The sequence below is a fragment of the Rugosimonospora africana genome, assembly GCF_016862975.1.
In the GTDB taxonomy this organism is placed as follows: domain Bacteria; phylum Actinomycetota; class Actinomycetes; order Mycobacteriales; family Micromonosporaceae; genus Rugosimonospora; species Rugosimonospora africana.
The window spans coordinates 1-114,686 of the sequence record NZ_BONZ01000061.1; the positions used below are offsets into that span (position 1 = coordinate 1).

The following is a 114,686-nucleotide window of genomic DNA, read 5'->3' on the forward strand; positions in this document are numbered from 1 at the left end:
GACACTGGTTGTACGCAAACCGGGCCGCACCGGCATGCCGCCACAACATCCCCACCTGCTCAGGCGAAGGATCCAACGTGAACCGGAAACCCGTATGCCGCCCCACGGCCGACACCCTGCCACACACCCCCGACAACCCCCACCAACCAGCCAGAGGGCTCAGAGCAGACGGACCCGACTTCGAGACACGCCGTAGGCGACTGGTCCGGGCCGTCGCGCCGATGCCGGACGCGCCGAGCCAAGGCGCAGCGCGAAGGGCAGAGCGCGAAGGGCAGAGCAAACAGGCGCAGAGCGGACGAGCACAGGGCAACCGGGGAGAAGGCGAACTGGGAGACAGCGAACCGGGAGAAGGCGGAACGGGAGAAGCAGCGGAAGCCGGTACGGGCGGCCGGTCAGCCGGCCCGGCGGCGGGCCGCCCGGCGGGCCGCCAGCTCGTCGGCGATCACGCTGTCCTCCGCCTCACCGGCCTGCTCGGCCGGCGCGGGCTCGTCTGCCACGATGCCTCCGGCCCGCTCAGCGGGCAGCTGGGCCAGCGAACCCTGGATCTCCTTGAACGCCCCGCCGATCGCGATGCCGAACACGCCCTGGCCGCCCTGGAGCAGGTCGACGACCTCCTCCGGGGATCGGCACTCGTAGACCGTGGTGCCGTCGGAGATCAGGGTGATCTGCGCGAGGTCCTCGGTCCCCCGGGACCGCAGCGCCTCGATCGCCTTGCGAATGTTCTGGAGGGACACTCCCGCGTCGAGCAGGCGCTTGACGACCTTCAGCACGACCATGTCGCGGAACGAGTACAGCCGCTGGGTGCCCGAGCCCGAAGCGTCCCGGATGCTGGGGACGACCAGCCCGGTTCGTGCCCAGTAGTCCAGTTGCCGGTAGCTGATCGCGACCGCGTGACACGCGGTCACACCGCGGTAGCCGACATCGCCATCCTCGACATTGGTTCCGTGCGGGTCCTGCGGCTCATCCACTGCCACTGCCCTCCCGCTCACTAGCCAGACCGACTGGCGGTGAGGAACACGCTATACCGGATCGGCCGGCCTACCCCGCAGCTCTCACCGCGACACGCCGGATCATCCGCGCGCGCGGGCTACCCGGCGAAATCCTCCGGGCTGACCTGGTCCAGGAACTCCCTGAACTTCTCGACCTCGTCCTCCTGCTCATCGGGGATAACGATGCCGTTCTCCGCGAGGACCTGGTCTGTGCAACGGATCGGCGCGCCGACGCGTAGGGCCAGCGCGATCGAGTCGCTCGGCCGGGCGGAAACCCGCACTCCGTCGCCGATGAGCAGATCCGCGAAGAAGATGTTCTCCTTCATGTCCACGATCTCGACCGCGTTGAGTGGGGCCTTGAGCGCGGCGAGGATGTCGCGCATCAGGTCGTGGGTGAGCGGCCGGGGAGGCTTGACCCCCTGCTGCTCGTACGCGATCGCGGTCGCTTCGACAGCACCGATCCAGATGGGCAGGTAACGGTCGCCGTCGACCTCTTTGAGCAGAACGATCGGCTGGTTACTGGGCAACTCGACCCGAACCCCGACCACGCTCAGCTCACGCACCGCCGCCTCCGTGACATGTCGTTCAGGTCGCCTGGCCACGCCGCCACTTTTCCGCGGCGACGCCTTATCACTCTCTTCCCCTTCTCTGCACGGTACACGCGCGGATGCGAGGACGGATCCCACGCACTCGGGCAACCACGGTGCGCCGCACGCTCCCAGCGTAGTGCATGATCGCGAACTACTGCCCGAGGGTGTCCCGCAGCCCGGCCCTGACCAGGGCGGCGTGCAGCTGCTGAGAGAGCGCCGTGAGTTCCCGGACAGCCTCCGCGGCGCGGGCCCGGGCAGCCGGGGTGGTCTGTCGGGCCAACGGCGCCACCAGCTGTGTGAACAAGCCCACCTCGCGGTCGGCGGCGGCCCGGTAGGCCCGCAGGTGCCGGGGTTCCAGCCCGTACTCGGCCAGTTGCGCGGCGACCCGGGCCACCGACAGCGCGTCGGTGTCGTACCGGCCGGCCCGGGCCCGGACCAGGCCGTGCTGCTCCAGATCCGCGAGTACCGGCTCGGAAAGCCCGGACCTGGCCAGCAACTCCTCCCGGGACAGCCGGACCTCGGCCGGTTCCGGGCGCTCCGCCGGCTCCTCCACGGCCATGAGCGGCGGCCGGCGGCCGGCGAGCCCGGACACCGTCGACCCGGACACCATCGACCCCGACACGGGCGACCCGGCCGACCCGGACGCCGGCTGCCCGGGCAGGGAACGGCCGGCCGCCTCGGACCGGGCCGGGTCCTTGTCCGACACGCCGAACAGCCCCCGAGCGAGCGCCGCGGTGGGCTCACCGTGGTCCAGCGCGGCCAACTGCTCCCGGATCACCCGCAGCGGCAGGTAGTGATCCCGCTGGGCGGCCAGCACGAAGCGCAGCCGGGCCAGGTCCGCGAGTGCGTACTTGCGGTACCCGGCGGCACTGCGCTGCGGCTCCACCAGCCCTTCGGCCTCGAGGAACCGCAGCTTCGAGATGGTCACGTCGGGAAATTCGGTGCGCAGCCGCTCCAGCACCTCGCCGATGCTCATCAGAGCCGGTGGTCGCGCACCGGCGGCTGCTGGCGAACCCGTCATGTCGCCCTCGATCAGGGGCCCTCGTCCGGTCGCGGACCGGCGATGAAGACCAGCCGGAACTTGCCGATCTGCACCTCGTCGCCGTTGGACAGGGTGGCCGCCTCGACCCGCTCGCGGTTGACGTAGGTGCCGTTGAGGCTGCCCACGTCGCGGACGGTGAATGTGCCACCCTCCCGGTGGAATTCGGCGTGGCGGCGGGAGACGGTGACATCGTCGAGGAAGATGTCACTGTCCGGGTGCCGGCCACTGGTGGTCACATCATGGTCGAGTAGGAAGCGGGCACCGGCGTTGGGGCCGCGCCGCACCACGAGCAGGGCCATGCCCGGAGGCAGCGACCCGGACATCCGTCCTGGTGCGACATCGGCGTCCGGTCCCTCGAGCACGTCGTCTAGGGCGCCAAGGTTCAGCGTCGACGTGACGTCGAGCGGGGGGAACTCGTCGTCTGGGCGCGTCATCGCAAGTCACCTCACGGGTCATCGGCCGGCGTCGGAGGCGCCGGTGCGCGGCGTCGCTGCCGCTCGACGTTGTCCTGACGCGCGACCGCAGGGTTCACGGTCGACTGGGCGAGCCTAGCCATGGTCGAAATGGGGGGTCAACCGGACGCGCGGAGAACTGCCCACCAGATCAACGGCGCTGGCCGTCCGGGGTTACTGCTCAGTTAGTTGCCGGTAGCCGTTCGCGTCCAACAGCTCATCGAGATTCGTTGAGGCGTCCGGCTCGATCTCCACGAGCCAGCCCGCGCCGTACGGGTCGGTGTTGACCAGCTCCGGCTCCTCGCCGAGCCGGCCGTTGCTGGCCACCACGGTGCCGCCGACCGGCGCGTAGATCTCCGACACGCTCTTGGTCGACTCGACCTCACCCAGCGACTGGCCGACCAGCACCGTCGTGCCCGGCTCCGGCAGCTGGACGTAGACGATGTCGCCGAGCGAGTCCTGGGCGAAGTGGGTGATGCCCACCTTCACCGTCGGCGCGCCGGGCGCCACCCACTCGTGCTCGGCGGTGTACCGCAGACCGTCGGGAATCAACGTGGCCGTCCTTTGCGTCTCAGCTGGCCGGTTTGGCGTACCGGGGCGGATTGTTCTCATGCAGCGCGGTCACCTGTACGGTGCCCGGCGTAACGACGGACACGGTACCGCCGTTGTTGTGCACGTTGTCGACCACCCCGCTGGGGATGTTCAGGGCGATCTGCATCGTCTGCGGATCGCCGATCACGGTGATCGTGTACGGGCCGCTGAGCGTCCGGCCGTCGACCGTCAGGCTGCCGTTCGCGCCGTCCACGAACGAGGTGGACGCGATGATCCGCACCGGGGCGCCCTGCCGGCCGGCGATCTGCATCGCCTCGGCTCCGGCGCCACGCAGCTCCTCCACCGCGTCGAGCACGTCGGAGGCGCGGACCGGCTTGGTGTCGGCGCTGAACTGGACTCGCAGCCCCGGCCCCTCGGCGGGCAGGGTGCCGGCCAGGATGCCCAGCGCGTCGGCCCGCTGGCTCGCTTCCGCGAGCGCCGCCTGCCGGCTCTGGCTGCCTGCCTGCAGCTGCTGCTGGAGGGTCTGCTCCTGGCTGATTTCCTGGCTCAGCCGGTCCTTGCGGGCGTCCAGGTCGGACAGGATGCGGACCAGGTCCTCGGGCCGTTCGGTGGACAGCTGCTCGTCGCCGGCGTTGCTGCGCAACTGGACCACCAGGGCGAAGCCGAGCAACCCGAGCAGCAGCCCGATGACGGCGCCGGCCGCGGAGACCCGGCGGCGGCGCGGAGCCGAGGAGGACCCGTCAGCGGCGGACTCCGCCGGAGCGGGTTCCGGCGGCCCGGACTCCCGCGCAGCGGGTTCCGGCACGGTGGGCTCGGGCACAGCGGGCTCCGGCGGCCCGGACTCCCGCCCAGGAGGCTCCGGCACGGCGGGCTCCGGCACGGTCGGCTCCGATCGGGCCGGAGCCGCCGGGGCGCCGGCTGAGGCGCCGGCCGGGCTGCGGGGCTCGGGGAGCGGCGAACCGGACACCGCGGCCGCGGACGGTACGGATCCGGACACCGCCGACCCGCCCGTGTCCTGCTCCACCGGCTCCGGGCCGCCTCCGCCCGTACGATCGTCGTCCTCAGTCATCCCGGCAACCTTAGGCCCGGAACAGGTGCCGGCGGATGCCGGCCACGTTGCCGAAGATGCGCACGCCCAGCACGACGACCACGCCGGTGGACAGCTGGCTCCCGACGCCCAACTGGTCGCCCAAATACACGATCAGGGCCGCGACGAGCACATTGGACACGAACGAGATAACGAACTGCTTGTCGTCGAAGATGCCGTCCAGCTTCGCGCGGATGCCCCCGAACACGGCGTCCAACGCGGCCACCACGGCGATCGGCAGGTACGGCTGGAGCGCCAGGGGTACCGACGGCTCGAAGACCACGCCGAGCGCCACCCCGGCGACCAGGGCGAGCACCGCGAACATCATCGTCCTCCCGAGGGTGACGTCTTCGGTGTCCCGGAGGAGCGGGACTCCGGGGTTGACGGAGTGGCGCTGGGCAGCACCGTGGCGTAGTGCAACTGGGGATCGGCCGCCGCCGCGATGGTCAGATCGCCCTGCGACTTCACCGACACCTGCATGTGGTAATCGGTCACCAGCTCCCGGAACAGCTCACCGGTCGACGAGTTGCTGAACCGCTTGTTCAGGTCACCGGGTCCGATCGCGACCACCTGGTACGGCGAGGTGATCGGCCGGAAGTCGACCAGGATGGTCTCGCCCGCGAGGCGGATCGTGGAGGTGGCGGTCAGCCGTTCCCCGTTGACCGCGATCGCCTCCGCGCCGTCGTGCCACAGCTCGTTGCACACCGCTTGGAGGTCGCGGTCCTGCACCTTGCCCAGGTTCTTGGTGGCCTTGCCGGTCACCGGATCCACCTGGGTCGCGGCGTCGGTCAGCCGGATCACCGCGCCGCCGCCGTGCACCTTGACCACGCCGGTCCGGGCCTCCAGCGCGCGCAGCGCGTCCGTGTCGCTGCCGGACAGCACCGCGTCGCGCAGCCGGCTGACCTCGTCGCGCAACTGGTCCGCCTGCCGCTGCATCGTGTCGGTCTCGGCCTGGCGCCTGCGCACGTCGTCGACCAGGTTCGTCTGGGTCTTGCTGCTCTCCGGGGTCGCCGCCACGGTCTGGTGGTACGCGATGGCGAGCAGCACGCCGGCCAGCACCAGCACGACGGTACGGGCCAGCCGGCCGCCCAGCCGCTGGCGCGGCGTCGGTTCACCGCGTTCGGCGCGGCGGCGGGCGGCCTCGGCGTAGCCGGGGTCCAGCGGATTGCGGAACATCTCGGTGATGAGATCCGGGGCGAACCGGCGTTCGGCGCCACCGGAGCGCTCGGCGTCACCGGAACGGGAGGCGTCACCAGAGCGGGACGCGTCACCGGAGCGCTCGGCGTCGCCGCCGGGTGCCCGGTCCCTGCCTGCCGGTGCGCCGCCGCCCAGCACGCTCACACGACCGCCGTCCGGCGCGCCCGCGCGTCCCGGACCAGGCCGGTGGCCTGGATGACGTACAGCGCGCCGGCCGCGTAATACAGCACCAGTCCCCACCAGGCCAGGGCCCAGCCGACCGGCCACGCGACGTGCGCCGCGCCGGCGCTCGCGTCGGCCAGCAGCAACACCGGGAACGCGAAGAGCAGGATGAACGTCGCGGTCTTGCCGAGATAGTGCACCGGCAGTGGCTCGTACCCGTAACGCCGCAAAACGAGCAGGCAGGCCAGCAGCACCAGTTCGCGCAGCAGCAGCGCGGCGGTGAACCACCAGGGGATCACGCTGCGGGCGGTCAGCGCGAGCAGCGTGGCCAGGATGTAGAGCCGGTCGGCGAGCGGGTCGAGCAGCTCTCCGAGCCGGCTGACCTGGTGCAGGCGCCGGGCCAGGTAACCGTCCACCCAGTCGCTGCTGCCGCCGACCGCGAGGATCACCACCGCGGTGATTTCGTGGTGCCCGACCAGGAAGAGATACAGGAACAGCGGCACGCCGAGCAGCCGCGCGAAGCTGATCAGGTTGGGAACGGTCCACACCCGCCAGGTCGCTTCCGAGGCCATCACCAGAGCACGCCCTCCCCCCGGCCTACTCGCGATGACGCTTTCCGGTGCCGGCCACTATATATCCGACCCCGTGGGCCGTTCCGGTCAGGGCCGGTTCGGCCAGGGACGTTGCGGGTACCGCGGGCGTCATGTCACGCTCCGTACCGATTCGACCACGCGAACGGCGGTACCGGCGACCGGTCTGGGGCGCGGCGCCAGACGCGTCGGGCGGGACCGGTCGAAGTCGATAGGGTGAGCGGATGCGCATCGGTGTCGTCTTCCCGCAGACCGAGATCGGTTCCGATCCCGGAGCGATCCGCGCCTACGTGTCGGCGGCCGAGGATCTCGGCTACCGGCACGTGTTGGCGTACGACCACGTGGTCGGCGCGGACCCGGCGGCATACCCGGGCTGGTCCGGCGCGTACGACCTGGACTCCACGTTCCACGAGCCGATGGTGCTGTATGGGTACCTGGCCGCGATCACGTCCCTGGAACTGGTCACCGGGATCATCATCCTGCCGCAGCGGCAGACCGCGCTGGTCGCGAAGCAGGCGGCCGAGGTCGACCTGCTCACCGAGGGCCGGTTCCGGCTGGGCGTGGGCATCGGCTGGAACCGGGTCGAGTACGAGGCTCTGGGCCAGGACTTCTCCCAGCGTGGCCGGCGCCTGTCCGAACAGGTCGAGCTGATGCGCCGGCTGTGGACCGAGCGCAGCGTCACGTTCTCCGGCGGGTACGACACCGTCACCGCGGCCGGCATCGCGCCGCCGCCGGTGCAGCGCCCGATCCCGGTATGGTTCGGCGCCCAGTCACCGGCCGCGTACCGGCGGGCCGGACGGCTCGCCGACGGCTGGTTCCCGCAGATGCAGCCCGGACCGGAACTGGACGAGGCGAAGCGTGTCATCGCGCGGGCCGCGACCGAGGCCGGGCGCGACCCGGCCGGGCTGGGCATGGAGGGTCGGGTGCCGCTCGGCTCCGGTGGCGCCGACGGGATCGCACAGGCGGTGACCGCCTGGCGGGAGGCCGGCGCCACGCACCTGTCGGTGAACACCATGAAGGCCGGGCTGACCGGCGTGGACGAGCACATCGCCGCGCTGGCCGCGGTCGCCGGCACCGGCGTACTCGGCTGAGCGCGCCGAAGGGCTGAGCGTCCGAGGGGCTGCGCCCGGCGAAGAGCTGAGCCCGCCGAAGGGCTGAGCGTCCGAAGGGCTGAGCGTCCGAACGGCTGGCCGTCAGGCCCTGCTGGCCGCGGCGTCCACCACCTCGATCAGCTCGTCCAGCGCGTACCCGCCGTCGTGGCGCTCCCCGTTGATGAAGAACGTCGGCGTGCCATTGACCCCGCTGCGCACGCCGCTGGCGAAGTCGCGCTGGATCCGGTCCAGGTACAGGTGCTCGTTGACCTCCCGGGCCACCGTGACGCCGGGCAGGCCGATCTGGTCCACGGCGGTGGTCACGAACGCCGGCTGGAACTGCTCCTGATGCTCGTACAGCCAGGTGTGCATCTGCCAGAACCGGTCCCGTACCCCAGCCGCCTCCGCGGTCTCCGCCGCCACCTCGGAGTACGGGTGGACGTTCGTCAGCGGGAAGTGCCGGAACGCGAACCGCACCGTGTCCGGGCGCTGGTCCAGCAGCGCGTTGATGATCGGATGGGCCGCCGCGCAGAACGGGCACTGGTAGTCGCCGTACTCGACCAGGGTGACCGGGGCCTGGGCCGGCCCGCGCACGTGGTCGTAGTCCTGCACCGGGGTGATCAGGTGCGGGCTCACCTGCAGCGGCGTGGTGGTCATCGGGCAGTCCCCTCTCCCGCGGCCGGGGCGCTGCGGGCATGACGGAGCGGTCGGTCTCGGGTGAATCGTCCGCGCCGCCGGGGTGAGCGGGCATCACCTCGCCGGAGTGAGTCCGAATGTTCGTCCGGTTGCCAGGCATCGAACAACGTGCTCGAATGCCGACCATGAGGCGCGCCCTGATCGCCAGCATCGTCCTCGCCGGCTCAGTGCTCGTGGTGGCCCCCGCGGCCGCGGCGACACCCGCCGGCCCCGGTGAGCTGTCCCGCTTCGACCTGGCTCGCAAGGATTGCCTGGGTACCGCGGCCGGACGCACCTCGAAGGTCTGGTACACGGTCGCCGGCGGCGTGCTGTCCGACGTCTACAGCCCGACCATCGACAACACCAACGTGCAGACCATGCAGTTTCTGGTCACCGACGGCGCCACGTTCACCGACCTGCAGTCCCGCGACACCGACTACACCGTGCGGTCGCTGGACGCCACCGGGATGGCGTGCGAGGTCACCAGCACCGCTCACAGCGGGAGGTACCGGCTGGTCACCGACTACGTCACCGACCCCGACCGGGACGCCGTGGTCATCCGGGTACGCCTGGTGCCCCTCCACGGATCCGGCGCGCTCAAGCTGTACGTCCGGCTCGACCCGAGCGTGAACGGCAACGGCGGCGGTGGTGCGACCAACGGCGGCGCCGACGACGCCGGGGTCGACCCGGCCACCACCGCGCTGCTGGCCAGCGACCCGAACACGGTGACCAACGCGACCAACCGGGACTACGCGGTACCCACCGCCCTGGCCCTGCGCGCCGACCGCCCGTTCCCTGCCGCGACCAGCGGCTTCGCCGGTACCGGCAGCGACGGGCTGGCGCAGTTGGACGCGGACCACCGGCTGACCGCGCACGACACCCAGGCGCTGCACGGCAACGTGGTGGACACCGCGCAGCTGGACGTCCGGTCCGGGTACGCGACGCTGGCGCTGGGATTCGGCCGCGACACCGGCGCCGCGATCGGTACCGCCGGAGCGGCGCTGCGCCGGCCGTTCACCGCCACGTACGCGAAGTACCGGGCCGGCTGGCGCGCCTACGACGCCGCCCTGCGCCGCCCGTCCGGCGAGGCGAGCGACGCGTACTGGCTGTCGGCCAACGTCCTGAAGGCCAGCGAGGACAAGACCTACCCGGGTGCCGTCGTGGCGTCGCTGGCCAGCCCCTGGGGCCAGGCGGTCAGCGCCGGGGACACCCCGAACGGCGCGCCGGTGTACTTCGGCTCCTACCGCGAGGTGTTCTCCCGCGACCTGTACGAGGCGTTCACCGGCCTGCTGGCCGACGGCGACCTGGCCACGGCCCGGGACACGGTGCGCTTCCTGTTCGGTCGTCAGCAACTGGCCGACGGCCGCTTCCCGCGCAACTCGCTGCTCAACGGCCGCACCGCTCCGGACACCGGCGGCGACCAACTCGACGAGTCCTCGTACCCGATCCTGATGGCCTGGCAGGCGGGGCTCGCCGGCGACGCGACGCTGTGGCCGGGCATCCGCCGGGCCGCCGATTTCGTGGTCGCGCACGGGCCGTCGTTCGGCAGCGAACGCTGGGAGGAACAGAGCGGCTACTCCCCCTCGACGATCGCCGCGGAGATCGCCGGGCTCGTCGCGGCCGGCGCCATCGCCGACGCGCACCACGACCCGGCCGCCGCCCGGGTGTACCGGTCGACCGCCGACGCGTTCACCCGTTCGATCAAGGACTGGACGGTGACCACGACCGGCCCGTACGGCGACGGCCGCTACTTCATCCGGCTGTCCAAGACCGGCGACCCGGACGCCGCGGTCGAGTACAACCTGGGCAACGGCAGCGTGTCCGCCGACCAGCGGGCGGTCGTGGACGCCGGTTTCCTGGAGCTGACCCGGCTGGGCATCCTGCCCGCCGACGATCCCGACGTGCTGCGCTCGCTGCCCGTTGTCGACCAGGTCATCGGCCGGCCGCAGGGCGTGTACCGGTACGGCACGGCGAGCACCGGCAGCGAGGACGGGTACGGCGACTGCTTCACCCCGGACCCGACGAGCTGCCCGGTCGACGGCCAGCCGTGGCCGACCGCCAACGCCGGGTCCGGGCACCTGTGGCCGGTGCTGTCCGGGGAGCGCGCCGAGCAGCGGCTGCAGGTGGGCGACCGGGCCGGTGCCCGGGCGGAGCTGAACCGGATGATCGCCGGCTCGTCCGGGGTCGGCCTGGTGCCGGAGCAGGTGTGGGAGGACCCCAACCTGCCCGCCTCCCCGTACGGCAGCGATCCGGCGACCGCGTCGATCGGCTTCGCCACCGGGCACGCCGCCGGTTCGGCGTCCCCGCTGACCTGGGCCCAGGCGCAGGAGCTGCGGCTGATCCTGTCGCTGTCGTCAACCGCGGACCGGCCGGGCGACGGATCCGGGTCGTCGGGCGGCCGGCCCGTGGAACAGCCGAGCGTGGTCCGCGACCGGTACGTGGCGCACCGGCCGCCGGCCGCCCTGCCGCTGACCGTCACCGCGCCCGGGGACGGCACCTCCACCGGCGCCGGCACGGTCACCGTGACCGGGCGCACCACCCCGGGCGCGCAGGTGTCCGTCGCCGCGTCGCCGACCGACGTCGGTACCGCGACCACGGTCGTGTCGGCCACCGCTGGCCGGCACGGCGACTTCTCCGCGACGGTACCGGTGGGCTTCGGCACCAACGTGCTGACCGTGGCGGCGTCGCTGGGCGGGGCCAACGGCGGAGCCACCGGGTACGCCCGGATCAGCGTGGTGTCCACGGCGCTGCCGGGCACCGCCGTGCTGTCCGCCGACGATCCGTCCGGCGACGACCACGGGCCGGGCAGCTACACGTACCCGACCGCCGCTGACTTCCACGACGGCGCGTTCGACCTGCAGCAGTTCCAGGTGATCGACGCCGGTGCCACCGTCTACCTGCGCGCCCAGCTGCGCGACCTGACCCCGACGTTCGGCTCGCCGCTGGGCGCCCAGCTGCTCGACGTCTACGTGCGCGACCCGTCCGCCCCGGCGTTCGCGACCGGCGCGCCGTACCCGTCGCGCAACTACCGGATCGCCACGGACTCGGCCTGGTCCAGCCGCATCGAGGTACAGGGCTTCGCCGACCCGGTGTTCGTGGACGCGGCCGGGCACAGCCTCGGTACCGTCGCCGTCTCGGCCAACCAGGCCACCCGCTCGATCCTGATCGCCGTACCCGAGGCGGCCCTGGGCCACCCGGCCGCCGGCTGGGTGTTCACCGTCGCGCTGCACGGGCAGGACGGATTCAGCGCCGACCAGGCGCGCGGTTTCTCGGCCACCCCGCAGCCGTACCTGTTCGGGCTGTGCGCTCCAGGCGGTACCTCTCCGGTGTGCGGCATCGACCCGGCCTCCGCGCCGAAGGTGACCGACACCGTCACGCCGGCCGGCACCGACCAGGCCGGCGAGCTGGACCCGACCGCGGGGACGCCGACCCTGCACGGTGTGCCCGTGCCCTGACCGCCCGCCCCTGACCGCCGCCCTGACCGCCGCCCCTGACTGCCGAGCCTGACCGCCGAGCCCCTGACCGCCGAAATCCCTGGCAGCGGCGCGACCGCCGGAGGGAGGCGCCCGGCTGGCCGGGTAGCGTTCATGACCGGCCCGGCCCGACGCCCGGCCGGTGGCGAGCCGTACGGGAGGGTCTGGATCATGATCGGTGTCGCGGACGTGGAGGCCGCCGCGCGGCGGATCGCCGGCCGGGTGCGCCGCACCCCGGTGCTGTCCGTCGAGGGCGGGGCGTTCGACGGCGTCGCCGACCCGACCTGGCTGAAGCTGGAGTACCTGCAGCACACCGGATCGTTCAAGGCCCGCGGCGCGATGAACCGGCTGCTGTCCGCGGCCGAGGCCGGCAACCTGGGCGACGGGGTGGTGGCGGCATCGGGTGGCAACGCCGGGCTCGCCGTCGCGTACGCGGCCGGGATCCTCGGCGTACCGGCCGAGGTGTACGTGCCGCTGACCGCCCCCGAGGTCAAGGTCAGGAAGCTCAAGGCACTGGGCGCCGAGGTGCGCCAGGTCGGGGCCGAGTACGCCGAGGCCAACGCGGCGGCCCTCGAACGGGCGGCGCAGACCGGGGCGCTGTTCTGCCACGCGTACGACCAGCCGGAGATCTGCGCCGGTCAGGGCACCCTGGCACTGGAGATGCTCGACCAGGTCGACGGGCTGGACACGGTGATCCTCGCGGTGGGCGGCGGGGGCCTGCTGGCCGGTGTCGCGGCCGCGCTGCACTGCCGGGCACGGGTCGTCGGTGCGGAGCCGGAGACGATCCCGACGCTGCACGCCGCGCTGGCCGCCGGGCAGCCGGTGGACGTCGAGGTGTCCGGCATCGCGGCCGACGCGCTGGGTGCCCGCCGCCTCGGCGACATCGCCTACCGGGTCGCGGTCGACACCGGGGTGCGCAGCGTGCTGGTCTCCGATCAGGAGGTGGTCGAGGCCCGCCGGCTCTTGTGGGAACAATGCCGGATCGTGATGGAGCACGGCACCGCCACGGCACTGGCCGCACTGGTCACCGGCGCGTACCGGCCGGAGCCCGGCGAGCGGGTCGGAATCCTGATCTGCGGAGCGAACACCAACCCCGCCGACCTCGCGCATTGACCGGTCCGCCGCCGGCCAAACGGCAGGCCGTAGGCGGTAGACGCGGACGGTGAGCGCGGACGCTCAGCGCGGACCGTGGGCGCGGGCGTGCGCGCGCATTCATTCCGGTGATTCGTAGGATCGTTCCGAATGACTCGGCGGCGATCGGTGCGCCAACCGCGATCGATCGCGGGCCTAACGGCCCGCCTCTGCCTCGTACTGTTCGGCGATCGCCCGCGGAATGCGTCCCCGCTCGGACAGCGCCATTCCCTTGCGCTTCGCCCAATCGCGGATCGCCTGGTTCTGCACGCGGTCCGAGCGCGCCGGAACGGCGGTGCGGGCGCGCGCGGTGCTCGCCACATGACCGCGACCCACACGCCGCGCGGACTGCACGTACTTCTCCAGGGACTTACGCAGCTTATCGGCGTGCCGGGCAGAGAGGTCAATTTCGTAGCTGGTGCCGTCCAGAGCGAACTTCAGGGTTTCATCGGCCTGCGCGCCATCGATGTCGTCCAGCAGGTCAACGTGAACTTTGCGGGCCACTTCTGCCTCCGGTAGTCGCGGGAACTGCTCATTCAATCATCGCATAACGATGCGCGATGGGAACGTAACACGGCCAATCCGGCGCTTTCCGTACCGCGCCCTAACGACCCACGGGCACATCGTGGAGTGGGGCGCAGGAATTGGCAGCGTTCTTTTGGGTGAACGATCGGCGACACGCGGAAGAAAGGGGGGTACACGGAATTCATTGCGGAATACGCGCAGTCTCCCGCTCGATGACGTCGATCAACTCGCGCGGATTTCCGGCGGCGCGCTCCCTGCGGTGTCGGGGCTGACGCCGGGCGAACGCCTCCGAATAGTGAGCGGATCTCCGGGTAAGGGCACCTGCGAAAACCAGAACCAGGGGGACCAAGTGATCATCGCCATCACCGGGGCCGCCGGGCTGCTCGGCCGGCTCGTTATCGACGAGTTGCTCGGCCGGGGCGTGCCCGCTTCGGACATCATCGCCGCGGTCCGGGAGCCACAGCAGGCGGCCGACCTCGCCGAGCGCGGCGTTCAGGTGCGGGAGGCGGACTACGACCAGCCGGAGACGCTGTGCCGCGCGTTCCTCGGCGCCGACCGGCTCTTGCTGATCTCCTCCAGCGAAGCCGGACACCGGATCGAACAGCACCGCAATGTGATCGAGGCGGCGTTGTCGCACGACATCCGGCAGATCGCTTACACCAGCATCCTGCACGCGGACACCAGCAGTGTCCCGCTGGCCGCCGAGCACAAGGCCACCGAGGCGATCATCCGGGAGAGCCGAGTCCCGTTCGCGTTCCTGCGCAACAGCTGGTACCTGGAGAACTACACCTCCCGGATCACGCAGATCCTGGACAGCGGGGTGATCCTGGGGGCCGCCGGCGACGGCCGGGTCGCCGCGGCCACCCGGGCCGACTACGCCGCCGCGGCGGCGTCGGTGCTGGCCGGCAGCGGTACCGGGGACGCGGTGTACGAGCTGGGCGGCGACACCCCGTTCACGCTCCCCGAGCTGGCCGCCGAGATCTCCCGGCAGACGGGCACCGAAGTCGTGTACCGCGACATGTCGCCCGACGAGTACGCCAAGGCGCTGATCGACACCGGCGTACCGGACGCCTACGCCGCCGCGATGGCCGACGCGGACGTCGGGCTGTCGAAGGGCGAACTGGACACCGACAGCGGCGACCTCCACCGGCTGGCCGGCAGGCCCACCACCACGCTCGCCGACGCGGTGTCGGCCGGGCTGCAGACCTGAGCGGAGGCGCCCGAGGCGCCGGCACCGCGGGTACCGGAGCCGATCCGGGAATCGATCGGCGTCCGGTCTACCGATCGCGCCGGGGCGCCCCTATATTGACGGCGTGCCCGAGGCCGTTGTCGCCGACTCGGTAGCGGCCGAGGAGCGCGAACCCGCTGTCGAATCCGCGCCGCGCGGCTGGCGCGACTCGTTGCTCGTCGGGCTGTGGACCTGGCTTGCCGGGTTGCTCGCCTGCGTCCTGGTCACCGCGGTCGCCTGGCTGCCGTTCGAGCAGATCCGCGACGCGCCCCGCACGCTCGGCGAGGTACTGGACAACTGGCACCGCTGGGACACCACCTGGTATGTAATCATCGCGCAGTCCGGCTACCGGTTCGACTCGCGCGCCGCGGCGTTCTTTCCGCTGTACCCGCTGGTGGTGCGGGGCGTCGACCCGGTCGTACCGGGCGACGCGTTCGTCGCCGCCCTGGTGGTGTCGATCCTGACCTGCTACGCGGCGCTGGTCGTGATCCACCGGCTGGCCGCCGACGGCCTCGGCGACGAGGCCGGCCGGCGCACGGTCTTCTACCTGCTCGCGTTCCCGACCGGGTTCTTCCTGATCGCCGCGTACAACGAGTCGATGTTCCTCGCGCTGGCGGCCGGCTCGATGTACTGCATGCGCCGCCGGATCTGGTGGCTCGCCGCGCTGCTGGCGGGCCTCGCCAGCGGTACCCGGCTGGTCGGAGTCCTGCTGGCCGTCGTGTTCGTGTACGAGTACCTGCGCCAGCGCGGCTTCGACCCGCGCCGGATCCGGCCCGACCTGCTCTGGGTACTGCTCACCCCGGCCGGCCTGGTCGGATACGCCGGGTACTGCGCGCACGCGTTCGGCGACCCGCTGTTCTTCGAGAAGGCGCAGGGGGTCTGGTCGCGGGACGGGTACAGCGCACCGTGGACGACGGTGGCCGACGTCCTTCGGCTGATCATTCATCAGTCGGTACTGCTGTCCCCCACCGAGGTCCGCAACGTCATCAACCTCGGTACCGCGCTGGGCGTGCTGTTCTTCCTCTACCTCGCCCTCGACAGCCGGTGGGGGCTGGGTCGGGACCAGTCGTACCTGGTGCTGTTCGCGGCCATGGACATCGCGCTGCCGCTGCTCAGCCCGCTGCACACGGACTACCCGCTCAGCTCGACGTGGCGGTTCGCGCTGGAGTGCCTGCCGGTGTTCATGGTGCTGGCCAGGATGGGTGGTAACCGCACCTTCGACCGCTTCTACCTGATGGCCGCGCTGCCGGTGCAGGGCGTGATGATCCTGACGTTCGTCCAGAACCAGTTCGTGGCCTAAGCGGGTCGCACGGGGTGTGTGACTGTCGGCTGATTGGCTAAGCGAAGCTATTTGATAAGGTTCGATGGTGTTGTTGCTTTCGTCAAGGTCTGGCGGCTGAGCGGATAGGTGTTCATCCGGTGAGGTTGCGTCGTTGGGCGGATGAGGGTCGTGGTGACGCGGGTTGGTCGGGGACGCCGGTTCGATTCTGTGGTGTTGGATTTGTTCGCGGGGCGTGCTGTGGTGCGGGGTCCCCGGTATGAGGCGTTGTGTGTGCGGGTGTCGGGCACGACGGGGCAGGAGACGTCGTTGGTGGCCCAGGAGGCAGAAACTGCGGGCGGCGGCCAGCGGCGAGGTGGTCGCGGTGTTCAAGGACAGGGCGTCTGGGTTGCGGGAGAACTGGCAGGGATTGATCCGGCTGTTGAAGGCTGCGGCGGCCGGTGAGTTCACCGTGGTGCGGGTGGCTGGTCAGGATCGGTTGGCCCGGTTCGGCACCCAGTGGCGTTCGGCGTTGCTGGCCCGTGATGGGGCCGGTGTGGAGGTGGCGCATCCGAAAGGCTCGGCCGGCGGGGTCGAGGAACTACTGGCCGATTTCATGTCGTTGGTGGCCACGTTCGCTGGGCGGATGTACGGGATCCGGGATCGTGAGGCCAAGCGCCGGTTGCTGGACGCCGCTGGTGGGGATGTGGGCTAGTGGCTGGTCGGGTGTTGGTGGCGACCGCGACGTGTGCCGCGTTTCGCGGGGTGTGTGGTGGCAGTCCTGATCGGCCGGGTGTGTCGCAGCCGGTGACGGGGCCGGTCCTGTCCGAGCGTGTCGGGTGGCTCGCGGACCTGGTGCAGGTGATAGCCGGTCAGGTCATCGCGCAGCATTGGGCGGATGCCGATCTTGCCCAGCTTGCTGGTGGCGTCGGTCCGGACGGGCGCGCTTTGCCGGGCAAGGGGTGGATGGCGCTGCGGCGGCTGGGTTGGGGTGCGGTCGCGCCTGAAGATGTGGTGGTCTCGGATCGGGTGCGGCGTGTCGCGCAGGAGGAGGCCGCCCGGGGTTTGCGGCTCGCGACCGGTCGCCGAGAGGTGATCGCTGCGCTGCTGGCGGCCTGGCCCAAGGATCCGTCCGCGCGTACGGGTGAGGAGTGGTCGGGGTTGCGGGCGGTGCTGCCTGGTGGGGTGGACAACGCGACGATCCGTAGCCGTACCCGGCAGATCAGCGCGTGGGTGGCCAGGAATGGTCGGCTGCCGATTGGCCTGTGTGAGCTGGAATCGGCGCCGGGGGTCGCGCGGCAGGTGAGCCTGGCTGCCGCGGACCGGCAACAGGTCCGCGTCGAACGCCTCGACGAGGCCACGGTGCGGGTGTGGGTGCAGTTGCCGGTGTGCCCGGCCCCGTCGGGCTACCGGGACTGGGCGTGGCACGCCCTGACCGTCAGGTTGCCCCGGACGGTGCCTGTCACCGCGACGGTGTGTACCCCAACGCTGCGACCCGGTGACGGCAAGGTGCGGGTCGACCTGCCCTGGCAGATCCCACACACCCCACCACCACTGACCGGCCACACCCGGGCGGTGGGCGTCGACTGGGGATTGAACACCCTGCTCACCTGCACCGTCGCCGACCTCGACCAGCAGGGTTCCCTGACCACAGCTGGTGGGCCGTTACGGTTCGACGCGACCGGCGTGTCCGCCAAACTCGTCCGGCTGCGCCGCCACCGCGAACAGGTCAAAACCAAACTCGACCACCTGACCCGGCTGTCCGAGGGCCGGCCTCCGGGCGCCGCACCCGACCCGGCACTGGGAAGCAAGCTCGGCCGGTTGCGGGTCGAACACGACGCGGTTTGCGCCCGGATCCGGCACCTGAACCAGGCCTTGGCGTGGTCGGCGGCCCGGTGGCTGGTCGACCACGCGAGCACCGTGGACGCGACCGTGATCTACCTCGAGGACCTCACCACCCTCGAAGCGCGTGGCGGGTCGCGGAGTTTGAACCGGCGGTTGTCTGGCGCGGTCCGTGGCCTGGTGTTCACCGCGGTGACGCATCTGGCCGGCAAGGCCGGTATGACGGTAGTCCGGGTCCCGGCCCGGGGCACCTCGTCGGGCTGTCCTCGCTGCAATGGGGCGGTCCGGCACGTGAAGGCCCCGGACCGGGTGGTGGCCGGGTACCGGTGGACGATCTGCGGCTGCGGCCTGACCATGGATCGGGACCACGCCGCCGCCCGACGCATCGCCGCCCGCGGCCTAACCAACCAGACCAACACCCGCCGCGAACGCGGCGATACCGCCCACGGCACCATTCGCACCGCCACCGACGTGCCGATCAGCCACCAGCCACGACGCGCCAAGAACCCGAGCGCCGCGGCCGCACCCAAGCCACGGCGGGACCGGCGCAAAAACGGTCCCACCCGCACACAAGTCCGACCTCGGACCGTGAAGACTCCACCCCTGCTGCCCTTGCGACGGCAGGCTCCCGCCCCGGCCCAGTTGCCCCAGGCAACCACCGGCAAGCGTCCGGCGGGACGGCTACCCCAGGAGACCCACCAGGTCCTCCAGGTACCGACCACGGTTCCCACACCACCCCGACACCCCCACCAGGTCCACGGGGCACTCCTCGGCCACGGCTTCCACCGCCACGTACACGCCACACCAGTACCCGCGGCGAAGACCGAACCGCCGAGGAACGGGTAGGAAACCAGAGACGCTCCTCGTCTAGGCTCACGGCCATGCCGGACACGCAGTACGAAGACCTGCTCCGCCACGTGCTCGACACGGGTGCCCGCAAGGAGGACCGCACCGGCACGGGTACCCGGTCGGTCTTCGGTCACCAACTGCGCTACCGGCTGTCCGACGGCTTCCCGCTGATCACTACGAAGAAGGTCCACTTCCGCTCGATCGCGTATGAGCTGCTGTGGTTCCTCCGCGGCGACGGGAACGTCACGTGGCTGCGCGACCACGGCGTCACCATCTGGGACGAGTGGGCGGGGCCGGACGGCGACCTCGGCCCGATCTACGGCGTGCAGTGGCGGTCGTGGCCGACCCCGGACGGCGGGCACATCGACCAGATCAGCGAGGTGCTGCGTACGCTGCGCGAGAACCCCGGCTCCCGGCGGATCATCGTGTCCGCGTGGAACGTCGCCGACATCCCGCGGATGGCGTTGCCGCCGTGCCACGCGTTCTTCCAGTTCTACGTCGCCGACGGCAAGCTCTCCTGCCAGCTGTACCAGCGCAGCGCGGACCTGTTCCTCGGCGTGCCGTTCAACATCGCGAGCTACGCGTTGCTGACCCACATGATCGCCGATCAGGTGGGCCTCGGCGTCGGGGACTTCATCTGGACCGGGGGCGACTGCCACATCTACGACAACCACGAGGATCAGGTGCGCACGCAGCTCGCACGCGAGGCGCGACCGTTCCCCACGCTGAGCCTCGAACCGGCGGACAGCCTGTTCGACTACACCTACGAGCACATCGCGCTCCACGGCTACGACCCGCACCCCGGCATCAAGGCGCCGGTGGCGGTGTGATCGGTCTCGTCTGGGCGCAGTCGGCGAACGGCGTCATCGGCCGCGACGGCACGCTGCCGTGGCACCTGCCCGAGGACCTGGCGCATTTCCGCACCCTGACCGCGGGCGCGACCGTGCTCATGGGCCGCCGCACCTGGGAATCGCTGCCGCCGCGGTTCCGGCCGCTGCCGGGCCGGCGCAATCTTGTGCTGTCCCGCACGCTTGTGCTGTCCCGTACGCCGCAGGGGGGCGCGGAGGTGTTCCCCGACCTGCCGCGGGCGCTCGCCGCGGTGCCCGGCGACGTGTGGGTGATCGGCGGCGCGGCGGTCTACCGGGCGGCGCTGCCGCTCGCCGATCGGATCGTGGTCACCGAGATCCGGGAGTCCTTCGACGGTGACACGCACGCGCCGGACGTGACGCGCTCGCCGGACTCCGTCGGGGCGTGGCTGGAGTCGTCGACCGGGCTGTACTACCGGTTCCTGACCTGGGGCTGACGCGGTTCCCTGACCTCGGGCTTAACGCGGTTTTTTGACCCGGGGCTGACGCGGCTCCCCGACGTGGGCTGACGCCGTTCCCGACCTGGGCTGACGCATGCGCGTTATGGCGTCGACGCATTGTGCCGCCGGCCGCAGCGGGATTACCGTCCGTAATACCGGGAGGGCGGTGTGCGATGGAGCGGATGAGCATCCTGGACGCCGGACTGCTTCGCGACGACGGCGGTGGCGTACCGATGCACGCCGGCACTGTGGCCGTCTTCGACGGTCCGGCCCCGACCTATCTCGACCTGGTCCGGCTGCTGCTCGCGAGGCTGTCGCTAGTGCCCCGGTACCGGCAGCGGGTGCGCACGGTTCCGCTGGGCCTGGGCCGCCCGGCCTGGGTCGACGACGAGCACTTCCAGGTGCGGTACCACCTGCGGCACGCCGCCGTACCCGCGCCCGGCGGCGCCGGGCAACTGCGCGACCTGGCCGGCCGGGTGTTCGCCCAACGGCTAGACGCGACCCGGCCGCTGTGGGAACTCTGGCTCGTCGAGGGGCTGCGCGACGACCGTTGGGCGCTCATCACGAAGACCCACCTCGGCATGGTGGACGGCGTCACCGGGGCGGACCTCACCTCGGCCCTGCTGGACGCGCTGCCGGATCGCCGGCCCCCGGCGCCGCGGTCGTGGATCCCGGCGCCCACCCGGTCGACCGCCTGGCATCTGGTCGACGGGGTACGCGACGCCCTGGCCGGCCCGGCGCACCGGCTGGCCCGTACGCCGGCCCCGGCGATCCAGGCGGACCGGACCGGGATGAGTGGCCGCGCCGCTCCCACGGCCGCCGCCCTGGTCACCCTGCGGCGGCTGGCCAGCGCGTCGACCCGGGCGCTCAACGGACCGATCGGGCCGGACCGGCGCTGGGAGTGGGCCGACGTCCGGCTCGCGGACGTGACTGCCGCCGGGGCCGGGGCTGGTGCCGGGGCCGCGGGGCACGCCGTCGTCCTGGCCGCGGTGACCCGGGGCCTCCGCGACCTGCTGGCCGGGCGGGGTGAACTGTCCCGGGACCGCGCGGTACGGGCACTGGTACCGGTGGCGGTACCGGCCTGGAGCGGCCCCGGCCCGTCCGGCGCGCACCCCGGACTGCCCGGCGTCCGGGTCCGCCCGGCCCTGGTCAACCTGCCGGTCGGCGAGCCCGATCCGGTGGCCCGGCTGGCCCGGATCCGCGACCAGCTGACCGAAACCCGGGGCGGCCGACCGGCGGTCGGTGCCCGGGTGCTGGCCGGGCTGCCCGGGTTCGCCGCGCCGACCCTGGTCGCGATGGGCGCCCGGCTCAGCCCCCGGTTCCCGCAGTCGGCGGTTCAGGCGGTCGTCACGAACGTGCCCGGACCCGGTACCGCGCGGTACCTGCTCGGCCGGCGGATGGTGGAGATCCGTCCGTACGTGCCGGTGGCGGGCACCGTACGGATCTCGGTCGGCGTGATCTCCTACCTGGGACGGCTGTACGCCGGGGTGACCGGCGACTTCGGCGCGGTACCCGACCTCGGGGTGCTGCGTGACGGCGTCCGGGCCGGTGTCGACGAACTCGCCGGGCGGGCTCGGGATGAACGGACCGGGGTGAAGCCGCCCGGATGTCCGGAATCCCCGCCACGGGCACCGACCGGTCCGGACTGATCCATACCCTCCCTTGTCGATAGGGTCAGGGCATGAGTTGGCCCGCCGGTACCCCCCGGTACGACCCCGACGCGACCGTCCTGCTGCCGGTCGTGCCCGCAGACGCCACGGTCGTCCTGCCCGTGTACCAGCCTGACGGCTCCGCGCCCCCCGGCGGGATGGGCCAGCCCTCGGTGCCCGACCGGGGCCCGGGGCCCGACGAGGACGGCCGCTCGGTCGCGCGCAACAGCGCCGTCATGGCCGTGGGCAGCATCGTCAGCCGGCTCACCGGCCTCTTGCGCTCGGCGGTGCTCGCCGCCGCACTCGGCGCGTTCGCCGTCTCCAACTCCTACAACCTGGCCAACACCGTCCCCAACCAGATCTACGAACTGCTGCTCGGCGGGGTCCTGGACAGCTCGTTCGTGCCGCTGCTGGTCCGCGCCCGCCGGCGGGACACCGACCGCGGCGAGGCATACGCCCAGCGGCTGCTCACCCTGGCCATGGTCTTCCTGGGCGTGGCGACCGTGCTCGCCGTGGCCGCCGCCCCGCTGATCAGCCTGATGTTCTCCAACAAGGACACCACGACGGCCGGCCTGCACCTGACCACGGTCTTCAGCTACCTGCTGCTGCCGAGAATCTTCTTCTTCGGGGCGGCCGCGATGATCGCGGCGGTGCTCAACACCCGGGATCACTTCGCCGCACCGATGTTCGCGCCGATCCTCAACAACATCGTGGTGATCGCCACCGGCGTGCTGTTCATCCTGCTGCCCACGGTGACCCACCCGCCGACCCCGGAGAACATCAGCACGCCGCAGATCCTCGTGCTCGGGCTCGGCACCACGCTGGGCATGCTGGTGCAGACCATCGGGCTGCTGCCCGCGCTGCGCAAGGTCGGCTTCCGGTGGAAGCTCCGGTGGGACTGGCGCAAGCTGCACCTGCGCGAGCTCGGCCGGATCAGCAGCTGGATGCTGGTCTACGTGGTGGCCAGCCAGGTCGCGCTGGTGCTCGTGCTGTGGATCTCCAACCGGGCCGGCTCTCAGCGGGTCGACGGCGACCTGGCTCCCGGACCGACGATCTTCAACAACGCGTACCTCATCTTCATGATGGCCAACGGCATCGTGGCGGTCTCGATCACGACCGCACTGCTGCCCCGGATGTCCGTCGCCGCCGCCGAGCACCGCTGGAACGACCTGGTCCGGAACCTGTCGCTGGGCGCCAGGCTCTCCTCGGTGATCCTGATCCCCGCCAGCTTCGCCTTCCTGGTGCTCGGGCGGCAGCTCGGCGTCACCCTGTTCGGCTGGCACGACTACGCGGGGAAGCCGGCGATCCAGACCGGCTGGGTGATCGCGGGGGCCGGGCTGTGCCTGGTGCCGTTCGCCATCAGCCAGCTCCAGCTGTTCGCGTTCTACGCGATGCCGGACACCAAGACTCCGGCGCTTCTGAACTTCCCGGTGGCCGGCGTGCGGATCGCGGTCGACCTGATCCTGCTCGTCGTGTTGCCGGTCGTGTGGGTCGACGCCGGCCTGATGGTCGGCAACGCGATCTCCTTCGTGCTCTCCGCCATCGCCGGGTACTGGCTGCTGCGCAGGCGCATCGGCTCGCTGAACCTGGGCGACGTGGGGTCGACGCTGGGCAAGCTGGCCGTCGCCGGACTGATCGCCGCCGTACCGACCCTCCTGGTCTCCCTGATCCTGGAGCACTACCTGGGGCTGGGCAAGATCGGCAGCGTGATCGGCCTGGTGGCCGGCGGGCTGGTCCTGATCGTGGTCTACCTCGCGGTCGCGGTCGCGCTGCGGGTCCGCGAGATCGACCAGGTGTGGGGCATGGTACGGGCCAAGCTGGGCCGCTGAGGGAGCCGTCGGGGAGGTCTCAGCCCTCGTACCGCCAGCCCCGCCAGCCGGAGATCGTCACCTCGATCACCGGCCCGCCCACCCGCACCTCGGCGTACTGGCGGTACTTCGCGCACAGGAGCTCCACCGCGCGGGCGACGGCCGCCGGTTCGTCGGTGACCACGGCCGACCCGTCGGCGCGCACCCACCACAGGCGCGACCAGTCCTCGTCCCACTCCTGGGCGAGCAGGCTCACCCCGGGCCGCCGCCGGATGTTCTCGTGCCGTCGCAGGCCGCCGTCACGCTTCGGCTTGCCGTCCACCGCCGTCCACACGGTGTCGCCGTCGACCGCGAACGTGACCGGTACCAGGTGCGGATCGCCGGCCGCGGTCAGGGAGCCGAGCGTGGCCACCCGGGCGGCGGCGAACAGCCGCCGGGCATCCTCGCCGGTCACCGCCCCGCACCCCGGTTGCGCATGATCCCAGCCTAGATACTCGGAGGCCGGCTGCTTGACCGGCCCGCCCATAGGCCAGGCGGGCCTGGCGTCCGGCGCGAACGGGTACCTCTAGCAGGCCGTATTGTCCGCCATCCAATAACCGGGGACTCTCCCGTCGCGTTTGACCTCCCGAGTGCCGGAGAGGAGGTCCCCATGCCGCTACCCGATTTTCTGGTCATCGGTGTGCCCAAGGCGGGTACGACCGCGCTGTACGCGGCGCTGGTCCGGCATCCGCAGCTGTTCCTGCCGGGCATCAAGGAGCCCAAGTTCTTCCTGTCGGACGGCCCGCCGCCGCGCGACCGGGGCGGCCCCGGCGACCGGCAGACCTACGGCGAGCACGTGTGGCGCCGGGCCGCGTACGAGGCGCTGTTCGCCCCGGCCCGCCCCGGTACGCGGCTCGGCGAGGCCACCCCGTTCTACCTGTACGACCGGCGGGCGCAGGAGCGGATCCACCGGCTCCTCCCGCACGCCCGGCTGATCGCGATGCTGCGCGACCCGGTCGACCGGGCGCACTCCAACTGGGCCCACCTGTGGGCCGCCGGACTGGAGTCGGAGTCGGACTTCGTGGCCGCCTGCCGTGACGAACCCCGCCGCAGAGCGGCCGGCTGGGCGCATTTCTGGCACTACATCGGGCAGGGCCGGTACGGCGAGCAGCTCTCCCACCTGTACGGCCTGTTCCCCCGCGAGCAGGTGCTCGTGCTGCGGTACCGGGATCTGCGCGACCGGCCGGCCGACACCCTCGACCAGGTGTGCGCGTTTCTCGGCGTACGGACCGGAGTGATCCACGAGGTACCGGACGAGAACGTCCGCCCGTACCCGGCCCAGACAACGATCAACGACGCCCTGCGCGGCACGCTGCGCTTCGGCAGCCGGATCGGGCACCACTTCCCGGTGCCGGTACGGCGCGCGTTCCGCGAGCCGCTGCTGGCCGTCCTGCACCGGAACAAGGGGCGGCGGCCCAAACTCACCCGGTCGCAACGCGCGGCGGTTTTGCCCCATTTTGTCGACGACATCGCGTTGCTCGAGCAGGTGACGGGGAACTCATACTCGGACTGGCTTTCCGCAGGTCACAATACGTTAGTACCCGACTGAGGGCCCGGTCTGCGGACCGGGCCCGACATGTCCCCGTCCGTGCCGAAGGAGCCTCCGGTGTCCCGCGCCGTTCATGTTCTGCCCACGCCCCGATGGGACGGATCCAGCGTGATCATCCCGCCACCCGAGGCCGGGCCGGGCGCGTGGGCCGGCGCACCCAGCGCAGTCATGGTCGACGGGGTGGTGTACCTCGCCTACCGGCTGCGCCTGCGGATCGGGCAGGGCCGCGGGTACGGCAACATGATCGCGCGCTCCGTCGACGGGGTGCACTTCGAGCCGCTCGGGTTGATCGAGAAGTTCCGCTTCGGGGCCGAGTCGCTGGAGCGCCCGGCACTGACCGTGACGCCGGACGGCCTCTGGCGCCTCTACATCAGCGCCGCCACGCCGGGTACCAAGCACTGGCGGGTGGACCTGCTGGAGGCCGACGCGCCGGAGAAGCTGGTCGATGCCGAGCCCCGTACCGTGCTGCCCGGCGACGACACGATCGGGGTGAAGGACCCGGTGCTGCTGCTCGACGGCGGCCGGTGGCACCTGTGGGCCTCGGTCCACCCGCTGGAGTTCGACGAGCACGCCGACCGGATGACCACCCGGTACGCGACGAGCCCGGACGGGATCGACTGGACCTGGCAGGGTACGGCCCTGCAGGGGCGGCCCGGGCAGTGGGACGCCCGCGGGGTCCGGCTCACGTCCGTGCTGCCCACCGAGGACGGGCTGCTGGCCAGCTACGACGGGCGGGCGACCGCGGCCGAGAACTGGGAGGAGCGCACCGGCACCGCCCGGGGCGACCGGCTGCCCGGCGGCCTGTTCGGACCGCTCACCGCGGACGACGTCCCGCCGATCGGGTCGCCGTACCCGCCGAACGGGCTGCGGTACGCCAGCGTGCTGGCGCTGCCCGACGGCCGGTACCGGATCTACTACGAGGCGACCCGCCCGGACGGCGCGCACGAGCTGCGCTCCGAGCTGCAGTCCTGAGCCTGGTCCGCCGCCCGCTGCCCCGCTGCCCGCTGCCTGCTGCCCCGCTGCCCGCTGCCTGCCGCCCGCTGCCCTCCGCCGGCTGTCCGCGCGGCTCAAGCACCCGGCCGGCGGCGCGAGCACGCGGCACGGCGCGCCACGCTGGCCCGCCGGCCGGACAGCCGCGATCATGACCAGGTGCTCCGACTTCACAGCTTCGGCCCGGCCGACGGGCGGCCGGTCCTGGCACTGCACGGGTTGAAGGGTCACGGCCGCCGGTTCCGCCGGCTGGCCACCGAGCAACTGCCGCACCTGCGGGTACACGCCCCGGACCTGCGCGGCCACGGCGGCTCGCCGGTCGACCCGCCGTGGACCCTGGAGCGGCACGTCGCGGACATCGTCGCGACGCTGGACACGCTCGGGTTGAACCGGCTCGCGGTGATCGGACACTCGCTCGGGGCGACCGTCGCGGTGCACCTGGCGCGCCGGGCGCCGCACCGGGTCAGCCGGCTCGTGCTGCTCGACCCGGGCATCGGGATGCCGGACGGGCTGGCCCGCGCGAAGACCGGGGACGCCCTGGACGCCCCGGCCTTCGACGACCCGCGGGACGCCGCCCGGGAACGCGCGGCGTTCTGGCCGGCGACCGCCGCCCACCTGGTACCCGACGAGATCGCCGACCACCTCGCGCAGGGGCCGGACGGGCGGTGGCGCTGGCGGTACCTGCCCGAGATGGCCGCGGCCACCTACGACGAGCTGGTCCGGCCCGCGCTCACGCCGCCACCGGGCACCCCGACGCTCCTGGTCGTGGCGGCCCGCGGGGTCGTAGGCCCGGAGTACGTCGACGCCTGCCGCGCCGCGCTCGGAGCCGAGCTGACCCGGGTCGAGCTGGACTGCGGCCACCACGTCCACCTCGAACGGCCGGCGTGGACCGGCGCGCTGATCCGCGACTTCCTGGCCTGACCCGGGTCTATGACTGGTCTGCGGTCCCGCCGTGCGGGTCGTCCAGCGCCCGGTCCAGCTCGGCGAGCAGACCGGCCATCGGCGTCCCGGTGCGCCGGGAGGCCGCCAGCAGCTCGTCGTACTCCGGCTGCCGGGTCACCAGCCGGTCGCCGAGGAAGCCCCGCTTCACGTGCACCACACCGCCGCCCACCGGCACCTCGACCTGGTCGCGGCGCAACGAGCGCCGGCGTACCTGGCCGACCCGGATGCCCAGCGTCGTGGTCTGCTCGAACACAATCCGGCACAGCAGGTCGACCCGGTCCGCCTCGGCCAGCACGGTGAGCACCTGACCGGGCCGGCCCTTACGCATCAGCACGGCGGTGCACCACGCGTCGGCCGCGCCGGCCGTGCGCAGTTGGTCGAGCAGGTCGGGCCAGATCCGCGGATCGAGGTCGTCGACCGTGGTCTCCAGCTGGTACAGGGTGCCCTCCTGCCAGTCCGGCACCGCCGTACGGCTCTGGCCGACGAGTACCCGCAGGACGTTGGGGTGGCTTTCCGGATCGGCCCGGCCGGCCCCCACGCCGACCGCCCGGGGTACGCAGTCCGGCACCGGGCCCCAGTCCGTGGCCAGGGTGGCGAGCAGGGCGGCACCGGTCGGCGTACACAGCTCGAACTCGGCCCGGTGCGCCCGGACCGGCGCCCCGGCACCGGTGAGCAGCTCCAGAACGGCCGGCGCCGGTACCGGCAGCGGACCGTGGGCGGAGCGCACCGTACCCGAGCCGACGGCCACCGGGGACACCACCCGTACCGGCGCGTCGAGCAGCCCGAGCTGGTGCAGGGCCAGCGAGCAGCCGACCACGTCGGCGATCGCGTCCAGCGCGCCGACCTCGTGGAAGTGCACCTGCTCCGGGCCGATGCCGTGCACCCGCGCCTCGGCGGCGGCCAGCCGGTCGAACGTGGCCAGCGCGAACGCGCGTGCCGGCTCAGGAATCCGGGCGCCGGTGACGATCCGGACGACATCGGACAGGTGCCGCTCGGTCGAGCTGTCGCCCACCCGTACCGTCAGCGCCGCTGCCCGCAGCCCGTGCCGGCGTACCGGCTCCAGGGCCAGCTCGATCGGCTCGACCGGCAGGGTGGACAGGCCCGCCCGTACCGCGTCGAGGTCCGCACCGGCGTCCAGCAGCGCGGCGAGCAGCATGTCCCCGGCGGCGCCGTTGCCCGCGTCGATCCAAAGGACCGACTGGCCTGGGTCGTCGCGCGGCGCCCGACGCGCCGCGCCAGAAGCGTCGGGCTGCCCCGACCCGTCAGCGCGCACGTCACCGGCCCGCACTGGTGTGCCGCCCACCGGCGTGTCCTCCGCCGCAGCGTTCCCCGATGATCTCCGGTACGGTTGCGCCATGCACTCCCCCAGCCGTGATGTGGGCCCGCTCGCCGACCGGCTGGTGGCCGAGTTCGCCGGCTACGGCCGGACCCTGGTCGCCTTCTCCGGCGGCGTGGACTCCAGTGTGGTGCTGGCCGCCGCCGTCCGTGCCCTGGGTACCGCCGATGTCGCCGCGCTCACCTCGGTGTCGGACGCGCTGCCGGGCACCGAGCGTGACGCCGCCGCCGAGTTCTGTGCCGGGTTGGGTGTCGCCCAGGTCTCCGTGGCCACCCAGGAGATGAGCAATCCGGGCTATCGCGAAAACGGCCCGCGCCGCTGCTACTTCTGCAAGAGCACGCTGCTGGACGCCGCCCGGGAGCACGCCGCCGCGCACGGCTTCCACAGCGTGGTGACCGGCACCAACGCCTCCGACCTGGCGGCCGGCTTCCGGCCGGGCATCCGGGCGGCGGCCGAGCGCGGAGCGCGCACGCCACTGGCCGACGCCGGGCTGGACAAGGCGGCGGTGCGCGGCATCGCCCGGCTCTGGGACCTGCCGACCTGGGACAAGCCGGCGGCCGCCTGCCTGTCCAGCCGGATCGCGTACGGCGTGACGATCAGCCCCGCCCGGCTGGCCCGGGTGGACCGCGCCGAGGCCGCCGTACGCCGGGTGCTCGCCAGCCGGCACGAGGTACGCGACCTGCGGGTACGGGACCTGGGCAGCGCGGTACGGGTGGAGTTGGACGCGGACCTGGTCGAGCCGGCACGCGACGATCCGGCACTGGCCGACGCGATCACCGAGGCCGGATTCGCCGGGGTTCCGCTGAGCGTGACCGCCTTCCGTTCCGGGTCGATGAACGAGCTGCTGCCCGATCCGGCCCGCTGGCGAGACGGCTGACGGTTCACGACCAGTCTGGCTCGGCGCGTCTGCCGCCGCGCCGCGACCCAGACCAGTCGCACCAATCCGCTTCACCGCCCGCCCCGAACCACGGGTATGGCTTTCGACACCGACACCTACGCCAGGACCGTCAGTCCGGTCGGCTTCGACGACCTCGACTACGCGTCGTTCACCGAGCGCCCACTGTCGGCCGGCGCCCTGCGCTGCCTGCGGTACATGTGCGACATCGAGAACCACACCGTCTGCTACCTGCGTGACCTCCTGGTGACCCCGTCGCACGCCGACCCCGAGGTGACGACGTTCCTGACCATGTGGGCCTACGAGGAGTACTGGCACGGCGAGGCCTTGGCCCGGGTGCTGGCGGCGCACGGGATCCCGACCGGCGACGGGCACATCCGCCAGGTCCGCGAGGGGCTCGGCTGGCGGGACCGGCTGACCCCGGTCGGTACGTCGCTGATCGCCAACCTGATCGGCGCCGACTTCGTGGCGGTACACATGACCTGGGGCGCGATCAACGAGTGGTCCACCCACGCCGGGTACGCCCGGCTGGCGGAGTTGGAGGATCACCCGGTACTGACCCGGCTGCTGGACCGGATCATGCGTCAGGAGACCCGCCATGTCGCGTTCTACGCCAGCCAGGCACGGGAACGCCTGCGCGGCTCGGCCCATGCCCGCCGGCTGACCCGTTTCGCGCTGCGCCGGTTCTGGGCTCCGGTCGGGGCCGGTGTGATGCCCCGGGCGGAGACCGGTCACCTCATGCGTTTCCTGCTCGGCGACGCACGGGGCCGGATGCTGGCCACTCAGATCGACGAAAAGATCGACCGGTTGCCCGGGCTGGCCGGGCTCGGCCTGGTCCGCCGGGCCTCGTCGTCGTACGCCGTGGCGTGACGCGTGCCGCCCGTCAGCCGGGCGGCACGCCACGAGCCTCGACTCCGCCGCCCGGGTCAGGCGCCGTCCCGCCAGGCCGGGGCGGGACCCGGGCGGCTGACCGGCCGGGTCGACTCCCACATCCGCCGCCACTCGGCGGCCTTCGGGCCGGACGGCAGGGCCAGGTCGCCGCCCGCCTGGGCGCGCAGCGACGCGTACCAGCCCATGTCCTCCTCGGCCCACAGCCGCGCCACGGTCTGGCTGAGCCGGACGTTGAACAGGCGGGCACTCTCCCCCTGCTCCGGCTTGAGCGGGGCGCCGTAGCGCACCACCACGCGCGGCCGGCCGCGCATCGGCCAGTTGCGCCCGCGCGGCATGGCCGCGTACGTGCCGCGCAGCACCACCGGTACGGCGGCAACCCGCTGGGTGACGCACAGCTGCGCGGCGCCCATCCGCAGCGGCGACATCCAACCGTCCTCGCTGCGGGTGGCCTCCGGGAACAGCAGCAGGCTCCAGCCCCGGGCCAGCAACTGCGGCGCCAGGCTGCGCAGCCGGCGGGACCGGTACCGCTCGACCGGGAACGCGTTGAACACCAGTGCGGTGGCCGCGGCGCGCCAGCGGGCGTCGAAGAAGTAGTCCGCCGCCGCGCCGACCGCGGTGCGCTTGGCGATGTGCTCCGGCAACGAGCCCAGGATCAGCGGGGTGTCCAGGTGGCTCGCGTGGTTGGCGACCAGCACCACCGGCCCGGTCACCCCCGCCAGGCCCTCCAGCCCGACCACCTCAGGCCGGGTCTGGCTCCAGGTCAGCGGCGTCAGCAGGCCACGCTGCAGACCCCGGCGGGCCACCCGGGCGGCCGGGGTGCGGGCCCAGCCGGTGGGAAACTCGCGCGGCTCGTCCGGCGGGGTGTGGCCGGCCGCGGAGCGCGGCGTACGCGAGCGGCCCCGCCAGTCACGGCCGGCGGTGAGCACCCGGGCTTCGCGGAACAGTCCCATCGCCGTTTCCTACCTCACGTCTGCCATGGACAGCGGCGGGGTGTGCTGGTAGGTGATGGTCGGGCTGCCGCCCACCTTCTCCTTCGCCATCTCCAGCGCGTCGCCCAGCGTGGACGCCGCCCGGAAGCCCATCCGCTCGGAGGTGCGCCGGTCGCCGCCGACCACGATGACCTGGCCCAGGTGCTCCAGCGCGTGGGCGCCCCAGTACCACATGTAGAGCGGGTGCACGCCGTGGTAGGCGTAGCTGTTGCGGTACAGGTGGATGTACCAGGGGTCGGTGGCGAACTGCTCCTCGTACTTGGTCTCGATGGCCACCGGGTCGGTGGTCTCGGCCAGTACCTCTTCGTAGAAGTCGATGTAGCTCGGGTGGTGCACGGGGTGGAACTCGTTGCGCACCGGGTGGTAGTAGATCGCCACGCCGCCGGGCCGGACCAGGGGCTGGCCCCGGTACAGGTTGAAGAAGTAGCCCAGACCCAGGCTCATCATCAGGATCGGGTTCATGATCGAGTTGACGTTGTACGGGCAGATGTACGGCAGGCCCCAGATCCCGATGTCCGACGGCCCGTTGACCTCGGTCAGCTGCTGGCGCAGCACGTGACCCATGGTCACCTCGTGCACCGGCCCGGGCGCGCCCGCGGTCACCGACGTGATGCCGTACGGCGCGGCGGTGCGGTGCCAGATCTGCCGGCGCTGCTTGATCGGGGTCAGGTCGTTGGCCCGCTTGACGGCCAGGTACGCGGCCTGGTCCTTGAGCGTCCACTCCCACTCGCGCTTGTTGAGGAAGCCGAGCTGGGTCGGGAAGGTGTCGTTGTTGACCGACGTCTCGATCTGGAAGATCTTCACGTGCTCGTCCAGCACACCGGCCATGCGGTTGTACGAGTGGTGCATGGCAGAGTTCGGCGGGTCGTTGAACGAGCGGGAGTGCCGCAGCGTGTGCACGTTGTGGTGGTGCTTGAGGCTGCGGTAGGACGCCAGGCCGACCGACACCGACTTCGGGCCGCCACTCATCGCGGTGAGGGTGACGTTGACGTACACGATCAGGTCGCTCGTCGCCGCCCGCTTGTTGATCTCCACGACCTCGCCGTGCTTGGTCGTGCCGATCTCGGTCAGGTTGGCCCGGTCCTCGGCGTCGTGGTTACGCAGGTGGTGCGGGAAGAACGAACGGAACACCCGCTCGCCGACCGTACGCTTCAACTCGGCCGGGGTCATCCGACGGTGCAGCGCGTTGCCGGCGATCAGCTCGACGTCGTCGACCCCGGCCGCGGCGGCCATCTCGAGAACCTGCTCGATGATCCGCTGGCGGATGTCCGGAGTCTTCATCTGCGGCAGCGGGATCGACAGGTCGTCGAACACGATCGTCAGCCGCATGCCGGCGTGCAGCAGCTCGGGCAGCGGCTCACACCCCAGCGGGTGCAGCAGCGCCTCCCGGATGTGGGCGTCCAGGTCGCGCAGGCCGGGCAGCGACTCCGGCGGGTAGACCACCCGGCTGCCCAGCGGCAGCTTCTCCAGCCGGAAGCCCTCGCCCTCGTGCATCAGCAGGGCGGGCGTGCGCTCGTCCACTTCCAGGACGAATCCGGGCCTGCTCATGCCGCCACCAGTCCCAGCTCGGTCATGGAAATCCTCTCCCTCAATCCCGGGTCGGGTCGAACACGACTTTGACGGTGCCCAACCGGCCTGCGGCCGCCGCGTGGCCGATCGCGTCCCGCCACCGTGACAGCGGGTAGATCGCGTCGACGTATCCCTTCAGCGGCGCCTGACCGGCAAGCTCCAGCGCCTGCGGGAAGTCCCGGCCTCCCGAGGCGTACGCGCCGACCAGGTTCAGCTCGCGGAACCATACCGGTGTCAAGTCCACCGATCCGTTGGGCATCCCGGACAGCAGCACCGTACCGCCGGCCCGGGTCAGCCGCAGCGCGGTGTCCAGCCCGGAGCCGCCGGTGCACTCGAACGCGACGTCGACGCCGCCGAGCAGGAACTCCTCGCCACGATCCGGGTGGGCCAGGAATCCGCCGGTCGCCCGGCGCAGCGCACGCGCCGCGCGGTTGGCCGACAGCACCTCGGTGGCGCCCAGCTCACGAGCCCGTTCCCGCTGGTGGCCGTGCTTGGCGATGACGTAGATCGGGCCGGCCTCGGTGCACTCGCGCAGGGCCAGCACGGTGAGCAGCCCGACGGTACCGGCGCCGACCACCACCACGCTGGCGCCCTGCGGGATCGGCACCCGGCGTACCGAGTGGATCGCGCAGGCAAGCGGCTCCACGAGCACGGCCTGCTCGGTGTCCAGCGAGTCGGGCACCGGGTGCAGCTGGCTGCCGTGCGCGACCAGCATCCGGCTCCAGCCGCCGCCGGTGTCCGCGCAGAAGCCGGTCTGCAGGCCGGAGGAGACCGTACCCGCGGTGATGTGGTCGCAGCGGCTGTGCTCGCCCGCGGCGCACGACGGGCAGGGGCGTACCGACCTGGGTTCGCAGCCCAGCACCGGGTCGAGCACCACCCGGCTGCCCTTGGGCAGGCCGTCCAACTCGTCCAGGGTCTCCCCGACCACCTCGTGACCGGGCGTGAACGGCATCGACACCATGGCCGACAGGTACGGCGAGTTGCGCCCGGTGAGCAGCCCGAGGTCGGAGCCGCAGATGCCGGACAGCAGCGGGCGTACCCGGGTCCAACCGGGACCGGGCCGGTCCGGGTCGGGCCGGTTGATCAACCGCAGCGGCGACAGGTTGGCCGCGAACATGCCGGCCGCCCGGCCACCCGCCCGGGTCGAGGTCACACCACGCCCGGCCAGGTACCGGGTGGGTGAGCGGTAGTACTCCAAAGTGATGATCATGCGAGGGTCTCCACCATGGCGTCGCCGGCCGGCAGCGTGTGGGCGGTCCACTGGGCGACCGGCCACTGACGGGATTTCGCGTGCCGGTACAGCTGCGGGTCGGGGTTGACCGCGACCGGGTGCCCGACCGCCTCCAGCAGAGGCCGGTCGGAGTAGCTGTCGCCGTACGCGTACGAGCGGGTCAGGTCCACTCCGGCAGTGCCGGCGTACCGGCGCAGCCAGGCCGCCCGCGCCTCGCCGGTCAGCGGCGGCGCCTCGAGGAAGCCCGAGTACACCCCGTCGCGGGTGTGCAGCCGGCTCGCCACCACCTCGTCGAACAGCACGGACAGCGGCTGGACCAGCACGTCGACGGTGCCGGTGATCAGCACCGTCCGGTGCCCGGCCGCCCGGTGCTTGCGGATCTGCCGGATCGCCTCGGGGCGGGCACGGCGCAGCAGCGCGTCACCGATCCGCTCCTGTACCAGTCGGGCCAGCGCCGCCTCGTTCGCCCCCGCGTACCGGCGCACGAACCGGCGCAGGAACTCGGCGCGGTCGCGGCGCTCGGCGGACAGGTACCGCGGCATCCGGCGGGCCAGGTCGACCAGCTCGGCGGCCCAGTCGCCGCGCGGCAGGTCGGCCAGCCTCGCCCACAGGTACGTCTCGATCACGTTCGACGCGACGATCGTGCCCTCGAGGTCGAACACCGCGACCAGCTGGCCGTCCGTCGACTCGGTGACGGCCGGCAGCGCGTGCGCCCCGGAGCGGCGGCCGGAGGTGGCCCGGCGCATCGTGGCGGTGATCGTCGGGCAGTGCACCTTCTGCAGGTAGTGCGGCCAGTCGATGATCGCCGGGTCGAACCCGAACTCGTCCTGGCGCTCGGGCGGCAGCGAGCGGTGCAGGGCCAGCAGCCGGTTGTCGGTGTAGATGACCTCGGCCTCGGTGTAGACGCCGTACAGCTCCGCGTACTTGCGCAGGAAGTCCAGCCGGTCCTGTTCGCGCTTGAGGTCGTCCTGCCAGCGGCGGGTACGCGAGTTGGCCGGCGCCACCAGCAGGGCACGCTGGGCCACCGACAGCGCCCGTTCGCCGTTGCGCAGCAACCGCTCGACCCGGCGGGCACCCGGGAAGTCCCAGACCGGCACCTTGATCTGACCCCGGCCACCGTCCGGCATCGGGTGGTCGGTGAAGTACTCGCGGATGTTCTCGTGCATGGCGCGGAACGTCAGCGGGTTCCGCGCGCCGGAGCCGACGTGGTAGTAGGCCGGTGCGTCCACCGGCGGCGGAGTGTCGGCCGCGGCCAGGATCGCGTTGACCACGATGTCCACCGGGATGACGTCCAGCACGCCGTCCGGCAGGCCGGGGAACTCCGGCAGGATGCCGCGGCCGTACGCGATGATCAGCGGGTCGGCCATCTTGAACCCGTCGATCCACCCCGGGTACGGGTGGCGCAGCGCGCTCTCCACGATGGCCGGCCGGACCACCGACAGCGGCAGTACTCCGGTCAGCTCCTCCTCGGCGACCCGCTCCCCCAGCGCCTTGGTCAGCGTGTAGACGTCCGGCCAGCCCAGGCTCTGGGCACGCAGCCGTCCGTAGTCCACCAGCTGCTTGTCCACCCACTCGGCACGGGACCGCTCGGCCGCCTGGGCCACCGACTGCGGCCCCGACTTGCCGTGCTCCGCACGTGCCGTCTCCAGCGCCCGGCGCAGCGCGGCCGGCCGGCGGGAATCCTGCTCCACCTGCTCGCGCGACCGCTGCGCCGAGGCCAGCTCGGTACGCCAGTCCGCGTCGTGGTCCAGCGACGTCTCCGGGACGGTGCCCTTGCGCGCACCGGCCACGTACGCCGTGGACACGTGCACCACGTGCGGCGCCGAGCCCGCGGCGCGGACCGCCTCGTAGAGGTCCTTGACCCCGCGCACGTTGGTGTTGAACGCCTCGTCGATCGGTTCGTCGAAGGAGACCGTGGACGCGCCGTGGATGACCACCGTGAGGTCGTCCGGCAGCACCACGTCGGAGCTGCCCAGCCGGGCGTCCACGACGTTCACCCGCTGCCGCACCGCCTCGGCGAACGCGTCGTTGCCCATCGCCTTGCGCAGCTCGGCGAACACCGGCTTGCGCAGCAGGCCGGCGAGCCGGTCGGCGCCCGTGGAGCTGCCCCGACCGCGGATCAGCAGGCTGACCCGGGTATCCGGCCAGTCGCGCAGCAGCCGTTCGAGCACCGCCTGTCCCAGGAAACCGGTCGCCCCGGTCAGCAGAACGTGTCCGCCGCCGAGGGGGCCCTGTTGCCCGTCTGGCGTCACCGTCACCCCTTCCCGCCCGGCATCCATCGCACCGCCGGCCCCGAACCACCGCAGTCAGTGCGAGCACCGTAGCCCACCCCGGCGGTTACCGGCGAGGGTGGTGGGCGCCAACCGAACGGACGTGACCTGCGCCACGATGCCGGAGCCCGCCGCCACCCACCGGGCCTCGTGTGATCACGACCGCCCGGCGACAGCGGTCCAGGTCGCGGCGCCTGTTCCGGGTTCCCGGTCCGCCACCGACGGCCGCTGGGCGATGATGACCGGAAGTAGTCGAGGCGGGACGGGGAGTGCGGCGTGGCCGGAGACGCGGGGTGACCCGGCTGTCCCGGGTGGTCGCCCGGCTGGGGCTGCGGTACCCGGGCGGTCCTGCCCTTGAGGAGGAACGGCACGCGACCTGGCTGGAGCTGTTCTTCGACCTGGTGTTCGTGCTCGCGCTCTCCGGAGTGACCGCCCGGCTGACCGACGACCAGCCGGCGGCCGGCGAGATCGGCGCGGCGATCGGAATCTACCTGCTGGTGCAGTGGGCGTGGGTCGGGCAGGCGTACTTCGACACCCGCTTCGACGCGGACGACACGCTGCACCGCCTGATCACGCTGGTGGCGACCGCCGGCGCCGGGATCATCGCGCTGGGCGTCGAGCGCGCCCCGCACGGCGTGCTGCTGCCGGTCGGATACCTGGTGGTGCGCGGCGCGCTGCTGCTGATGTACCTCCGGGTGGCGGCCAGCGACCGGTCGGCCCGGGAGGTGGCCGCCGTCTACGAAATCGGCTTCGGCACCGGATGGCTGCTCTGGTTCGGCTCCCTCGCCCTGCCCGAGGGCACACGGCCGGTGCTGTGGATCGTCGCGCTCGCGATCGAGATGGCCACCCCCTGGCTGGGCCGGCGCTGGCTGAACCGGCATCCGGTGCACACCACACACCTGCCGGAGCGGCTCGGGCAGTTCATCATCATCCTTCTCGGGGCCGAGCTGGCCAGCCTCCGGGAGGCGGTGCCGCTGTCCCAGCCGCCGGGGCGCGCACTGGCCGCGGCCGGCATCGCCATCCTCGTACCGATCGCCATCTGGTGGATCTACACGACGTTCGTGACCAGCGGCCTGCCGGTCCGCCGGCTGGGCAACGGACAGGCGTACGGGTACCTCCACTCGCCGGCCGGAGCCTCCACCCTGTTCATCGGCTGGGGGCTGGGGCAACTGGTCCGGAGCATCGCCGAGGGGCACCATACGGTGCCGCTGACCCTCCGCCTGGTGTACGGCGGATCGCTCGTCGGTTGGATGCTGGTCGGCACCGGGCTGCAGTGGTTCACGGTCGGCCACCTGGAACCGCGCCGCCAGCTCATCTCGGCGGTCGGCGTGCCGGGGATGGCCGTCCTGACCGCGACGATCACCGATCCGGAGCTGCTCCTCGGGCTGACCGCGGCTCTCCTCACCGGGTACGCCGCCCTGGTCAGCCCGCAGATCACCCGGTTGACCCAGCGGCTGTAGCCCGGGCCAGTCGCTGCCACAGGAACTCCAGCACCAGCGCCCACTTGAACGCGAGCTGGCCGTTGTCCGCCGCGCCGCCGTGGCCGCCCTCCACGTTCTCGTAGTAGCCGACGTCGTGCGCGTACTCGTCCATCCGGGCCACCATCTTGCGCGCGTGCCCCGGGTGCACCCGGTCGTCGCGGGTGGACGTCACGAACAGCACCGGCGGATAGTGCCGCTCCCGGCGCACGTTGTGGTACGGCGAGAAGTCGCTCAGGTACGCCCAGTCCGCCGGGTCGTCGGGATCGCCGTACTCGGCCATCCAGGAGGCGCCGGCCAGCAGTTCGTGGTACCGCCGCATGTCCAGCAACGGCACCTGGCTCACGATCGCGCCGAACAGCTCCGGGTACCGGGTGAGCATCACTCCCATGAGCAGCCCGCCGTTGCTGGCCCCCTCGATGCCCAACCGGTCCCGGGTGGTGATCCCCCGCTCCACCAGGTCGGCGGCGACGGCGGCGAAGTCCTCGTACGCGCGGGGGCGCCGCTCCCGCATCGCCGCGTGGTGCCAGGCCGGGCCGTACTCGCCACCGCCCCGGATGTTGGCCACCACGTACCGGCCGCCCCGTTCCAGCCAGCCGCGCCCGATGACCCCGCTGTACCGGGGCGTGTTGGACAGCTCGAACCCGCCGTACCCGGTCAGCAGCGCCGGCCCGGGCCCGTCCGGCCCGACGACGAAGTACGGCACCCGGGTGCCGTCGGCGGAGACCGCGAAGAACTGGCGGACCGACATGCCCCGGGTGTCGAAGAACGCCGGCTCCTCCTTGAGGACCTCCAGCCGCCCGCCGCCGACGGTGCCGTACCGCAGCGTGGCCGGCCGGGTGTACCCGCTGGTGGACAGCAGGAAGTCGTCGCTGTGGTCGGGATTGGTGTCGGCGACGTCGGTGTGCCCCTCGATGTGGCCCCCGGCATCGCGACCGACGGCATCGCGCCCGAGATCGCCCCCGAGAGAGCCCTCGGTGTCACCGGCCAGCTGGGCCGCGCCGTCGGTTCTCGAGCCCGCACCCGCGAGGTCGACGAAGTCGCCCGGACGACCAGTGGGCTCGCCCTCGCGGTCGGCGGAGTCGCCCTCTCGGTCAGCCGAGTCGCCGGCCGGTCGCTCCGCCAGCGGGCGCAGCGACCAGCCGTCGGGACCCGGCGTGGCCAGCACCTGCCGGCTGCGCACGTCGGCGAGCACCGTCATGATCAGGTGATTACGGGTCCACGAATGGCTACTGAGCGTGTTGTTCGGTCCGGGCTCGAACAGTACGGCCAGCTCGCCGCGCCCGGCGACGAACTCGTCCAGCCGGGTGGCCAGCAGGCAGCCCTCGGGGTAGCGCACGCCGCCCCGCTCCCACGGGGTACGCGGCCGGATCAGCAGCCACTCCCGGTGCACGTCAACGACCGCGTCGTCGGGCACCGGGATCCGCATCAGCCGCGCGCCGCCGCCGGCCGGGCCGGGCAGCCGCAGGTACCGCTCCCCGTGGAAGAAGTCCCGCCACCGGCTGACCAGGTCGCGCTCGAACCCCGGGGTCGGGTCGTGCTCGGCGGACACCGCCACGTCGTCGACGCCGCCCTCGAAGACCAGGGCCGCCTCGGACACCGGCGTGCCCCGGTGCCACAGCTTGACCACCCTCGGGTACCCGGACGAGGTCAGCGATCCGGGTCCGAAGTCGGTGCCGACGAACACCCGGTCCCGGTCGATCCACGCCACGTCGCTCTTGGCCTCGGGCAGGGCGAAGCCGTCGGCTACGAAGGTCAGGTCGGTCAGGTCGAACTCGCGGACCACCGACGCGTCCGCGCCGCCGCGGGACAGGCTGATCAGGGCCCGGTCGTACCCCGGCCGGAGCACCGTCGCGCCCTGCCAGACCCAGTTCTCGCCCTCCCGCTCGGCCAGCCGGTCGACGTCCAGCAGCACCTCCCAGCGCGGCTCGCGCCGGCGGTACTCGTCGAGCGTGGTGCGCCGCCACAGCCCGCGCGGGTGCTCCCGGTCCTTCCACAGGTTGTACAGGTGCTCACCGCGCCAGGTGGTGTACGGGATCCGGTCCTCGGCGTCGAGCACCTCCCGGATCCGGTCGCGCAGCGCGGCGAACCCGGGCGTACCGGTCAGCCCCTCGGTTGTCCGCGCGCTGCGCCGCCGTACCCAGTCCAGGGCCTCGCGCCCGTCGACGTCCTCCAGCCAGCGGTACGGGTCCTGTTCGGTCACGCGGGATATTGTCGCGTATCGACGGCCGCCCGCACCCACGGCCGGACGTGCCAACGGCGATGGCCGGACGGCCGGAGCACGGCGGCGTCCCGGCCCGGCCGATCAGCGCAGCTCGAACCCGAGCGCCTGAGCCACCACCACGGCCTGCTGGGGCGTGATGACCGCACCGTCGAGCGCGGCGTCCCGCGGATCCAGTGCGGTCAGGTCGCTGCCCCGCAGGTCGCACCGGGTGAACCGGACGCCCTTCAGCACCCCGCCGGACAGGTCGGCGTCGGTGAGCGTGCCACCCTCCCAGTTCGCACCGGACAGGTCGATCTCGCGCATCCGTACCCGCTGGAAGGCGGCACCGCGCAGGTCGGCGCCGGCCAGCGTCACGAACGACCAGTCCCCGCCGTCGACGGTCAGCGGCCGCAGGTCGCAGTCCCGGAAGGTGCTGCCCATCAGCTTGCAGCCGACCAACCGCGCCTCGAACAGGTTGCACCGGGTGAACGTGCAGCCCACGAACGCGGAGGCGGTGTGCCGCGAGGCGTTGAGCTTCACGTGACTCAGAACGCAGTCGGTGAACGTCGCACCGGTGCTGGTCGCCTCGGTCAGGTCGATGTCCACGAATTCGCAGCCGACGTACTGGCGGTCGCCGAGATCCTCGCCGTACCAGTCCTCGCCGCGGAACTGTCCGCCCTCGATCGGGTCCGCCACGCCAGACAGGTTAGCGGTACGGCGCGCACCGGGGTACGCGCCGTACCGGGTCGTACCGCTGGAGTCAGGCGGTCAGGCGGTCAGGCGACCGTGACGTCGTCGGCGTACACGGTTCCGGTGCCGTACCAGCCGTGCAGCCAGATCTGCAGCTGGCCGGAGGAGCCGGAGGTGAACGTCACCGACAGCTTGGTGTAGCCCGGCGCGGAGGCCGTCCAGGTGCTCACGTCCGAGGCCGCACCGGTGGTGCCGATGAAGGCGTACGCGCCCTGGACGTAGGCCGACAGCGTGTAGGTGTGGTTCGCCGTCACGTGGATCGTCTGCGAGCACTGGGCGTCGTCGGAGTTGCTGGCGGCCAGCTTCAGCGCCTTGCTGCCGGAGTGCACCGGTGAGGACACCACGCTGCCCAGGCCGCCGGTGCAGGTCCAGGGCGACAGCGCGCCGGTCTCGAAGCCGCCGTTGGTCACGCCGGTGCCACCGCCGCCGGTCGGGGTCGGTGTGGGCGACGCGGTCGGGCTGTGCGACGGCGACGGGCTCGGCGAGGCGCTGCGGGTCGACGATGGGGTCGGTGACGCCGTACCGCCGCCGGAGTTGAACGCCTCCCAGGTGTGGCTGAACTGCCAGGTCGACTGCGAGATGCCGGAGCAGCCGTCGGAGCCGCCGGTGCCGGGGCAGCCACCGTTGTCCCGCTGCAGCGCCCACATCGAGATCTCCGCGATGCCCTGCGACACCGCCCAGCTCTCCACCGCGGGCGCGTCCGCCGTGGTGAACGTCTCGGCCGCCCCGAAGTCGTCGATGCCCGGCATCTCGGTCACGCCGACCATGCCCCACAGCTGGCTGGTGGACTTGCCCGGGTACAACTGGCCGAGCTGGTTGACCAGACCGGCGGCCGCGGTCTTGGTGTCATTGGCCATCTCGTGGCTGGCGTTGTCGTAGTAGTCGAACGTCATGATGTTCACGATGTCGACCCGGGCGTTGTTGGTTACCGCGTTCTGCAGCACGCCCAGGCCGCTGTCCAGGCCGTGGGTGGTGGTCGGCAGGGTGTAGACGAACTGCACGGTCCGGGCGTTCGCCGCCGCCCAGTCCTCGACCTGCTTGATGGCCTTGTTGCGCCGGTCGATCGCGGCCGAGTTGCCCAGCGAGTTGTCCTCGATGTCCAGGTCGATCCGGGTCAGGTTGTAGGTCGTGATGACCTTCTCGTACTGGGCCGCGATCGAGCTGACGTTGGTGCAGCTGTCCGCGATCTCGGTGCCGTCGTGGTCCGCGGCGTACCCGCCGAAGGACGGCACCACGGTGCCGCCGCCGGACTGGATGGTGGAGATGTCGCTGCCGAACGTCGACGACGCGATCGGCATGCCGGTGTCACCGTTCCAGTACGCGGTACACGAGCCCGGGCTGTTCGTCTGGAGGAACGCCATGGTGAGGTACTTGTTGCCGGACTGCTGGGCCAGGCCGGACAGGCTGTCGCCGTTGTACGCCTCGAAGTAGGGCGCGAAGACGTGGGCGGGCACCGGGACGCCCGTTGCCGCCTGGGCGGACTGGGTCACCGCCAGCACGGCGGCGGCGCCGGCGATGACGACACCGGCACCCAGGGCGCTGAGTGCGCGTGATCGACGCATGGGACCTCTCCTCGTGGTCTGGGGCTGATCCTCGTGGTCTGGGCTGAGACTTCGACGAGTGTCGGGGCTTTGACGAGTACCGGTTAGGAAACCTAACTAAGAGAAGTCCATCTCTGTATCGATGTCAAGAGGACCGTCGATGCCAAGAGGACGTCGGTGTCAGGCGGGCGCCAGTCCCTGACACGGATCGGGACCGCCACGGCGGAGGCCGGCTACGGCGCTCCCGGATGCGGTAGGTTCTCCGCCGAGGGGGTCAGATGGCGATAGTCACGCGCGGGTTCACCGGTCGCGGCCGACGCGACGTCAACCTGCCGCCGGGCCAGTACCTGACCGAGGATTTCCCCGTCCTGTCCGCCGGCCCGACCCCGCGGCCCAACCTGGACAAGTGGCAGTTCACCGTGACCAGCGAGACCGGGCAACGCTTCGGCTGGACCTGGCCGGAGCTCCGCGCGCTGCCGTCCGAGACGGTCACCGTCGACCTGCACTGCGTGACCCGGTGGTCGAAGCTCGGCACCCACTGGGAGGGCGTGTCCGTGGACACCCTGCTGGCCGATGTGGACACCGCCGCCGACTTCGCGATGGTGCACGCGTACGGCGGGTACACGACCAACCTGCCGCTGGCCGACCTGCTCGACGGGCAGGCATGGGTGGCATACCGGTACGACGGGGAGGAGCTGGACCCGGAGCACGGCGGCCCGGCCCGGTTGCTGGTCCCCCACCTGTACCTGTGGAAGAGCGCCAAGTGGGTGCGCGGGATCGAGCTGATGCACGAGGACTCGCCGGGCTTCTGGGAGAGCGCCGGCTACCACAACTACGGTGACCCATGGCGCGAGCAGCGGTACAGCGGCGACTGACCTGGCAGCCGGCCACCGTGGCGCAGGTCCGCACCGAGACGGAAAGCGCCCGGTCGATCGTGCTGGACGTGCCCGGATGGCCGGGTCACGTGACCGGTCAGCACGTCGACGTCCGGCTCACCGCCGAGGACGGGTACGCGGCGCAGCGCAGCTACTCGGTCGCCTCGGCGCCGGAGCTGGACCGGCTGGAGCTGACCGTGCAGCGGGTACCCGACGGCGAGGTCTCGCCGTACCTGGCGGACGTCGCCGAGGCCGGCGACCAGCTGGAGATCCGCGGACCGGTCGGCGGCTACTTCACCTGGCGGCCGGAGGCCGTGGAGCCGGTGCTGCTGGTGGCCGGCGGCTCGGGCATCGTGCCGCTGATGTCGATGATCCGGGGCCGGGCGGCGGCGAACAGCCGGGTGCCGTTCCGGCTCGTGTACTCGGCGAGGACGCCGGACGACGTGATCTACGCGCAGGAGCTGTCCCGCCGGGTACGCGACGATCGCGGCCTGGACGTGGCGTTCGCGTACACCCGCGGCACGCCGGCCGGCTGGCCGCGCCCGCCCGGCCGGCTGGACGCGGCACTGCTGGCCGAGGTGGGGTGGCCCGCGGACTTCATCCCGGCCGTGTACATCTGCGGCCCGACCGGCTTCGTGGAGGCGGCGGCGAACCTGCTCGTCGCACAGGGACACGAGCCGCAGCGGATCAAGACGGAACGGTTCGGACCGACGGGAGACCGGGAGGCGGCGGCATGACTGCAGGCGATCGCCCGCTGGACCGCGACGAGTGGGTCGACGGCAACGAGGCGGCGGGGATCCTCCAGGAGATCTTCACCATGGACATCACCACGGCACGCGGGCGGTGCGCGGGCTGCGGACGGGTCGCCCCGATGGCCGAGACCCGGGTGTACGACCACGCCCCCGGCCTGGTCGTCCGGTGCCCGGACTGCGACGCGGTGCTACTCACCGTGATCCGCGCGCCCGACCGGGCGTTCCTGGCGACGACCGGTCTGACCTACCTGGAGGTGGCGTTGCCGGAATCCGCGACGTCCGGCTTCACCGGCGCGTGACTCGACTTTTGTCGAGTCGAATGAAAGTTTTCCCCGAAGTCTCAGAAGCTCTTTACGTGTCGGTGGATTTTGCCTAGAGTCCCCGGCGTGGTCCAGAGCCCTGGAGCGCCCGATGGTCCCCGGACGCCACCGCCGCGCGGCGGGCGGCGTGCACCGGTCCACGGTCCGGTGAGCGGCAGGGGGTAGCAGACGTGTCCACGGCAGACAAAGCGCAGCTGCGTGTCGGCATGGTGGGATACGCGTTCATGGGCGCTGCGCACTCGCAGGCATGGCGCACCGTGAACCGGGTCTTCGACCTGCCGGCGCAGGTCACGATGGTGGCCGTCGCCGGGCGCGACCGGGGCAAGGTGACGGAGGCGGCCGAGCGGCTGGGCTGGGCGGAGGCCGTGACCGACTGGCGCGAGCTGGTGTCCCGCGACGACATCGACCTCATCGACATCTGCACCCCGGGCGACAGCCACGAGACCATCGCGCTGGCCGCGCTGGCCGCCGGGAAGCACGTGCTGTGCGAGAAGCCACTGGCCAACAACGTGGCCGAGGCCCGCGCGATGGCTCAGGCCGCGGCGACCGCGCGTGCCTCGGGGGTACGGACGATGTGCGGTTTCAACTACCGGCGGGTGCCGGCGGTGGCCCTGCTGCGACGGCTCGTCGAGGAGGGCCGGCTCGGCGACATCCGCCACGTCCGCGCGACCTACCTCCAGGACTGGATCACCGACCCGCAGTTCCCGCTGGTCTGGCGGCTGCAGAAAGACCTGGCCGGGTCGGGCGCGCTGGGCGACATCGGCGCGCACATCGTCGACCTGACCCAGTACGTCACCGGCCAGCGCATCGCCGGCGTGAGCGCGTTGACCGAGACGTTCGTGAAGCGCCGGCCGCTGCCCAGCGCCTCGGCCGGCCTGTCCGCTTCGCCGGCCGGCGACGAGGCTGGTGCGCAGACCGCGACCGGTGAGGTCACGGTGGACGACGCCGCGCTGTTCCTGGCGAGGTTGGACGGCGGGGCGGTGGCCACGTACGAGGCGACCCGGTTCGCCACCGGGCGCAAGAACGGCCTGCGCGTGGAGATCAACGGATCGCTCGGCTCCGCCGCCTTCGACCTGGAACGCCTCAATGAGCTGGAGTTCTACGACGCGACCGTGCCGGCGACCCGGCAGGGGTTCACCCGGATCCTGGTGACCGAGCCGGACCACCCGTACCTGTCGGCGTGGTGGCCGCCGGGCCACATCATCGGGTACGAGCACAGCTTCACCCACGAGATGCGCGACCTGATCGAAGCGGTGGCCGGCGGCACCGATCCCCGACCGTCCTTCGACGACGCCCTGCAGGTCCAGCTCGTCCTCGACGCCGTGGAGCGCAGCGCGGCCGCCGGCTCGGCCTGGACGACCGTCGACCCGGCATAGTGCCGCCCGCGTCCACCACCCGCTGGAGGAAACGATGACTCGACCGATCACGCTGTTCACGGGCCAGTGGGCCGACCTGCCGTTCGAGCAGGTGTGCCGGCTGGCGTCCGACTGGGGGTACGACGGCCTGGAGATCGCCTGCTGGGGCGACCACTTCGAGGTCGACAAGGCGCTGGCCGATCCCGGGTACGTGGACGCCAAGCGCGCCATGCTCGCCAAGTACAACCTGGGCGTGTGGGCGATCTCCAACCACCTGGTCGGGCAGGCCGTCTGCGACCACCCGATCGACCAGCGGCACCAGGGCATCCTGCCGGCCCGGATCTGGGGCGACGGGGCGCCAGAGGGGGTACGGCAGCGTGCCGCCCAGGAGTTGAAGGACACCGCGCGGGCGGCGGCCAAGCTGGGCGTACGCACCGTCGTCGGGTTCACCGGCTCGTCGATCTGGCACACCGTGGCCATGTTCCCGCCGGTACCGGAGTCGATGATCGAGGACGGGTACCGCGACTTCGCCGACCGGTGGAACCCGATCCTCGACGTGTTCGACGAGGTCGGGGTGCGGTTCGCCCACGAGGTGCACCCGAGCGAGATCGCGTACGACTACTGGACCGCCCGGCGCGCCCTGGACGCGATCGGCCACCGGCCGGCCTTCGGCCTGAACTGGGACCCGTCGCACTTCGTCTGGCAGGAGCTCGACCCGGTCAACTTCATCCTGGAGTTCGCCGACCGCATCTACCACGTGGACTGCAAGGACGCCAAGGTGCGCACCGGCGACGGCCGCCGCGGCCGGCTCGCGTCCCACCTGCCGTGGGCCGACCTGCGCCGGGGTTGGGACTTCATCTCGACCGGGCACGGCGACGTGCCATGGGAGGACTGCTTCCGGGCGCTGAACTCGATCGGCTACGACGGTCCGCTGTCGATCGAGTGGGAGGACGCCGGAATGGACCGGCTGGTCGGCGCGCCCGAGGCGCTGGAGTTCGTCCGGCGGTACGCGTTCGACCAGCCGGAGGCCGCGTTCGACGCGGCGTTCAGCAGCCAGTCGTAGCGGTCAGACGGCTCGGGGCCGGGTCCCGCGGACGGCACTCGTCCGGGGCCCGGCCCGTTCGGCCGTCGGGCTCGGGGATTCAGCGGTCAGGACTCGGCGGTCAGTAGCCCCGTGATCCGCTCCGGTGCGCCGGGCAGGCCGAGGTGCCAGCCCTGGCCCACGTCGCAGCCCAGCTTGGCCAGGGCCTGCGCCTGCTCGGCCGTCTCGACGCCCTCGGCGGTGACGCTCAGGCCCAGCGTGTGGGCCAACGACACCATGGTGGACAGGATCGCCTCACCGGTCGGGTCGGTCCCCGGCTGCTTGAGCGAACGGACGAACGCACCGTCGATCTTCAGCGCGTGTACCGGCAGCGTGCGCAGGTACGCCAGGTTCGCGTACCCGGTGCCGAAGTCGTCGATCGCCAGCCGTACCCCGAGGTCGGCCAGTTCGTGCAGGGTACCGATGGTTCCGTCGTCGGTACCGATGACCGCGCTCTCGGTGATCTCCAGCTGAAGCTGCTCGGCCGCCAGGCCGGTCTCGTCCAGCACGGTACGGATCTCCTCCAGCAGGCCCGGGTGCCGCAGCTGCCGTACCGCCAGGTTCACGCTCACGAACGGCGCCTCCGGGCTCAGCCGGTGCCAGTCGGCGGCCTGGGCGCACGCCTGCTCGAGCAGGCGCAGCCCGAGCGGCACGATGAGCCCGGTGTCCTCGGCGAGGTCGATGAACCCGTCCGGCGAGATCACCCCGTGCACCGGGTGCCGCCATCGGGCCAGTGCCTCGGCACCCCGGGTGGCGCCGTCTGCCAGGTCGACCAGCGGCTGGTAGACCAGCGCGAACTCGCCCCGGGACAGGGCGCCGGGCATCTCGGCGGACAGCGTGTACCGGGCCACGTAGCGCGCGCTGCGGTGCGGGTCGTACAGCACCCACCGGCCCTTGCCGTCGAGCTTGGCCCAGTGCAGGCTCATCCGGGCCGCCCGGGCGACCTCGGTCGGGTCGGTGCCGGCGATCGCCTCCTCGACGATGCCCACGCTGGCCGTGACCGTGAGCCGGTGCCCGTCCAGCTGAATCGGCTCGTTCAGGGCGGCGAGGATCCCGTCCGCGATCGTGGCCGCGTCGGTCGTGCCGTTGGTGTTCTCGACGATCAGGCCGAACTCGTCGCCGCCGAGCCGCGCCAGCCGGTATCCGTGGGCCCGGGCCAGGCGGCTGAGCCGCCGCGCGGCGGCGACCAGCAGGTCGTCGCCGGTCTGCTGGCCCAGGGTGTCGTTGACCAGGTCGAAGCGGTCCAGGTTGACCGCGCACACGGCCAGCCGGCCGGTCGGCGACGAGGTGGCGAACAGTCCGGCCAGCCACTCCATGAACAGCGCCCGGTTGGGCAGGCCGGTCAGCGGGTCGTGCTGGCTGGCGTAGTGGCGCTGGTCCTCGCTGGCCCGCAACCGCGCCTCGGCCCGGGACCGGGCCACCAGAGCCGCGCGGCGGATCGCCTCCTGCTCGTCGAGGGTGCGGTCACGCAGCGCCCGCGCGTACCCGGTGGCCAGCGCCTGCACCAGCCGGTCGAGCTGCCGGCGGTGCGGAACCTCGGGCAGGTCGAGGCAGGTGAGGAGCTGCTCGTTGAAGATGGCGAGGGTGCGGCCGAGCGCCTCGGGCGCGGCGAAGTTCGCGCCTACCAGCTCGACGCCGACCTGGTAGGCCCGTTCCTCCCCGGCCACGTCGCCGTCCAGCAGGTCCGCCAGGCTCACGGTCAGCCGGTGCAGCAGCGCCTCGATCTCCTCGCGGGTCAGCGGGACATAGCTGGTGCCCGAGATGGCGGCGGCCCAGCGACGGGCGAAGTCGCGGGCACCCGGCCAGACCGGAACGCACTGCTCACCGGTCTTCGCCTCGGTGCTCACCCGGCGCGCCGTACGCCGGCGGATCTGGACTCTCGGGTGCCCGCCTCCGCCACACCCCGGCTCCGGCTGCGCTCCCCCAACAACACGCGGGGGGTGCTCGCCTCCGCCACACCCCGGCTCCGGCTGCGTTCCCCCAGCAACACGCGGGGGTCGGCGTCGCACTCGGCGAAGAGCTGCTCGACACCGGCGCCGGAGGGCATTCGGGTGACGCGTTTGATCATGGCGGGCCGCCGTCTCGGGGTGGGGGTATCCACGGACACCCTATTGCCTCGGCCGTGCCGGATCGATATTCGGAAGGCGGAATTGGTAGGACCGGACTGTCCGGCCCGTCGGGGCCGTCCGCCGGGAGGTCGAGGCGGGCCGGGCGCAGCGTCCGGATCCGTCGCCCGCCCCGGGAACCGCCCTGGTGAGCCGGCGTGAGCGGCGGCGGGGGTCGATCGGCTCGGCTACGCCTGCCGGCGCCGGGCACGGCGCGGCGTCGCCGGGGACGGCCTATCTTCGGCGATTCCGGTCTCTTCGACCACCTGGCACGGGTGCGCCAGCGAATCCTGCGCGTGGGTGGCCAGGCGCCGCAGCAGTTCCCGGAAGGTGCCCCGGTCCGCGTCGTCGAAGATCGACAGCACGTGGTCCTCGGCCTCGTCCAACCGCTGGTCGAGCTCGGCGAGCAGCTTCCTGCCCTCATCGGTGACCGCGACCCGACGCACGCGGCGGTCGGAGGGATCCGGCCGGCGCTCGATGAGGCCGGCGCGTTCGAGGTCGTCGAGCAGGTAGGTCATCACGGTGCGGTCGACCCCGAGCTGGTTGGCCAGCGCCAACTGGGTGCCCAGGGCGTCGCTCGCGGCGGCGGCCAGGACCTGGTAGCCGCGGGGACCGCCGGGCAGGTCAGCGACCGCGACGTTGGCCGCCTTCACGTAGGACCGGAACACGGTGCCGAGCGCCCAGCCGAGATCCGCGTCGAGGGCAGCGCAGCGGCTCGATGCCTCGGTGTCTCCGGCCGTCGATGCCCGTGACGCTGCCATGAACGCCATAGTACCTGGCCAGACGCTGACCTCCGAGAAGAGTTGCAGGCGAGATGTTCTGCGTGGCAGACTATCTGCTCGATAGTTGATTCACCCGTCAAGGAGTTTCCTGTGAGTCTGTTCCGTTTGGACGCCAGCATCCGTATCGAGGGTTCGGTCAGCCGCGAGGTCGCGGACACGGTCGAGAAGGCTTGGCGGGGGGAGCACCCGCACGCCCCGGTGGTGGGCCGTGACCTGGGATTGGAGCCGCTGCCGGACGTCTGGCGCGACGCGGTCAGCGGCTGGCGCACTCCCGCCGAGCAGCGCACGCAGCAGCAGGCCGACGCGGTCGCGCTGTCCGACTCGCTCGTCGACGAGCTGCTCGACGCCGACGCGTACCTGTTCGCCGTGCCGCTCTACAACTACGGCGTCCCGCAGCACGTGAAGGCGTGGATGGACCTGATCATGGCCACTCCGCGCGGAACCTCGCCGATGCTGGCCGGACGCTCCGGAGTCCTCGTCCTGGTCCGGGGCGGCGGCTACGGCCCGGGTACGCCGCGCGAGGGCTGGGACCACGCCGGCCCGTACCTGCGCCGGATCCTCGCCGAGGTGTGGGGCCTGGACCTGCACGTGGCCGAGGCCGAGCTGACCCTGGCCGGCGTGGTCCCGGCGATGGAGTCCCTGATCGGCCTGGCCGAGGAGTCCCGGCGCGGCGCACACGCGGCCGCCGACGGGCACGGCCGGACCATCGCCGAGCGGGTCCGCGCGGCGGCCTGACCGTCGGCGATCCCCGAGGCCGGCGGTCCCGACGCCGGCGGTCCCGACGCCGGCGGTCCCGAGGCCAGCGGTCCCGAGCGACTGGTCTGGCTCGGCGCGTCTGGCGCCCCGCGACGACCCAGACCAGTCGGACCGGCGGTCCCGCCCCGGCCACGGGACCGCTCGGCCCGGGCGGTGGCGGTCAGCCACGACCCCGGCCGGCCGTGCGCGCGAGCAGCGGGATGAGCACCGCCGCCGCGGCCAGGTGCAGGCACGCCAGCGAGACGGTCGCCGCCGTGGTCGCGCCGCCCAGCGGGCCGGCCAGCGACACGACGAACACAGCCAGCGCGATCCCGGTCCAGATGCCGCGTGCCCGCCGGCTCACCCGCTCCAGCAGCGCGAGCAGCCCCCAGGCGGCGAGCCCGACCACCAGGCCCACGACCGCGACCGAGGCCGGGCCGACGATCCGGGTGCTGTCGCCGGAGCGGACGGCCAACCGGACCCCGGCGAGCGGATCGGCCACCGCCCACACGGCGAGCGTCGCGGCCACCGTGGCGGCCACGGCGAGCGGCCGGGCACCGCGAGCGGCAGCGGGCCGCGTACTGGCCGGAACGGTGATGGTGGACATGGGTACCTCCGAAGCGGTGGGCGAATCACGTTGAGCCGAACGGTAGGCGGGCGGACGGTACGACCGGATCGGTCCACGTGCCGGACTCCGGCTCAGCCCCCGGATCGATCCGAGGGGCCGGCGGCTCCGCCTGACGGCCGAGTCACCGGATGCCGGGCGGTACGCCGCGTGGTCGGTGGGCCTCGTTCGCGAGGATGAGCGCCGCAGCCGGCTCGGTCCGCAGACCGATGTCCGCGGCCGAGGCCCCGTCTATGCTCCCGATGTGCGTGCCAAACCCCCCTGCTGGATCGGAAACGCGCCGTTCGCCGTCGCAATGGCGGCCGGGCTTATAGCCATGATCTGGTTCATCCCGGGTGGGCCGCGCACCCCCGCCGGCCTCACCGCCGCGGTCGCGCTGGCCGTGGTTCAGTCCAGCTCGCTGCTGTGGATGCGCCGGTACCCGGTCCCGGCGATGGTCGTGGTCATCGCGGTGGGCGTCGGGCTGCAGATCCTCTGCCCGCAGATGGGCTGGCTCGGCCTGGCCGCCAGCCCGCTGGTCTTCTTCGCCATGCTCCGGCCGCCCCGGATCTCGCTGTGGGCGCTGGCCGCCGAGGTGGTCGGGGTGCCCTGGAGGCTGGTCGACGGCGGCTGGCGCGACGTCCTGCTCGCCGCCGCCGGGCCGGCCCTGACCTGGTCGCTGGGCGAGTTGATCCGTAGCCACCACCTGCGCCGCGAGGCGGAGCGCCGGCGCATCCTCGCCGAGGAGCGCACCCGCATCGCCCGAGAACTGCACGACGTCGTGGCGCACACCGTGTCGGTCATCGTGGTTCAGGCCGCCGCGGCCGAGGACGTGTTCGACGCCCGGCCCGAGCGTGCGCGTCAGGCGCTGGGTGGGATCCAGGCCGCCGCCCGTACGGCGCTGGCCGAGTTGCGTACCCTGTTGCAGACCATGCGGCCGGAGAACCTGACCGAGCCGAACGAGCCCCAGCCCGGGCTCGACCAACTGGAGTCCCTGGCCGCGTCACTGCGCGCCGCCGGGCTGGAGGTCGTGTTGCGCACCGAAGGCAGCGCCGAGCCGATCCCGGCCGGGGTCGACCTGTCCGCGTACCGGATCGTGCAGGAGTCGCTGACGAACACGCTGCGGCACGCGCGCGCGACCCGGGCCGATGTCACCGTCCGGTACGCGCCGCTGGCCCTCCAACTGGAAATCGTGGACGACGGCACGGCCCGCCTGCCGGGCACCGCGGTGACCTCAGGCACCCGGCACGGCATCGTCGGCATGCGCGAGCGCGCCCGGTTGCTGGGCGGCACGCTCGACGCGGGACCGATGCCGCACGGCGGCTTCCAGGTCCGGGCTCACCTGCCGCTGGCCGCGGTCCGATGACCATCGGCGTACTGATCGCCGACGATCAGGACCTGGTCCGCGCCGGCCTGTCGATGATCATTGACGCGCGCGATGACCTGTCGGTCGTGGGCGAAGCCGGCGACGGGCTGGAGGCCATCGTGCTCGCGGAGCGGCTGCGGCCGGACGTGATCCTGATGGATGTACGGATGCCGGGACTGGACGGCATCGAGGCCACCCGGCGGCTGGTCCAGGCCGGCAACCCGGCCCGGGTCATCATGCTCACCACCTTCGACCTCGACGAGCCGGTGTTCGCCGCGCTGCGCGCGGGCGCCAGCGGCTTCCTGCTCAAGGACACCCGCCCCGCCGATTTGGCCGAGGCGGTCAGGGTGGTGGCTCGCGGCGAGGCGCTGCTCGCGCCGACCGTCACGCGACGGCTGCTGGACCGGTTCGCCGACCAACTGCCCGGCGCCGCGAAGCCCGCGCGGCTGGACCTGCTCACCGACCGCGAGGTCGAGGTCCTCACCCTGGTCGCCCGCGCCATGTCCAACGCCGAAATCGCGCAACGGCTGGTCCTCAGCCAGGCGACCGTGAAGACGCACCTGTCGGCGATCCTCACCAAACTCGACCTGCGCGACCGGGTCCAGGCCGCCGTGCTCGCCTACGAGGTGGGGTTGGTGCGGCCGGGTTCCGCGTCGTAGCGCGTTATAGCTCCTCCGCGTCGTAGCGCGTCCCCGGCGTCGAGCGTGCCGCTGTCGATCGTGTGCGTCCCCGTGCCGCGGATGAAGGGCCGCTCGGGCAGTGGGCGTCACGGTACCGTCGCGCATAGTCTTCGAAACCTAAAGACAGCGTTGTCGATGGGAGGCGCTCGTGACGACGAGCATCGGTGTGATGAAGGAGTCCGAGCCCGGCGAACATCGGGTCGCCGTGGTGCCCGCGGTGGTTCCACGGCTGCGTGAGCTGGGCTGTGACGTGCTCGTCGAGAACGACGCCGGTACCGGTGCGTTCCTGCCCGACAGCGCGTACACGGAAGTGGGTGCGGCGCCGGTCGGTGAGGCGGAGCTTCTCGAACGTGCCGACGTGCTGGTGTGTGTACGGCCGCCGGACGCCGGCCGAGTGGAACGGATGCGTCAGGGGCAGGTGCTGGTCGGTCTGCTGGAAGCGTCGGCCGATCCGGGACGGGTACCGGCGTTGACCCGGCGCGGTGTGGACGCGGTGAGCCTCGACCTGTTGCCCCGCACGCTGAGCCGGGCGCAGTCGATGGACGCGCTGACCTCGCAGGCCAGCATCGCCGGGTACAAGGCCGCGCTGGTGGCGGCGGACGCGTACGGCCGGTACTTCCCGATGCTGATGACCGCCGCGGGTACCGCGAAACCGGCGCAGGTACTGGTGCTCGGCGTCGGCGTGGCCGGGCTGTCCGCGATCGGCACCGCGAAGCGGCTCGGCGCGCAGGTGACCGGGTACGACATCCGGCCGGAGACCCGCGACGAGGTCCACTCGATGGGCGCCCGGTTCCTGGATCTGGCCGGAGTCACCGTCGCGGACGGCGAGGGCGGCTACGCCCGGGCGCTGTCGGACGCCGAGCGCGAGGCGCAGCAGGAGGCGCTGCAGCAACGGATCGGCGAGTTCGACGTGGTGATAACGACCGCGCTGGTACCGGGGCGGAAGCCACCGCTGCTGGTGACCCAGGACGCGCTGAAGGGCATGCGCCCCGGCTCGGTCGTGGTGGACATCGCGGCCGGGCCACACGGCGGCAACGTCGAGGGCTCCCAGCCGGAGCGCAGCGTGCTGATCGCCGACGGGGTGCGGCTCATCGGCGCCGGGAACCTGCCGTCCGCGATGGCGCCCGGCGCGTCGGCCGCGTACGCCCGGAACATCACGGCTCTGCTCGCGCACCTGATCCGCGACGGGGTGCCACGGATCGACCTGACCGACGAGATCCTCGCCGCCACCGTCGTCAGCCACGCCGGCCAGGCACGCCAGGGCGGTGGTGCGCGATGAGCGCCGACCTGATGTTCGACCTGACCGTGTTCGTACTCAGTCTGCTGGTCGGCTTCGAGGTGATCAGCAAGGTACCGGCCACCCTGCACACCCCGCTGATGTCCGGCGCCAACTCGATCCACGGCATCGTCCTGGTCGGCGCGATGCTCATCGCGAGCACCGCACGCGGACCGGCCGGGTATGTGCTCGCCTTCGTCGCGATGGCGTTCGCCACTGCCAACGTGGTCGGCGGGTACGTGGTCACCGACCGGATGCTCGGCATGTTCCGGGCCCGTACCCCACAGCCCCGCAAGGACGGTGAGTCATGAGCGGCTTCGACACGGCGACTCACCTGGTGTATCTGGCCGCCGCGGCCGGATTCGTGCTCGGGCTGCACCTGATGAACTCCCCCGCCACCGCCCGTCGCGGCAACCAGCTCTCCGCGACCGCGATGGCCGCCGCGGTACTCGTCACCGGTGCCGTCCTGATCCACGACAACAGCATCACCGCGACAGGTGTCGTCGTGCTGATCGCGGGCGCGGCGGTCGGCGGTGCCGTCGGGCTCTACGCCGCGCGTGGTGTCGCGATGACCGCCATGCCGCAGTTGGTCAGCCTGTTCAACGCGGTCGGCGGTGGGGCCGCCGCACTGCTCGCGGTCAACGACCTGTCGAGCGGGCCGTCGGTGTCCGCGTCGGTCGCGGTGACCGCCGCGCTGGACATCCTCATCGGTACCGTCACCTTCACCGGCTCGCTGGTCGCGGCCGGCAAGCTGCAGGGCTGGATCCCCAGCCAGCCGCTGGTGTTTCCGGGTGCCCGGGCGCTGACCGGCGTGCTGGCCGCCGGGTTCGTGGCCAGTGGTTGCGCTCTGGTGGCCACCCCCACCCACCGGCTCCCGCTGATCCTGCTCCTGGTGGCCGGCCTGGGCTTCGGCGTCACCATGGTGCTGCCCATCGGCGGTGCCGACATGCCGGTGGTCATCTCGCTGCTCAACGCGTTCACCGGTACCGCGGTGGCGATGGCCGGATTCGTGCTCGCGAACGCGGTGCTCATCATCGCCGGCGCGCTGGTCGGCGCGTCCGGGACGATCCTCACGAAACTCATGGCCGACGCGATGAACCGCTCGATCCCGAGCATCATCGTGGGCGGTTTCGGCACCGGAGACACCGCTCCGGTCAGCGGTACCGGCAACGCGCACGTCCGCGAGGTGTCCGCCGACGACGTGGCGATCCAGTTGGCGTACGCCAGCAAGGTGATGTTCGTGCCCGGGTACGGCCTGGCCGCCGCGCAGGCGCAGCACCAGCTCGCCGAACTGGCCGCGCTGCTGGAGCAGCGTGGGATCGAGGTCGGTTACGCCATCCACCCGGTGGCGGGACGGATGCCCGGGCACATGAACGTGTTGTTGGCCGAGGCCAACGTGCCGTACCCGCAGTTGCAGGAGATGGACGAGGCCAACCCGGAGTTCGCCCGTACCGATGTCGCGCTGGTGGTCGGCGCCAACGATGTCACCAACCCGGTCGCCCGCCGGCCGGGCAACCCCATCTCCGGCATGCCGATCCTGGACGTCGACCAGGCCCGGGCGGTGGTCGTCATCAAGCGTTCGATGGGGCACGGGTACGCGGGCATCGACAACGAGCTCTACACCGATCCGAAGACCGGCATGCTGTTCGCCGACGCCCGAAAGGGCATCACCGACCTGACCGCGGCGGTGAAGACTCTGGTTGCCTGAGCGCAGCCGGAGCCGGGTTGTGGCGGAGGCGAGCACAGGCCCCGGGAGTCACGCCTGAGGGCAGGCCCGGGAGTCACGCCCGGGCGCGCGCGACGGCACGGACACGGCCGGGCCCGGCACCTCTGGCGAGGTACCGGGCCCGGTTCCGGTGTGCCGGTGTCACCCGGCAGAGACACCCCAGTATGGGCCGATCCCGTACTGGGCCAGCACCATGTCGGTGGCCTGCTTCTCCCACTGGGCGTACCGGTCGCCGAACGCGGACACCTGTACGTCCTGGGCCGCCACGGTCAGTGGCAGGTTCTGCCAGCCGGGTACCTCGACCAGCGCGTTGTAGAACGCGGACGCCGCGTAGTGCGGGTTGGTCAGCTCATCGGGCGTACCCCACCCGGACGACGGGCGCTGCTGGAACAGGCCCAGCGAGTCGTGGTCGTTCGCACCGCCGAGGTCGCCGTAGTTGATGAGCTTGGTCTCCTGCAGCGATGTGGCCACGGCGATGACCCACGCCCGCGGCGGCAGGTTCAGCTGCTGCCCGGTCTGGACGATGGCGCGCGCGTTGCCCATCTGGACGGTGGTCGGGATGAACGTCGACTGGCCGATCGGCATGCCGTCCGGCATCAGCTGAGCCGGGCTCGGTGCCGCGACGGGAGCCTGCACGGCCGGTGCGGGAGCCTTGCCCGCGACTGCCGGAGCGGCCGGAGCCGGAGCCGCCTGCGGCGTACCCGGTGCCGGAGCCGACACCACGGGCGCCTTGGCGGGCTGCGCGGCCACCTCGCTCACCGAGTGGAACGCGGCCGGCCAGGCCAGCTGCGCGACCAGGAGCAGGCCGAGGATGCCCCGGCGGGAGATGTCGGGCATCCACTGCTGGACGCGGTCGACCTGGGCCAGCACCCACCGTCCGGGAACGGCCAGGCGGCCCAGCGGACCGGCCAGGCGGGCGAGGACCGGACGGCTGCGCACCGCGATCCAGCGCCGGGGACGCTCGGTCTTATTCATGATCCAACTTGCGCAGGCGAGCAGCCAGCGCCCGATTCCGATCAGCCACGGACGGGCACGGTCAAGGTTGACCAGTACCCAGCGCGCGACGGCGGACAGCCAGCGCCGGGAGCGGTCCAAGTTGACCAGCACGATGGTTCCTTTTCGTTTCGGGGGGACGGATGGACGCCAGCTATAACCAGCCCTCCGGTAATGCGCATTCCACCGCTATACGGTCAACCCCCGTGGACCGGATTTAATGCCGCGAAAACAGGGAGCGGTTAGCATCTATCTTGCCTGGTCGGATGCGCGGACTTCCGGCTGCGGCAAAGCGTCGCCGCCCGCTTCACGTGAGGCGGCTCACCACCGGCGAAAGCACCGCTGACCAGGGACTTCGTGGAGTTTCGTGCCCTCGTGGCGGCGTCTTTCGACAATCGCACCGGTACGCGGATCAAACAATCCTGTACGCCTCTCCACGGGTACCGGCCGCGCACTCCCGTTCATCCCGGGCGTGCCGGTTACCACCCGAATCGCCGATCCCCACGCGTACATTATATATTGACGTGCATAAATGCACATATGCAGTGGCCACGATGGCTTCTCAGGCCGTCAACACGCATGCAGGCGTGTTGACAGCTGGGCAAGAAGTCTTGACCATGGCGGACGGCCCCGGGTGGGGGTCCGGACGCGGCACGCCAGGCTCGACGTGGCCAGCGCTCCACCACCCGACCTCGTGAAGGGACCGATGCCATGTACTACTCGGCCGCACGCGTCGCCACCGATCGCCCAGAGCGGTACATCAAGCAGCTCGTCTCGCACCTGGGCGACAAGGCGTCGACCGAGCTGACGGAGGACGGGCGGGGCACCATCACGACCAGCCGCGGCGTGTGCTCGCTGGTCCCGTCGCCCGGCCGGATCGACCTGATCGCGAAGGCGGAGGACGTCGAGCGGCTGGCGGCGGTCGAGGATGTCGTCGGGCGCCACCTCGTGCGGTTCGCGACGCGGGACCAGCTGACCGTGGACTGGGCACCCCTGGTACGCCAGGCCGTCGAGGCCGACGATGCCGCCCTGCTCGCCCTCGACTCGACGGCGTGGACACAGGGATCGGGCTTCCCCTCGTACCTGGCCAGGCAGCGCACCTCGTTCTTCAGCGAGGAGAAGGTCCCGGACCAGATCCTGGTCGCGCACATCGGCGGCGACCTGGCCGGCTACGCCGGTGTGGCGCCGAAGCTGAAGCTGCCCGAGGCCGCTCACGTCTTCAGCATCCGCGGACTGGCGGTGGCACCGGAGGCCCGCCGGCTCGGCGTCGCCTCGGCGCTGCTCGCCGCGGCCGAGCGGGTGGCCGCCGAGCGGGGCGCACGGAAGCTGAGCCTGCAGGTACTGGGCGGCAACGCGTCCGCGATGCGCCTGTACGAGCGCCACGGCTACGCCGTCGAGGGCCGCTTCGTGGACGAGTTCCTGATCGACGGCCAATACGTCGACGACCTGAGCCTGGCCAAGAGCGTCGAGCGCTAGTCGTGCAGCGGCAGCGGTTCGGCCGGGACCCGCTTGCGCATCAGGCAGAACTCGTTGCCCTCCGGGTCCTCCAGCACCGTCCACCTGCCGCCGGCCAGGATGCCGGAGCGGCGCGCCCCCAAGGCCAGCAACCGTTCCAGTTCCTCGTCGGGGTCGCGGTCGGTCGGGCAGACGTCGAAGTGCATCCGGTTCTTCACCGTCTTGCCCTCGGGTGCCGCGATGAACAGGATGTTCGGCATCACCGGGGAGCCGCCGATCGCCACTCCGGTCTCGTCCTGGTCGACGATCCGGTAACCGAGCGCCTCGCACCAGAATCGGGCGAGCAACGACGGGTCCGCGCAGTCGATGACGAGGTCACCGATTCGGCTGGTCACCGGCCGAGGCTACCGGATCCCCCGCGGCCGGGCTGTCCATCGACCCGTCCTGCGGCTGTACCGGGATCGACGGCGCGACCGGAGCCACCACCCGTACCGAATCCGGCAGGCCATCGACGCTGACCCGGCCGGCGCCGTCCAGCGTCACGTCCACCGGCTGTCCGGCGATCCGCAGGCCGCGCGCCGTGATGGCACCCAGTGGCGCCCCGGCCATCGGCCGCAGCCGCAATTCGCCCCGCGGCACGTCCGGCTCCAGGCCGAGCCCCGCGGCGAGGATCGCGATGCTGGCCGTTGCCGACCATGCCTGGGGCCGGCATGCGGCCGGGTACGGCACCGGGCGCTCCAGCGTCGCGCGGTCGTCGCCGCCGTACAGTTCGGGCAACCGGTACCCGAACGCCTCGGCGGCGGCGAGGACGCCCTCGACCAGCCCGGCGGCTTCGGCGCCGTACCCGGCGCGGGCCAGGCCGGACACGGCGATCGCGGTGTCGTGCGGCCACACCGAGCCGCAGTGGTACGACAGCGGATCGAAGGCGGCGTCCATAGTGGACATCGTGCGCAGGCCGTAGCCGCCGGACAGGGCCGGCCCGGCCAGCGCGCGGGCCACCCGCGCCGACTCGGCGTCGTCGAGCAGCCCGGTGCCGAGCAGGTGCCCGATGTTGCTGGTGAGCGCGTCGACCGGCCGGCCGTCGCGGTCCAGCGCCAGCGCCGGGTACGGTCCGTCCGGGCCGTCGACCCAGAACCGGTCGCGGAACCGGTGGGCCAGGTCCGCCGCGTACTCCCGCCACTGCTGCTCGCCGGGCAGCCCGAACGCGGACAGCAGCGCCGCGCCGTGCACGGCGGCCTGGTACGCGTACCCCTGCACCTCGCACAGCGCGATCGGCCCGGCGGCGATCCGCCCGTCCCGGAAGCGCACCGCGTCGCCCGAGTCCTTCCAGCCCTGGTTGGCCAGTCCCCGACCGCTGCGGTCGAGGTACCGGACGAACCCGTCACCGTCCGGGTCGCCGTACCGTGCCAGCCAGTCCAGCGCCGAGCCCAGGTTCGGCAGCAGCGCGGCCACCTCCGCCTCGGGCATCCCCCACCGCCAGGCGTCGTGCAGCAGGCTGATCCACAGCGCGGTGGCGTCCACGGTGCCGTAGTAGGCGGCCGGCGCGTCGTCGGCCCGTACGCCGAACAGGCCCCCGTAGCGCAGCTCGTGCATGATCTTGCCGGGCTCCTCGCCCGAGGACGCGTCGACCCGCAGCCCCTGGCGGCGGGCGAGGGTGCGCAGCGTACCGGCGGCCAGCGTGGTACCCGTCGGCAGCAGCATACGGGCGGCCCAGATACTGTCCCGGCCGAACAGCGTGAGGTACCACGGCACCCCCGCGCCGAGGAACGTGTCCCCGGTACCGGCCGGCTCGGCCAGCCGGAGCGCCGCGAGGTCGTCCAGCGACCGGCGCAGCAGCCGGACCAGCCGGCGGTCGTCGGCCACCACGTCGGGCCGGCCCCACTCGACCGGCCCCCGGGCGGGAGCGACAGCCGCGGCCGTGGTGACCACCCGGACCCGCCAGCGCAGCGTCACCGTCTGTCCGGGAGGCACCTCGACCGGCCAGACCAGTCGGGCCTGGCCGGGCTGGACGTCGCCGGGCTGCGCGGGCACGAGCTGTGCAGCCACGGACTGCGCGGCCACCGACTGTGCAGGCACGGGCTGGACGGCACCGGGCCGGACGGCGCCGGGTCCCGCGCCCGCGTCGATGACGGCGTCTTCGGCGGTGACGTACACCGACGTGGTGGACGTCGACCACACCAGGCCGGCGCCGTCCCGGCGCGCGGGCTGCTCGGTCCCGGTGCCACCGCGCCGGACCTCGGCCATCGGTGCCAGGTCGCAGCCGAGGTCGACGGCGACCGTGGCCCGGACCGGCGCCGACCCGGTCGACGCCACCCTGATCTCCTCGGCCAGCCCGTCGGGGGTCACGCGCCGGATCCGATCCACCCGCACGTTTTGAGCGGCCTGGCTCAGCGAGTCCGACGCCACGAGATGATCCAGGCCGATCGCCGGCTCTGGCTCCGCGGGTGCCCCGTCCGGCGACGATGCGAGGCTGCCGCCCAGCCCACGGACCAGCGCGACGAACCACGCCGAGTGCGGGCCGTCCAGCGTGTGCATCACCGGCTCGGGCTCGGCGCCGTCCACCCGCAGCACCGCCCGGGACAGCGCGCGCAGGTCGGCGTAGAAGACACCCTGAACACCGTCGCCGCGGATCTGGCCGTCATGGCCGGACAGCGCGCTGACCGGGGCACTCACGGTCACCGTGAGATCGTGCAGCAGCGGCTGGAGACGTTGCCGGTGCGGACTCACGGTCACGCGCGTCCTCCCTCTTGACGGGGCGCCTGCTTGACAGGGTGCCTGCGGCGCGAGAAGGTGCCTCGCATCCGGTACTTGAACGATCCAATCGTGCCTCACCGAGATTGGATCGTTCAACCCCCTGAAAGGGGCAAAATGGCGGGCAGAGTGACCATCGCTACGGTGGCGCACCATGCCCGAGTCTCCCGGCAGACCGTGTCGAACGTGATCAACGCTCCACAGCTGGTCCGGCCGGAGACCCGGGAGCGCGTCCGGGCGGCCATCGAGGTGCTCGGGTACCGGGTCAGCCAGGCAGCCCGGCAGATGCGCACGGGCCGGTCGCGGTTGATCGCGGTACGCATCGGACCGGCCGGCGACGGGATCAACGGTTCGGTCCTGGACCGGTTCCTGCACGGGCTCACCGAGGCGGCCGCACCCGCCGGGTACCGGGTCGTGCTCTACACCGCGACCGGCGACGACGCCGAGATCGCCGCGTACGAGGAGTTGCTCGGCGCCCACGACCTGGACGGCTTCGTCCTGACCGGCACGCACCCCGGCGACGCGCGTACCGACTGGCTGGCCCGTCGCGGGGTTCCGTTTGTCACGTTCGGCCGTAACTGGGAGGCGCAGCCGGAGCCGGTCTTTGGCGGAGGCGAGCACTCCCCCACGCAACACTCGAAGGCGCAGCCGGAGCCGGCCTTTGGCGGAGGCGAGCACTCCCCCACGCTGAACCGGGAGGCGCAGCCGGAGGCGGTCCTTGGCGGAGGCGAGCACCCGTGGGTCGATGTCGACGGTGCGTGGGGCACCCGCGCCGCCACCGAGCGGCTGCTCGCGGCCGGGCACCGCCGCGTCGGGTTCATCGGCTGGCCGCCCGGGTCCGCCGTCGGCGAAGACCGGCGTGAGGGCTGGGCCGCCGCCCTGCGCGCGGCCGGCGTGGATCTTTCCGGCCTGGAGCGCCGCGTCGATGACCGGGTGGCCGAGGGCGAACGCGCGGCCGTGGACCTGCTCGGGACCGTGGACCTGCTCGGGACCGCCGGCCCGTCCGCCCTCGTGTGCGCCAGCGACTCGCTCGCTCTCGGGGCGCTGCGCGCGGCCACCGCGCACGGGACAGCCCCGGGCGGGATCGCCTCGCCCCGGATCGCCGTGATCGGCTTCGACGACACGCCGGTGGCTCAGGCCGTCGGGCTGACGAGCGTGAGCCAGCCGCTGACCGAGGCGGCGGCCGGCTGCGTCGCCCTGCTGATCCGGCTGCTCGACGGCGGCGACCACGACGGCGACCTCGACCGCGAGGGCGAAGGCGAGGGCGACAGCGGCGGCCGCAGGCACCTCCTGCTGCGCCCGCGGCTCGTCGTCCGCGACTCCGGCTGACCCGTACGGCCCGCCTCTCCCGACCAGTCTGGCTCGGCGCATCTGACGCCGCGCGACGCCCCAGGCCGGTCGTCAGGACGGGTCGGTGCCGAAGGCCAGCCGCGCGGCGTCGCGGGGCACCCGCTGGTCCGGCGGTACCGGGACCACCCGGCGCCGGGTCGGCCCGGACAGGCCCGGCACGCCCCCGGTTGCCTCCAGCAGCACGAGGTCGTGCGGAAGCTGCCAGAGGCTGCCGGACTCGTCCGTGGCGATCCGCTGCGCGGGTACCCGACCGAGCAGCCAGTCGTACCCCATCCGGTCGGCGATCGCCGCGCGCACCTGTTCGTCGGGCTCGCGCTCCCAGTCCCGGCCGGTCACCTCGCCGCCGATCACCTGGCGCGGCACGACGACGCCGTGCCAGACGTACGCGGCGAAGCCGTCCCGGTACTCGATCGCCGCCCCTTGTGGGCTGTGCGACCGCATCCCGCTGTCGGTCGGCTCCACCGCCAGCCGGGTGGGTCGCTCGGCGACCACGCAGGCCGCCGGGTGCGGCCACCACCGGCCCGCCGAGCGCAGGATGTCCGCGACCAGGTCCAGTCGCAGTTGCGCGTTCGGGTGGTACTCGACGACACCGAGCCGGCGGTACAGGTCGTACCGGGCAATCCAACCGATCTCGTCCAGGCCGCCCCGGTGTCCGGTGGCGGACGCGCGCAGCGACCGGGCAAGCGACCGGCGCAGCGGATCGGCCTCCCAGTCGGACGCCTCACCGAGCCCGATCAGCAACGTGTCCCGCAGTGCCTGTCGCTGCGCGCGCAGTACGGTGTCGAGGTCGGTCGGCCCCCAGGACCGTTCGATCGCCTTGCGCAGTGACTCGTGCACCTGCCGGTTCACCGTGCGACGCAGTGCGTCGCCGAGGGACACGTCATGCAGCCGCCGGCGCCGTACCGGCTCGGGCATCCGCCGTACGTTGCGGAACAGGGTGGCCCACTCCCACCAGGGCGGGTACCCGCTGAGCAGGTCGAGGCCGAACAGCCCGGTCGTCGCCTCGGCGAAGGACCGGTACGGGTCGTGCAACAGGTCGTGCACCCGACCGGCCCGGGGCAGCAGGTCGCCGACCGACTCGCCCAGCGACGCGGACACCGAGTCCCGCAGCCCGCCGCCGATGGCGTCCCACAGCGGGTCGGACAGCGCCTCCCGCAGCGTGCCGACCAGCGGCGAGCCCTCCTCGGTGGTGACGCCGGACAGCAGCCACAGGGCGAGGCTGCCGGTGGCGGGCGAGTCCACCCACACGAACCGGGGCGGCCCGAGCCCCCGCAGCTCATACAGCGCGGCGATCGCGGTCTCGGCGGCGGCACGGTCGGCGGGCTCGGTCGTCAGCGCGTGCCCGAGCCACTCGGCACGTACCTGCTCGACGAGGTTCCACTGCTCCCCGGTCAGGCTACGTACCTGCGTATTGGCCATCCGAATGCTCGCTCTCGCCGCATAGGGGGCTATTGACAGAATACGAAAAGGCCGTGATGTCCGAACTGTTGGCGAAAGCGCCTACATGAAAGATGGTCACGGAGATTATGCCCTGATCACCTCAGTCGATCGGTCCCAGGACGCGCGCGTTGGTAGGACACGGACTCCATCGATGAGTGAGTGTATGTAGCGACGGGGACCGGCCCGCGTACCAGGTGTCCGTCGGCGACGGCCGGTCAGGTCACGGGCGTCATGCCACGACCGGCGGAGCATCCTCCCCGCGGACCGGGCCGGAGCCGGCGACACGGTCGGGACCCGACGCACGGGCTCGGTGGCAGTCGGCGCACAGCGCGGTCTGCGGCAGGGTACGCAGGCGCTGCATGCCGATCGCCGCCCCGCACTCGAGGCACTTGCCGTACTCGCCGTTGTTGATTCGGTACAACGCGGTGTCGATGTCGGTCAGCGCCTGCCGCGCCCCGGCCAGCAGGGCGGCCGTGACCTGACTCTGCGCGGTGTCGACGGCCAGGTCGGTCCCGGCCGGTGGTTGCCCGGGGTCGTTGCCGGCCAGGGCGGTGATCTGCTCGATCCGGAACTGGCGCTGCTCCTCCAGCCGCGCGCGCAACGCGGGGAGGCTGAGCAGCAGCTCCGGTCGGGGCTGGTCGGGGGTGGGCGTGATTGTGCCAGACATGCTGGTCTCCTGGAGCGGAGTTCTGTTTCGGATTGTTCGGCCGGGTGTGCCGGCCTCACGGGCGGCACCGAGATTTCGGGCGCGCGGCGATCAGAGGACCGTGAGTGGCGCGCGGCTCGTGGCCCACGCCGCAGCGACTCGATCAGCCGCCGCGAGGGCCGGCGGCGCTCGGACGCCGTGCATCAGGACCGCCGGGCGGCGCCTCGGATCACGGCGCATCAGGCCGAGGCTGAACAGCATCGCGAGCACGATGGCCAGGACGCGCAGGGCGACTGTGCCGGCCAGGTTGCGTTGCGACGCGGAGATCAGGGCCGCTCTGACGTGCCCGAGCCGGGCGGCCATCCGCTGCGCGACGTGCTGCGTCGACGGCTGGATGACCACGACCTCGGCCCCGGCGTGGACGACCCGGGGGACCGGACCGATCTCCGTCGCCGCGGCGGCGACTCCCAGCCAGGCCAGGGCGCAGGCCAGAGCCGCGGCGAGGACGACCCTCGTCGAATGTCGTCGGTGCGCGTGGCCGGACATCTTCCGCTCAGGGTACACAACCGTGTCGCGGGAACGGCAGGTCAGCCCGGTTCACCCGGATGAGGGTACGGACGCGGTGTTCGCCCGGTCGCGAACGCGAAAAACCGGGAACGTGAACGGCCGCGAACGTGAACGGCACGGCTCGCGGCGGCCGTACTCAGCGGGTGAGCAGCCGGGCCTGGCGCGGGATGTCGCCGAACCTGCCGGCGTGAAAGTCCGCGAACGCCTGCTGGATCTGCGCCTTGCTGTTCATCACGAACGGGCCGCCCGCGACGACCGGCTCGCCCAGTGGCCGACCCGCGTACAGCATCAGCCGGGTGCGCTCGTCCCCGGCCGGCGTGGCCAACGCGAGCGAGGTGGCGTCCGGGTTCACGGCGACCGGATCCGAACAGACGGCCGGATCCGACCACGCGACCGGATCCGACCAGGCGATCTGGCCGGCTTTCAGGTGCCGACCGGCGACGGTGACCCGGCCGGACAGCACGTAGCAGAAGGCGCGGTGGTCGGCCGGCAGCAGCTGCGCGTACCGGGTGGCCGGGTCGAGGGTGAGCAGTAGGCCGAGGATCGGCCAGTGGTTGGCCGCCGGGCCGGTGACGCCCTCCGACCGTCCCGAGACCACCGCGACGCTCACTCCGCCCGCGGTGTGCGCGGCGTGACTGGTAGCGCGCAGATCCTGGTACCGGGTCGGGACGAACTTGCGGTCGGCGGGCAGGTTGACCCACAGCTGGAGGGTGTGCGCGTGCTCGTCGCGGAAGGCCAGTTCCCGGTGGATGATGCCGCTGCCCGCGGTCATCCACTGCACGTCTCCCGGTTCCAGAGTCCCGGCGTTGCCCAGGCTGTCGCCGTGCTCCAGTACCCCGTCGAGGACCAGGGTCACCGTCTCCACTCCGCGGTGCGGGTGCCACTGGAAGCCGGGCGAGGAGAACCGGTCCTCACTGAGGACCAGGAACGGGTCGGTGAGAGCGGTGCTGTCCGGGGAGATGATGACGGCCTTCGCGTCCACCTGGGCGTCCGGCCCGAGGACCGTCTTGGTGTGCACTCGATCCACCCGGCGCGGTCGCGGGGCTTTCGAGTCGGCCATCGGTGGACCTCCCTGGTCCGGTGCACGCGCAGTGGTCGGCGGCAGGTCTACTATGCCCGACGCCCGCCGCCGCCGTGGGCCGCGACCGGTCAGGGTCGCGCGGCACCAGACGCGCCGAGCCAGACGCGCCGGGCCAGACGCGCCGGGCCAGACGCGCCGGGCCAGACTTGCCCCATGACTTCTCGCTTCACTGGAAGGGTGGCGTTGGTGACCGGTGCGAGCCGGGGCATCGGCCTGGCCGTCGCACGGCGCATCGTGGCGGAGGGCGGCCGGGTCTGCCTGACCGCCCGCAAGGAAGACGGCCTGCGCGACGCGGTGGCATCGCTCGGGCCGGAGTACGCCATCGGCGTCGCCGGGCGGTCCGACGACGAGGAGCACCGGTCGTCGACGGTGGCGCGGGTACTGGACGCGTACGGGCGGCTCGACGTGCTGGTCAACAACACCGGGATCAACCCGGCCTACGGTCCCCTGCTCGACCTCGACCTCGGTGCTGCCCGCAAGACGCTGGAGGTCAACGTGGTCGCCGCCCTGGGTTGGGTCCGGGAGGCGTACCGCGGGTGGCTGGGCGCCCACGGCGGCGCGGTGGTCAACGTCGCCTCGGTCGCGGGGCTGCGCCCGGCGGGCGGCATCGGGCTCTACGGCGTCAGCAAGGCGGCGCTCATTCAGCTCACCGCGCAGCTCGCCATGGAGCTGGGGCCGGCGGTACGGGTGAACGCGGTGGCGCCCGCGGTGGTCAAGACCCGATTCGCCACGGCGCTCTACGAGGGGCGGGAGGAGGAGGTCGCCCAGGCGTACCCGCTGCGCCGCCTCGGCGTACCGGCGGATGTCGCCTCCGCCGTCGCCTACCTGGCCTCCGACGACGCCGAGTGGGTGACCGGCCAGACGCTGGCGATCGACGGCGGCATCACCCTCACCGGCGGGGTGTGACCGGCACGGCGACGTGAGCGAACCGGGCGCGCGTGAGTAATCACGTTCTGTATTCATCCGCCCACGTCCCGTTATCCTGGTGCTCCGGGGGGCCGGCCTATCGGCGGTGACAGATGTACGGCGCAGACTTCCTACCGGTCCTCTCAGACACCAAGCCCGAACCGATCCCCCGCCGGCACATGCTGTACGGCTGGGTGGTGCGCATCGACGAGGCGTACGGCCGGGACGTGCGGGTCAGCCCGCACCTCGTGGCCGGCGTCGTGGGCGCCACGGCGGTCGCCCGAACCGCGAGCCGGCTGCTGGCCGCCGTGGTCCGGGCGCCGGTCAAGGCGGGTCCCGTCCGCAAGTGGAAGGACCTGCGAAAGGGGCCCGAGTTTCAGGTCACCCAGGTCTGGCTCACCGACGTCGACGGCGTGATCGAGCCGTTCGAGATTCACGGGCACCTGTCCCAGGGCGCGGTCGTGCAGCGCGACCGGGTACGGGTGGCGGTGCGCCGGCAACGGGACCCGTACCAGCCGCCGCGCGCGGTGGAGATCGAGAACCTGTCGACCGGCCGTACCCTCAAGCCACGCGGCGCCACAGTGTGGTCGCACCTGGGTCCGGCACTGCTCCTTCAGGCGATGGTCGGTCTCACCGTGGCCGCGGTGGTGCTCGCCGGTGTGCTCGGGGCGCACCGCTGACGGTCACGACTGCGGGTCGGCGAAGTCCTCGTCCCGGTACTCGCCGTCCGGCCGAGCCTGCGGGTCGGCGTGCTTGACGGTCTCGCTGGCCCGCAGCTCCACCCGCCGGATCTTCCCGGAGATGGTCTTCGGCAACTCGGCGAACTCCAGGCGCCGTACCCGCTTGAACGGCGAAAGGTTCGCCCGGCAGTGCGCGAAGATCGCGGCAGCGGTCTCCGCCGACGATTCCCAGCCCGTGGCCAGCACCACGTACGCCTTGGGCACGGCCAGCCGAACCGGGTCCGGCGACGGCACCACCGCCGCCTCGGCCACCGCCTCGTGCTCGATCAGCACGCTCTCCAGCTCGAACGGTGAGATCCGGTAGTCCGACGCCTTGAACACGTCGTCGGCCCGTCCCACGTAGGTCAGGTAGCCCTCGGTGTCCCGGGACGCCATGTCACCGGTGTGGTAGAAGCCGTCGGCCATCGCCTCCGTGGTCCGCGCCGGGTCGCCGTGGTAGCCGGCCATCAACCCGAGCGGGCGGTCCGACAGGTCCAGGCAGATCTCGCCCTCGTCGGTCACCTCGCCGGTGGCCGGGTCGACCAGCGCCACCCGGTATCCGGGGGTGGCCCGGCCCATCGACCCCGGCTTGACCACCTGCCCCGGCGTGTTGGCCACCTGCACGGTCGTCTCGGTCTGCCCGAAACCGTCGCGGATGGTCACTCCCCACGCCTTGCGGATCTGGTCGATGACCTCGGGGTTCAGCGGCTCCCCGGCACCGACGACCTTCTCCGGCGGGGTGCGCAGCTGGCCGAGGTCGGCTTGGATGAGCATCCGCCACACGGTCGGTGGGGCGCAGAAGCTGGTCACCCGGCAGCGGTCCATCTCGCGCATGAGCCGGGTCGCGTCGAAGCGGGCGTAGTTGTAGATGAACACGCACGCCTGCGCGTTCCACGGCGCGAACACGTTGCTCCAGGCGTGCTTCGCCCAGCCCGGTGACGAGATGTTCAGGTGGACGTCACCGGGGCGCAAGCCGATCCAGTACATGGTGGACAGGTGCCCGACCGGGTACGACGCGTGGGTGTGCTCGACCAGCTTCGGCAGCGCGGTGGTGCCGGACGTGAAGTACAGCAGCAGCGTGTCGGAGGCCCGGGTGGGCCCGTCCGGGGTGAACTCGCCCGGTGCGCCGTACGCGTCCGCGTAGTCCGACCAGCCCGGCACCGGGGCGCCGACCACGGTACGCGTGTAGTCCCCGGGTACCTCGTCGAACTTGGCGGCGTCCGCGGAGCCGACCACCACGTGCCGCGCGCCGCCGCGCTGCACCCGGTCGCGCAGGTCGGCCGGGCCGAGCAACGGGGTGGCCGGGATCAGCACCGCGCCCAGCTTCATCGCGGCGAGGATGGTCTCCCACAGCTCCACCTGGTTGCCCAGCATCAGCACCAGCCGGTCGCCGCGGTGCACGCCCAAGCCGCGCAGCCAGTTCGCCACCTGGTTGGAACGGTGCGACAGCTGGGCGAAGGACAGCTTCGTCTCGCTGCCGTCCTGCTCGACGATCCACAGGGCCGGCCGGTCGTTGCCCTCGGCCACCACGTCGAACCAGTCGAGCGCCCAGTTGAACTCGGTCAGCTCGGGCCAGTCGAACTCACGGTATGCCGTCTCGTAGTCTTCCGCGTGCGCGAGCAGGAAGTCACGCGCCGCGCGAAAGGTCGCGGTGCCAACGGTCTCCGCCATGCCGCCTCCCCGTGCCCGATGGGCTGGATGCCGACGATCTCGCTGGAAACAATAGGGTGCGACGGCAACCGGGGGCTAGATCGCGCGACGGGCTTACTCGCGCGACGGGCTTACTCGCGCGAGGTGAAACGCGCCCGGTCGAAGTCCGCGTAGGCCCCGTCCCCGCCCAGGTCCTGCACCCAGAGCCCGACGAAGGCACCGGTGAAGCCCCACGCCTCCGGCTCGCCGGGGACGATCTGCGCGGCGTGCTCGTCGGACAGGATCGTCGCGTCCAACTCGACCGGCAGGCCCTGCCATCCGCCGCCGGTGTCGTAGCCGAACCGGACCATCGGGCCGTCGAACTCCACCCGCAGTCCGAGCCGGTCGACGCCGGTGACGTCGACCCGGGCCTCCCGGTGGGCGATGCGGTGCCCACCGTCGCGGCTGAGCAGTTCGAGCACCCGCCGGCCGTCGTCGTCGAGGCTGACGTAGGCGTAGTGCCAGTTGCGGGTGTTGTAGTACGCGGTGATCCCGGCCAGCTGCCGGAAGTTCGCCGGCCGGAACTCCATGACCGTCTCCAGCGCACACTCCGGCGAGGTGACCCGCCGGGCCACGAGGCTGGGCGCGACCCGCCCGACCGGCGACTGCCCGCCGTGGATCCGCAGGTACCCGGGCCGGGCGGACAGCGACAGCCAGTCCTCACCGGCCGGTCGGCGCAGGGTGCTCCAGTGGACGCCGAGTCGCGGCGCGTCGAACTCGTCGACCTCCGGCTCTGCCGGCCACGGGTGCGGCGGCAGGTCGGGGCCGGGCACCTCCACCGCCGGTACGGCTCCGGCCACCCGGGGCCAGCCCTGCGGGGTCCAGTCGACCCGCTGGATCGCCGTCTCCCGGCCCAGTACGCAGTCGCCCAGCGGGGTGTACGGCCGCCCGACCAGATGAGCCAGATACCACTCCCCGGCCGGCGTGGCCACCAGCGCGCCGTGCCCGGCCTTCTGCAGCTCGAGATCCGGCCGGCCCCGGGAGGTCAGCAACGGCCCCTCCGGGTCGGGCTGGTACGGGCCGGTCAGCGTCCTCGACCGGGCAACCGTGACCTGGTGCTCCCAACTCGTGCCGCCCTCGGCGGTCACCAGGTAATACCAGCCCTGGCGCCGGTAGATCCGCGGCCCTTCTGTCATCCCGACCTCGGTGCCCGAGAACAGCGTCCGGACCGGGCCGACCACGCACATGGCGTCCCGGTCGAAGCGCTGCGCCTCGATGCCGGCGAACGGTTCCCGGCCCGGGCGCCAGTCGGCGCTCATCGACAGCAGCCAGCTGGTGCCGTCCTCGTCGTGGAACAGCGACGGGTCGAACCCGCGCCCGTGCAGCGGCGCCGGGTCGGACCACGGTCCATTGATGTCGGGCGCGCTGACCACGTAGTTGCGCGGATCCCAGTACCCGCTCTCGAAGCTGGCCACGTCCGTGAAGATGAGGTAGAACCGGCCGTCCACATAGGACAGGTCCGGCGCCCAGACACCACACGAGTCGCCCGCGCCACGCAGGTCGAGCAGCCGCCGCTCGGTCAGGACGCCGCCCAGCGCCCGCCAGTGCACCAGATCCCGGGAGTGGTGCAGCCGCACCCCCGGGTACCACTCGAACGTCGAGGTGGCGAGGTAGTAGTCCTCGCCCACCCGCAGGATCGACGGATCCGGGTGAAATCCGGGCAACACAGGGTTGTGAATGAGCGGGACGGCGGTGGTTGTGCCGGTGGTCGCGGCGGTGGTTGTGCCGGCGGTCGCGCGACCACCGGTGACGGCGAGGCCGGAGGTGTCGCCGTCGAGGGGGCGTCCTGCGGCGGTCATCCGACCGCCACCGGCGCCGGGGTCCGAGGTGCCGCGATCAAGCGGGCGCTCTGCGGTCATGGCATCCCTTCAGTCGCACGCGCCGCGCCGTTCTCGCGCGCCGAGGTCGGCGGGCCCGACCTTTCGATGACCCTTCCGATAAGTTTCGGTTGCCGGACCATAATTCGACCGATGTTTCCGCGTCAATAGGCGGGGACCGAGGGCTTTCGAATGCCGAAACTTTCGGAGTAAACTCCGCCCATGTCACGAAACCGGACCACCATGTCCGAGATCGCGGCGGCCGCCGGTGTCTCCGTCCCCACTGTGTCCAAAGTGGTCAACGGACGGCCGGATGTGGCCGCCGGCACCCGGGAGAAGGTGGAGGCGCTGCTGCGCCAGCGCGGGTACCAGCCGCGCCGGGCCCGGCCCGAGCACCGGATCGGGCTGATCGACCTGGTCTTCGTCGACCTCGGCAGCCCGTGGGCGATGGAGATCCTGGCTGGCGTCGAGGAGGTCACCCACCGGGCCGGCACGGGCGTCGTCGTCTCGGCGGTGCACGGCCGCCACCGCACCCGGCCCGACCGGCGCTGGCTGGAGAATCTCGCCGCCCGGCGGTCCGACGGCGTGCTGCTGATCCTCTCCCAGCTCTCCCCCGGCCAGCAGGCGCAGCTCGACGACCTGGGCATCCCGGTGGTGATCGTCGATCCGGCCGGGCAGCCGGCCCCGAAGGTACCGTCGGTGGGCGCGACCAACTGGGCCGGCGGCCTCACCGCCACCCAGCACCTGATCGGCCTCGGCCACGAGCGCATCGCGGTCATCGGCGGCCCGCCCGACGTGCTGTGCAGCCGGGCGCGGATGGACGGATACCGGGCCGCGATGAGCGGCGCCGGGCTCAAGGTGCGGCCCGGCTACGTGCGCTCCGGCGACTTCCTCAGCCCGACCGGATACCAGCAGACCACCGCTCTGCTCGACCTGCCGACCCCGCCGACCGCGCTGTTCGTCTGCGCGGACCAGATGGCGCTGGGCGCCTACGAGGCCCTGTACGAGCGCGGCCTGCGGGTGCCCGACGACATGAGTGTGGTCGGATTCGACGATCTCGACGAGGCGCGCTGGGCGATCCCGCCGCTGACCACGATCCGGCAACCGCTGACCGAGATGGCCGGCATGGGCGCGCGCATGCTGCTCAGCCTGATCGACGGCGAGGAGTTGGAGACGCCCCGGGTGGAGCTGGCCACACCGCTGGTGGTCCGGGCGAGCACCGCGCCGCCGGCCGCCGTTCATCAGGCTTGAGACGACGGGCGGCCCGACCGGTCATCGCCGCTTGCTGCGGCGGATCTCCTGTACCCCGACGGTCACCGCGAGCAGCGCGGCGCCCGACGGCCCGGCGACCCACATCGGCCACGGGTAGATCGCCTCCCCGGTGCCGACCATGACCAGCAGCCACACCACCAGATTGATGGCGACCACGCCACCCCAGATCGTCCAGAGCACCATCAGCGCCGTCGGCATCCGCTTGTACGGCTTGCCGGACGGGCCCGGCGAGGTCGACGGGGTCGAGGGCTCCGGAGCGTGCTGCGGGGCCGGCGTCACCGCGGAGGCTGCCGCCGCCGCGGGCGACGGCAGGTCATCGAGCAGCGCGTTGAGTTCGGCGTAGGTGGTCGCCGCGTAGGCCAGCCGGAGCCGGTCGTCGTATTCGGCCAACCGCAGCCGGCCCTGGTCCAGCGCGATGCGCAGCCGGTCGGCGACCCACTGGCGGTCCTCGTCCGCCGCCCGCAACCGGTCCTCGTCGCGTGTGCGGTGACTCTCGCGTTCCTCGCCCTGCGCGGTCATCTCGGCCTTTCCCCCGGTGGTGTGCGACTGGTCTGGATCGTCGCGCGGCGCCAGACGCGCCGAGCCAGACTGGTGCTGCGCTGCCGCGCCTGGATGGTACCCAGTGCGCCACGGCGGCGTGGCCGCGCGCACATGTTACTCAGGATGGCGCCAGCCGTGGCCTCGTTCAAGCGGCCCGACTTCGCCGCCGGGCAGACGTGGCCCCGGGCCGTACCGGCGAGTAACCTTCTGCCCGTGGCCAACGTCAACTCACTCGCGGTCGGTGACCGAGCCCCGGATTTCACTCTCCCCACCCAGACCGGTGAGCAGGTGTCGCTGCACGACCTCCTTAAGGAACGGGTGGTCGTGCTCTACTTCTACCCGAAGGACGACACCCTCGGTTGCACCCGCGAGGCATGCGCGTTCCGGGACGCCTACGAGGTGTTCGTCGAGGCCGGTGCGCAGGTGGTCGGCATCAGCTCGGACTCGGTGGGCTCGCACGACCAGTTCGCCCGCAAGCACAACCTGCCGTTCGTCCTCGTCGCCGACGAGGGGGGCGAGGTCCGCCGGAGCTTCGGGGTGCGGTCGACCCTGGGCTTCCTGCCCGGCCGGGTCACCTACGTCATCGACCGGCAGGGGATCATCCGGTACGTATTCTCCTCGCAGACCCAGTTCAACAATCACGTCCAGGGCGCCCTGGCGGTGGTGCGGCAGCTGACCGGTATGCCGGCCTGACGCACCCGGCCCCGACACACCCGGCCCCGACACACCGGGCCGCGGCAGACCCCGCCGCGTCGACCCGTACCCGAGGAGAACGATGAGCCGAACCGCACTGATCACCGGAGGGGCCGGCGGCCTCGGCGCCGCGGTCACCAGCACCCTGCTGGCGGGCGGCTGGCGGGTGGTGGTGCCCCGGCGCGGCCGCGCCGAGCCGGACCGGCTCCCCGCCCACGAGGCGCTGACGCTGGTGGAGGCCGACCTGTTCGACCCCGACGCGGTACAGCGGTGCGTGGACGTCGCCGCGGGCGAGGCCGGCCGGCCGTTGCGCGCGGTCGTCAACCTGGTCGGCGGGTTCGCCATGGGCGGCAGGGTGCACGAGACGCCGGTCGAGGACTTCGAGGAGCAGCTGCGCCTCAACCTGCGCCCGACCTACCTGGTCTGCCAAGCGGCGCTGCCACACCTGGTGTCGGCCGGTGGCGGTGCCGTGGTCTGCGTGTCCAGCCAGGCGACGCGCGCCCCCTTCCCCGGCGCGGCCGGCTACCTGACCGCGAAGACGGCGGTACTCGGGCTCGTCGGCGCGCTGCACGCCGAGTACGCGCGGGACGGGGTGCGGGTCAACGCGATCCTGCCGGGCGTGATCGACACCCCGGGCAATCGCGCCAGCCAGCCGGACGCCGACCGGCGCTCCTGGACACCGGCTCAGGACGTCGCCGACACGGTGGCGTTCCTGTGCGGGGACCGGTCGTCGGCGGTACGGGGAGCGCACATCCGGGTGTGAGCGCCGGCCCGATGGTCACGGGCCGCGCCGAACAGTCCCAAGGAGGCGGTTGATGACCAGCGAGCCGTACGAGTTCCCGGTCGAGCGCGGGAAGATCCGCGAGTTCGCCCGGGCGACCCGGGCACGCCGGACCAGCTACTTCGACGACCCGGAGGCGGTGACTCCCCCGACGTTCCTGATGGCCTCGTCGTTCTGGGCCGGCCCGGGCGCCGCCCCGTTCCGGGACGAGTCGCGCGACTGGTCGCGGACGCTGCACGGGGAGCAGGAGTTCGTCTTCCCGGCCGGGCCGCCCCGCGCCGGTACCGTGCTGACCGCCACCCAACGCGTCGAGGACACCTACACCAAACAGGGCCGGCGCGGCGGCACGATGGAATTCACCGTGCTGCTGACCGAGTACCGGGACCAGGCCGGCACGCTGGTCGCGCAGGCGCGCAGCACGGTCATCGAGACCAGTCGGGCACCGGAGAAGGGGCCGGAGCCGCCAGGACCGGGGTCGTCAGGGGTTGAGCCGCCAGGGGCTGAGCAGTCAGGGGCGGAGTCGTGACCGCGCCGGCCGAGTTGAGCTGGGAGGCGCTCGCGGTCACCACCCCCCTGCCCGAGTTCGTGGACGAGCCGCTGACCCGTACCGACTTCGTGCGCTACCAGGGTGCCTCCGGCGACCTGAACCCGATCCACCACGACGAGCAGTACGCCCGCGCGGCCGGGTTCCCCGGGGTGTTCACGGTCGGCATGCTCCCTGCCGGGATCCTGGGCACCTACCTGGCGGACCTGTTCGGTCCGGAGTCCATCCGGCGGTTCAGGGTCCAGTTCCGGGAGCAGTCCTGGCCCGGCGACGTGCTCACGTACCGCGGCGTGGTGGTCGGTCGCGAGGAGCGCGACGGCGAGCGTCTGGTCACGCTGGAGCTCGAGGTGGTACGCCAGACCGGCGGCGTACACGCCAAGGGCTGGGCGACGGTCGCGTGCGGCGGGGCCGCATGAGCGGACCGCTGTCCGGGATCCGGGTGGTGGAACTCGCCGGGATCGGGCCGGGCCCGTTCACCGCGATGATGCTGGCCGACATGGGCGCCGACGTGATCCGGGTCGACCGGCCGGAGCAGGTGCGCCCGGAGCGCTTCGGCACCCCGCACCCGGACGTGCTGAACCGGGGCCGGCGCTCGATCGCGGTGGACCTCAAGCACCCGGTCGGCAGGGAGGTCGTCCTGGACCTGGTACGCCACGCCGACGCCCTGGTCGAAGGCTTCCGGCCGGGCGTCGCCGAGCGGCTGCGCCTCGGCCCGGACGACTGCCTCGCGGTCAATCCGCGGCTGGTGTACGGGCGGATGACGGGCTGGGGGCAGGACGGGCCGAACGCTGCGCATGCCGGCCACGACATCGACTACCTGGCGCTGACCGGCGCGCTGTACGGCATCGGTCGCGCCGGTACCCCGCCGGTACCGCCGCTGAACCTGGTCGGCGACTTCGGTGGCGGTGGCATGCTGCTCGCCTTCGGCGTGGTGTGCGCGCTGCTGTCGGTGCGCGCCGGCGGTGGCGGGCAGGTGATCGACGCGGCCATGGTGGACGGCGTGTCGCTGCTGTCCACCGCGATCCACGGGCTGCGCGGGCTGGGCATGTGGCGTGACGAGCGGGGCGCCAACCTGCTCGACGGCGGCGCTCCGTTCTACGACACGTACGAGTGCGCGGACGGCCGGTACCTGGCGGTCGGCGCCCTGGAGCCGCAGTTCTACGACGAACTGGTGCGGCTGACCGGCTTCGAAGAGCCGGACGGTGGCGACAACGGCGACGACGACAACGGCAACGGCCGGGCCGGCGACCGGTTCGATCCGGCCGGGTGGCCCGCGGCCCGCCGGGCGTGGGCTCGCCTGTTCCGGTCCCGTACCCGCGATGAATGGGCCGCGCTGCTGGAGCACAGCGACGCGTGCGTGGCCCCGGTGCTCGACTGGCGGGAGGCGCCGCGGCACCCGCACCTCGCGGCCCGCCGCACCTTCGTCGAGTACGCCGGCGTGACCCAGCCGGCCCCCGCGCCCCGGTTCAGCGCCACACCCGGTGCCATCCGCAGGCCGCCGCCGCAGCCCGGCGAGCACACCGACGAGGTCCTGCGTGAGCTGGGCCGCGACCCGGCGGCGTTGCGGGCGGACCGGGCAGTGGCCTGACGCCGCGCCCGCGCCCGCGCCCGCGCCGGGGATCCTATTGATCGGAACCGATGGAAAGGGTGATCTGCGTCCGGTTCTCCGCACCAGCGTGCCGGGATCCCTAAACTAACAGCGTCAGCTTTTGTACCAGCGGAAGGTCGCGATGCCCGTGGCGAGACCGCGGCAACCCGTGTTGAGCCGGCAGCGCATCGTCGAGGTCGCGACCGCGATCCTCGACAAGGAGGGGCTGGACGCCCTGTCCACCCGGAGGCTCGCCCAGGAACTGGGGGTGCGGGCTCCCTCGCTGTACAACCACTTCGCCACCAAGGACGCGATCCTGGACGCGGTGGCCGACGCGATCATCGCGCAGGTGGACCTGCGCATGTTCGGCAAGGGCGAGTGGGCCGTCGCGCTCACCGAGTGGGCGCGCACCTACCGGCGGGCGCTGGCGGCGCACCCGAACGCGGTGCCGTTCCTGGCGCACGGTCCGGCACTGCGCCCGGCGGCGCTGGCCCTCGCCGACGCGGTATACGGCGCCCTGGTCGAGGCCGGCTGGCCGCCCAGCTACGCCACCCGGATCGGTGCCGCGATGCGCTACTTCGTCGCCGGCTCCTCGCTCGGCTCGTTCGCCCTCGGGTTCCCCGACGACCCGTCGGTCTACGCGCAGCGCTACCCCAACCTGCGCGACGCGCACCGGCTGCGCGGGCGCCACCGGCAGGTCGACGACGGCGCGTTCGAGCTGGGCCTGGCCACCCTGGTGCGCGGCTTCGAGACGCTGTACGCGCAGGTCGTCGACGCACGGTGAACGGGGCCGGGGTGGTGCACCCCCGGCCCCGTTGCGCCGACCCGCCAACCGCGGTTCAGGACGGGATGCCGTCCTCCGGTGGTGCCGGCTGCGTGGAGCTGGTCTCGGTGACCGGCCCCGACCCGTCGTCGGTCGTGTAGAGCGGGCCGAACACCAGCTGCTTCCCGTCCTGGACCTTGCCCATCTGCAGGCCGCCGAAGCCGGAGTGGTCGGTCGCCGAGAAGCGCAGCGCGGACAGGCCGGGCCCGGAGAATCCGTTCTTCTCCACGGCGTCGACGATGCCCTGCCGGGTCAGGTCCTTGCCGGCCGCCTTGAGTGCCTGGACGAACAGGTACCCGACGGCGAAGCCGTACTCGACGTTGCCGTCGAACGCGGTGTTGTTGTTGTACTGCTGGTTCAACTTCATGAACAGGGACACCCACGGGTTGCTGGTGTCCATCGGCGCCGGCAGGTACGCGGTGCTCAGCACGCCTTCCAGCAGCGGCCCGGTGGCGTCCTTGAGCAGCCCGCCCAGGGTGGCGTAGTCGGCGCCGACGTTGGAGACCATCCACTGGGTACGGAAGCCGAGCTGCGCCGCCGCGCCGAGCGCCAGCGCACTGAACCCGGGCACGGTGAACGCGATGGTCACCTGGCAGCCCGCGGCCTTCAACGCGCCGATGGCCGGCCCGACGTTGGTGTTGGTCACGTCGTACGTCTCGCTGTGCGTGACGCCGGACGCACCCAGTACCGCCTGGACGCCCTTGAGACCGTCGGCCCCGAAGTCGTCGTTCTGGCCGAACGTGCAGACCTTCTTGCCGGCGAGGTTGGCCTTGATGTAGTTGGCGAAGATCTTCCCCTCGATGGTGTAGTCGGGGTTGTACCCGAAGGTGTACGGGTACTTCTTCGGCTGGTTCCAGCTCAGGCTGCCGGACGCCACGAACAGGTCGGGGACCTTGTTGGTGTTGAGGAAGTCCAGCACTCCGGTGTGCGTCGGAGTGCCCAGCCCGGACAGGATCGCGAACACCTTGTCCTGCAGGACCAGCTGACGCACGACCTGCTGGGTCGTGGCCGGGTTGTACCCGTCATCCATGATCTTGAAGGTGATCTTCCGGCCGTTGACGCCACCCTTGCTGTTGACGTAGTCGAAGTACGCCTTGGTGGCGGCCGATATCTTGCTGTAGCCGGCCGCGGCCGGCCCAGTCAGCGGGGTGTGGGTACCGACGATGATCTCGGTGGACGTGACGCCCGGAACGGACGCGCCGGACGTGCCCGAACTGCCACTGCACGCGGCCACGGCGCCCACCACGACCATCGCGGTGAGCACGGATACACCGCGTCGCACGATGTGGTACATGCTCCGGCCCCCTTCAGGGGTTGGGAATCGAGGTGCGCGACGCCGCGGGAGCGTGCGGCTGCGCATCGGGGGCGGATGGCTCCGCCCGGTACGCGGCGACGCGTTCACGCCGTCCGCGCACCCGTCGGCCCGCCCGGTTCAGCAGGCCCTGTATGCCGCCTGGGGCGGCGATCATCACTATGACGAGCAGAAGCCCGAAAATTGCCAGGGACAGGTTTCCGGCCAGCCGCTGCTGAGCAGCCGGCGAGTGGATGAGCGAGTTGGTCAGGTCGTCGGCCAGCCACGGCAGCAGGACCAGCAGGACGCTGCCCCACACCGCGCCGGTCAGGCTGCCCAGCCCGCCGACCACGACGGCGAGCAGCAGGTTGAGTGACAGCGTGAACGCGTACGCGCCCGGCGACACGCTCTGCGCCAGGACGGCGAGCATCCCGCCGCCCAGCCCGGCGCAGGCGGCGCTGACCACGAACGCGGTCACCTGGGTACCGGCGACGTTGATGCCGGCCAGCTTCGCGGCGATCTCGTCGTCGCGGACCGCCCGCATCGTGCGGCCGAACCTGCCGCTGGACAGGTTGCCCAGCGCCAGCATGGTGAGCAGCGCGGCGATCACGGCGAGCCAGGCTTGCCACCGTTCGAGCGGGAAGGTCTCGCCGAGCGAGGCCGGCGCGGGCAGCAGGTACACCGACAGGCCCTGGTCGCCGTGCAGGAGCGAGTGCCAGAGAGTACCGATCGACGGCACGGCGACCGCCACCACGAGGGTGAGCCCGGCCAGGTACGGGCCGCGCAGCCGGGCCGCCGCGACGCCGATGACCGCACCCGCGACCGAGGCCACGCAGATCGCGGCCACGAGCGAGCCGAGCAGCGCCCACTGGGTGGTCACGTTGTGCGCGCCGAACTGGTTCTGCACCAGGGCGACCGTGTAGCCGCCGACCGCCATCAGCGCGCCCTGTCCCAGCGACAGCTGCCCGCTCTGCCCGGCCAGCAGGGTGAGTCCTGCCGTGGCGCACAGGTACGCGGCCGCGGTGGCGAGCTGGTAGTCGCGGAACGGGTCGAGCGCGTAGGTCAGCCCGAACAGCAGGACGCCACAGGCCACCGTCACGACCAGGTGCCGCAGCAGGGTCGAACGGCTCATACCCGCCTCGCCGTACTCGCCGAGAACAGCCCGCCCGGCCGAGCCAGGAGCACCACGACGAGCAGCGCCAGCACGGCCAGGGGTGTGCTGGCGCTGTTGAGATAACCGCCCACATAGGACAGCACCAGGCCGACCACCAGACCGCCGACCACCGCGCCGATCGGGCTGTCCAGCCCGCCCACCACAGCCGCGGTGAACGACGAGACGAACACCAGGTCCATCGCGGTCGGGTGCAGCCCGAGCCCGGTCGGGATGATCAGCATGCCGGCCACCGCCCCGACCAGCGCGGCCAGCGCCCAGCCCAGGGTGAGCATCCGGCCGACGTTGACGCCGAGCAGCCGGGACACCTGCGGGGCGAAGGCGGCGGCACGCATCCGCAGGCCGGTCGCGGTACGGGTGAACAGCACCGCGAGGGCGAGCATGAGCACCAGCACGGTGCCGAACACGAACAGGTCGTACCGGGTCATCAGCGGCACCCCGTGCACCGTCATGGCGACCGTGCTGAACGGTGCCGGAAACGCCCGGTACTGGTTGCCGTAGATCATGCCGAGGATGCCCTGGGTCAGCAGTACCAGGCCGAGCGCCACGATGACGGCGTTGAGCGGCGGGGCGTGCTCGACCCGGCGCATCACCACCCGTTCCACGACCGCCCCGAGGACCAGCCCGCTGACCAGTGCCGCACCGAACCCGAGCCAGTAGGACCCGGTCGCGCCGGAGACGCTGTATGCCAGGTACGCGGACACCACCGCCAGCACGCCCTGGGCGAAGTTCACGACCCGGGTGGCACGGAAGATCAGCACCAGGGCCAGCGCGAACGCGGCATAGATCGCGCCGCGCGAGAGCCCGTAGACGGTGAGGAACACGAACCGATCCACTCGCGACCCCCTGGAGGTCTAGAAGCCTAGGTACGCATGCCGTAACGCGTCGTCGCCGACCAGCGCACCCGCGCTGTCGGCGGCCACCACCCGTCCCTGCGCCATCACCACGGCCGAGTCGGCCACCGACAACGCGCTGCGCACGTTCTGTTCGACGAGCAGGACGGTCAGCCCGCCGTCGTCGCGCAGGCGGCGCAGCAGAGCCATGATCTGTGCCACCACGAGGGGCGCCAGCCCCAGCGACGGCTCGTCGAGCAGCATGAGCCGCGGTTTCGCGACCAGCGCCCGGGCCAGCGCGAGCATCTGCCGCTCTCCCCCGGACAGTTGGTGCCCGGCGTGACGGCGGCGCGCGTACAGCGCCGGGAACAGCTCGTACGCCTCACGCAGCGGGCCGCGCAACGCCCGCCGGTCCGCGCGGAACAGCCCGCCGAGCCAGAGGTTTTCCTCGACGGTCAACTCGTCGATCACGCCCCGGCCCTCCGGCACATGAGCCAGGCCGCGCCGGATCAGCTGCTCGACCGGCAGCCCGCGCAGGTCCGAACCGTCGAGCAGGATCCGCCCGCGGTCCGGGCGCACCATGCCGGAGAGCGTGCGCAGCAGGGTGGTCTTCCCGGCGCCGTTCGCGCCGAGGACCGCGCAGATCGTGCCCTCCGGTACCGCCAGGTCGACGTCGTGCAGCACCGGCACCCCGCCGTACCCCGCGGTCAGTCCCTCGACCCGCAGCAGCGCTGTCATGCCGGACCGCCATCGGCTGCCCCGTCCCGCGGCTGGTCGCCCTCCGTGGCCGCGGAGCCGAGATACGCCTCAGCGACCGCCGGATCGTCCTTGATCTGCTCCGGCGTGCCGGTCGCGATGACCCGGCCGAAGTCGAGCACCACGACCTGCTGGCAGACCTCCATCACCAGGTCCATGTGGTGCTCGACCAGCATGACCGTGGCGCCGCCGCCGCGCCGGCGAGGCAGCGAGCGGATCAGCGCGGCCAACTCCTCGATGTCGTCGCTGCCCAGGCCGCCGGCCGGCTCGTCGAGCAACAGCAACCGGGGCTGCGCCACCAGTGCCCTGGCCAGCGCGACCTTCTTGCGTACCGGATAGGGCAGGTCGTCCGGCTTGCGGCCGGCATATTCCGCGATCTTGAATTCGTCCAGCCGGGCCATGGCCGTGCCGCGCAGCTCGCGCTCGGCACGGTCGGAGCGGGGCAACGCGATCAGCGAGGAGCCGAAGCCGATCTTCTTGCGGTCGCCGGCCCCGGCCATCACGTTTTCCAGGACGGTCAGCCCGGGGAACAGCCCGATGCCCTGGAGTGTGCGGGCGATGCCGAGCCGCACCAGCCGGTGTGGCCGTGGCCGCAGCTCCCGGCCCTCCCAGCTGATCGTGCCGGCATCGGGTCGGACAAAACCGCAGATAACGTTGAAAAGAGTGGTCTTCCCGGCACCGTTGGGACCGATGATCCCGACCGTGCCGCCCTCGGGCACCTGCAACGACACGTCGTCGAGCGCGGTCAGGCCGCCGAAGCGCACGCTGATCCCGCGCAGGGCCAGCGCGGGATCCGGCGCCGTTTCCGGACGCTGTGTCCCCTGTGCCTGAGCCATATCCACATCAGCCTCGATCCGGCGATGATGCACGGGTTGGCGGTGTTGACCCACAAACTAACAGTGGTAGTTAATGTGCGCCAGACCCCCGGCACGCCTGGGGTCTGGGCTCGTCGGGCTCGCGGGAGGGCCGGTCATGCGGCTCCGGAAGAACACCGCCGCCAGGCCCGCCCGGTTTGTGGGTGGGCCGGTCAAGCGGCTCGAGACGAACACCGCCGCCAGGCCCGCCCGGTTCGCGGGCAGGCCGGTCAAGCGGCCGGAAAGCGTCCGACGGCCGGAGTGGGAAACGCCCTCCAGTGAACTCGCCGGCCTTTCCCAGGCGTCGCAAAGCAAACTCCCAGACGGAGGAGGTCTACTGGAGGAGATCGGAAATTCGGCACCACCGCACCTGCGCCTTTCGAGGAGGAGTTACGCGATGAGCGCGGCTAGCGAGCCCACACCTGGCGATCGGCCGACGGCCGACGACACGACCGAGGGTCTGCGGCCACCCGCCGCCCCGTACGGTCAGCCGGGCGGCTACCCGCCGCCGGCGCCATACCCTCACCCGGCCGCCCAGGCCGGTCCGCCGGGGTACCCGGCACCGCAGCAGGGCGAGACCTGGTACCAGGGTCAGCCCATCTACCAGCCCGGCTACGCCACCCCGGGCGGTCCGCACGGCGCCCCGCAGGAACAGCCGACCATGTGGGGATGGCCGCCGCAGCAGCCGAGCGGCCCCTGGGGGCCACCGCCGCCGCCGCAGCAGCAGCGTCCGGTTACCCACCGGATGCCCGTTCTCGTCGCCGTCGGCTGCCTGCTGATCATCGTGGCCATGGTGGCCGGGCTGCTCGTCGGTCGCGCGGTCTGGCAGCCGGATTCGTCATCGAACGCGGGCGGCCCGACCAACGACGGGTCCTTCCCCGGCGTCAACGGCCCGGGCAACAACCAGGGCATCGGCCCCGGCAACCAGGGTGGCCCCGGCAACCAGGGCCAGCCGAACAACCCGGGCGGCCCGGCCAACGCCGCGGACATCGCCAACGCCGTGGACCCGGGCCTGGTGGACGTCGTCACGCAGCTCGGCTTCCAGGGCGGTGAGGCGGCCGGTACCGGAATGGTGCTGTCCTCCAACGGCGTCGTGCTCACCAACAACCACGTGATCCAGGGCGCCACCGCGATCAAGGTGACCGACATCGGCAACGGGAAGACCTACGACGCGACGGTGGTCGGGTACAACCGGTCCGACGACGTCGCGGTGATCCAGATGACCGGCGCCTCCGGGCTGAAGACGGTGTCCACCGGCGACTCCTCGAAGGTCAAGGTCAACGACCAGGTGCTGGCGATCGGCAATGCCGGCGGCACCGGCGGTACGCCGAGCGTGGCCGGCGGTACGGTGACCGCGCTGAACCAGGCGATCACCGCGAGCGATGAGTCCGGCGGCGGTTCGGAGCAGCTCACCGGCCTGATCCAGCTCAACGCGGACGTGCAGCCGGGCGACTCGGGCGGCCCGCTGGTCAACGCCGACGGCAAGGTGATCGGCATGGACACCGCGGCCTCGGCCGGGTTCCAGTTCCAGGACCAGGGCAACCAGGGCTTCGCCATCCCGATCAACCAGGCACTGTCCATCGCCAACCAGATCCGCGCCGGCCATTCCTCGGCCGACGTCCACATCGGAGCCAGCGCGTTCCTCGGCGTCGAGGTCTCCACCGGAGACCAGAGCGGCCAGGGTGGCCAGGGCGGTCGGGGTGGCCGGAGCGGCACCAACAGCAACGCGGCGATGGTGGCGGGCGTGGTGAACGGTTCCCCGGCCGACCAGGCCGGCCTGGAAGAGGGCGACACGATCACGTCGCTCGGCGGCAAGACCGTGGACAGTGCCACCACGCTGACCACCCTGATGACCCAGCACCACCCGGGCGACAAGGTCACGCTCGGCTGGACCGACCAGGAGGGACAGTCGCACTCGGCGACAGTCCAGCTGGCCACCGGTCCGGCGTTCTGAACGGACGCACCGCGCACCACACCGTGGGCGCCCACCGCAGGTCGGTGGGCGCCCACGGCCGTGTACGCGTGATCTCTCGGGGCCGGCGGCAGGCTCAGGTGGGCTGGCGCGGAGCGGGGATGCGGGTGGTGCCCGGTGCCGGGCGTACCCAGACGTTCGCGCCCTCGGCCAGGTTCAGTGCCTCGCTCTGGCCCCGGGTCAGCTGCGCCCAGCCGCCGGTGTCACCCAGTTCGGCGCGGACCTCGAAGCCGATGCGTTGCAGCCGGGTCACCTTCGCCGGCACCGCGTCACCGACCGGATCCGTGAAGACCTCGATGTCGTGCGGGCGGACCAGCTGACCGTCCAGCGTGGTCACCGGGCCGAGGAAGGACATCACGAACGGGTTGGCCGGCCGGTCGTAGAGCTCGTCGGGCTTGCCCACCTGCTCGACGCGGCCGTCGTTGATGACCACGATCTCGTCCGAGACCTCCAACGCCTCCTCCTGGTCGTGGGTCACGAAGACGGTGGTCACGTGTACCTCGTCGTGAAGGCGGCGCAGCCAGTCGCGCAACTCCTTGCGGACCTTCGCGTCCAGGGCTCCGAACGGCTCGTCCAGCAGCAGCACCTTCGGCTCGACCGCCAGCGCGCGGGCGAGCGCCATCCGCTGCCGCTGCCCGCCGGACAGCTGGGCCGGCAGCCGGTCGGCGAACTGCTCCAGGTGGACGAGTTCGAGCAGTTCGTTGACCCGCTTGCGGATCTCGGCCCGCGGTCGCTTGCGGATCTCCAGGCCGAACGCCACGTTCCGGTACACCGACAGGTGGGTGAACGCGGCGTAGTGCTGGAAGACGAATCCGACGTTGCGATGCCGGGGCGCCAGCCGGGTGGCGTCCGCACCGTCGATCTCGACCGTACCGGTGTCCGGCTTCTCCAACCCGGCGATGATGCGCAGCAGCGTCGACTTGCCGCCGCCGCTCGGTCCCAGCAGCGCGGTCAGCGCGCCGGTACGCATGGACAGGTCGATGTTCTCGAGCGCGACGAAGTCGCCGAAGCGCTTCCCGATCCCGTGTACCTGGATACCCATTCAGCTTCTCCTTCTCCGCCGGATCCACGCCGACAGGAGGATCGCGGCGAAGGCGACGATGATGAGCACGAACGTGATCGCGTACGCCGCGTTGTAGTTCAGTTCGTTTTCCACCAGGTTCCCGACCCGCAGCGGCGCTGTCTCGGTCTGCCCCTCGATGTTGTTCGACACGACGAGTACGGCGCCGTACTCCCCGATGCACCGGGCCAGGCTCAGCACGACCCCGTAGGTGAGCGCCGCGCGGATGGTCGGCAACGTGATGCGGCGCAGCCGGGTGACCGCGCTCGCCCCCAGCGACGCGGCGGCCTGTTCCTGCTCCATGCCGGACTGCTCCAGCACCGGAACGAGGGCGCGCACGACGAGCGGCAGTGACACGAACACCGTCGCGACGATCATCCCCGGCTTGGCGCCGATCATCGTGACCCCGTGGTGCTCCACGAACGGTCCGAGCCAGCCCGTCGGCCCGAACACCAGCACCAGGGCGAGCCCTACCACGATCGGCGAGACGCTGACCGGCAGGTCGACGAACGCGCTGAGCAGGCGACGCCCCCAGAACCGGTACCGTGCCAGCAGCACGGCGACGGCGACGCCGAACACGGTGTTGATGACGACCGCGGACAGCGCGACGATGCCGGTCATCTGGAACGCGTGCAGGGCCTCCGGCGAGTCCAGCGCGGCGAAGAACACGTTCAGCCCAGGCTGGAAGGTGCGGTACAGGATGACGGCGACCGGCAACAGCACGAGCAGTCCGACGTAGACCATCGCCACGCCGCGCAGCACCAGGGAACCCGGCGTGCGGGCGGCCCGGGCCGGCTCCCTGGCGCTGTGCGGCGCGGGAACCGGTCGCGTCACCGGTGCGACGGTGTCAGCCACGGCGGGCCACCCTCCTCTGCAACACGTCGATGAGCACCAGCACCACGGCACTCGCGGCCAGCAGGACCGTCGCGATGGCGGCCGCCTGCTGGGTGGAGACCGCCGCGTTGTCGGCGTCCTGGAGCTTGCCGTAGATGACCGAGGAGGCGATCTCGGTCTTGAACGGGAGGTTGCTGGAGATGAGGACGACCGACCCGTACTCACCGATCGCGCGGGCGAACGACAGCACCGCGCCGGAGATGATGGCCGGCATGAGCTGCGGCAGGGCGATGCGGCGGAAAATCACCGGTGCGCTGGCGCCGAGCGACGCGGCGGCCTCCTCCGCCTCCCGGTCGAGGTTGAGCAGTACCGGCTGCACCGTGCGGACGGTGAACGGCAGGGTGACGAACAGCAGTGTGACGAGCAGTCCGGTGCGCGTGCCGACCAGGCTGACGCCGATCGGGCTGTCCCCGCCGTAGAGCGCGAGCATCACCAGGCCGGCCACGATGGTGGGCAGCGCGAACGGAATGTCGATGACCATCTCGAAGATGCCCGCGCCGGGAAACCGCCCCCGGACGAGCACCCAGGCGACGATCGTGCCCATCACCGCGTTGATGACCGCGACGGCCACCGACAGCGTGATGGTCAGCCGCAGCGCGGCGGCCGTCGCGGGCTGTGTGATCGCGTCGGCGAACGCGCTCCAACCGCCGTCGAACGCCTTGCCCAGCACGGCGGCGAGCGGGATCAGGACGAGCAGGCTCATCCAGAGGACGACGACGCCGAGAGTGGTCCCCGATGCGCCGCCCAGCCGCAGCCCGGTCTTGGCCCGCGGGCGGCGGCGCGGCCCGGCGCCCCCGGCGGGCACCTCATCGAGTGCCGCCGGGGGCGCGTGAACGTCGGTTGTCATCCGGACCTCAGCCGGACCCTTCGATCTTGGTGACGATGCCGTCGCTGGCGAAGAACTTGTCGTTCACCGCGCTCCAGCCGCCGAGCTGTTCGATCGTGGCGATCTTCTGCGGGTTGGGGAACGGATTGTTCGGGTCGTTCGCGCCCTCGACCGGGCCCGGGTTCGTACCGGTGATGACCGGCCGGAATCCCTTCTGCGCGAAGACCGTCTGGCCGTCGACGCTCTGCACGTAGTCGAGGAAGTTCTTCGCCGACGCCGACGCGTTCTTCGTCACCGCGGCCGGATTCTCGATCAGGAAGCTCTGCGCCGGTACCACGTAGTCGATCGACTGGCCGGCCTGGCGGGCGTCGATGGCCTCGTCCTCGTAGGAGATCAGTGCGTCGCCGGTGCCGGACGTGAACTGGGTCGTCGCGACCGCGCCGCTGGAGGCCCGGACGACCACGTTCTTGAAGAACTTCGTCAGGTAGTCCTTCGCCTGCGCCTCGGTCCCGCCGTTCAGCAGCACGTGCTCGTAGGCGGCCAGGATGTTCCACTTGGCCGAGCCCGACGTGGCCGGGTCGGGGGTGACGATTTTGACGCCGGACTTGACCAGGTCATCCCAGCCGCAGATGTGCTTCGGGTTGCCCTTGCGGACCGCGATGACCACCACCGAGTCCGAGACGAGCCCCTTCGTCGGGCCGGAGTCCCAGCCGTCGGCCACCTTCGACGGGACCAGCTTGGTCAGGTCGGACCCCACCGAGAAGCCGACATAGTCCGCCTTCTGCCCACCGGCGACGTTTTTGCTCTGCGTGCCGCTCGGGCCGTAGGAGGACTTGAACGTCACCCCGGAACCGGCCGGGGTCTTCTGGAAAGCCGAGCTGAGCGCGTCATAGGCCGGCTTCGGCACGGAGTAGGCGACGATGTTCACCGTGCCGCCGGCACTCGCCGCCGCTGGCGGCGCGGACGGCGCCGCGATCGTCGGCGACCAGTCGCCACTCGTGGTGGTCGGGCAGGTGAACGACCCCGCGCCGCCCCCCTGCGCGCCGGCCGTCGACGAAGAGGAGCAGGCGACCAGTCCCGTCATCGTGGCCAGTCCGGCGATGACCACCGCACCCGCCCGGGTGCGGCTCAATCCCACATTCAGCACGGATGCTCCTCTGTTGACGCATCTTTTCGATGTAGTCGATCGGGCTAGTAGAGAATAGCCCACGAGCAGCGGCTGGTCGCCTCCCCCGTATTCACGATGTGCACCACATCCGTACGGCTCGCGCTCGCGTCGCCGTCACCCGGCCACGTCACACCGCCACGGCCACGGCCACGGCATTGGCAGCGGCAGCGGCAGCGGCAGATTTTGGCACCGCGGTGACTCCAGGCCAGCTGTCGGCTACCCGGCGCAACGTCAACGGCTCGGCGCGCGTGTCCTCCATGACTCGAAGCCAGAGATTCGACGGGGGGAATCGCGGTGACCGTTTCCGATGCCACGCGCCTTGCCCGGCCCGCGCCGGACCGGCCCGGCACCCTGCCTGCGGCCGTGCTCGCACTGCTGGCGGCGTTCGGCGTCGGCGTGGTCGCCCAGGGCGGTTACTACCCGCCCGGGCGGGTGGCGGTCACCGCGCTGGTGGCGGTCGGTCTGGTCGCGACCGTACCGGGACTGCGCCGGGGTGTACCCGCCTCCGCCGAAGACCCGCTCCGGCCGCGCCCGGCCTGGCCGAGGTCGCTCGCGGACGGGTGGCCGGTACCGGCGGCGTGCGCGGCGCTGGGCGGATGGGCACTGGTACGGGCCGGCAGCGCCGGCGGGTACCCGGCCGCGGCCGGTGCGGTGGCCACGCTGTTCTGTCTGGCCGGGGCGTTCCTGGTGCTGCGCGGTACCGGGCCGGATGTCGCCGAGCGCGTCGCCGGGGTGCTGGCCGGCGCCGGTGCGCTGGTCGCGGTGACCGTGTGGCTGGGGGTGGCCTGGCGGTTGCCGCGCTTCGCCGTCCCGGTGGACGCGCAGTTGTGGCGTGGCGCCGGCACGCTCACGTACCCGAACGCGGCCGCCGCGCTGCTGGTTCCGCTCGCCCTGCTGGCCGTCGCCGCGGAAACTGCGGCCGTACCGGGGACTACAGCCTCACCGGGGGCCGCGCCTCGGTCGCCTGCCCGCGTGGCCATCCGGTACCTGCTGCTGGTCGGGGTCGGCGCGACGCTGAGCCGGGCCGGGTTGCTGGCGCTGGCCGTCGGCCTGATCGTCCTCGCCGTGCTGGCCGGTGCGGCCGGCGTCGGCGAGACGGTCCGACGCGCGGCAGGCCCGGTCGTCGGTGCCGCCGTCGCGACCGCCGCGCTCGCGCCGTCCTTTCCGGTCCGGGCGCAGCCGCATCCGGTTCTGGCCGCCGCGGGCCTCCTCGCCGGTGCCGCCGTCGCGCTCGGTGCCGAGTTCCTGCCGCGCCGGGTGCGCGCCGCGGCCCTCACCGCCGCGGCGGTGCTGCTCGGTATCGCGGTCTCCAGCAGGCTCGGCACCGGCGCGGCTCAGGACTTCCTGCGCGACCGGTGGAGCCTGTCCTCGTCCGGGCGCAGCGGTGCCGCCGGTGCCGCCGTCGACCTGATCGCCGCCCGGCCGCTGACCGGTACCGGAATCGGTCAGGCGCGGTTCCTGTGGCGTACCCCGGACGGCAACGGGCAGATCGCGCTGTACGTCCACGACGAGTACCTGCAGACCCTGGTGGACCTCGGCGCGATCGGTCTCGCGCTGCTGCTCGCCCTGCTCGGCGCGATCGTGTTCACCGTGCGCCGCGGCCGGGCGTTCCCGCACCGGCCGGGAGTCCGGGCCGGTGCCGTCGCGGCACTCGCCGCACTCGCCGCACACAGCGGCTTCGACTTCCTGTGGCACGTGGCGGTACTCCCGCTGTGCGCGGGGCTGTTCCTCGGCCTCGCCTCGCCGGCCACCGGAGGAACACCCGACACCTTTCACGAAGGGGAACCGGTATGAAGCTCAACCGCCCGGCCTGGCTCGGCACGTCTGCCGCCGCGCCGCGACCCAGACCAGTCGCCCGTCGACGCACGCAACTGCTCGCCGCCGGCGCCATCGGCGTGGGCGCGGTGATCGCCTTCGCCCTGCCCGCGGGCGCCGCCGTGGTCAACCAGTCGCCGCCCGCGCCGGTACTGAAGCTCGGCAAGACCGCCACCCTGGAAGCCAACGGCGCGGTGGTCTTCGCACCGGTCACGATCACCTGCCCGGCCGGAACGAGCCAGTACCTGACGGTCGCGGTCACCGAGAACGTCGCGGGCGGGTTCATCGCCAGCGGTGCGGCCAGCCTCGACGTCGACTGCACCGGCCAGTCGCAGACAGTCCGCCTGGCGGTGACGCCGACCCAGCGCGCGTTCACGAAGGGTGTCGCGTTCGGCCAGGCGAGCATCGACGTCTGCGGCCCGTACTCCTGCAAGCCCTTGAGGGACCAGCACGAGATCCAGATCGTCAAGTCGTAACATCACCCACCTGGCGGGGCGCGGGCCGATCCACGGTCCGCGCCTCCGGCGTACCGGCGGCACGCGGCGGCGAAGCACAGTCACCAGCCGTGCGGCATCCACCCCTTGACCGGCCCTCAACTGTCCTCTCGGGCGGGTGGTACGTGCTGTGCCACGAGCCGTCGAGGCCGTAGGGTGGCACAGACGCCGCCGACGAGAGGGGGGACCGTGACACTCGTAACCGTCACCAGCCAACCGGTGGGTGGCGAGGAGATGACGCCGGAGCTGCTACAGACCGCGGCCGGCATGTTCGGCATGCTCGCCGCCACCGTCCGGCTGCACATCGTGTGGTTGCTCGCGCACGGCGAACGGGACGTCGGTTCGCTGGCCGAGGAGGTCGGCGCGACCGCTCAGGTGGTCAGCCAGCATCTGGCCAAGCTGCGACTGGCCGGGCTGGTGCACGCCCGTCGTGAGGGCCGGCGGCAGGTCTACCTGGTGGACGACCGGCACCTGGTGATGATGGTCCGGGAGATGGTGGCACACCTGCAGGGCGACGCGCTCCAGGGAGGGGCACGTGGCGTCAGCGCCTGACCTGGCGCCGATGACCGCTTCGCCCACGGCAGACCAGCCGATCGCACCATCGAGTCCGTTGCCCGCTGTGCCCGCACGGCTGCACCGGCTCGCGGCCATGTCGCCGCTGCAGGTCCTGCGCCTGGTCGACTCCTCGCTGTCCGGACTCGACGAGCCGCAGGCGCAGTTGCGGGCGCAGCGCGACGGGGAAAACGGGCCGGCCGCGCAGCGCCCGTACGGTTGGCCGCAACGGCTGCGGCGCGCGATGGTCAACCCGTTCGTGCTCATCCTGTTCTGCCTCGCCGCGGTGTCGGCCGCCACCGAGGACCTGCCCGCCGCGGCTGTCATCATCACGCTCGCCGCGATCAGCTGCGTCCTGCAGGTCCGTCAGGAGCAGCGGGCCGACCAGGCGGTGGCCACGCTGCGCGCGATGGTGGCGCGGACCGCCACGGTGGTCCGGCGCGCCCGGCCCGGTGGCCGGTCCGTGGCTCGCGAGGTGCCCACCGATCATCTGGTACCGGGCGATGTTGTGCGCCTGGCCGCGGGCGAACTGGTACCGGCCGACATCCGGCTGCTGCGCTCCGGCGACCTGATGGTCAACCAGGCGCTGCTGACCGGCGAGTCGTTGCCCGCGTTCAAACACGCCACACTGGACGGTCTCGAGGTCCACGACGCAGCCGGGCATTCCCGCCATCCGGCGACCCTGTTCGACGACCCTCGGCTGTGCCTGCTGGGCAGCATGGTCATCGGCGGCTCGGGCACCGGCGTGGTGGTCGGGACCGGTACCGACACCTATGTCGGCGAGACCCGGCGGAGCCTGCCCCCGCGCGGTGAGACGGCGTTCGACCGCGGCGTCCGCGGCGTCTCGCGCACGCTCATCCGGGTGATGCTCGCCGCCGCGCCCGCGGTGCTCGCGGTCAACGCGCTCGCCCGGGAAAACTGGCCGCAGGCGTTCCTGTTCGCGATGTCGGTCGCGGTCGGGCTCACCCCGGAGATGCTGCCCGTGGTGACCACGACCGTGCTGGCCCGCGCCGCGGCCCTGCTGCGGGCGCGCGGGCTGATCGTCAAGCGGCTGCCCGCGATCCACAACCTGGGCGCGATGGACGTGCTGTGCACGGACAAGACCGGGACGCTGACCCAGAATCGCACCACGGTCGCCTGCCACCTCGACCCGGCCGGCGTCTCCGACCGGTCGGTGCTCGGCTGGGCCGCCCTCAACAGCCAGATCAACGCCGACCGGCTCGGACCGCTGTTCTGCGACCCGCTCGACGAGGCGCTGATTCGCCGGGCCGACGAGCTGGGCCTGCGGATCGACGACGGGCTGTCGCCGGTCGAGGCGTTCGGCTTCGACGTGGCGCGCCGGCGGGCCACCGTGGTGGTACGCCGGACCGCCGTGCCGGGCGCGGACACCGTGATCACCAAGGGCGCGGTCGAGGAGGTACTCGACTGCTGCACCTGGGTACGATCCGGCGGGGTCGACCGTCCACTGTCACCGGACGAACGGCTCCGCCTCGACGAACTGGCCGCCTCGCTGTACGACGCCGGGGTGCGGTTGCTGGCGGTCGCCATCGGTGACCGGTACGGCCGGCGTGGCGCGGTCGGCGAGCGGGACATGACGCTGATCGGGTTCATCGGCCTGCGCGACGACCTGCGCAACGGTGTGCCGTCGGCGCTGGCGGCGCTGGCCGGCCAGGGGGTGAGCGTCAAGCTGGTCACCGGCGACCATCCGCAGGTCGCGGCGCGGATCTGCCGGGAGGCCGGGCTGCCGCCGGGCAGGCCGGTACGCGGCAGCGAACTGGACCCGCTGGACGACGCCGCGCTCGCCGACCTCGCCGAACGCACCACGATCTTCGCGCGGGTCGACCCGCACCAGAAGGCGCGCATCGTCACCGCCCTGCGCAGCCGCGGGCACACGGTGGGATACCTGGGCGACGGGCTCAACGACGCGTCCGCGCTGCGCGCCGCCGACGTCGGGGTGTGCGTGGAGAACGCGGCGCCGGTCGCCCGCGCGTCGGCCGATGTGATCATGGCCAGCAAGGATCTGGCCACGCTCAGCGGCGCGCTCGGGCTGTCCCGCCGCGCGTTCGTGAACATCATCAAACACATCAAGATCACGGTGTCGTCGAACGTCGGCAACGTCACCGCGGTGGTGGCCGCCGGAGCGCTGCTGCCGTTCCTGCCGATGTTGCCGCTGCAGATCCTGGTGCAGAACCTGCTGTTCGACGTCTCCCAGCTCTGCCTCGCCTTTGACCGCGCCGACGATGGCGGCAACAGCCGGCCGCGCACGTTCGACAGCGGCGACCTGCTGCGGTTCGTGGTCTGCTTCGGCATCCTCAACTCGCTCGCCGACCTGGCCACGTTCGCGGCGCTGCGGCACGTGCTCGGCGCCCACCTGAGCCCGTCGGCTCAGGTGCTGTTCCACACCGGCTGGTTCGTGGAAAACCTGCTCACCCAGGTCCTCGCGGTGCACCTGCTGCGCAGTGACGGCAGCCTGCGCCGGTGGTCGTGGGCGAGCCGCCCGGTCCTGGTGGCCTCGCTCGCGATCGTGGTGGCCAGCCTGGCGCTCACCGCCGGGCCATTCGCCGGGATACTCGGCTTCCGGGCCCTGCCGCCGGCCTACTTCGGCTGGCTGGCCGTGGTGCTGGCCGCGTTCTGCGTGACCACGCTCGCCGGCAAGTTCGCCTACCAGCGGGCGGTACGCAGCTGGCTGTGACAGGCCGACGGGTGCCGGCGCGGCGCGACCCGTCCCGAACGCGGACAGCGCTCGGGACGGGTCGGGACCCGTGGTCAGGAGTTCGGGTCGGCAGAGGAGATCTCCGACAGCATCGACGTCTCGTCCCGATCGATCGCGATCTCGCCCAGCGAGAGCACGCCAACGAGCTTGCCGTCGTCGACCACCGGAAGCCGCCGGATCGCCGCCTTGCGCATCAGCGTCTTGGCCTGCTTCACCTCGTCCTCCGGCCGCACGGTCACCAGGTCGGTGCTGCAGATCTGGCCGACGGTCATGTTGCCGGGCTGTGCGGTCTCGGCGACGGCCCGCACCACGATGTCGCGGTCGGTCACGATGCCGACCGGCTTCATGGCGTCCACCACGATCACGTCACCGATGTCGGCATCCCGCATCAGCCTCGCGGCCTCGGCCAGAGTGGCGTTCGACTGTACCGTCACGGCCGAGTCCACCATGATTTCCTGTACCAGCTGTGCCATGGCTACCCCCTCTTGATGTCACTCTGAGGGCGTACCCCTGGCACCTACCCACAAACGGATCTTGGCCGATCCCGGGCCGGCTACCGGCCCTGGCGCTCCGGCTGTCCGGAACGCCCCGGCAGCTCCCACACCGAGGTGCGCCTGACCCGCACGCCCTCCAGCACCCGGGGAACCGGCACCTCGTAGGTGGCCGCGAGCGCGAACAGTTCCCGCCGCAGGAACTTGCGCTCCGGGTCGCCGGCGAACACCCGGCCGCCCCGCCGGGCCACCCGCCGCAGGAAATCGGTCATCCGGTCGGACATCGCCTTGCTGTAGAAGGCGTCCCCGGCGAGGACGACGTCGAAGCCGGCCCCGTCGCCGTCAATGACATCGGCCACCACGCCTTCGACGCTCACCGCGTTCGCCTCCGCGTTGCAGCCGACCGCGGCCACCGCCAGCGGATCGATGTCGACCGCCCGGACGTGGACGGCACCGGCCCGCGCCGCCGCGATGGCCACCAGCCCGGACCCGGTGGCCACGTCCAGCACCCGCCGCCCGGCGACCGTGTCGGGGTTGTCGAGCAGGTACCGGGCCAGCGCCTGCCCACCGGCCCAGGCGAACGCCCAGAACGGCGGCGGCTGGTCGCTGTGGTACTCCCCCTCGGACAGCTCCCAGAGCCCGATCGGCTCGTCGGCCTGCCGCAGCCGGATCTCGGGGACGAACGCGACCGGGGCAAGCGCGGTATTGGCCGTGACGAAGGCGATCTGATCGGCGTGCACGGTCCGAATTCTCCCGCCTCGCCCCGCTGCGGTGGCGGCGGGGTCGCGGCGCCGGGTCACGGCCGTCGGGCCACAGCCGTCGGGCCACAGCCGCCGGGTCGCGGCCATCGGGTCCGGCCGGCCGGCGGGCCGGTCGCTGATCGGGCGGCGCGCGATTAATCCGGCCCGCACGGGTAACGCGGACGGGGAAGAAGTCCCGTTTGTCGGGGACCGCCTGACCGGCGTGGTACACGACTGATCTGGGTCGTGGCGCGGCGTCAGACGCGCCGAGCCAGACTAGTCGGAACCGGGAAAGGAGCGGACGTGGTCGCTGCCCCTGGCGCCGGGTTCCGTGCCGGGTTCGGTGCGCGGCTCCGTGTGGCATTCCGCCGCGGGTACCCGGCCGTCACCGCCACGCTGGCCGCCGCACTGGCCGGCGCGCTGGTGCTGGCCGTACCGGCATGTGGCACCGGCCGCCGCGCCCAGCCCAGGACGGCCGGGGCGCCGCAGGACATCCGGAGCACCCTGCTGCGAGATGCCGCGACCGGACTGTGTACCGCCGAGAACGCCCAGGAGATGGGGGTGGCTCGGCTGGGCCAGCTGTACGGCGCCCGCCCGGCCGAGTTCGTGGCGGTGCACCGGACCGAGTCGACCGCGCGGCACAAGCTGCGCGACGGGCTGGCGGCCCTCGCCGCGACCGGGGTGGACCGGGCCACCCTCGGCACCCTGGTGGACGACCAGGACGCCGTGCTGGAGACCCGTGCGCACCTGCTGGACGTCGTCGGGGACCAGCCGGCGGCCGGCAAGCTGGGGTTGATGACCGGGCCACCGAAGGTCGTGCGCGCGTACCGGGACGTGGTCCGCGCGTACGTCGCCTCCGGGCGTGACTTCCTGTCCGCCGGCCTGGCCGCGTGCGCCACTCCGATGATCACGGTGCTGGACGGCCCGGGGCAGGACGAGGCGTCGGCGGCCACGGTCGAGTTCCGGATCGCGGCGGCGTGCCGCACGGTCGGGTACACCGCGCGCGCCGCCCGGCCGGCCGAGGCGTTCCCGGGTACCGCGACACTGGGTACGGTCGTGCAGCCCGGTACGCACAAACCGAACGACACCTACGACGGCTCCAGCGGCCCGGTGTCGCCGCCGGCCGGCGCGGACGAGGTGGTCGTCCTGACCAGCTCCCACTATCCCGTCGACTCCGCCACCTGTGCGCCGCCGAAGCCGGCACCGACGCCGAAGCCGACCGCGACCGCGACCGCGACGGCGACGGCGACGGCGACGGCGACGGCGACGGCGACGGCGACGGCGAGCTGACCCGACCACCTCGACGGTCGCCGCGCCGTCGTGAGAGCCTGGCCGGATGCGGATCCTGCGTACCCCCGACGAGCGTTTCGCGGTGCTGCCCGACCTCGCGGCGCTGCCCGACTTCGCCGCCCGTTACGCCGACGTCGGCGGGCTGCGGATGGCCTACGTCGAGGCCGGACCCGCCGACGGCCCGCCGGTGCTGCTGTTGCATGGCGAGCCGAGCTGGTCGTTCCTCTACCGCCGGGTCATCGACGTGCTGGCCGCCGCGGGGCTGCGCGCGATCGCCCCGGACCTCATCGGGTTCGGCCGGTCCGACAAGCCGGCCGACGCCGCCGAGCACAGCTACGCCCGGCACGTGGAGTGGGTGCGGGCGTTCGCCTTCGACGCCCTCGACCTCCGGGCGGTCACCCTGGTCGGCCAGGACTGGGGCGGCCTGATCGGCCTGCGGCTGGTGGCCGAGCACCCGGAGCGGTTCGCCCGGGTGGTCGCGTCCAACACCGGCCTGCCCACCGGCGACCAGGCGCTGCCGCCGGTCTGGTGGCGGTTCCGCGAGGCGGTCACCACCGCGCCGGTGCTGAGCGTGTCGCGGCTGGTCCAGGCCGGGTGCCAGACCCCGCTGTCCGATGCGGTGCTCGCCGCGTACGACGCGCCGTTTCCGGACGAGAGCTATCTGGCCGCGGTACGGGCGATGCCGCTGCTCGTCCCGACCTCGCCGGACGACCCCGCCGCGCCCGCCAACCGGGCGGCCTGGCAACGGCTGTCCACACTGGACATTCCGTTCCTCGTCGCGTTCAGCGACGGGGATCCGATCACCGGCGGGATGGCGCCGGTCCTGAAGCGCGCCATGGCGGGCGCGGCGGGCCTGGACCATCCCACGATCCACGGCGCGGGCCACTTCCTCCAGGAGGACGCCGGGGACCGGTTGGGTGAGGTCATCGTGGACTTCGTGGCGGCAAGCGGGCCGGCCTGACGTGGAGCGGTACATCCTCTTTCCCGGCCGGCACCACGTACTGACCCTGTTCCAGGCCGAGTACCTGCGTGAACTGGCCGGCGACGGGGTCACGGTGGTGTGGGCGGTCACCTCCGCGAACCACGAGAACACCAAGCGCAACCCGGTCCCGTACGACCGGCGGGAGGCCGCGATCGAGCGGTTCAGCATGCTGGAGGGGCTTCGCTCACTGGTGGTACCGGTGTTCGACACCGCGTACACCGGGCGCTTCGCCGAGGTGACGGTGAAGAACATCGCGGCGACCCTGGGCCTGTCGCTGACTCCGGCGAACACCGTCGTGGCATGCTCCACGCCCGAGGTGGCGGACCTGTACCGGCAACTGGGCTTCACCATCGCCGGCGTGGAGGCGTCCCGCGCTCGGGTGCCGCCCCGGCCCTGGGACGTGCTGCTCGCGCTGGCCGCCGGCGACCCCGGCTGGACGAAGCTGGCCCACCCGGCGACCGTGGACGTGTTCGAGCGGTACGGCCTGGTGGCGCACATCCGCACGGTCGTGGGCGACCCGGTCGTCGGCGACGAGGGCGGCCTGACCACCACCCGCGACTACCGCAGCTATGCCGAGGCGTTCGAGGACAGCGCCGCGCGGAAGTGGGACGCGGTCCGCCGGTACGTGCGGCCCGGTCGCATCGTCGACATCGGCTGCGGTGCCGGTGCCGTGCTGGCCCTGGCCGACCGCGAGCCGGCGCTGCGGGAGAGCGACCTGATCGGCGTCGAGGTGGCCCGGCACCTGTACGAGGAGTGCGTCCACCGCAAGGCGCAGGGCGCCTTCGCCAACCCGAACGTGTTCTTCTACCAGCGCAACGTGCTGGGTGGCGCGGTCTTCCCGCCGCGGTCGGTCGACACCACGCTGACGTTCGCGCTGACCCACGAGATCTGGTCGTACGGGTCGCGGCTGGACTCGGTGCGCCGGTTCGCCCGGGCAATCTACGACCACACGGTGCCGGGCGGGGTCTGGCTCAACAGTGACGTGTGCGGGCCGGAGGGCAAGGACGCCACCGTGACGCTCCGGCTGTCCACAATGGATGGCGAGAACCCGGGAAAGGCGCGCGACGACCTGGAGACGGTGTCCCGCGAGGAAGTGACCCGGTACGTGGCCGGCCTGTCGACGAGGGCACGGTTCGACCAGTTCGTCGTGGACTACCGGTTCCCGGTGCCGTTCGAGGCGCACGGCGACGAGGTGGTGCGCGTCCGGCTGGCCGACGCGATGGACTTCCTGACCCGCAAGGACTACCCGGACAACTGGCTGTCCGAGACGCACGAGCAGTTCTGCGGGCTGGCGTACCCGGACTGGGTCGAGGTGTTGACCGGGGTCGGGTTCGAGGTCGACCCGGCCTCGCACGCGTGGCGCAACGACTGGGTCGTGGACAACCGCATCGCCCCGGTGGCGTCACTGTCCACTCTGGACGGTCGGCCGCTCGACTGGCCGGTCACCCATGTCCTGCTGGTCGCCCGCCGCCCGGTCGGTACCTGAGCCGTCGCGTGCCCGGGGCCGGTTGGGCGACCGGCCCCGGGCGCCATCGGCGCTAATTAGTGAGCCGACACCGGCACGCCCACCTTGAGGAACGCGTTGGCGTGCGCGCCCGTCGCGGTGACCGGTCCGGTGGTCCAGATGCCGATCTGGTCGTTCGAGATGGCGTTCGCCTCGACCCGGATCGACAACGGGGAGACCGTGGCCACGAGGACCCCGGTGGTCTGGGTGTCGGCCGGACTGAAGTCCGGGTCGCCGCCCAGGTTGTTGGTACCGATCTGGTTGGCCAGGATGACGTTGCCGTTGAGGTCCTGGCCGGGAGCGTGGCTGTGTACCGTCACGCCGGACATGCCGTTGCCGTTGATGGCGTTGCCCTCGACGACGTTGTCGTACGACGCGCCACCCGGTACGCCGGTCGCGATGACCACCCCGGCACCCGCGCCGTCGACTCCGTTGCCGCTGATGCGGTTGCCGATGACCTGGGTGTCGAACACGCCGGCCACGGTCGGCGCGGGTACGCCGTTCGGGGCCGCCGCCGGGTTGTGGCCGACGACCGTGACGCCGCAGGCGTACAGGTTGTCGGTCACCACGTTGCCGATGACGCGGTTGTGCCCGGCGGGTCCGGTCTCATCGCTGATCAGGATTCCGCCGCTGTTGTCGGTGCTGGTGTTGCCGCTGATGGTGGAGTTCGAGCTGCCCATCAGGTGGATGCCCTCGCCGCAGTCGCCGGGGACACCCTGCGTCGGAGCGCAGAACGGGTAGCTGTTGGGCACCGGGTTCACCGGTGACCCGCCCAGGTCATTGTGCTTGACCACGTTGCCCTGGATGGTGACATTGTTCGCGCCGTTGACGAGGATCCCCTCGCCGATGGCGTTCTCCACGGTGAAGCCACTGACCGTGGCGTGGCCGGCGGTGACCGTCACCCCGTTGGTCTGGTTCGTGGCGTCGATCGTGGCGGAGGAGCGTCCCCGCAGCGTCACGGTCTTCGTGACCGAGACGTCCTCCCGGTAGGTGCCGCCGCAGACGACAACGGTCCCGTTGGCGGCCACCGCGGTGATCGCGGCGTTGATGGAGTGGTACGCGGCGGAGGTGCAGCTGTTGCCGGCCGCGGTGCTCGCACCGTGCGTCGACACGTACACGGTGTGCGCCTGAGGATTCGCCTGGGCCGCGCCGACTCCCAGGAGAGGGCTTGCCAGAACGATTCCTCCGGCGGCCGCGATCGCTGACACTCTGACCTTGGTCATTGAAACTCCGTGCGTTTGGTGAACTCATCGCCGGTCACTGTGACTCGGCGACTGCCGTAACCGGAACGGCTCTTTGTGGATGTAGCACCGCGGGTGACTCCCCCGACCCACCCGCGACCGACACGTCTCCGGAATCGACGTGCCTGGTTCAGGTCGCCAATCAGGCGAGTGCCGCGCCGATCGCCGCGGACAGGGAGCGCAGCGCGTAGTGGGTGCGCGACTTGACGGTGCCGACCGGGATGCCCAGCCGCTGCGCGGCCTCGGCGGTCGAGCGCTCGCGGTAGTACAGCTCGATGAGCACGGACCGGTGGTCGGGGTTGAGCGTCACCATCGCCTCGCGCACCGCCTGCACGTTCACCAGCCGTTCGATCGCGTCCTCGGTGGTCGGCAGCGTGGCGGCGTCGGCGGTGTGTACCTCGGTCGGCCGGACGTTGCGGGCCCGGGCCGCGTCGATCGCGATCCGCCGGCCGACGGTGAACAGCCATGGCCGCACCGAGTCCACGTCCGGGTTCAGCCCGTCGAGGTTCCGCCAGGCCCGCAGCAGCGTCTCCTGCATCAGGTCCTCGGCGGCGTGCGCGTCGCCGAACGTGATGCGCAGCAGGAAGCGGTACAGCGGCCCGGCGTGAGCCCGGTAGAGCGCCCGCATCCGCTCATCGGCGCTGCTCGGCGGCGCGGCGGGGTCGGAGGCGTCGGAGGCGTCCGCGGCGGTACTGGCCGGCGCACCCGCGGCGGGTACGGAGGCGGTGATCATGGAACGGAACTCCCTTCGCGTGCCGGCTGTCGACACCTCAGAGACTTCCGCAACGGCGATGAGCGATCATCGGTGTCGAGACGCATGTTTTGGCACCGGTAGCCACCGCCCCGGCCGTGTTTGCCTACGTCATGGCACTCATGCCCAGGTTTCCGGCCGGATCAGGGCACGGTGAGATACCGCTTGCTCACGAACGATAATCGGGGGCGGACCTCAGGTCCGGGCGCCGGCCTCGCGCATGATCTCGATGCGCGAGCGCAGGCTCAGCTTCGCCAGGACGTGCGACACGTGGGTCTGCACCGTGCGCGGTGAGGTGAACAGCTGGGCCGCGATGTCCGCGTTGCTGTGCCCCTGCGCCACCAGGTCGACGACCCGCTGCTCTGCCGGGGTCAGCGAGCCCCACCCCGTGGTCTCCCGCCGGCGCAGGCTACGCGGGCCGCGGCGGATCCCGGCCGCGCGCAGCCGCGAGTCGGCCCGGCGCAGGTCCCAGGAGGCGTTGGCGGCGGCGTACCCGCGTACCGCGTCGCTCAGCAGGACCCGGGCCTGCGCGGCGTCGCCGGCGAGGGCGAGCCGCAGCGCCGCCTCTTCCAGCGCGAACGAGCGGGCCATCGTCCAGCCGTGCCGCTCGAAGTCGCCGGCGACCCGGACGAGTTCCGGAGCGTCGTCGGCGAGCTGCGCCTCGCACAGGTCCGCTGCGAGCAGCTGCCTGATGATGGCGTCGGGGTGGCCCGCGTCGTCTCGGGCGGCCCGGGCGGCCCCCTGCGCGGTGTCCCGGTCGCCAATCGTCAGCGCGACCCGGACCAGGTCCGGCAGCCACATGTACCGCTCCCGGCCGTCGTGCCCGATGCCCGGATCGAGCCACGTGGTGAGCAGCTCGACCGCGCGGGTCGGGTCGCCGTCGGCCTCCGCGCGGATCGCCTGCGCGGCGACCAGGTACCCGGAGTAGATCCGCACGTCGCCGGTGGTGACCCCGATGTCCCGGCCGGCCTCCACCTCGGCCCGCAGCCGGGCCCAATCCTCCTGGTGGCCGGCGATGAGGGCGGCGAGCCCGTGTGCCGCCATCCGGAGCGCGGGGGCCATCGGCGGCTGCAGCGAGCCGACGTGCAGCAGGGCCTCGTCCCACTCGCCGAAGTCGTAGTAGCCCATGGCCCCGGCGATCTGTACCCGCCCGGTGCGCTTGGTGCCTGTCTTGACCGAGAACCTCAGCGTCTCCTGGAACGTCGCGTCGAATTCATCCCGGCGACCCAGGTTGTTCAGGTGCGCCAGCCGGTTGGTCAGCAGGATCAGGCGCAGCTCCGTCGAGTCCGGGTCGGTGTTCGGCACGGCCAGGGCCGCGGAGATGTGCACCAGTGCGGTGGCACTGTCGGCCAGGTGGGACAGCACGTGGTGGGCGTACCCGATGGCGACCGGGTCGCCGCTGCGCCCACCCTCGGCCATCGCGACCCGGGCCCGCCGCATGGCCTCGTCCTCCCGGCCCACCTTGATCAGCGTGATCGCCGACCAGGCGCGGATCCGGGCGCGCCAGGCTTCCGACAGCCCGTCCTCGGCGAACGCCTTCTCCGCGACCGTCAGCGCCGGCCCGTTGTCGCCGTGCTGGCTCGCCGAGCGGAGCCGGTACAGGTACATCCGGCCACGCACCTCGGGATCCTTCGCGAAGCGCAGCACCCCGGCGGCCACCTCGGCGGCCCGGAGGCTGTCGCCGGTCCAGAACAGTACGGTCGCCAGGCGTGCCTCCAGCACCTCACGCTGGCGCTCATCGAGCCCGGAGTGGATGAGCCGGTTCAGCACGTCGACCCCCACCTGCGGGGCCACGAACATCGCCGCGACCGGCAGGGTGACCGCCCAGTCGATGGCCCACGCGTCGACCGTCCCCTCGGCCGCCATCAGGTGCCGGGCGACCGGGCCGATCCCCGCGCCGCTTCGCGCGAGCGACCGCGCGATCTGGTTGTGCAGCGCGTGGCGGAGCGAGCCGGGAATCTCCGCGCTGAGCGTCTGGCGGATCAGGCCGTGCCGGAACGCCAGCCGGGCGCCGGTCTCCGCCAGTACACCGGCGGCCAGCGCGTCGGCCAGCGAGGTCTGCAGAGCCGCGGCCGGCCGGTCCGCGACCCGGGTCAGGTCCTGCACGGTGAATTCCTCGCCGAGCAACGCCGCCAGCCGCAGCAAGCTGCGGGTGGACTCCTCCAGGAAGCCGAGCCGGCGGCCGATCGCGGCACCCAGCGACTCGGGGATGTCAGAGAAGTCCTGGGGCAGGTCCGACTCCATCTCGCCCCCGTCGGCCCGGAGGCTGCCGTCCCGGCGCAGCGCGTCGACCAGCTCGCGGACGTACAGCGGGTTGCCCCCGGCGCGGGCCAGCTGCGCCGACAGCCGGGGCCCCGGCCGCGCCGACAGCAGCTGGGCGGTCAGCTCGGTCACCGCCGCCTCGTCCAGCGCGCCGACCACCTGGACCACGCCGTCCCGATCCCGCAGCACCTCCTTGAGCCGTTCCACCTCGGGCCGGCGCGGTACCGGGCGCGCGGTGCCGACGAGCAGGAGCGGCAGCTGGTCGACGAGCCGATCCAGCCGGTACCAGACCGACAGGCTCGGCACGTCCGCCCAGTGCAGATCCTCGACCGCGAGTACGACCGGCCCGGCCGCGCACAGCTGGTCCACCAGGTCGATGATTTTCTCGGCGCCGGCGACCACCGGGTCGATCACGTCCTGCTCGACCACCGTGCCGGCCAGCAGGCGCGCGATCGCCCTGCGCTGCGGATCCGCCGAGCGGTGCGAAGCGCCGAGGCCGTCGGCGAGCGGACGCAGCGGGAAGGGCTGGGTCAGCTCCTCGGCACGACCCCGGAACACCTGGCACCCGGCCGCGGAGGCCCGGGCCAGCAACGCGTCGACCAGGCTCGACTTGCCGATCCCGGGCTCGCCCTCCAGCCAGATCGCGCCGCCCCGGCCGGACGACAGGTCCGCGACGAGGGACTCGACGAGCGCCCGCTCCTCGGAACGCCCGACGAGAGCGGCGGCGGCGAGACCGGCAGAGGCGGGGCTGGCAGAGGCGGGGCCGGCAAAGACAGTGCCGGCAGAGGTGAGGCCGGCGGAGGTGAGGCCGGCGGAGGTGGGCGGGGAGTCGTCACCGCGCGCCGCGCGGGGCTCCGACCGGTCGCCGGTTCCGGGCCGTTGGCCGGCGACCCGCGGGTGCGGCACGGGCGGGTCGGCCGCGGTGGGGCTGGGTCGGCTCGCGGTACCGGTCGAATCCACACGGGCGAGGCTACGACAGGAAACAGCACCCGCCAGCCAAGCGTCGGATTTACGCGCTCGGCAGCCCGCTCGCCGTGAGTAATCACACACGGTTCGGAGGCCGCCAGCGAACGCGGGGCGTCGGCGAGCCGTACAGCCGCTCGGCAGGGGCATTGATTTGGGTAATTGCGCCACTCATGCTTACGCAACGAGCGGTTCACGAAGCCGGAGTCCTGCCGACGCCTCGCGGTCACCTGCTCCGCCCAGAATTCGGGCCAACATATCGCTGATCATGGAGGACCCCATGCGTCTCCGATCCCGTACCCTCGTCCCGCTGGCCATCGCGGCCAGCGCACTGCTGGGTGCGACCGGTCTCTACGTGAACGCCCACGCGGCGGCGCCGGTCAAGCTCGCGGCGGCCACCATCCCGGCCTACGACCACGTCGTCGTGGTCATGGAGGAGAACCACTCGTACGCCGACATCATCGGCAACACCAAGAGCGCCCCGTACATGAACTCACTGGCCTCGCAGGGCGCCCTGATGACGGCGTCGTACGCGGTCACCCACCCCAGCGAGCCGAACTACATGGCGCTGTTCGGCGGCAGCACGTTCGGCCTGTCCAGCGACGCCTGCCCCACGAACGAGGGCGCCAAGGCCAACCTCGGCTCGGAGTTGCTGGCCGCCGGCAAGACGTTCAAGGGGTACTCGGAGGGCCTGCCGTCGACCGGCTCGACCACGTGCTCGTCCGGTTCGTACGCCCGCAAGCACTCTCCGTGGATCAACTTCAGCAACGTACCCGCCGCCGACTCGCTGCCGTTCACGAGCTTCCCGTCCTCGTCGAACTACGCGAGCCTGCCCACCCTGTCGTTCGTCATCCCGAACCTGAAGGACGACATGCACGACGGCACCATCACCCAGGCCGACACCTGGCTCAACTCGCACCTGTCGGCGTACGCGACCTGGGCCAAGACGCACAACAGCCTGCTGGTCGTCACGTGGGACGAGGACGACAACACCGAGGGCAACCAGATCCCGACCATCTTCGTCGGGCAGCACATCGCCACCGGCCACTACAACCAGAACATCAACCACTACAACGTGCTGGCGACCCTGGAGAAGATGTACGGCCTGGGTCTGGTCGGGTCGAGCGCGTCGGCCACGCCGATCACCAGCATCTTCAACTGAGTCACCTGTCGCCTGAGCCACCGGTTCACCTGAGCCACCGGTTCACCTGAGCCAGCGGTTCACCTGAATCGCCGGCAGCGGCCGGTCTGGCGGGGTCGGGCCCCACGGGTTTCCGGGGGCCCGACTCGCCGCCCCACATCCATCGATCCGCGAAGGAGGCCGCGGTGCGTTCCCCCGCCGGCTGGTCGAGCGTGCGGCGGCACCCCCGCTGGTGGATCGCCGGTGCCGCGGTCGTGGCCCTGGCCGCGGCCGGCACGGTGTACGGCGTCCTGGCGGTGGACCGGGTCGTGACGCTGTCCGAGAAGGACTGCGGGAACGGCTGGTCCGGCCCGGTCGACGGGCGCCAGAGCCTGGTCCTGCGCGACGCGGCACCCAACCCGGTCCAGGTGTACCTGATCGATCCCCGGCGCAACCTGGTCTACGCCGAGGCACGGGACCTGACGCCCGGTACGCGGCGCACGATGAGCACCACGCTCGGTGCCGGCCGGTACGCGCTGCGCTGCGTGTTCACCGACGGTACGGTGCTCACGTCGCAGGCGCACACCCTCACCGGTACCGTGGCCGGCGCCGTCACCGGCGTGCCGCCCATGCCGGACCTGGACCTCACCGGACCGGTCGGCGCGTACCGTTCCTCCGTGGAGCGCGGCCTCCCACCGCTGCTGGCCGACGCGACCCGGCTCGCCGCCGATGTCGCCGCCGGCAACCTGGCCGCCGCCCGGACCGACTGGCTGCCCGCGCACCTGGACTACGAGCGCCTGGGTGCGGCGTACAACTCGTTCCAGGACTTCGACGGAGCCATCAACGGTACGGCCGACGGGCTGCCGGACGGCGTCGACGACCAGTCCTGGACCGGACTGCACCGGATCGAGTACGGCCTGTGGCACGGCCAGCCCGCGGCGGTGCTCCGGCCGCTGACCGGCCGTCTCGTCTCCGACATCAAGGGCCTGATCGAGGACCTGCCCAGCGAGGACATCGACCCGGGCGACCTCCCGCTGCGCACCCACGAGATCCTGGAGAACACCCTGCAGTTCCAGGTCACCGGCCACGACGACTACGGCAGCGGAACGACGCTTGCCACTGCGTACGCCAACACGCAGGGCACCCAGGCGGTGCTCGGCACGCTGACCGGGCTGATCTCGGCCCGGGACCCGGCACTGCTCGCGGCGATCGACCGGGGCATCGCGACCGTGCAGGCCGACCTGCTGGCCTGCCGGGTTTCGGACCAGTCTGGCTCGGCCCGTCTGGCGCCACGCCACGATCCAGACCAGTCGTCCGGCATCTGGATCGCCGCCGGCGCCCTGCCGCAGGCGCGCCGCCAGAAAGTCGACGCTGACCTCGGCGCGCTGCTCGAACAGCTCGACGCGGTACCCAATCTGCTGCACGAACGGACCTCAGCATGACACGGACCCCGGCATGACCTCGACGACCGCGACCCCGCCCACCGGCTCCGGCTCCGGCGCGTCCCGACCGGGCCTGGGCCGGCGCTCATTCCTGCGCGGTACCGCGCTCGGCGCCGCCGCCACCGCCGCACTCGGCGCCGCCGGGTACGGCACCGCCCGGGCGGTGGCCGCCGGCACCGACGGCCGGAGCATCGCCTTCCACGGCGCGCACCAGGCGGGCATCGTGACACCGCAGCAGGCCGCCGCGACGTTCGTCTCCTTCAACGCCACCGCGCCCGACCGCACCGCGCTGCGCGAGCTGTTCCAGACGCTGACCGAGCGGGCGCGCTTCCTCTGCGCCGGCGGCACGCCACCCGACGTCCCGGTCTCCTCGGTGCCGCCGGACAGCGCGACGCTCGGCCCGGTCGTGCCCACCGACGGGCTGAGCGTCACCGTCGGCGTGGGCGCGTCGCTGTTCGACGACCGGTACGGGCTGGCCGCCCGCAGGCCGGCCAAGCTGACACCGATGCCGATCTTCCCGAACGACAACGTGGCCGGCTCGACCGAACTGCACGGCGACATCATGCTGCAGCTCTGCGCGGACTCGCGGGACACCGTGATGCACGCGCTGCGCGACATCACCCGGCACACCCGCTCCGGAATGCAGCCGAACTGGAAGGCCGACGGGTTCATCTCCGCGCCCCGGCCGTCCGGTACCCAGCGCAACCAGCTCGGCTTCAAGGACGGCATCGCCAACCCGGACGTCGCGGACGCGACCGAGACCGACCGGCTCATCTGGGCCAAGGGCGGCGTGAACGGCGAGCCCGCCTGGGCCGAAGGCGGCAGCTACCAGGTGGTGCGCATCATCCGGATGCTGGTCGAGTTCTGGGACCGGGTCTCGCTGCACGAGCAGGAGACGATGATCGGCCGGCGGCGGGACAGCGGCGCCCCGCTCAACGGCGCCGTGGAGAGCGACGTCCCGGACTACACGAACGATCCCAACGGCATCGGGATCCCGCTGACCGCGCACATCCGGATGGCCAACCCGCGCACTCTGGAGACGGACAACCAGCGGATCCTGCGCCGCGGATACAACTACGACCGGGGCGTGGACCTCGACGGCAACCTGGACGTGGGGCTCATCTTCTGCTGCTACCAGCAGGACGTCGCGCGGCAGTTCGAGGCGGTACAGAACCGGCTGGCCGACGAGCCGCTGGTGGACTACATCCAGCCGACCGGCGGCGGGTACTTCTTCGCACTGCCCGGGGTGCGCGACGCGAGCGACCACCTCGGCTCCGGCTTGTTCACGTAGTATCGCGCCGCTCAGTATTTCGGTGGCGTGGCACAGCTGACCGGCACTACCGTCAGGCCGTCATCCAGGAGGCGCCGACCGGCGCGCGCCTGTGCAGCCTCCCAAGGGACAGGCCGTTGTACACCAGCTGAGACGTTCATCGCGTCGAGAAAGCACGCCGCGCCCTGACGGGCCCGCGGTCGCGTAGCGCCGCCGCGCTGCCGGCCCGCTTCAGCGTGCCCTCGGCAGGTCATCGACGTCCGGTTGTTAGCTTCGCGGCATCCGCGGCTCGATCCGGCGCCGCGCCCATCCGCGCCGCGCCGACCTCGCAACGATGGTCTCGCAGCCGATTGGCCTTTTCCTGTGCACGACGACACCTTCCTCGTGCGCGCCACGACGCAGTGGCTCGTACGCCCGAACGACTTTCCGACTATCCGGCGCCGCTGCCGGACCTGCCCTTCCACGAAGTACCGGACCCGGGGACGATTCCGGGTCAACGCGAATCACAAGCTGCTCGACGTCTGGCTGTTGGCGCTGTGCGACCGGTGCGGCGAGACGATCAAGCTGACGGTGCTGGAGCGTGTCCACGTTCGCTCCATCGATCCCACGATGCTCAACGGCTTCCACCACAACGCTCCCGCGCTCGCGGCGAAACTGCTGGCCGATCCTCGGCTGGCACACCGCAACGACATCGCGCTCGACTGGACCGATGCGTGGACGCTGGAGATGAGCCCCGTCGAACTGCCAAAAGCCGACGTCCTCGAGGTCAGCGTCCGGTTCGCACAACCCATCCCGATCAGGCCGACGACGCTCATCGCGACGGGCTTGGAGCTCTCGCGCGCCGAGGTCGCGAGGTGCGTCGCCGCCGGACTGGTCTCCTCGGAACGCAGGCTGACCGGTCGCTGCGCGCAGGACTTCAGCTTTGCGTTCCGGTGGCAGTGAGCGGCGATGATGCAAGAGAGGGCGATGACGCCGATTAGGGCAGTGACGCCGGAGAGCGTGCCGCCGTGGCCGGGGGGACCGTGAGCCGGGCGATCCGCCGGTCGGCGGGTGCGGGCCGGGTCACGGTGAGCACGCGGAACGGATACGATCCCATCGGTCGATAACGGGACCGTGTGACGAGCTGTGAGGGAGTCCGCGTGGCTGACTCGCCGCTGACCGCGACCGACGCGGCCGCGCCTGCCGGGCGGCCGAGGCCGGAACTGCCGACGCCAGAACTGCCAGGGCCGGAACTGCCGAGGCCCAGACCGCTGAGGCCGAGGCTGCTGGCCGCGCTGCTCGACTACTGCGTGGTGCTCGGCTGGCTCGCCGTTCTCGCCGCGGTCTTCGTCCCGCTGTACGCGGCCGATCTCGTTCCCTGGCGAGGGCACGTCGACCTGGTCTCGTTCGCCGGCTCGGTGGTGCCGGTCTGGCTCTACCTCACCGTCACCGAGGCGGGTGCGGCACACGCGACGTGGGGCAAGCGCCGCCTCAGGCTTGTCGTCCAAGCGCGGAACGGCGGCGCCGCCGGACCGGCGCGGATCGCGGCGCGCAACGCGGTCAAGCTGCTGCCGTGGGCCTGCGCCCATCTGGGCATCGCGCCGCTGTGGGCGGGCTCCGGCGCCGGCACCGTGGTCAGCCCGGCTCTGGCCTGGGTACCCATCACCGCCGCGTACCTGATCGCCGGCGCGACCGTTGCCTCGGTACTGGTTTGCAAGGATCGCGCCGCGCTGCACGACCTCGTGGCCGGCACCCGGGTCGGCCGGGCGCCCCTGCCGGCGACCGTGGCGTCGTGAACCACCGTACCGATCAGGCGAATTTCCGCCGGGCGTTCGCGGCCCGGTGGGAGCGGTCGTCGCCCGAGCAACAGGGCCGGTTGGCGCTGATCCTCTGGGGTCACGCGGTCGCCGCGGTGCTGACCGACGGCGGTCTCGCCGCCTGCCTGGCGCTGTCCGCCACGAGGATCTGGCGGCGCCGCGACCAGGGCTGGGTCCGGGCCACCGCCGACGGCGGGTACTGGAAGACCGCCGCCGGCCTCGCGCTCGCCGCGGCCGCCCGCCGGGCCGGTCGCCGGCACCTCGTCCGGCGGCTGACCGCCGAGGAGGCCGGAGACGGTGCCGCCCGCGCTCACGATGTTCCGTGACCGCAGGCGGCACCGCTCGAATCTCGTTACGCCAGCCCAGCCGTTAGGCCAGCCCAGCCTTGGTGTAAGCCTGGGTCAGCAGCGACACGGCCTGGTCGGGCCGTCCGGTCAGCAGGGCGTGCTCAGCGTTCGCGGTCAGTGACGCGGTCAGCGGCATCGCCGCCGGGCCCCCGTTCGCGATCCTCGCCTGGGCCACGTCCCGGGCCACCGACACCACGGCGTTGTCCTGGTCGAACGTGTCCCTGCGGGACCGGTTCAGCGCGTTCGTCGCGTCCTGCAACGCACCGAGCACCTGCTTGGCGTCGCGGACCGTGCCGTCCTTGTTCCACCAGCCCGGCGTCAGCGCCCGACCCAGCGCGCTGACCGCGGCCGCGATGTCGCGGTCCCCGTGGACGCCGGCCAACTGGTCGCGTACCGCGTCCAGCCGGTTGCGGCCGTTGTCGGTACGCAGGCCCCAGCCGTAGGCGTACAGCGGGTCGTACGTCGCGTCGCCCACGTTGATGGGCAGCTGGCTCTCCGCCTTCGCCCAGGTCTCCGGCAGCCGGCCGGTGAACGGATTGGCGCCGAACAGCACGTCGGCCACGCCCTCGCCCTCGGTGCCGGGCAGCCATGAGGCGACCACCCCGGCGGCCTCCGGCACGATGCCGGTGATGTCCAGCGGGCGCCCGGACACCGTCATGACGACGCACTTCATCGCGCCACACACCTTGTCCACGGCGGCCCGGTCGGCCACCGACAGCTGAAGCGTGTGCCCGTTGCCCACGTCGCCGACGCCCTCGGCGTACGGCGTCTCGCCGACCACCACGACACCGACGTTGTAGCCGGCCGTCGGCGCCGAGGCGTCCTTGCTGTACGTGATGGTCGCGTGCGGTGCGACCTGCTTCATGCCGGCCAGGATCGTGGTACCCACGTCACCCGGTCCGGACTGCCCCTGCCAGCTCAGCGTCCAGCCACCGGTCTGGTTGCCCAGGTCGTCGGCGTTGGACCCGGCGACGTACACCTTCGCGGTCTTCGACAGCGGCAGGACGTTCCCGGCGTTCTTCAGCAGCACCTGCGACTCGGCGGCGGCCTGCCGGGCGACCTGGCGGTGCGCCGCGTCGCCGATGGTGGGCAGGTTGGTCCGGTCGGAGTACGGGTGGTCGAACAACCCGAGCTCGAACTTCTGGGTCACGATGCGGGACACCGCGTCGTTGATCCGGGCCGTGGTCACATCGCCGCTGCCCGCCAGTGCGGTCAGGTCGGTGATGAAGTCCTTGTAGCTGTACGGGGCCATCACCATGTCGATGCCGGCGTTGACGCTGACCTTGACGTCGTTCTTGTAGTCCGGGCCGATCTGGTCGATGCCATTCCAGTCGCTGACGACGAAACCCTTGAACCCGAGCTGGTTCTTGAGGACGCCGGTGAGCATGTCGGTACGGGCGTGCATCTTCACCGGCGCGGAGTCCTTGCCGAGGATCTGCAGGCTGGAGTACGACGGCATGACCGCGCCCACGCCCTTGTCCACGGCCGTCTGGTACGGCGGCAGGTACAGCGCGTCGACCTGCTGCTGGGTCGCGTAGGTCACGCCCTGGTCGATCGTGTACGTGCCGTTGGTCGAGGAACCGTACTGCGTCCCGCCGTCGCCGAGGTAGTGCTTGGCGGTGGCCAGTACCGCGGTCGGGTCGGCCAGGTTCCCGTTGTTCTGCAGGCCGTCGATGACGGTCTCCATCAGCTGCACCAGCGCCGGGTCCTCACCGAACGCCTCGTACGAGCGGCCCCACCGCTCGTCGCGGGTCACGCACACGCACGGTGCGAACGCCCACTGCACGCCGGTCGCCCGGGTCTCGGTCGCGGTGATCCGCCCCTCCTGCTCGGCCAGGCCCGGGTCGCGGGTGGCGCCCATGCCGATGTCGTGCGGGAAGACCGTCGCGCCCTGCAGGTTGTTGTCGCCGTGGACCGAGTCCTCGCCGTAGATGATGGGGATCTGCAGCGGGGTCGCCTGCGCGTGGAGCTGGAAGTTGTCGACCATGTCGGCCCACGCCTGCGGGGTGTTGGGCGTGGGTACCGATCCGCCACCGGAGAGGATCGAGCCGAGCCGGTACGTGGCGATGTCCCCGCCGCCCGCGACCGCGGCCCGCTCGGCCTGCGTCATCTGGCCGACCTTGTCCTGCAACGACATCCGGCTCATGAGGTCGGCGACCCGCTGCGCGATCGGCAGCGCCGGGTTCAGGTACGGCAGGCCGTGGGCGTTGATGACGACCGTGGCGCCGGAGCCGCTCAGCGTGGCCCCGGTGGCGGTCAGCTTGACCGGGATCGTCTTGGCGACCGACGCCGGGTGGCCGCCGCTGGTCTGCACGGCGATCGTCTTGACCGTGCCGGACGGGGTACCGGCCGGGAACGTCAGCGTGCCGCTGCCGGCGGTGAAGTCGGTGCCGGCGACCGCGGTACCGCCGCCGAGGGTGTACCCGACCGAGACGTCATCGCCGAGCGGCCCGCCGCCGGGCTGGTTCGCCACCACGCCGACGGACGCCGAGCCACCCTGGTCGGTGACGTACACGTCGTTGGCCACCGTGACGGTGGGCTGGGCGGTGCCGTACAGCACGACGTCGTCGAAGATCAGGTCACCGGACGAGGAGCCGGCCAGGTTGACCGCGTAGCCCCACATCGAGGTGAGGTTCAGGGTGTTGTCCGACGGGGCGCCGGAGGGCTGGTAGTCGGTGCGCTTGACGAAGTCGCCGAACGGCACCTTGATCTGCTGCCAGCCGGTCGCGGAGTCGGTGAAGAAGGACTGCCACAGCTCGGCGTGCTCGCCGTCGGTGCCGCCGTCCTTGACCTCGAACTCGATGCGCTGGCCGGTCGCGGTCTCCTTGACCCAGAAGCTGAAGCCGCCGTACGCGCTCCAGTTCTGCGCGGTCGACAGGTTGTTGCTGAAGCCGCCGTACGTTCCCACGTGGTAGGTGACGTCGAGTCCGTGGTTGTCGGCGGCGCCGCCGGGCCGGTCGGCGACCGCGACCTGGGTCAGGGTCGGCGTGCTCGCCGCGTCGCTGCCGAACGGGAAGATTCCCGGGCTCGCGGTGGTGATGGGCAGGGTGCCCTCGAAGTTCTCGACGACCGGGAGGCCGGTCGAGCCGAACGCGGTTTCGGCCGGCAGCCAGGAGACCAGCGTGGCCAGCAGTACGCCGACGCCGAGCGCCGCGGCGCCGGTGCGCGCCCGGTGCCGCGCGGCCTGGGGTAACGGTACGAACATGGCAGTCCTCCGCCGCGGCCCGGACGTCGAGGAGCGGGCCGCGCAGCTGTTGTCTCGGGGGTTGGGGGTTCGTGGGCGGCCGCGGGCTTTCCTGGGTACGGCTGCCTCGACGCGGCCGGCCAGGCGTGGTCGGGTTTCGCCAGCGGGATGATCGGGAGAGCGTTCTCCACGAGATTAGGAGTGGCCTTCCTCTATGTCAACGTCGGTCTATGGATCATGCTGAAAGCGCTCTCCCGGACGAAAACGCCGCACTCACTCACACCGGCCCGACCGCCACACCGGCCCCACTGCCACCGCGGGACCCGTGCGCACCGAGTGTGACACGGCGGAGGCGCTGCGCGACACCGTCCGGTATGCCTGCCGCAGCAGCGGGCATACCGGCAGGGTGCGCGGAGCGCGCCGTCCGGCCGCCGCGGGCGGGTAACCGCGAGGGAGGGGTAGCCCATGCTCATCGTCGACGGCGTACCGCTGAGCCGGCAGCAACTGGACGCGATCGACGGGTACTGGCGCGCCGCGAACTACCTGTCCGTCGGCCAGATCTACCTGTTGGCCAACCCGCTGCTGCGCGAGCCGCTCGCACCCGAGGACGTGAAGCCGAGGCTGCTCGGCCACTGGGGCACCACCCCGGGCCTGAACCTGGTCTATGCCCACCTGTCCCGGATCGTCGCGGCCCGGGAACAGGACATGATCTACGTGGCCGGACCGGGGCACGGCGGCCCCGGGATGGTGGCCAACGCCTGGCTGGACGGTACCTACAGCGAGATCTACCCCGCGGTGTCGCTCGACGAGCGGGGCATGGCCCGGCTGTTCAAGCAGTTTTCCTTCCCCGGCGGAGTGCCCTCGCACAACGCGCCGGAGACGCCCGGGTCGATCCACGAGGGCGGCGAGCTGGGCTACTCGCTGTCCCACGCGTACGGCGCCGCGCTGGACAACCCCGACCTCGTGGTCGCCTGCGTCATCGGCGACGGCGAGGCGGAGACCGGAGCACTGGCCGCGTCCTGGCACTCGAACAAGTTCCTCGATCCGGTGACCGACGGGGCCGTGCTGCCGATCCTGCACCTGAACGGGTACAAGATAAGCAACCCCGCGGTGCTGGCCCGGATCGGCGACGACGAGCTGGAGGATCTGCTCACCGGGTACGGGTACCGGCCGTATCTCGTGCAGGGCTACCAGCCGGAGCCGGTGCACCAGGTACTGGCCGCGACCCTGGACGCCGTCTTCGACGAGATCGCCTCCATCCAGCGGGCGGCCCGTGAGGACGGGGTCGACGAGCGTCCACAGTGGCCTATGATCGTGCTGCGCACCCCGAAGGGGTGGACCGGCCCGCGGGTGGTGGATGGCCATCCGGTCGAGGGCACCTGGCGCGCGCACCAGGTACCGCTGGGTGCCGCCCGCGACGACA

Annotated in this window: 103 protein-coding genes (1 of these 103 running past the window's edge); 54 read left to right on the forward strand and 49 right to left on the reverse strand. The window is 72.0% G+C overall.

Annotation, left to right across the window (positions count from 1 at the left end; translation table 11 throughout):
* From Raf01_RS50960 to clsA, 10 genes are all read right to left on the reverse strand, one after another.
* On the reverse strand, positions 1 to 127 hold a 127-nt coding region (locus Raf01_RS50960), incomplete at its 3' end, for a helix-turn-helix domain-containing protein (protein ID WP_373319616.1).
* A gap of 265 nt (positions 128 to 392) precedes the next feature.
* Positions 393 to 968, reverse strand: a complete 576-nt coding sequence (locus tag Raf01_RS30055) for a MerR family transcriptional regulator (RefSeq protein WP_373319610.1) — start codon at positions 966 to 968, stop codon at positions 393 to 395.
* A 119-nt stretch (positions 969 to 1,087) separates the two neighbouring features.
* Positions 1,088 to 1,552, reverse strand: coding sequence for a bifunctional nuclease family protein (locus Raf01_RS30060; protein WP_203921429.1), 465 nt, complete (start codon positions 1,550 to 1,552; stop codon positions 1,088 to 1,090).
* Between the two features lie 178 nt (positions 1,553 to 1,730).
* The gene (gene ftsR / locus Raf01_RS49860; RefSeq protein ID WP_373319611.1) at positions 1,731 to 2,555 is read right to left on the reverse strand and encodes a transcriptional regulator FtsR; all 825 of its coding nucleotides are present in this window, start codon (positions 2,553 to 2,555) and stop codon (positions 1,731 to 1,733) included.
* Positions 2,556 to 2,611: 56 nt separating this feature from the next.
* Complete coding sequence (gene odhI / locus Raf01_RS30070; RefSeq protein ID WP_203921430.1) at positions 2,612 to 3,055, reverse strand: oxoglutarate dehydrogenase inhibitor Odhl; 444 nt, start codon at positions 3,053 to 3,055, stop codon at positions 2,612 to 2,614.
* A 192-nt stretch (positions 3,056 to 3,247) separates the two neighbouring features.
* Positions 3,248 to 3,625, reverse strand: a complete 378-nt coding sequence (gene gcvH / locus Raf01_RS30075) for a glycine cleavage system protein GcvH (protein ID WP_203921431.1) — start codon at positions 3,623 to 3,625, stop codon at positions 3,248 to 3,250.
* Positions 3,626 to 3,644: 19 nt separating this feature from the next.
* Entirely contained in the window at positions 3,645 to 4,694 is a 1,050-nt protein-coding gene (locus Raf01_RS30080; RefSeq protein ID WP_203921432.1) for a DUF881 domain-containing protein, read from the reverse strand.
* 10 nt (positions 4,695 to 4,704) lie between these two features.
* Positions 4,705 to 5,037, reverse strand: coding sequence for a small basic family protein (locus Raf01_RS30085; protein ID WP_203921521.1), 333 nt, complete (start codon positions 5,035 to 5,037; stop codon positions 4,705 to 4,707).
* The gene (locus tag Raf01_RS30090; RefSeq protein WP_239134044.1) at positions 5,037 to 6,053 is read right to left on the reverse strand and encodes a DUF881 domain-containing protein; all 1,017 of its coding nucleotides are present in this window, start codon (positions 6,051 to 6,053) and stop codon (positions 5,037 to 5,039) included. Before Raf01_RS30090 ends, Raf01_RS30085 begins: the two co-directional genes overlap by 1 nt.
* On the reverse strand, positions 6,050 to 6,643 hold the full coding sequence (clsA, locus tag Raf01_RS30095; RefSeq protein ID WP_203921523.1) for a cardiolipin synthase ClsA: 594 nt from the start codon (positions 6,641 to 6,643) through the stop codon (positions 6,050 to 6,052). The genes Raf01_RS30090 and clsA overlap by 4 nt, the downstream gene beginning before the upstream one ends.
* Before the next feature lie 242 nt (positions 6,644 to 6,885).
* On the opposite strand from clsA, the gene Raf01_RS30100 reads away from it, so the two are divergent.
* Positions 6,886 to 7,752, forward strand: a complete 867-nt coding sequence (locus Raf01_RS30100) for an LLM class F420-dependent oxidoreductase (protein ID WP_203921433.1) — start codon at positions 6,886 to 6,888, stop codon at positions 7,750 to 7,752.
* Between the two features lie 102 nt (positions 7,753 to 7,854).
* Here the strand turns inward: Raf01_RS30100 and Raf01_RS30105 are convergent, their stop codons facing one another.
* Positions 7,855 to 8,409 carry a DsbA family protein gene (locus Raf01_RS30105; RefSeq protein WP_203921434.1) on the reverse strand — a complete coding sequence of 185 codons (555 nt, stop codon included), beginning with the start codon at positions 8,407 to 8,409 and terminating at the stop codon, positions 7,855 to 7,857.
* A 164-nt stretch (positions 8,410 to 8,573) separates the two neighbouring features.
* On the opposite strand from Raf01_RS30105, the gene Raf01_RS30110 reads away from it, so the two are divergent.
* On the forward strand, positions 8,574 to 11,882 hold the full coding sequence (locus Raf01_RS30110; protein WP_203921435.1) for a glucodextranase DOMON-like domain-containing protein: 3,309 nt from the start codon (positions 8,574 to 8,576) through the stop codon (positions 11,880 to 11,882).
* A 132-nt stretch (positions 11,883 to 12,014) separates the two neighbouring features.
* Positions 12,015 to 13,013: a threonine/serine dehydratase gene (locus Raf01_RS30115; RefSeq protein WP_308442671.1), complete on the forward strand. Its 999-nt coding sequence runs from the start codon at positions 12,015 to 12,017 to the stop codon at positions 13,011 to 13,013.
* Positions 13,014 to 13,187: 174 nt separating this feature from the next.
* Here the strand turns inward: Raf01_RS30115 and Raf01_RS30120 are convergent, their stop codons facing one another.
* Entirely contained in the window at positions 13,188 to 13,571 is a 384-nt protein-coding gene (locus Raf01_RS30120; protein WP_275413080.1) for a histone-like nucleoid-structuring protein Lsr2, read from the reverse strand.
* 334 nt (positions 13,572 to 13,905) lie between these two features.
* Here Raf01_RS30120 and Raf01_RS30125 point away from each other — a divergent pair, with 334 nt between their 5' ends.
* From Raf01_RS30125 to murJ, 8 genes are all read left to right on the forward strand, one after another.
* Entirely contained in the window at positions 13,906 to 14,766 is an 861-nt protein-coding gene (locus Raf01_RS30125; RefSeq protein WP_275413081.1) for an SDR family oxidoreductase, read from the forward strand.
* A 103-nt stretch (positions 14,767 to 14,869) separates the two neighbouring features.
* Positions 14,870 to 16,084 (forward strand): mannosyltransferase family protein, encoded by a 1,215-nt coding sequence (locus tag Raf01_RS30130; RefSeq protein WP_203921436.1) that lies wholly within the window; start codon positions 14,870 to 14,872, stop codon positions 16,082 to 16,084.
* 238 nt (positions 16,085 to 16,322) lie between these two features.
* Positions 16,323 to 16,757, forward strand: a complete 435-nt coding sequence (locus Raf01_RS30135) for a recombinase family protein (protein WP_275413082.1) — start codon at positions 16,323 to 16,325, stop codon at positions 16,755 to 16,757.
* A 92-nt stretch (positions 16,758 to 16,849) separates the two neighbouring features.
* Complete coding sequence (locus Raf01_RS30140) at positions 16,850 to 18,730, forward strand: zinc ribbon domain-containing protein (protein ID WP_203921438.1); 1,881 nt, start codon at positions 16,850 to 16,852, stop codon at positions 18,728 to 18,730.
* A 35-nt stretch (positions 18,731 to 18,765) separates the two neighbouring features.
* Positions 18,766 to 19,563, forward strand: a complete 798-nt coding sequence (locus Raf01_RS30145; protein WP_203921439.1) for a thymidylate synthase — start codon at positions 18,766 to 18,768, stop codon at positions 19,561 to 19,563.
* Complete coding sequence (locus tag Raf01_RS30150; RefSeq protein ID WP_239134046.1) at positions 19,560 to 20,036, forward strand: dihydrofolate reductase; 477 nt, start codon at positions 19,560 to 19,562, stop codon at positions 20,034 to 20,036. The genes Raf01_RS30145 and Raf01_RS30150 overlap by 4 nt, the downstream gene beginning before the upstream one ends.
* Before the next feature lie 185 nt (positions 20,037 to 20,221).
* Positions 20,222 to 21,688, forward strand: coding sequence for a wax ester/triacylglycerol synthase family O-acyltransferase (locus tag Raf01_RS30155; protein ID WP_203921440.1), 1,467 nt, complete (start codon positions 20,222 to 20,224; stop codon positions 21,686 to 21,688).
* Between the two features lie 32 nt (positions 21,689 to 21,720).
* Complete coding sequence (gene murJ / locus Raf01_RS30160; protein WP_203921441.1) at positions 21,721 to 23,517, forward strand: murein biosynthesis integral membrane protein MurJ; 1,797 nt, start codon at positions 21,721 to 21,723, stop codon at positions 23,515 to 23,517.
* A gap of 19 nt (positions 23,518 to 23,536) precedes the next feature.
* Here murJ and Raf01_RS30165 read toward each other — a convergent pair whose 3' ends face one another.
* A complete protein-coding gene (locus Raf01_RS30165; RefSeq protein WP_239134047.1) occupies positions 23,537 to 23,950 on the reverse strand; it encodes a TIGR03668 family PPOX class F420-dependent oxidoreductase in 414 nt (137 codons plus the stop codon).
* 195 nt (positions 23,951 to 24,145) lie between these two features.
* Here Raf01_RS30165 and Raf01_RS30170 point away from each other — a divergent pair, with 195 nt between their 5' ends.
* From Raf01_RS30170 to Raf01_RS30180, 3 genes are all read left to right on the forward strand, one after another.
* A complete protein-coding gene (locus tag Raf01_RS30170) occupies positions 24,146 to 25,084 on the forward strand; it encodes a sulfotransferase family protein (RefSeq protein ID WP_203921443.1) in 939 nt (312 codons plus the stop codon).
* 57 nt (positions 25,085 to 25,141) lie between these two features.
* Positions 25,142 to 26,056 (forward strand): glycoside hydrolase family protein, encoded by a 915-nt coding sequence (locus Raf01_RS30175; protein ID WP_239134048.1) that lies wholly within the window; start codon positions 25,142 to 25,144, stop codon positions 26,054 to 26,056.
* A gap of 177 nt (positions 26,057 to 26,233) precedes the next feature.
* On the forward strand, positions 26,234 to 26,995 hold the full coding sequence (locus Raf01_RS30180; protein WP_203921445.1) for an alpha/beta fold hydrolase: 762 nt from the start codon (positions 26,234 to 26,236) through the stop codon (positions 26,993 to 26,995).
* Positions 26,996 to 27,002: 7 nt separating this feature from the next.
* Here the strand turns inward: Raf01_RS30180 and larC are convergent, their stop codons facing one another.
* Positions 27,003 to 28,319, reverse strand: a complete 1,317-nt coding sequence (gene larC, locus Raf01_RS30185) for a nickel pincer cofactor biosynthesis protein LarC (RefSeq protein WP_203921446.1) — start codon at positions 28,317 to 28,319, stop codon at positions 27,003 to 27,005.
* Between the two features lie 52 nt (positions 28,320 to 28,371).
* Between larC and larE the strand changes: the two genes are divergently transcribed.
* A complete protein-coding gene (larE, locus tag Raf01_RS30190; RefSeq protein WP_203921447.1) occupies positions 28,372 to 29,229 on the forward strand; it encodes an ATP-dependent sacrificial sulfur transferase LarE in 858 nt (285 codons plus the stop codon).
* Between the two features lie 96 nt (positions 29,230 to 29,325).
* The gene (locus Raf01_RS30195) at positions 29,326 to 30,117 is read left to right on the forward strand and encodes a ferritin family protein (protein ID WP_203921448.1); all 792 of its coding nucleotides are present in this window, start codon (positions 29,326 to 29,328) and stop codon (positions 30,115 to 30,117) included.
* Positions 30,118 to 30,173: 56 nt separating this feature from the next.
* Here the strand turns inward: Raf01_RS30195 and Raf01_RS30200 are convergent, their stop codons facing one another.
* From Raf01_RS30200 to Raf01_RS30215, 4 genes are read right to left on the reverse strand one after another with little or no spacing between them, the layout of a single operon-like run.
* On the reverse strand, positions 30,174 to 31,088 hold the full coding sequence (locus Raf01_RS30200) for a lysophospholipid acyltransferase family protein (protein WP_203921449.1): 915 nt from the start codon (positions 31,086 to 31,088) through the stop codon (positions 30,174 to 30,176).
* 9 nt (positions 31,089 to 31,097) lie between these two features.
* Positions 31,098 to 32,675, reverse strand: coding sequence for an NPN-dependent hydroxyacid isomerase, LarAH14/15/16 family (gene larAH, locus Raf01_RS30205; protein ID WP_203921450.1), 1,578 nt, complete (start codon positions 32,673 to 32,675; stop codon positions 31,098 to 31,100).
* A 40-nt stretch (positions 32,676 to 32,715) separates the two neighbouring features.
* Entirely contained in the window at positions 32,716 to 33,906 is a 1,191-nt protein-coding gene (locus Raf01_RS30210) for a zinc-dependent alcohol dehydrogenase (protein WP_203921451.1), read from the reverse strand.
* A complete protein-coding gene (locus Raf01_RS30215) occupies positions 33,903 to 36,179 on the reverse strand; it encodes an HAD-IB family hydrolase (protein ID WP_203921452.1) in 2,277 nt (758 codons plus the stop codon). Before Raf01_RS30215 ends, Raf01_RS30210 begins: the two co-directional genes overlap by 4 nt.
* Positions 36,180 to 36,490: 311 nt before the next feature.
* Here Raf01_RS30215 and Raf01_RS30220 point away from each other — a divergent pair, with 311 nt between their 5' ends.
* On the forward strand, positions 36,491 to 37,657 hold the full coding sequence (locus Raf01_RS30220) for a low temperature requirement protein A (RefSeq protein ID WP_203921453.1): 1,167 nt from the start codon (positions 36,491 to 36,493) through the stop codon (positions 37,655 to 37,657).
* Here the strand turns inward: Raf01_RS30220 and Raf01_RS49865 are convergent.
* The 3 genes from Raf01_RS49865 to Raf01_RS30235 all read right to left on the reverse strand — a co-directional run bounded on the left by Raf01_RS49865 (position 37,632) and on the right by Raf01_RS30235 (position 42,190).
* A complete protein-coding gene (locus Raf01_RS49865; protein WP_239134049.1) occupies positions 37,632 to 39,878 on the reverse strand; it encodes a prolyl oligopeptidase family serine peptidase in 2,247 nt (748 codons plus the stop codon). The genes Raf01_RS30220 and Raf01_RS49865 overlap by 26 nt on opposite strands.
* Before the next feature lie 102 nt (positions 39,879 to 39,980).
* Positions 39,981 to 40,574, reverse strand: coding sequence for a pentapeptide repeat-containing protein (locus Raf01_RS30230; protein ID WP_203921454.1), 594 nt, complete (start codon positions 40,572 to 40,574; stop codon positions 39,981 to 39,983).
* Positions 40,575 to 40,654: 80 nt separating this feature from the next.
* Positions 40,655 to 42,190, reverse strand: a complete 1,536-nt coding sequence (locus Raf01_RS30235; RefSeq protein ID WP_203921455.1) for a carbohydrate binding domain-containing protein — start codon at positions 42,188 to 42,190, stop codon at positions 40,655 to 40,657.
* Positions 42,191 to 42,447: 257 nt separating this feature from the next.
* Here Raf01_RS30235 and Raf01_RS30240 point away from each other — a divergent pair, with 257 nt between their 5' ends.
* From Raf01_RS30240 to Raf01_RS30260, 5 genes are all read left to right on the forward strand, one after another.
* On the forward strand, positions 42,448 to 43,044 hold the full coding sequence (locus tag Raf01_RS30240) for a sulfite oxidase-like oxidoreductase (protein WP_203921456.1): 597 nt from the start codon (positions 42,448 to 42,450) through the stop codon (positions 43,042 to 43,044).
* A complete protein-coding gene (locus Raf01_RS30245) occupies positions 43,014 to 43,781 on the forward strand; it encodes a ferredoxin reductase (protein ID WP_203921457.1) in 768 nt (255 codons plus the stop codon). The genes Raf01_RS30240 and Raf01_RS30245 overlap by 31 nt, the downstream gene beginning before the upstream one ends.
* Positions 43,778 to 44,095: a DUF6510 family protein gene (locus tag Raf01_RS30250; protein WP_203921458.1), complete on the forward strand. Its 318-nt coding sequence runs from the start codon at positions 43,778 to 43,780 to the stop codon at positions 44,093 to 44,095. Before Raf01_RS30245 ends, Raf01_RS30250 begins: the two co-directional genes overlap by 4 nt.
* Before the next feature lie 227 nt (positions 44,096 to 44,322).
* Complete coding sequence (locus Raf01_RS30255) at positions 44,323 to 45,492, forward strand: Gfo/Idh/MocA family protein (protein ID WP_203921529.1); 1,170 nt, start codon at positions 44,323 to 44,325, stop codon at positions 45,490 to 45,492.
* A gap of 34 nt (positions 45,493 to 45,526) precedes the next feature.
* Positions 45,527 to 46,534 (forward strand): sugar phosphate isomerase/epimerase family protein, encoded by a 1,008-nt coding sequence (locus tag Raf01_RS30260; RefSeq protein ID WP_203921459.1) that lies wholly within the window; start codon positions 45,527 to 45,529, stop codon positions 46,532 to 46,534.
* A gap of 86 nt (positions 46,535 to 46,620) precedes the next feature.
* Here the strand turns inward: Raf01_RS30260 and Raf01_RS30265 are convergent, their stop codons facing one another.
* The gene (locus tag Raf01_RS30265; protein ID WP_203921460.1) at positions 46,621 to 48,399 is read right to left on the reverse strand and encodes a putative bifunctional diguanylate cyclase/phosphodiesterase; all 1,779 of its coding nucleotides are present in this window, start codon (positions 48,397 to 48,399) and stop codon (positions 46,621 to 46,623) included.
* A gap of 446 nt (positions 48,400 to 48,845) precedes the next feature.
* Positions 48,846 to 49,418 carry a MarR family winged helix-turn-helix transcriptional regulator gene (locus tag Raf01_RS30270; RefSeq protein ID WP_203921461.1) on the reverse strand — a complete coding sequence of 191 codons (573 nt, stop codon included), beginning with the start codon at positions 49,416 to 49,418 and terminating at the stop codon, positions 48,846 to 48,848.
* A gap of 111 nt (positions 49,419 to 49,529) precedes the next feature.
* On the opposite strand from Raf01_RS30270, the gene Raf01_RS30275 reads away from it, so the two are divergent.
* Positions 49,530 to 50,174 carry an FMN-dependent NADH-azoreductase gene (locus tag Raf01_RS30275; protein WP_203921462.1) on the forward strand — a complete coding sequence of 215 codons (645 nt, stop codon included), beginning with the start codon at positions 49,530 to 49,532 and terminating at the stop codon, positions 50,172 to 50,174.
* Between the two features lie 181 nt (positions 50,175 to 50,355).
* On the opposite strand, the gene Raf01_RS49870 is transcribed toward Raf01_RS30275, so the two are convergent.
* Positions 50,356 to 50,781 (reverse strand): DUF6069 family protein, encoded by a 426-nt coding sequence (locus Raf01_RS49870; RefSeq protein WP_239134051.1) that lies wholly within the window; start codon positions 50,779 to 50,781, stop codon positions 50,356 to 50,358.
* A 334-nt stretch (positions 50,782 to 51,115) separates the two neighbouring features.
* Between Raf01_RS49870 and Raf01_RS30285 the strand changes: the two genes are divergently transcribed.
* From Raf01_RS30285 to Raf01_RS30305, 5 genes are all read left to right on the forward strand, one after another.
* Complete coding sequence (locus Raf01_RS30285) at positions 51,116 to 52,144, forward strand: sensor histidine kinase (protein WP_239134052.1); 1,029 nt, start codon at positions 51,116 to 51,118, stop codon at positions 52,142 to 52,144.
* Positions 52,141 to 52,803, forward strand: a complete 663-nt coding sequence (locus Raf01_RS30290; RefSeq protein ID WP_203921464.1) for a response regulator — start codon at positions 52,141 to 52,143, stop codon at positions 52,801 to 52,803. Before Raf01_RS30285 ends, Raf01_RS30290 begins: the two co-directional genes overlap by 4 nt.
* Positions 52,804 to 52,972: 169 nt before the next feature.
* The gene (locus tag Raf01_RS30295; protein ID WP_239134053.1) at positions 52,973 to 54,103 is read left to right on the forward strand and encodes an NAD(P) transhydrogenase subunit alpha; all 1,131 of its coding nucleotides are present in this window, start codon (positions 52,973 to 52,975) and stop codon (positions 54,101 to 54,103) included.
* Positions 54,100 to 54,411, forward strand: a complete 312-nt coding sequence (locus Raf01_RS30300) for an NAD(P) transhydrogenase subunit alpha part 2 (RefSeq protein ID WP_203921465.1) — start codon at positions 54,100 to 54,102, stop codon at positions 54,409 to 54,411. Before Raf01_RS30295 ends, Raf01_RS30300 begins: the two co-directional genes overlap by 4 nt.
* Positions 54,408 to 55,808, forward strand: a complete 1,401-nt coding sequence (locus tag Raf01_RS30305; protein ID WP_203921466.1) for an NAD(P)(+) transhydrogenase (Re/Si-specific) subunit beta — start codon at positions 54,408 to 54,410, stop codon at positions 55,806 to 55,808. Before Raf01_RS30300 ends, Raf01_RS30305 begins: the two co-directional genes overlap by 4 nt.
* 159 nt (positions 55,809 to 55,967) lie before the next feature.
* Here the strand turns inward: Raf01_RS30305 and Raf01_RS30310 are convergent, their stop codons facing one another.
* Complete coding sequence (locus Raf01_RS30310; RefSeq protein ID WP_203921467.1) at positions 55,968 to 56,933, reverse strand: hypothetical protein; 966 nt, start codon at positions 56,931 to 56,933, stop codon at positions 55,968 to 55,970.
* A 597-nt stretch (positions 56,934 to 57,530) separates the two neighbouring features.
* On the opposite strand from Raf01_RS30310, the gene Raf01_RS30315 reads away from it, so the two are divergent.
* Positions 57,531 to 58,295, forward strand: coding sequence for a GNAT family N-acetyltransferase (locus tag Raf01_RS30315; RefSeq protein ID WP_203921468.1), 765 nt, complete (start codon positions 57,531 to 57,533; stop codon positions 58,293 to 58,295).
* Here Raf01_RS30315 and Raf01_RS30320 read toward each other — a convergent pair.
* Positions 58,292 to 58,669, reverse strand: coding sequence for a VOC family protein (locus Raf01_RS30320; RefSeq protein WP_203921469.1), 378 nt, complete (start codon positions 58,667 to 58,669; stop codon positions 58,292 to 58,294). The genes Raf01_RS30315 and Raf01_RS30320 overlap by 4 nt on opposite strands.
* The gene (locus tag Raf01_RS30325) at positions 58,650 to 61,007 is read right to left on the reverse strand and encodes an amylo-alpha-1,6-glucosidase (protein WP_239134054.1); all 2,358 of its coding nucleotides are present in this window, start codon (positions 61,005 to 61,007) and stop codon (positions 58,650 to 58,652) included. Before Raf01_RS30325 ends, Raf01_RS30320 begins: the two co-directional genes overlap by 20 nt.
* A gap of 147 nt (positions 61,008 to 61,154) precedes the next feature.
* Here Raf01_RS30325 and Raf01_RS30330 point away from each other — a divergent pair, with 147 nt between their 5' ends.
* Complete coding sequence (locus Raf01_RS30330; protein ID WP_239134055.1) at positions 61,155 to 62,354, forward strand: LacI family DNA-binding transcriptional regulator; 1,200 nt, start codon at positions 61,155 to 61,157, stop codon at positions 62,352 to 62,354.
* 72 nt (positions 62,355 to 62,426) lie between these two features.
* On the opposite strand, the gene Raf01_RS30335 is transcribed toward Raf01_RS30330, so the two are convergent.
* From Raf01_RS30335 to Raf01_RS30350, 4 genes are all read right to left on the reverse strand, one after another.
* On the reverse strand, positions 62,427 to 63,794 hold the full coding sequence (locus tag Raf01_RS30335) for a DUF6745 domain-containing protein (RefSeq protein WP_203921471.1): 1,368 nt from the start codon (positions 63,792 to 63,794) through the stop codon (positions 62,427 to 62,429).
* 250 nt (positions 63,795 to 64,044) lie between these two features.
* A complete protein-coding gene (locus Raf01_RS30340; protein ID WP_203921472.1) occupies positions 64,045 to 64,482 on the reverse strand; it encodes a TraR/DksA family transcriptional regulator in 438 nt (145 codons plus the stop codon).
* Between the two features lie 90 nt (positions 64,483 to 64,572).
* Positions 64,573 to 65,007, reverse strand: a complete 435-nt coding sequence (locus Raf01_RS30345) for a hypothetical protein (protein ID WP_203921473.1) — start codon at positions 65,005 to 65,007, stop codon at positions 64,573 to 64,575.
* A gap of 157 nt (positions 65,008 to 65,164) precedes the next feature.
* Positions 65,165 to 66,088, reverse strand: a complete 924-nt coding sequence (locus Raf01_RS30350) for a pirin family protein (protein ID WP_203921474.1) — start codon at positions 66,086 to 66,088, stop codon at positions 65,165 to 65,167.
* 174 nt (positions 66,089 to 66,262) lie between these two features.
* Between Raf01_RS30350 and Raf01_RS30355 the strand changes: the two genes are divergently transcribed.
* Positions 66,263 to 67,015: an SDR family oxidoreductase gene (locus Raf01_RS30355; RefSeq protein WP_203921475.1), complete on the forward strand. Its 753-nt coding sequence runs from the start codon at positions 66,263 to 66,265 to the stop codon at positions 67,013 to 67,015.
* Positions 67,016 to 67,128: 113 nt separating this feature from the next.
* Positions 67,129 to 67,695 carry a hypothetical protein gene (locus Raf01_RS30360; protein ID WP_239134056.1) on the forward strand — a complete coding sequence of 189 codons (567 nt, stop codon included), beginning with the start codon at positions 67,129 to 67,131 and terminating at the stop codon, positions 67,693 to 67,695.
* Positions 67,696 to 67,698: 3 nt separating this feature from the next.
* On the opposite strand, the gene Raf01_RS30365 is transcribed toward Raf01_RS30360, so the two are convergent.
* Positions 67,699 to 69,405, reverse strand: coding sequence for an AMP-binding protein (locus tag Raf01_RS30365; protein WP_203921476.1), 1,707 nt, complete (start codon positions 69,403 to 69,405; stop codon positions 67,699 to 67,701).
* Positions 69,406 to 69,515: 110 nt separating this feature from the next.
* Complete coding sequence (locus Raf01_RS30370) at positions 69,516 to 71,222, reverse strand: glycoside hydrolase family 43 protein (protein WP_203921477.1); 1,707 nt, start codon at positions 71,220 to 71,222, stop codon at positions 69,516 to 69,518.
* 240 nt (positions 71,223 to 71,462) lie between these two features.
* Here Raf01_RS30370 and Raf01_RS30375 point away from each other — a divergent pair, with 240 nt between their 5' ends.
* Positions 71,463 to 72,491: a LacI family DNA-binding transcriptional regulator gene (locus Raf01_RS30375; RefSeq protein WP_203921478.1), complete on the forward strand. Its 1,029-nt coding sequence runs from the start codon at positions 71,463 to 71,465 to the stop codon at positions 72,489 to 72,491.
* 21 nt (positions 72,492 to 72,512) lie between these two features.
* Here the strand turns inward: Raf01_RS30375 and Raf01_RS30380 are convergent, their stop codons facing one another.
* Positions 72,513 to 73,031, reverse strand: coding sequence for a DUF1707 SHOCT-like domain-containing protein (locus tag Raf01_RS30380; RefSeq protein ID WP_203921479.1), 519 nt, complete (start codon positions 73,029 to 73,031; stop codon positions 72,513 to 72,515).
* A 144-nt stretch (positions 73,032 to 73,175) separates the two neighbouring features.
* Here Raf01_RS30380 and Raf01_RS30385 point away from each other — a divergent pair, with 144 nt between their 5' ends.
* From Raf01_RS30385 to Raf01_RS30410, 6 genes are all read left to right on the forward strand, one after another.
* Positions 73,176 to 73,745 (forward strand): peroxiredoxin, encoded by a 570-nt coding sequence (locus tag Raf01_RS30385; protein ID WP_203921480.1) that lies wholly within the window; start codon positions 73,176 to 73,178, stop codon positions 73,743 to 73,745.
* Positions 73,746 to 73,827: 82 nt separating this feature from the next.
* Complete coding sequence (locus Raf01_RS30390) at positions 73,828 to 74,508, forward strand: SDR family NAD(P)-dependent oxidoreductase (RefSeq protein ID WP_203921481.1); 681 nt, start codon at positions 73,828 to 73,830, stop codon at positions 74,506 to 74,508.
* Positions 74,509 to 74,560: 52 nt separating this feature from the next.
* Entirely contained in the window at positions 74,561 to 75,052 is a 492-nt protein-coding gene (locus Raf01_RS30395) for an FAS1-like dehydratase domain-containing protein (protein WP_203921482.1), read from the forward strand.
* Positions 75,049 to 75,486 carry a MaoC/PaaZ C-terminal domain-containing protein gene (locus Raf01_RS30400; RefSeq protein WP_203921483.1) on the forward strand — a complete coding sequence of 146 codons (438 nt, stop codon included), beginning with the start codon at positions 75,049 to 75,051 and terminating at the stop codon, positions 75,484 to 75,486. Before Raf01_RS30395 ends, Raf01_RS30400 begins: the two co-directional genes overlap by 4 nt.
* Positions 75,483 to 76,658, forward strand: a complete 1,176-nt coding sequence (locus Raf01_RS30405) for a CaiB/BaiF CoA transferase family protein (protein WP_203921484.1) — start codon at positions 75,483 to 75,485, stop codon at positions 76,656 to 76,658. Before Raf01_RS30400 ends, Raf01_RS30405 begins: the two co-directional genes overlap by 4 nt.
* Positions 76,659 to 76,806: 148 nt before the next feature.
* Positions 76,807 to 77,442 carry a TetR/AcrR family transcriptional regulator gene (locus Raf01_RS30410; protein WP_203921534.1) on the forward strand — a complete coding sequence of 212 codons (636 nt, stop codon included), beginning with the start codon at positions 76,807 to 76,809 and terminating at the stop codon, positions 77,440 to 77,442.
* 55 nt (positions 77,443 to 77,497) lie between these two features.
* Here the strand turns inward: Raf01_RS30410 and Raf01_RS30415 are convergent, their stop codons facing one another.
* Genes Raf01_RS30415 through Raf01_RS30435 form a run of 5 tightly spaced genes read right to left on the reverse strand, consistent with a single transcriptional unit; the run spans position 77,498 to position 82,368 of the window.
* Positions 77,498 to 78,775: an ABC transporter substrate-binding protein gene (locus tag Raf01_RS30415; RefSeq protein WP_203921485.1), complete on the reverse strand. Its 1,278-nt coding sequence runs from the start codon at positions 78,773 to 78,775 to the stop codon at positions 77,498 to 77,500.
* 13 nt (positions 78,776 to 78,788) lie between these two features.
* Positions 78,789 to 79,904 carry a branched-chain amino acid ABC transporter permease gene (locus tag Raf01_RS30420; protein WP_203921486.1) on the reverse strand — a complete coding sequence of 372 codons (1,116 nt, stop codon included), beginning with the start codon at positions 79,902 to 79,904 and terminating at the stop codon, positions 78,789 to 78,791.
* On the reverse strand, positions 79,901 to 80,779 hold the full coding sequence (locus tag Raf01_RS30425) for a branched-chain amino acid ABC transporter permease (protein WP_203921487.1): 879 nt from the start codon (positions 80,777 to 80,779) through the stop codon (positions 79,901 to 79,903). Before Raf01_RS30425 ends, Raf01_RS30420 begins: the two co-directional genes overlap by 4 nt.
* 18 nt (positions 80,780 to 80,797) lie before the next feature.
* Entirely contained in the window at positions 80,798 to 81,514 is a 717-nt protein-coding gene (locus tag Raf01_RS30430) for an ABC transporter ATP-binding protein (RefSeq protein ID WP_203921488.1), read from the reverse strand.
* A complete protein-coding gene (locus tag Raf01_RS30435) occupies positions 81,511 to 82,368 on the reverse strand; it encodes an ABC transporter ATP-binding protein (protein ID WP_203921489.1) in 858 nt (285 codons plus the stop codon). The genes Raf01_RS30430 and Raf01_RS30435 overlap by 4 nt, the downstream gene beginning before the upstream one ends.
* A 415-nt stretch (positions 82,369 to 82,783) precedes the next feature.
* Here Raf01_RS30435 and Raf01_RS30440 point away from each other — a divergent pair, with 415 nt between their 5' ends.
* On the forward strand, positions 82,784 to 84,340 hold the full coding sequence (locus tag Raf01_RS30440) for a S1C family serine protease (protein ID WP_203921490.1): 1,557 nt from the start codon (positions 82,784 to 82,786) through the stop codon (positions 84,338 to 84,340).
* Positions 84,341 to 84,434: 94 nt separating this feature from the next.
* On the opposite strand, the gene Raf01_RS30445 is transcribed toward Raf01_RS30440, so the two are convergent.
* Genes Raf01_RS30445 through Raf01_RS30460 form a run of 4 tightly spaced genes read right to left on the reverse strand, consistent with a single transcriptional unit; the run spans position 84,435 to position 88,285 of the window.
* Entirely contained in the window at positions 84,435 to 85,400 is a 966-nt protein-coding gene (locus Raf01_RS30445) for a sulfate/molybdate ABC transporter ATP-binding protein (RefSeq protein WP_203921491.1), read from the reverse strand.
* Complete coding sequence (locus tag Raf01_RS30450) at positions 85,401 to 86,273, reverse strand: sulfate ABC transporter permease subunit (RefSeq protein ID WP_239134057.1); 873 nt, start codon at positions 86,271 to 86,273, stop codon at positions 85,401 to 85,403. It abuts the gene before it with no gap.
* Entirely contained in the window at positions 86,266 to 87,159 is an 894-nt protein-coding gene (gene cysT, locus Raf01_RS30455) for a sulfate ABC transporter permease subunit CysT (protein WP_203921492.1), read from the reverse strand. Before cysT ends, Raf01_RS30450 begins: the two co-directional genes overlap by 8 nt.
* Positions 87,160 to 87,166: 7 nt before the next feature.
* Positions 87,167 to 88,285 carry an extracellular solute-binding protein gene (locus Raf01_RS30460; protein WP_203921493.1) on the reverse strand — a complete coding sequence of 373 codons (1,119 nt, stop codon included), beginning with the start codon at positions 88,283 to 88,285 and terminating at the stop codon, positions 87,167 to 87,169.
* Between the two features lie 315 nt (positions 88,286 to 88,600).
* Between Raf01_RS30460 and Raf01_RS30465 the strand changes: the two genes are divergently transcribed.
* The 4 genes from Raf01_RS30465 (at position 88,601) to mgtA (ending at position 93,859) form a co-directional block, all read left to right on the forward strand.
* A complete protein-coding gene (locus Raf01_RS30465; protein ID WP_203921494.1) occupies positions 88,601 to 90,100 on the forward strand; it encodes an O-antigen ligase family protein in 1,500 nt (499 codons plus the stop codon).
* Positions 90,097 to 90,597, forward strand: a complete 501-nt coding sequence (locus Raf01_RS30470) for a hypothetical protein (RefSeq protein ID WP_203921495.1) — start codon at positions 90,097 to 90,099, stop codon at positions 90,595 to 90,597. The genes Raf01_RS30465 and Raf01_RS30470 overlap by 4 nt, the downstream gene beginning before the upstream one ends.
* Before the next feature lie 207 nt (positions 90,598 to 90,804).
* Positions 90,805 to 91,167, forward strand: a complete 363-nt coding sequence (locus tag Raf01_RS30475) for an ArsR/SmtB family transcription factor (RefSeq protein ID WP_239134058.1) — start codon at positions 90,805 to 90,807, stop codon at positions 91,165 to 91,167.
* Positions 91,168 to 91,234: 67 nt separating this feature from the next.
* Complete coding sequence (gene mgtA, locus Raf01_RS30480; RefSeq protein ID WP_239134064.1) at positions 91,235 to 93,859, forward strand: magnesium-translocating P-type ATPase; 2,625 nt, start codon at positions 91,235 to 91,237, stop codon at positions 93,857 to 93,859.
* A gap of 74 nt (positions 93,860 to 93,933) precedes the next feature.
* Here mgtA and Raf01_RS30485 read toward each other — a convergent pair whose 3' ends face one another.
* Both Raf01_RS30485 and Raf01_RS30490 read right to left on the reverse strand, forming a co-directional pair.
* Entirely contained in the window at positions 93,934 to 94,353 is a 420-nt protein-coding gene (locus tag Raf01_RS30485; RefSeq protein ID WP_239134059.1) for a CBS domain-containing protein, read from the reverse strand.
* A gap of 80 nt (positions 94,354 to 94,433) precedes the next feature.
* Entirely contained in the window at positions 94,434 to 95,111 is a 678-nt protein-coding gene (locus Raf01_RS30490; RefSeq protein ID WP_239134060.1) for a class I SAM-dependent methyltransferase, read from the reverse strand.
* A 303-nt stretch (positions 95,112 to 95,414) separates the two neighbouring features.
* Here Raf01_RS30490 and Raf01_RS30495 point away from each other — a divergent pair, with 303 nt between their 5' ends.
* From Raf01_RS30495 to Raf01_RS30505, 3 genes are read left to right on the forward strand one after another with little or no spacing between them, the layout of a single operon-like run.
* The gene (locus tag Raf01_RS30495) at positions 95,415 to 96,401 is read left to right on the forward strand and encodes a hypothetical protein (protein ID WP_203921497.1); all 987 of its coding nucleotides are present in this window, start codon (positions 95,415 to 95,417) and stop codon (positions 96,399 to 96,401) included.
* A 46-nt stretch (positions 96,402 to 96,447) separates the two neighbouring features.
* Positions 96,448 to 97,362 (forward strand): haloalkane dehalogenase, encoded by a 915-nt coding sequence (locus tag Raf01_RS30500; protein ID WP_203921498.1) that lies wholly within the window; start codon positions 96,448 to 96,450, stop codon positions 97,360 to 97,362.
* Between the two features lies 1 nt (position 97,363).
* Entirely contained in the window at positions 97,364 to 98,869 is a 1,506-nt protein-coding gene (locus tag Raf01_RS30505) for a class I SAM-dependent methyltransferase (RefSeq protein WP_239134061.1), read from the forward strand.
* A 56-nt stretch (positions 98,870 to 98,925) separates the two neighbouring features.
* Here the strand turns inward: Raf01_RS30505 and Raf01_RS30510 are convergent, their stop codons facing one another.
* The 3 genes from Raf01_RS30510 to Raf01_RS30520 form a co-directional block, all read right to left on the reverse strand.
* Entirely contained in the window at positions 98,926 to 100,110 is a 1,185-nt protein-coding gene (locus Raf01_RS30510; protein ID WP_203921500.1) for a right-handed parallel beta-helix repeat-containing protein, read from the reverse strand.
* A gap of 160 nt (positions 100,111 to 100,270) precedes the next feature.
* Complete coding sequence (locus Raf01_RS30515) at positions 100,271 to 100,861, reverse strand: sigma-70 family RNA polymerase sigma factor (RefSeq protein WP_203921501.1); 591 nt, start codon at positions 100,859 to 100,861, stop codon at positions 100,271 to 100,273.
* A gap of 213 nt (positions 100,862 to 101,074) precedes the next feature.
* Positions 101,075 to 104,101 carry a helix-turn-helix transcriptional regulator gene (locus Raf01_RS30520; RefSeq protein WP_203921502.1) on the reverse strand — a complete coding sequence of 1,009 codons (3,027 nt, stop codon included), beginning with the start codon at positions 104,099 to 104,101 and terminating at the stop codon, positions 101,075 to 101,077.
* Between the two features lie 283 nt (positions 104,102 to 104,384).
* On the opposite strand from Raf01_RS30520, the gene Raf01_RS30525 reads away from it, so the two are divergent.
* From Raf01_RS30525 to Raf01_RS30550, 6 genes are all read left to right on the forward strand, one after another.
* Positions 104,385 to 105,266 carry an alkaline phosphatase family protein gene (locus Raf01_RS30525; RefSeq protein ID WP_203921503.1) on the forward strand — a complete coding sequence of 294 codons (882 nt, stop codon included), beginning with the start codon at positions 104,385 to 104,387 and terminating at the stop codon, positions 105,264 to 105,266.
* Positions 105,267 to 105,430: 164 nt separating this feature from the next.
* On the forward strand, positions 105,431 to 106,666 hold the full coding sequence (locus Raf01_RS30530) for an EfeM/EfeO family lipoprotein (RefSeq protein WP_203921504.1): 1,236 nt from the start codon (positions 105,431 to 105,433) through the stop codon (positions 106,664 to 106,666).
* A 13-nt stretch (positions 106,667 to 106,679) separates the two neighbouring features.
* Positions 106,680 to 107,957, forward strand: coding sequence for an iron uptake transporter deferrochelatase/peroxidase subunit (gene efeB / locus Raf01_RS30535; protein ID WP_203921505.1), 1,278 nt, complete (start codon positions 106,680 to 106,682; stop codon positions 107,955 to 107,957).
* Positions 107,958 to 108,200: 243 nt separating this feature from the next.
* On the forward strand, positions 108,201 to 108,878 hold the full coding sequence (locus Raf01_RS30540; RefSeq protein WP_239134062.1) for a DUF1062 domain-containing protein: 678 nt from the start codon (positions 108,201 to 108,203) through the stop codon (positions 108,876 to 108,878).
* Positions 108,879 to 109,075: 197 nt separating this feature from the next.
* Complete coding sequence (locus Raf01_RS30545; RefSeq protein WP_203921506.1) at positions 109,076 to 109,711, forward strand: RDD family protein; 636 nt, start codon at positions 109,076 to 109,078, stop codon at positions 109,709 to 109,711.
* On the forward strand, positions 109,708 to 110,058 hold the full coding sequence (locus tag Raf01_RS30550) for a hypothetical protein (protein ID WP_203921507.1): 351 nt from the start codon (positions 109,708 to 109,710) through the stop codon (positions 110,056 to 110,058). The genes Raf01_RS30545 and Raf01_RS30550 overlap by 4 nt, the downstream gene beginning before the upstream one ends.
* Before the next feature lie 43 nt (positions 110,059 to 110,101).
* On the opposite strand, the gene Raf01_RS30555 is transcribed toward Raf01_RS30550, so the two are convergent.
* A complete protein-coding gene (locus Raf01_RS30555) occupies positions 110,102 to 113,284 on the reverse strand; it encodes a glycoside hydrolase family 3 N-terminal domain-containing protein (RefSeq protein WP_203921508.1) in 3,183 nt (1,060 codons plus the stop codon).
* Positions 113,285 to 113,728: 444 nt separating this feature from the next.
* Here Raf01_RS30555 and Raf01_RS30560 point away from each other — a divergent pair, with 444 nt between their 5' ends.
* Positions 113,729 to 114,686: the 5' portion of a phosphoketolase family protein gene (locus Raf01_RS30560; protein WP_203921509.1), read on the forward strand. It continues 1,412 nt past the right edge of the window; only the first 958 of its 2,370 coding nucleotides appear in the window; the start codon lies at positions 113,729 to 113,731; its stop codon lies off the right edge, out of view.

What these genes read in the sequence shown, in the direction of transcription:
- ftsR (WP_373319611.1), bottom strand. Translation starts at nt 2,555, where the DNA reads ATGAGCATCGGCGAGGTGCTGGAGCGGCTGCGCACCGAATTTCCCGAC.
- odhI (WP_203921430.1), bottom strand. Translation starts at nt 3,055, where the DNA reads ATGACGCGCCCAGACGACGAGTTCCCCCCGCTCGACGTCACGTCGACG.
- Raf01_RS30080 (WP_203921432.1), bottom strand. Translation starts at nt 4,694, where the DNA reads ATGACTGAGGACGACGATCGTACGGGCGGAGGCGGCCCGGAGCCGGTG.
- Raf01_RS30085 (WP_203921521.1), bottom strand. Translation starts at nt 5,037, where the DNA reads ATGTTCGCGGTGCTCGCCCTGGTCGCCGGGGTGGCGCTCGGCGTGGTC.
- clsA (WP_203921523.1), bottom strand. Translation starts at nt 6,643, where the DNA reads ATGGCCTCGGAAGCGACCTGGCGGGTGTGGACCGTTCCCAACCTGATC.
- Raf01_RS30100 (WP_203921433.1), top strand. Translation starts at nt 6,886, where the DNA reads ATGCGCATCGGTGTCGTCTTCCCGCAGACCGAGATCGGTTCCGATCCC.
- Raf01_RS30105 (WP_203921434.1), bottom strand. Translation starts at nt 8,409, where the DNA reads ATGACCACCACGCCGCTGCAGGTGAGCCCGCACCTGATCACCCCGGTG.
- Raf01_RS30110 (WP_203921435.1), top strand. Translation starts at nt 8,574, where the DNA reads ATGAGGCGCGCCCTGATCGCCAGCATCGTCCTCGCCGGCTCAGTGCTC.
- Raf01_RS30115 (WP_308442671.1), top strand. Translation starts at nt 12,015, where the DNA reads ATGACCGGCCCGGCCCGACGCCCGGCCGGTGGCGAGCCGTACGGGAGG.
- Raf01_RS30135 (WP_275413082.1), top strand. Translation starts at nt 16,323, where the DNA reads ATGAGGCGTTGTGTGTGCGGGTGTCGGGCACGACGGGGCAGGAGACGT.
- Raf01_RS30145 (WP_203921439.1), top strand. Translation starts at nt 18,766, where the DNA reads ATGCCGGACACGCAGTACGAAGACCTGCTCCGCCACGTGCTCGACACG.
- Raf01_RS30155 (WP_203921440.1), top strand. Translation starts at nt 20,222, where the DNA reads ATGAGCATCCTGGACGCCGGACTGCTTCGCGACGACGGCGGTGGCGTA.
- murJ (WP_203921441.1), top strand. Translation starts at nt 21,721, where the DNA reads ATGAGTTGGCCCGCCGGTACCCCCCGGTACGACCCCGACGCGACCGTC.
- Raf01_RS30170 (WP_203921443.1), top strand. Translation starts at nt 24,146, where the DNA reads ATGCCGCTACCCGATTTTCTGGTCATCGGTGTGCCCAAGGCGGGTACG.
- larE (WP_203921447.1), top strand. Translation starts at nt 28,372, where the DNA reads ATGCACTCCCCCAGCCGTGATGTGGGCCCGCTCGCCGACCGGCTGGTG.
- Raf01_RS30195 (WP_203921448.1), top strand. Translation starts at nt 29,326, where the DNA reads ATGGCTTTCGACACCGACACCTACGCCAGGACCGTCAGTCCGGTCGGC.
- Raf01_RS30200 (WP_203921449.1), bottom strand. Translation starts at nt 31,088, where the DNA reads ATGGGACTGTTCCGCGAAGCCCGGGTGCTCACCGCCGGCCGTGACTGG.
- larAH (WP_203921450.1), bottom strand. Translation starts at nt 32,675, where the DNA reads ATGAGCAGGCCCGGATTCGTCCTGGAAGTGGACGAGCGCACGCCCGCC.
- Raf01_RS30210 (WP_203921451.1), bottom strand. Translation starts at nt 33,906, where the DNA reads ATGATCATCACTTTGGAGTACTACCGCTCACCCACCCGGTACCTGGCC.
- Raf01_RS30235 (WP_203921455.1), bottom strand. Translation starts at nt 42,190, where the DNA reads ATGCGTCGATCACGCGCACTCAGCGCCCTGGGTGCCGGTGTCGTCATC.
- Raf01_RS30240 (WP_203921456.1), top strand. Translation starts at nt 42,448, where the DNA reads ATGGCGATAGTCACGCGCGGGTTCACCGGTCGCGGCCGACGCGACGTC.
- Raf01_RS30245 (WP_203921457.1), top strand. Translation starts at nt 43,014, where the DNA reads ATGGCGCGAGCAGCGGTACAGCGGCGACTGACCTGGCAGCCGGCCACC.
- Raf01_RS30250 (WP_203921458.1), top strand. Translation starts at nt 43,778, where the DNA reads ATGACTGCAGGCGATCGCCCGCTGGACCGCGACGAGTGGGTCGACGGC.
- Raf01_RS30255 (WP_203921529.1), top strand. Translation starts at nt 44,323, where the DNA reads ATGGTGGGATACGCGTTCATGGGCGCTGCGCACTCGCAGGCATGGCGC.
- Raf01_RS30260 (WP_203921459.1), top strand. Translation starts at nt 45,527, where the DNA reads ATGACTCGACCGATCACGCTGTTCACGGGCCAGTGGGCCGACCTGCCG.
- Raf01_RS30270 (WP_203921461.1), bottom strand. Translation starts at nt 49,418, where the DNA reads ATGGCAGCGTCACGGGCATCGACGGCCGGAGACACCGAGGCATCGAGC.
- Raf01_RS49870 (WP_239134051.1), bottom strand. Translation starts at nt 50,781, where the DNA reads ATGTCCACCATCACCGTTCCGGCCAGTACGCGGCCCGCTGCCGCTCGC.
- Raf01_RS30285 (WP_239134052.1), top strand. Translation starts at nt 51,116, where the DNA reads ATGATCTGGTTCATCCCGGGTGGGCCGCGCACCCCCGCCGGCCTCACC.
- Raf01_RS30290 (WP_203921464.1), top strand. Translation starts at nt 52,141, where the DNA reads ATGACCATCGGCGTACTGATCGCCGACGATCAGGACCTGGTCCGCGCC.
- Raf01_RS30300 (WP_203921465.1), top strand. Translation starts at nt 54,100, where the DNA reads ATGAGCGCCGACCTGATGTTCGACCTGACCGTGTTCGTACTCAGTCTG.
- Raf01_RS30305 (WP_203921466.1), top strand. Translation starts at nt 54,408, where the DNA reads ATGAGCGGCTTCGACACGGCGACTCACCTGGTGTATCTGGCCGCCGCG.
- Raf01_RS30315 (WP_203921468.1), top strand. Translation starts at nt 57,531, where the DNA reads ATGTACTACTCGGCCGCACGCGTCGCCACCGATCGCCCAGAGCGGTAC.
- Raf01_RS30335 (WP_203921471.1), bottom strand. Translation starts at nt 63,794, where the DNA reads ATGGCCAATACGCAGGTACGTAGCCTGACCGGGGAGCAGTGGAACCTC.
- Raf01_RS30340 (WP_203921472.1), bottom strand. Translation starts at nt 64,482, where the DNA reads ATGTCTGGCACAATCACGCCCACCCCCGACCAGCCCCGACCGGAGCTG.
- Raf01_RS30345 (WP_203921473.1), bottom strand. Translation starts at nt 65,007, where the DNA reads ATGTCCGGCCACGCGCACCGACGACATTCGACGAGGGTCGTCCTCGCC.
- Raf01_RS30350 (WP_203921474.1), bottom strand. Translation starts at nt 66,088, where the DNA reads ATGGCCGACTCGAAAGCCCCGCGACCGCGCCGGGTGGATCGAGTGCAC.
- Raf01_RS30355 (WP_203921475.1), top strand. Translation starts at nt 66,263, where the DNA reads ATGACTTCTCGCTTCACTGGAAGGGTGGCGTTGGTGACCGGTGCGAGC.
- Raf01_RS30360 (WP_239134056.1), top strand. Translation starts at nt 67,129, where the DNA reads ATGTACGGCGCAGACTTCCTACCGGTCCTCTCAGACACCAAGCCCGAA.
- Raf01_RS30365 (WP_203921476.1), bottom strand. Translation starts at nt 69,405, where the DNA reads ATGGCGGAGACCGTTGGCACCGCGACCTTTCGCGCGGCGCGTGACTTC.
- Raf01_RS30370 (WP_203921477.1), bottom strand. Translation starts at nt 71,222, where the DNA reads ATGACCGCCGCAGGACGCCCCCTCGACGGCGACACCTCCGGCCTCGCC.
- Raf01_RS30375 (WP_203921478.1), top strand. Translation starts at nt 71,463, where the DNA reads ATGTCACGAAACCGGACCACCATGTCCGAGATCGCGGCGGCCGCCGGT.
- Raf01_RS30380 (WP_203921479.1), bottom strand. Translation starts at nt 73,031, where the DNA reads ATGACCGCGCAGGGCGAGGAACGCGAGAGTCACCGCACACGCGACGAG.
- Raf01_RS30385 (WP_203921480.1), top strand. Translation starts at nt 73,176, where the DNA reads ATGGCGCCAGCCGTGGCCTCGTTCAAGCGGCCCGACTTCGCCGCCGGG.
- Raf01_RS30390 (WP_203921481.1), top strand. Translation starts at nt 73,828, where the DNA reads ATGAGCCGAACCGCACTGATCACCGGAGGGGCCGGCGGCCTCGGCGCC.
- Raf01_RS30395 (WP_203921482.1), top strand. Translation starts at nt 74,561, where the DNA reads ATGACCAGCGAGCCGTACGAGTTCCCGGTCGAGCGCGGGAAGATCCGC.
- Raf01_RS30405 (WP_203921484.1), top strand. Translation starts at nt 75,483, where the DNA reads ATGAGCGGACCGCTGTCCGGGATCCGGGTGGTGGAACTCGCCGGGATC.
- Raf01_RS30415 (WP_203921485.1), bottom strand. Translation starts at nt 78,775, where the DNA reads ATGTACCACATCGTGCGACGCGGTGTATCCGTGCTCACCGCGATGGTC.
- Raf01_RS30420 (WP_203921486.1), bottom strand. Translation starts at nt 79,904, where the DNA reads ATGAGCCGTTCGACCCTGCTGCGGCACCTGGTCGTGACGGTGGCCTGT.
- Raf01_RS30430 (WP_203921488.1), bottom strand. Translation starts at nt 81,514, where the DNA reads ATGACAGCGCTGCTGCGGGTCGAGGGACTGACCGCGGGGTACGGCGGG.
- Raf01_RS30435 (WP_203921489.1), bottom strand. Translation starts at nt 82,368, where the DNA reads ATGGCTCAGGCACAGGGGACACAGCGTCCGGAAACGGCGCCGGATCCC.
- Raf01_RS30440 (WP_203921490.1), top strand. Translation starts at nt 82,784, where the DNA reads ATGAGCGCGGCTAGCGAGCCCACACCTGGCGATCGGCCGACGGCCGAC.
- Raf01_RS30445 (WP_203921491.1), bottom strand. Translation starts at nt 85,400, where the DNA reads ATGGGTATCCAGGTACACGGGATCGGGAAGCGCTTCGGCGACTTCGTC.
- cysT (WP_203921492.1), bottom strand. Translation starts at nt 87,159, where the DNA reads ATGACAACCGACGTTCACGCGCCCCCGGCGGCACTCGATGAGGTGCCC.
- Raf01_RS30470 (WP_203921495.1), top strand. Translation starts at nt 90,097, where the DNA reads ATGAAGCTCAACCGCCCGGCCTGGCTCGGCACGTCTGCCGCCGCGCCG.
- Raf01_RS30485 (WP_239134059.1), bottom strand. Translation starts at nt 94,353, where the DNA reads ATGGCACAGCTGGTACAGGAAATCATGGTGGACTCGGCCGTGACGGTA.
- Raf01_RS30500 (WP_203921498.1), top strand. Translation starts at nt 96,448, where the DNA reads ATGCGGATCCTGCGTACCCCCGACGAGCGTTTCGCGGTGCTGCCCGAC.
- Raf01_RS30510 (WP_203921500.1), bottom strand. Translation starts at nt 100,110, where the DNA reads ATGACCAAGGTCAGAGTGTCAGCGATCGCGGCCGCCGGAGGAATCGTT.
- Raf01_RS30515 (WP_203921501.1), bottom strand. Translation starts at nt 100,861, where the DNA reads ATGATCACCGCCTCCGTACCCGCCGCGGGTGCGCCGGCCAGTACCGCC.
- Raf01_RS30525 (WP_203921503.1), top strand. Translation starts at nt 104,385, where the DNA reads ATGCGTCTCCGATCCCGTACCCTCGTCCCGCTGGCCATCGCGGCCAGC.
- efeB (WP_203921505.1), top strand. Translation starts at nt 106,680, where the DNA reads ATGACCTCGACGACCGCGACCCCGCCCACCGGCTCCGGCTCCGGCGCG.
- Raf01_RS30555 (WP_203921508.1), bottom strand. Translation starts at nt 113,284, where the DNA reads ATGTTCGTACCGTTACCCCAGGCCGCGCGGCACCGGGCGCGCACCGGC.